This is a genomic window from Sphingomonadaceae bacterium OTU29LAMAA1 (genome assembly GCA_024072375.1).
Taxonomy (GTDB): domain Bacteria; phylum Pseudomonadota; class Alphaproteobacteria; order Sphingomonadales; family Sphingomonadaceae; genus Sphingomonas.
Genome location: CP099617.1, coordinates 679,251 through 793,575 on the forward strand (window position 1 = coordinate 679,251; position 114,325 = coordinate 793,575).

Here is a 114,325-nt window from a genome sequence, read left to right on the forward strand (position 1 = left end):
TGGTGGCGCGGCCCTTCGGCACCCAGGTGCGGGAGACGTCGGACTGATAGCCCCGCACGGTGCAGCCGCAGTCCATCAGAAGGATTTCGTCGGGCGCGATGCGGTGCACGTCGCGGCTGCCGTGCGGCAGGGCAGCCGCCGGGCCGATGAGGGCGAGCGCGAATTCGGGGTCGCCGCCGAGCTTCGCGGTCGCTGCGTTCATCAGTGCGCCGATCTCCGCGCCGGTCAAGCCCGATTCGATGCGGGGGGCAAGCCAGCGGTACGCCGCCAGCGTCACGTCGGTCGCGGTCTGCATCAGCGCGAGTTCGGCGGGCGTCTTGATCATGCGACAGCCGCGGACGACCGGGTTGGCGCTGACCTGTCTGGCATCCGGCGCGGACCGGGCGAGTGCGGCGGGGATGAAGACGCGGGCCGTTTCCTCTATCCCGATCGGCAGACGGTCGAGGCGGCGCTCTTTCAGCCAGGCGGCGACGACGGCGAGCGCGTCGCCGTCCTCTTGCCAGACACGGACCTCGGCGGGAACCGCGAGCGACTGGCGAACCGATGGCTCCTCGAAGAACGGCGTGACGATCAGCGGCTGGCCCTCGCGGGGCAGGATCGCGAGGGTCGGGCGTTCGCTACGCCCCCAGCGGACGCCGGTGAAGTATATCATCGACGATCCGGGCTCGATCAGTACCGCGCCAAGGCCGTTCGCCCGCATCAGCGACTGCGCCCGGGACAGGCGGCGGGCGCGTTCGGCCGGGCCGATCGGGACCGTGCCGGTGGTAAGGTCCTTCAGCTCCGAAAGGTCGGGCTCGGCAGCGCGGAGGACACCGCTGGACAGCAGCGGCAGCGTGGCTAGACCGGCGAGGAGCGCGCGGCGGGAAGGCGTGACGACCATCATGGATCGATACGGCGCTTGACCCGGCGGCCGCAATCCCCTTCCCTGCCCGTAATTTCGGGAGTGCATGCATGGCCAAGCGGCTGACTGTGTTTATCGTGATCGGCCTGATACTCGGTATCGTCACGGGACTGGCGATCAACGGCTGGCTGGACGACGGCACGCCGGCCGCGACGGAAAGGTTGAAGGCGATCGCCGGCTATTTCTCGATCGGTACGACGATCTTCCTCCGCCTGATCAAGATGATCATAGCGCCTCTGGTGTTCGCGACCCTGGTGAGCGGCATCGCGCAGATGGGCGACACGGCGGCGCTGGGACGGGTCGGTGCGAAGGCGATCGGCTGGTTCGTCTGCGCCAGCCTGTTGTCGCTGGGGTTGGGGCTGATCCTGGTCAACGCGATCCAGCCGGGCGTCGGCATCGGGCTGGCGCTGCCACCGGTGACGGCGGATGCAGGCGTGTCGACCGAGGCGTTCAGCCTTGCCAAGTTCATCAGCCATATCGTCCCCGCATCGATGATCGAGGCTATGGCAACCAACGAAATCCTGCAGATCGTCGTCTTCTCGATCTTCGTCGGCGTGGCGATCACCGCGGTCGGCGAGCGCGCCGCGCCGATCGTGCGGGCGGTCGATGGACTGGTCGCGATCATGTTGCAGATCACCGACTACGTCATGCGGGTCGCACCGATCGCGGTATTCTGTGCGGTCACCGCGACGCTGGCCGAACGCGGTGCGGGGGTGATCGGGCAGTTGGCGTTCTTCATGGGCAGCTTCTACATTGCCCTGCTAATCCTGTGGGCGATCCTGCTGGGGATCGGCTTCCTGTTCATCGGACCGCGGATCGTGCAGCTGGTGCGCTATGTCCGCGAGCCGTTGCTCGTCGCCTTCACCACGGCGTCGTCCGAGGCCGCCTACCCGCGGATGCTGGAAGCGCTCGACCGGTTCGGTGTGCCGCCGAAGATCGCGAGCTTCGTGTTGCCGCTGGGCTATTCGTTCAACCTCGACGGATCGATGATGTACATGACGTTCGCGTCGGTGTTCATCGCCCAGGCCTATGGCATTGACATGCCGCTGGGGACGCAGATCGCGATGCTGCTGTTCCTGATGATCTCGTCCAAGGGCATCGCCGCGGTGCCGCGGGCCAGTCTGGTCGTGATTGCCGCCGTGCTGCCGGTGTTCGACATTCCGGAAGCTGGCCTGCTGCTGATCCTGGCGATCGACCACTTCCTCGACATGGGCCGGACTGCGACGAACGTGATCGGCAATGCGGTCGCAAGCGCCGTGGTGGCGAAATGGGAGGGCGGGTTCGATCCGCGCGAACCCGCCGAGATCGAACCGGCGCATGCCCCCGCGCACGTGCCGGAGCCGCCGGCACCGACCAGCTTCCGCCACTAGGCCGAGGCATCAGGCATACGCGTAGGGGCCGCCCTTCGCGAGGGCGGCCTGATAGGCCGGGCGGGCATGGACCTTGTCGAGCCATGCGATCGTCGCCGGGCGGGAATTATCGAGACCGGCCCGGCTGCGGGCCGCCTCGATCGGAAAACTCATCATGACGTCGGCCGCGGTCATCTCGGACCCGGCGAACCACGGGCGCTGCGCCAGCTCCGATTCGACATAGTCGAGGTGGACGTCGATCATCGGCTGGATGCGCTTGATCGCCGGCTTGCCCATCAGCGGGATACGGCCGAGCACCAGCTTGAGCAGAAGCGGCGGCATCATCGACCCCTCGGCATAATGCAGCCAAAAGCGGTAGCGGAGCGCGGCGTCGCGATGGGCGGGGGTGCCGAGCTTGCCGTCAGCCTTCTCGACCAGATATTCGACGATCGCGCCGGTTTCGGCGACGACGCGGCCACCGTCCGCGTCCAGATCCTCGATCACCGGCGACTTGCCGAGTGGATGGATCCGCTTGAGTTCGGGCGGCGCGAGCATCGTCTTTCGATCCCGTTCGTAGCGCTTGATCTGATAGTCCAGGCCGAGTTCCTCGAGCAGCCACAGCACGCGCTGCGAGCGGCTGTTTTCGAGATGGTGGACGATGATCATGCTTCTCTCCCCTTCGCGGCGCGCGCCCCCCATATCCAGGCCGATGCCGGGAAGGCGACGCTGCTGCCGGTGCTGTAACGTTCGAGCGCGGCTTTGAGCCGCGCGGTTGCGGCGGCAGGATCGGCGGCGGTCTTTAAAGCCGAGGCGAGCGGGCCGATGCGGCGGAAGAAGGCGACGGCGTCGTCGATCCGATCTTCGCCCGCGCCGGCGACATAGGTGAAGTCGACGCGGGCATAGCTATCCACGGACCAGCCGGCGGTTTCGAGGATCGCGGCGGTGTGTGCGGGATCGGCGAAAGCGAACGGACCCGGGGTGTAGCCGGAGGCGATCGGCGGACGGGAACCGGTGACCTGTTCGACGAGGTCGGATGCCCATGGATTGTCGGCACGGTCCCGGAAGCAGGAGAAGACGAGCCGGGCGTCCGACGCGGCGACGTCATGGAGGTCGGCGAAGACGGCCGCGGGATCGGCGAAGAACATGACGCCGTGACGCGATACGAACAGGTCGATGGGGGCAAGCTCCTGCGCTGCGACGGATGCGTCGCCCCGGCGGAAGGTGAGGTTCGGGTGCGCCACTCCTCGGGTCACCGCCACGGCGAGGAGTTCGGGGGAGAGGTCGACACCGACGACCTGCGCATCGGGGCGTGAGGTCGCGAGCGACAGGCTGGTGGAGCCGGCGCCGCAGCCGATGTCGATCGCGCGGAACGGCGCGTCCGGCGCCGCTGCGAGGACGGCGGCGTCGAGGTGACGGGCGAGATCGGCGAGTGAGCGGTCGGTGCGCTGCCATTCCGCGGCCCAGGTTTGGCCGACGCGGCCGGTCCAGTCTGCGGTGGTGGTCATGATGGGATCCTCGGAGTGCGGGGCGGTGTCATCGCAGCCTTGCGCTCCTGCCGAGGCGGGAGCGCGGTGCTGGATGCCCACCTTCGCGGAGACACGGCGGATGGGTTCGAACCGGAATCGACAGGGTTGCAGGACGGGCTCCGGCCTTCGCCGGGAAACCGGATTCCATCGTTTCCGTGGAAGCGCCGGGGGCTCCGGGCTCCGTCACTTGCAGGAGTATCGGACGCGGACGTTGTCGAAGTTGACGGTACGGTGCGGTTGGAATGCGACCAACCGAAAAGGGCCCGCCGTTGCCGGCGAGCCCTTCGTGCATCCTGATCGGATGACGGTGCATCAGATGTCGTCGTCGGCTTCCGGGCCGGTCATCATCTCTTCGGCGACCTTTTCGGTGCGCTGGCGGATCGCCTTTTCGAGGCGGTCGGCCATTTCGGGATGTTCGCGCAGATAGGTCTTCGAATTCTCGCGACCCTGACCGATGCGGACGCTGTCGTAGCTGAACCACGCGCCCGATTTCTCAACGAGGCCGGCCTTCACGCCGAGATCGAGGATCTCGCCGATCTTGGAGATGCCCTCGCCGTACATGATGTCAAATTCGACCTGCTTGAACGGCGGTGCGACCTTGTTCTTGACGACCTTCACGCGGGTGGCGTTGCCGGTCACCTCTTCCTTGTCCTTGATCGCGCCGGTGCGGCGGATGTCGAGGCGGACGGAGGCGTAGAACTTCAGCGCGTTGCCGCCCGTCGTCGTCTCCGGATTGCCGTACATCACGCCGATCTTCATGCGCAGCTGGTTGATGAAGATCACCATGCAGCGCGAGCGGCTGATCGAACCGGTCAGCTTGCGCAGCGACTGCGACATCAGGCGGGCCTGAAGGCCGACGTGGCTGTCGCCCATCTCGCCCTCGATCTCGGCGCGCGGCACGAGTGCGGCGACCGAGTCGACGACGAGCACGTCGATCGCGTTGGAGCGAACGAGCGTGTCGACGATCTCGAGCGCCTGCTCGCCCGTATCCGGCTGCGAGACGATCAGTTCGTCGATGTTGACGCCCAGCTTCTTGGCATAGACCGGGTCGAGCGCGTGTTCGGCGTCGACAAAAGCGGCGGTGCCGCCACCCTTTTGCGCTTCGGCGATGACGTGCAGCGCGAGCGTGGTCTTGCCTGACGATTCAGGACCATAGACCTCGATCACGCGGCCGCGCGGCAGGCCGCCGACGCCGAGTGCGATATCGAGACCGAGCGATCCGGTGGAGATCGTCTCGACCTCCATCGACTGCTTGGCGCCGAGCTTCATTGCCGAGCCCTTGCCGAAGGCGCGGTCGATCTGGGCAAGAGCGGCGTCGAGCGCCTTCTGCCGGTCGGTGGTTGCGGTTGCCATGCCGGTGTCGATCACTTTCAGATTGGCGGCCATCGGGAGGTTCCTCGCTAGAGCAAGCGCGCGCACGGGGCAACGCATCTGTTCCGTATGTACGATGTTTGTTCCTGTGGAACAAGAGGGGAACTTCGCTGATTTTTGCGGGGTTTGCGGATTTCTTGCGTTACGTTGCAGTGGTCTCTTCGGGAAGCGCGTCCCCCGCCCCCGCTAAAGCGAGGGAGGAATTTAAAGTAAGGTTGTGGCCAGCGCCCAATGCTGCGGCATCGTCCTGGCGGCCGCGTCTCGGGCAGGTTCGTTTTCGAACAACGCGAAGCATGTCGCGCCGCTGCCGGACATGCGGGACAAGAGGACGCCTTCGGATCCCGCCAGCGCCGACAGCACGTCGGCGATCACGGGGGCGAGTTCCAGAGCGGCTGGTTGCAGGTCGTTGCGGCCGGCGATGGCGCGGGCGAGGAGGTCGCCTTCGGTGGCGATGCCGCCGCGGTCGTGGCCGTCCCAACGGGCGAAGACCGCGCCGGTGGAGACCGCGACGCCCGGATTGACCAGCAGCAGCGGGGTTCCGGCAAGCCCGTGCACCGGGATAAGCGCCTCGCCCTTGCCGGTGCCCAATGTGGTGCGGCCGAGCAGGCAGGCGGGCACGTCGGCGCCGAGCGCTTCGGCGATGACGAACAGGCGGGGGTCTTCGGGTGCGATGGCATGGAGCCGGGCGAGCGCGCGCAACGTGGCTGCGGCATCCGCCGAGCCGCCGCCGATACCGGAGGCGACTGGCAAGTGCTTGTCTAGGGTGATCGCGTGCGCCTGTTCGATGCCGAAGGTGTCGCGGAAGGCGAAGGCAGCCCGCTCGACGAGGTTCGGCGTAACAGGCTCCCCTGCCCGTTCCGCCGACGCGGCCAGCGCCGCCGCGAACGGGCCGGTGATGGCGAAGCTGTCCGCCGTCGCAGGCACCACGGTCACCGTGTCACCGTCGGCGGCGAAGGCGAACAGCGTTTCCAGTTCGTGATAGCCGTCGGGGCGGCGATGGCGGATGTGGAGGGCGAGGTTGATCTTGGCGGGCGCGCGTTCGACGATCACTTGGCGGGTAATCCCTGGACGATTCTGGTGGAGAGACGCGCCTGATCCGCGGCGGGCGCGGTGAGCGCGGCGGCGCGCCATGCGTAGCGCGCCTCGTAGTGGCGGCCGATCGTCCAGTACAGGTCGCCGAGGTGTTCGCCGATCTCCGCATTGATCGGATCGCTCGCTGCGGCCCGTTCCAGCAGCGGCAGCGCGCGCGCCATGTCGCCGTTGATGAAATAGGCCCAGCCCAGCGAATCGGTGATCGACCCGTCGTCCGGCTTCAATGCGTGCGCCCGCTGCAGCATCGCCGTCGACGCCGCGACGTCGATCCCGCGCTGCGCCTGCGCATAGCCCAGATAATTGAGCGCCAGCGGTTCGCTCGGGGCGAGTTCGACCGCCTTTTGCAACGCCTTGCGCCCGGCGGGCCAATCGCCGGACTGCTCGAGCGCACCGCCGTATTGCAACCATGCGGTCCATTCGTCCGGATCGGTATCTCGAATCCGGCGATACCACGGGACCGCCTCGGCATGCCGGCCCGCTGCGGTGAGCCGGTCGGCGTAGGTCTGCCAGTCGCCGGTGCCCGCTCCGGAACCCTCCGCGCCCTGTCGCGCGAGCGCCAGCGCGTCGGCTTCGCGGCCTGCGCCGGCCAGGATCGCGATGCGCGCGGCGAGCGCGGTCGGCGCGAAGGGACTGTCCGGCGGCATGGCGTCGAGCGTCGCCAGCGCGCGATCGGGGGCATCGTCCTTCGCCAGCGCCGACGCGAGCAACAGCCGGGCGCGGTCGTTGGCGGGGTTGGCGATCAGCGCGGTGCGCGACAGCGCGATCGACAGCGTCGCGGCGTCCTGTTCCGCAAGGTCGCTGGCAATCCGGCCGAGCAGGCGGGACACACCGAAACCCAGTGTCGCCTTTGCCGGCGTGCCACGGCGCAACGCGGCAAACACCGGATCGCCCCCCGCCAGCAATCCACGCGCCGCATCCGCGTGACCGTTGCCGAACAACAATTGCGCGGCGGACAGGCGCAGATCGATCGGCGATCCCGTCTCGCGCAGGGTCTGTACGGTGGCGAGCCCCTTATCGACATCGCCGCGGGCGATCTGGAGCAATGCCGCAGTCTCGGCAGCGAGGCGCTGGGTGACGGCGTCCTTGCCCGTGGCGACCATGCCGATCCGCGCCGCCGGATCCTCGCCACGCACGAACGCCGTCCAGGCGCGGAGCGATGGCGCCATGACGCCGAGTGGTGTCGACGCCAGAGCCTTCGTCGCGGCCTCGACCCCGACGGGATCGTTTCGCGCCGCCGCAAGTGCGAGGGGGAGCAACGGCAGGTCGGCGGGTGCGTCGGCGCTGGCACGCAGCACGGCTGCGGCACGGCTGGCCAGCGCGATGTCGCCGGTCGCCAGAGCCTCGCGATAGGCCCGTACCGCCACGACGGGGCTGGCGGGCATGTCGTCCAGCGCGCTGGCATAGCCCGCCACAGCAAGCGCGCTGTTGCCGTCGGCATCGGCGGCACGCGCCTTTACATAATCGGCGATACGGGACGTATCGGCCCCGGCCGGCGCGATGGCGCCAAGGCTGAGGACCGATGCGAGGAACAGACGCTTACATATTGGGATAGTTCGGGCCTCCACCGCCCTCGGGTACGACCCAGTTGATGTTCTGGGTCGGGTCCTTGATGTCGCAGGTCTTGCAGTGGACGCAATTCTGCGCGTTGATGACGAACTTGGGGTCGCCGGTTTCCTGTCCGACGATCTCGTAAACACCGGCCGGGCAATAGCGTTGCGCCGGCTCGTCGTACATCGGCAGGTCGTATTCGACCGGCACGTTCGGGTCGCGCAGCGTCAGGTGGACCGGCTGGTCCTCCTCGTGGTTGGTGTTCGACAGGAACACCGACGACAGGCGGTCGAAGGTGAGCACGCCGTCCGCCTTCGGGTAGACCGGCGGCTTCACCATGTCCTTGCGCCACAGCGACTCATGGTCGGGGTGATGCTTCATGGTGAAGGGCATCTTGATGCCGAAATGCTCGAGCCACATCGTGATGCCCGACAGGCCGGAGCCGACGAAATCGCCGAACTTCTTGACCAGCGGCACGACGTTGCGGACGATCGACAGCTCCTTCTTCACCCACGAATTCTCGAAGGCTTCAGGATAGGCGGTCAGCTCGTCATGCTCGCGCTGCGACAGGATCGCGTCGGCGGCGGCTTCGGCGGCCATCATGCCGCTCTTCATCGCGGTGTGCGTGCCCTTGATGCGGGGCACGTTGAGGAAGCCCGCCGAACAGCCGATCAGCGCGCCGCCGGGGAAGACGAGCTTGGGGATCGACTGGAGGCCGCCGTCGCTGATCGCGCGGGCGCCGTAGGACACACGCTTGGCCCCCTTCAGGATCGCGGCGATCTCCGGATGCGTCTTCCACTTCTGCATTTCCGAGAAGGGCGAGAGATAGGGGTTGCTGTAGTTGAGCCATGTCACGAAGCCGAGGCTGACCTGCCCGTTCGCCTGATGGTACAGCCAGCCGCCGCCATTGGCGTCGTCGCCCAGGGGCCAGCCCTGCGTGTGGATAACACGGCCGGGCTTGTGGAGTTCGGGATCGATGTCCCACAATTCCTTGACGCCGAGGCCGTAGACCTGCGGCTGCGCGTCCTTCGCGAGGTCGAAGGTGCGGATGATCTCCTTCGACAGGTGACCGCGCACGCCCTCCGCGAAGAAGGTATATTTGGCGTGGAGTTCGAGGCCGGGGGTGTAATCGCCCTTGTGCGTGCCGTCGCGGGCGACGCCCATGTCGCCGGTGGCGACGCCCTTCACGCGGCCCTGCTCGTCGAACAGGATCTCGGCGGCGGCGAAACCGGGGAAGATCTCGACGCCCAACTCCTCCGCCTTGCCCGCGAGCCAGCGGCAGAGGTTGCCGAGGCTGCCGGTGTAGGTCCCCTTGTTGTGCAGGAACGGCGGCGTCCAGAGGTGGGGGAGCGTCACCTTCTTCTTCGGCGAGAGGACCCAGTGCAGGTTCTCGGTCACCGGCACTTCGGCGAGCGGGCAGTCGTCGCGCCAGTCGGGCAGCAGCTCGTCGAGGCTGCGCGGGTCGATCACCGCGCCCGACAGGATGTGCGCGCCGACCTCGGACCCCTTTTCGAGCACGCAGACGCTGAGGTCCGCGCCCTTCTCCGCCGCGACCTGTTTGAAACGGATCGCCGCCGACAGGCCCGCGGGGCCCGCGCCGACGATCACCACGTCATAAGGCATCGATTCTCTTTGGGATTCGCGTGTCGTCATCTCATCCACTCCCGGATACGGTTGCGGTTGTCGGCGCCGGGGGATAGCGGTCAGGCGCAGGCCGACAACGTCTCGTCTCCGAACCGCGATCGGACAAGTTGACGGAAACGTCAACCTTACAGAGAAGGAAATGCGTGGGGGCCGATCAACATCTCGACTGGATGAGCAGCGCGGCGAGCGCGCTCGACTGGTGGCAGGAGGCGGGCGTCGACGTGCTCGTCGACGACGCCCCACGGGACTGGCTGGCCGAACCGATGGCGGCCCCGGTGGCGTTCGTCGCCCCTGCCGCTCCGGTGCACATCCCTGCCGCCTTGCCCGAGACGCTGGCGGATTTCATCGCGTGGCGGATGGGTGATGCGGTGCCGGAGGTCGAATGGCGCGGCGTGTCGATCACCGCTGCCGGACCGCCAGAGGCGCAGGTGATGGTGCTGGTCGATTGCCCCGACAAGGACGACGGCGCAGCGGGGATGCTGATGACCGGCCCGACCGGCGCGCTGTTCGACCGGATGCTCGCCGCGATCGGGCTGTCGCGCGAGACGATCCACCTTGCCGCGGTGTGCGCAAAGCGACCGGTGGCGGGCCGGATGCCGCGCGAGGTCGAGGCGCGGCTGGCGGAAATTTCGAAGCACCATATCGGGCTGGTCGCGCCGAAACGGCTGCTGCTGCTCGGCAATGCGGCGAGCCGTGCCATTCTGGGGGCGGAAATGCCCGGGACGCGCGGGTCTTTACACCGGTTTAACCATAAGCGTGGTGAGACCGAGGTGGTCGCCAGCTTTCATCCGCGCTTTCTCATCGAGAAGCCCGCGGCGAAGGCCGAGGCGTGGAAGGATCTGCAATTGCTGATGGGGGGAGTATCCGCGTGACCCGCAAGCTGGCGCTGACGATTGGAACCGCCGCATGCCTGATGGCGGCGGCACCCGCCTGGGCGGATAGCGGACCCGAGCCAGCCGGCGAGGCCAAACTCGCGGCGATCGGCGGCGCGGATCGCATTCCGGACCAGCTCGATGCCGGCCAGCGCGAAGGCTATCGCGCAGTGTTTCAGGCGATCCGCGACGGTAAATGGCAGGATGCGCAGATCGGACTCGACGCGATGAAGCCCGGGCCGCTGCATGCGATTGCGCGGGCCGAGCTGTACACCGCCAAGGGATCGCCGCGGATCGAGCTGGAGCCGCTGATGGCGGTGCTCAACGAAGCGCCCGAACTGCCGCAGGCGGCGGACCTCGCCCGACTGGCGAAGGCGCGCGGGGCGAGCGAACTCCCGCCCCTGCCCCTCGCGCAGCGGTTGATCTGGCAAGACGGTGCGCCCCGGCGGGTACGCGCGAAGGCGACGAAGAGCGACGAAATCGCAGCCGATCTGGCGACCAGGATGCAGCCGTTCGTCAAGGCGGACATGGCGACGGATGCGCAGGCGTTGCTGGAGATCACGCAGGGGCTGACGCCCGAGGCGCAGACCGAATGGCAGGCGAAGGTCGCCTGGATGTACTTCCTGACCGGCGACGACGCCAACGCACGCAGCATGGCGGTGAAGGCGGCGAATGGCGTGGGCGACTGGGCGGTACAGGGCCGCTGGACCGGATCGCTGTCGGCGTGGCGGCAGAACGACTGCGCCGCGGCCGAGACGGGATTCGAGGGCGTGGCGGCACGCGCCACCGACGTCGATCTGCGCGCGGCGGCGCTCTATTGGGCGTCGCGCGCCGACATGGTGTGCGGCCGGCCCGACAAGGTGCAGGCGCGGCTGCAATCGGCGGCGCAGTTTTCCGAAAGCTTCTACGGCCAGTTGTCGCGGCAGGCGCTGTTGATCAAGGACAAGGGCAAGCCGTCGACTCAGGTGGTCGCGGCGGACTGGGCACGGCTCGACAAGCGGCCGAACCTCCGCGTCGCGGCGGCGCTGGCCGAGATCGGCGAAACCGATCTGGCCGACGGCGTCATCCGGCAACAGGCACGGATCGGCGATCCGTCCGAATTCGGCAGCCTGGTGCGCGTCGCCGAGGCGCTGAGCCTGCCCGCCACCACCGTCTGGCTGGCCCACAATTGTCCGCAGGGCGTCGTCGCGACCGCAGAGGCGCGCTATCCGACGCCGAACTGGACGCCATCGAGCGGCTGGCGCGTCGACAAGGCGCTGGTTTACGCCCACACGCTGGAAGAGAGCGGGTTCCGCAACAAGGTCGTCAGCCCCGCCGGCGCCTATGGTCTGATGCAGATCATGCCTGCCGCTGCGACCGATTATTCGCGTGAGAAGGGCCTGCCGCTCGACAAGAGCGCGTTGACCAGACCGGCGACCAATATGGATATCGGCCAGCGCCACCTCGAACGGCTGCGCGACATGGCGGGCGTGACCGGCGGTCTGCTGCCCAAGGTGATCGCGGCCTATAACGCCGGCCCGCGTCCCGTCGGCGACTGGAACGCGATCGTGCACGATGGCGGCGATCCCTTGCTGTATATCGAGAGCATTCCGTATTGGGAGACGCGCGGCTACGTCACGACGGTGCTGCGCAACTACTGGATGTACGAGGCGCAGGGCGGACGGAAGGCATCGGCCAGCCGGTCGGCGCTGGCGCAGGGCATGTGGCCGCGCTTCCCCGGCCTGCCCGGCGCGGCAGCGGTACGGATGAATGCGCGGCCGAATGCGACCGCGATCGCGGTGAACGGACGGGTCTCGCCGCAATCGACGACGGTGTCGAAGGATTGAGAATAGCGGACGGCGCAGACCATCGTCGCTCGCCGTCGTTTCGGACCGGGTCCGATTAGGTCGCCGGGCGCCTCGGGTACACCCTCGTCGTATGGCACCCGCCCGTTGCCGGGTGCCGGGGAGCAAACGACGATGATCTATCCGTTCAGATCGAGACTGATGCGCGGCTTCAACAAGCAAGACATGCCTCAGCAGCTGGAATCGCTCTTCGCGAATTACTGGAACAAGGAACTGCCCGACCTGCTGGTCGCCCTCCAAATGACCACGCTGTTCCTCGAGGACCTCAACGGATTTCTCGCCACCGCAGAGGATGAGAACAAGACGTCGGCCGAATCGTTCAAATCGATCGCGGGCACCTGCTCCCGGATGGTGGGTTCAGCCGACCCGTCATGGCTTAAGGCGCTGTACGACTTGGCGCCGGATCTGGTCGGAACCGCGCTCGTCGGCTGTATGCGCATCATCAACCGCCAGACGCACGATGCTGGAATGCTGAAGGCATTCAAGACGTTGTTCGATTCCCTCGGAATTCGAATCGAGGGACCATGGGACAAATGCGTACTGACGGCGAACTTCGGCAGTACCTCGTTCCATGCCGGTACGCTGACCGTCACATCCTGAGCGTCGACGCCCGGCGCCCTGTTGGGGATTGCGCCGATCCGGACGGGTATTATGCTCGTTCAAAAGGCGCGAACGCAGCGCCGGATGATCGAGAGGATGACGAATGCTCGGCGGAATGCAGGATTTCGAACTTCGGGTATCGACGCTGATCGATCATGCCGCGCGTGAATATGGTGACCGGGAGGTCGTGACGCGCTGGGCCGATGGTAGCGAGACGCGCAGCGACTGGCACGGGATTGCGCATGATGCGCGGCGACTGGCGCAGGCACTGGAACGGCTGGGAATGACCCGTGGCGATCGCGTGGCGACGATGGCGATGAACCACGGGCATCATCTGGCCGCGTGGTATGGCACGATCGGCATGGGCGGCGTGATCCACACGATCAACCCGCGGCTGTTCGACGATCAGCTGGCCTATATCGCCAATCACGCCGGCGATCGCGTGCTGCTCTACGATCGCGCGTTCCAGCCGATCGTCGATCGGTTGCGCGACCGGTGGACGACGATCGAACATTATGTCGTGATGGACGGCGACGGCCCCGGCACGCTCCGCGCGCTGATCGAGGGCGAAGATGGCGATTATGTCTGGGCCACCGGCGGCGAGCGCGAGCCGTGCATGCTCTGCTACACCAGCGGCACCACCGGCAATCCCAAGGGGGTATTGTACGAACATCGTTCGACCCTGCTGCACGCGATGCTGGTGGTGTCGCCTGCGGTGCTGTCGCTGTCGTCGGCCGCGGTGTTGCTGCCGGTTGTGCCGATGTTCCATGCCGCGGCCTGGGGCACGCCGTTCGCGGCGCCGCTGGCGGGCGCGAAACTGGTGTTCTCCGCGATCAACGATGCGAGGACCCTGTGCGAGCTGATGAACCGCGAGAAGGTGACGATATCGTCCGGCGTCCCGACGGTGTGGCTGGCGACCTTCGCCCATCTGGATGCTTCGGGCGACACGCTGCCGCATCTCAGGATGGCGACGATCGGCGGATCGGCCGCGCCGCGCGCGATGATCGAGCGGCTGATGGACATGGGGGTCGAGGTCAAACACCTGTGGGGCATGACCGAAACGTCGCCTGTGGCGACCGCGGGCGCACCGCCGGTCGGCTGGGCGGACTGGCCAAAAGATCGCAAGCTCGATTTCCTGACCAAGCAAGGGCAGATTCCGTTCGGCGTCGAACTGACGGTGATCGACGACGAGAACGTCCATTTGCCGCGTGACGGTACGTCCGCCGGGCGGCTGCACATCCGCGGGCCGTGGGTGGTGAAGCGCTATTTCGGGGCGGATGCGGATGCGATCGATGCGGACGGCTGGTTCGACACCGGCGACGTCGCGGTCATCCATCCCGACGGTACGATGCAGATCACCGACCGGTCGAAGGACGTCATCAAGTCGGGCGGCGAATGGATCAGCTCGGTCGATCTGGAGAATGCCGCAATTGGGTGCCCGGGCGTAGCGGAGGCGGCAGCGATCGGCATCGCTCATCCCAAATGGGACGAGCGGCCGTTGCTGATCGTGGTGCGCAAGCCCGACAGCGATGTGACCGAACACGCCATCGTCGCTCACCTGTCGGGCGTGGTCGCGAAATGGTGGCTGCCCGATGCGGTGGTGTTCGTCGACGCGCTGCCGCACACGGCAACGGGCAAGCTGCTGAAGACGGCGCTGCGGGAACAGTTCAAGGATTACCGTCTGGCGGCCTGAGGGCGACGGGCGGGCGGGCCGGCCACCTCACGGCTACATCGTCTCCCGACCGGACATGCTCCATCGCCCGGAACACGTCCGGGATGATGGAGGATGCCGGCTGATCGCGGCGTGGCATGGGCCAGGCTCCGGTTTCCCGGTCCGTGCGGATCAAGGGCTGACTTTTGGTTCCCGACCCCTCTAAGGTCCGTGCATGGCGATCGGACTGGAAAATGCGGGCTTCAGCGATGCGCTGGTAATTCTGGGCGCGGCGGGGCTGGTGATCCCCGCCTTTGCGCGGTTCCGGGTCAGCCCGGTCATCGGGTTCATCCTGGTGGGCATGCTGGTCGGGCCGTTCGGGCTGGGGCAGCTGACCGATCGGGCGCCGTGGCTTTATTACCTGACGATATCCAACCCGCATTCGATCGAGCCGTTCGCCGAATTCGGCATCATCCTGCTGCTGTTCTCGATCGGGCTGGAACTGTCGTTCAAGCGATTGTGGTCGATGCGCGCGCAGGTATTCGGCACAGGGCCTGCCGAGCTGATCGGATCGGCGGCGCTCATCGCGATCGCGGTCCATATGCTGGGACAGGAATGGGCCGGATCGGCGGGGCTTGGCCTTGCGCTCGCGCTGTCCTCGACCGCACTGGTGCTGCCGCTGGTGGGCACGACCAGCCCGGTCGGGCGGGGCGCGTTCGCGATGCTGCTGTTCGAGGATCTGGCGCTGGTGCCGATCATCTTCGCGCTCGGAGCGATGGCGCCGACCGCCAGCGACGAAGGCTGGGTCGGGATTGCCGGCGTCGCGCTGCGCGGCGGGGCGACCGTGGTCGTCATGTATCTCGGCGGGCGGCTGGTGCTGCCGCGCCTGTTCGCACAGGCGGCGCGGACGAAGAGCCCGGAGCTGTTCCTCGCCGCGTCGCTGCTGGTCGTCATCGTCGCCAGCGTGGCGACGACCGCGGCGGGCTTGTCGCCGATCGTCGGCGCGCTGCTCGCCGGACTGCTGATCGCGGAAACCGAATATCATACCGAGGTCGAGGTGATGACCGCGCCGTTCAAGGGGCTGGCGCTGGGCGTGTTCCTGATCACCGTCGGCATGAGCGTCAATCTGGCGGAGGTGCTGGCGAACTGGTCGTCGCTGCTGATCGCGGTCGTCGCGGTGGTGGGCGTGAAGGCCGTCGTCACCTTCCTGCTGTTGCGCGTCGCGCAGACGGCGCGCGGCACCGCGGCGGAGACGGGGCTGCTGATGGGCAGCCCGTCCGAAACGACGCTGATCGTGCTGGCGACCGCGGCGCAGGCGCAGCTGATCCTGCCATCCACCGCCGCTTTCTGGCAGACGGTGACCGCGATCGGGCTGACGATCACGCCGCTGCTGGCAAAGGCGGGCAATCTCTTGTCACGCGGGATCGAACGCGGGGCGGTGGGCGACGACCTGCCGATCGACGATACCGGCGAAGGACCCGGCGCGGTGGTGATCGGCTTCGGACGCGTCGGCCAGATGGTCGCGGACCTGCTCGCGGTGCACGGCCAGCGCTATATCGCGGTGGAGGCAGATATCGACACCGTGGCGATCGCGCGGCGCGACGGTTATCCGGTGCTGTTCGGCGACATCGCCCGGGCGGAGCTGGTCGATCGGCTCGACCTCGCGCGTGCCCGCGCGCTGATCCTGACGATGGACGATCCGGTTCTGACGGTGCGGCTGGCCCGCCGGATGCGCGCGCTGGCGCCCGAGTTGCCGATCATCGCCCGCGCACGCGATCCGCGTCACGCGGCCGAGCTGTATCGCGCCGGCGTCACGGATGCCGTTCCTGAGACGCTGGAAAGCTCCCTGCAACTGTCCGAAGCTGTGCTGGTCGACCTCGGGGTGGCGATGGGGCCGGTGATCGCGTCGATCCACGAGAAGCGCGACGAATTGCGCCGGTCGATCCGGGCGGAAGCGGAGATCGACCGCGAGCCGCGCATCCGCCGGGTGCGCCGGCTGAGCGACGCGGTGCAATCCCCCCCTCAGGTGTAGAGATGCACGATCTCCACGCCCTCACCCACCGCGTCGAGCAGCAGGGTGCGGTGGCAATGCGCCGGTTCGCGTTCATAGCACAGCAGCGCGCTCGGGCGCTCGGCGGCCAGATCGAGCATGATCGCGGCGGCGGCCTGCGCTTCGGGTAACGCGAGCTGATCGTCGTACACCGCGTGCAGCGTGGCGACATCGCCCTTCTTCGCGGCATCGCGGCCGCGCTTGGGCGTACCGAGCGCCTTCAGATGGGCGTAGTCGATTCCCGCTTCCGCAAGGCTGGCGGCAAGCGACGTCTTGGAGAACCCCGGGCGGCGCGACAATGGCAGCGCCCGCACGTCGACGACGCGCCGGACACCGGCCGCAGAGAGCGCCGCGATGAAGTCCGCCATCGTGCTCGCCTCGTAACCGATGGTGTAGATGCGCGTCATGCAAACCGATGTAGTGCCTGACGCGCCCCGGTCATAGGCCGCTTGCGGTGTTGCAGTTCCGCTTGGCCGGAAAGCGGCTGTCGGGAGTGGGCGTGGTGAAGTCCTTGTTGCGCGCCCGGAACATCGCGCCGCGGGTGAAGCTGGTCGGCAGCGTCAGCCAGCGGAACGGCAGGGAGCTGAAGATCGGCTGATAGCGGTAGCTGACCTGCACGTGGAACAGGATTTCGTCCCGGATCAGCTGCCTGTTCTGCGGCAGCGTCGCGACCGCAGTCGTCATCGCGCAACCGAGCAACGGCGGCGTGACGAAATCGCCGTCGAACCGCTGCCACAGAATGCGGTTCTCGACCGTCCCGTCGTTGTCGTTGTCCGTCCCCTGCACCCCGGTGATCACCACCCGGCCGAACCGGCGCAGATCGAACGGGCGTGCCGTGAGATCCAGCGCGCTGAACAGGTCGTAGATCTGCCCTTCGGCCACACCGATCTGCCCCGTACCGCTTTGTGCGACCAGATCGGCACTCATCGCCGCCAGCCGCTGCACGCGGTTGTTCGCCATGACGTAATTGGCGAATTCGATGCCCGTCAGCGCAAACCCCAGAAACAGGGGCAGCATCAGCCCGAATTCCAGGATGGACACGCCGCGGCGATCGCGACGCAGCCGATGCCACAGCGCCGCGATCAACTGCGCACCACGGCTTCGTTGCGGACGACGGTCGTGGCGGACAGTGGCAGGACACCGTTGGCACGCCCGACGAAGCGGCCGACGAAACCGAACAGCAGCCGCTTGGGATAGCGCGCGGTATAGCTGACGACGTCGCCGGGACCGCCCAGCGTCCCCGTCTTGGCGGTCGCATTGTCCCACTGTCCGTTGCGGTTGCGATCGACATAGGGTTCGCCCGCATCGAAGCGGTTGTTGCCGTTCGTGTCGGTGTAGGTTTCCGGATAGGCGGAGCTGAAGTCGGCATAGACCCGCGTCTGGATGTCGATCGCCTGCCCCGGCGCCCTGGGGAACGACGCCATCGAACTGGTGATGCTGGCGATCATGATGGCGCGTCGATCCGCCTCGCCCGTCTCCATGCTCGCCGTCGCCTTGCGGGCGGCATCGACCACGGCACCCTCCAGCACCTGTCGGGCGAGAATCATGTGCCCCATCTCGACCGTGCCGCAGATCAGCGTCAGCATCGCCGGCAGGATGATCGCGAATTCGACGATGGTGACGCCGCGGGCGTCGCGGATCAGGCGGTTCATCCTCACTGTACCAGATGGAGGTCGACGAGCTCCGCCGCGATATCGTTGAAGGCCGCGGTCAGCGTCGCCGCGTCGGAGGTGCGATAGACGTGGCCCGGTGCACAGCGTTCGAACATGCTCAGCGTATTCGCGTCCGTCGTCGTCAGCGCCACGATATAGACCGTCGGCGGATTGCGTTCGGCCTGCAGCGACGCGCAGGTCTTGGAGAACCGGCGTTCCGACTGGCTGGTCAGATTCCCCATCGATGCGGAAATCGGCTTGTCCGCATAATTGCCGTAGAACGTCCAGGTCCGGTCGTTATACCCGTTCTGGGTGGCGCCCAGCGCGGTTTCACCATCGGTCATGAAGACCAGCGCCCGCTTCGGCGCCTCCCGCGTCGGATTGGTCCGGCGGAACACATCGTCCCGGACCAGCAGGCGATACCCCCACAACAGGCCGGCGTGATGCAGCGTGCCGTTCGCCGGATAGATGGCGGCATTCTTGTTATCGATGATCCCGGTGTAGAAACTCTTGTCGCGGCCATAGCCCACCGGCACCGCCTCTTCCGGGCATTGCCAGTTCGGCGACGGCCATTCGGTCTTGTTCTTGTTGCCGTCGCTGGTGCTGCCGCCAAGCGGATTGACGGTATATTCAGTCGCGACCTTCCAGTCGGAATTGAACCGCGGAATGCGGGAATAATTCACCTTGAACGGCGTGCCCGTGCGGGTGTTGAAATCCCATGGAGAGGCCGCGGGATCGTAATAGCTGCCATCCATACGCGTGATGACGTCGTTGCCGGCACTGGCGGCACCATCGTTCAACCCGATGTACATCATGTACATCCAGCGACGGTAGGGATTGTTGGCGAAGTTGTTCGCATAAACATCGAGGTTCAGCATGTAGTCGGCATAATTCTCATCCAGCCGGTACAGGTTGTTGTTGGGTTCGATGTTCGCGACCTTGTAGTATTTTCCGTTATCCGCTGCCCGATCCGCGGCAGTCACCGATCCGGCTTCCATTTCCGGCACGTACATCGGCGGAATGAAATACGGGCTGACGGGCGGATGCGCGCCCTCCCCCGGCAAGCTACGATCGATGTCCCACGCACCGTCTTCCTTGAAGGTCAACGTACTGTTGAGGTCCTTCACGCTGTCGTCGTTGAAGACGCAGCCTTTCCACGCGAGGTGATTGTTCGGCCAGCTGCCGCCATAGGCCGTCATGTACACGTCGTTGAAGCCGAACTGCTGGCGCACCACGGTCGGCGATTGCCAGTTGGGCAGCAGTTTGCCGACGTTGACGGTGATGTCGTACATCACGAAGCCCATCGCCAGATCGGCACGGGTGTTGCCGCCCTGATACAGCACGTCGAGGAAGCTTTTCGATGCGTCCTTCAACGCGGTGATCCGCGTCTTGACGACGTTGTTCACATCCTTCGGCAGGTTCGCCTTCAGCGATCCGGTGTTATCGAGCACCATCATCACCTCCAGCGGGTGCGGCTGGATCTCGGCGCGCGCGACCGCGGCGACGGTCTGCTGCTGAAAGCCGAACGCGCGCATGAACGACATCGGCACCGTCGCGGTCGCGCGGACGGTCGTGTTGTTGCGCCCGGCGATCGTCGCGAACGTCGGCGTGACGGTCAGGTTCGCCGTGCCCATATAGCCGTTGGGGAAATTGCCCCGGAAATAGGCGAGCGCCTGCGCATTCCGCCCCGCCGGTGTCGGGTTGTCCAGTTCGTACGCGCGCGCGCCGGCCAGCGCCGCGGCATCGACCCCTGCCTGCAACTGCGACTTGACGACATAGACCCGGCCGGCATCGATCGCCGATCCCAGCGCGGCGATGCCGGGGATCAACCCCGCCACCATCATCGAGATCGCCGATCCCCGCCGATCGCGCCAGACGCGACGCATACGGGCCACACCTCCGCCCAATCCCCTGACCATTCTCATAACCCCTTGTTCCGAAGAGGCTTAAAGTGGGAATGGTAAACAATACGGTACTAATTTCGCGATGGTTGATTTGGGTGGGTCGAATTTTGCTCGGGCGCCGGGCCGACGCTGCTAGGCCGACGCTGCCGGTATGAACGCTGCGGGTATGTTCGATACCGCTACCCGGTTATAGCGGCGGCAGTCCCCTCTCCCTTTTCTCGACACGGCGATCCGTTATGACCACGCACAATATCCACATCATCGGCGGCGGCCTCGCCGGGTCGGAGGCCGCATGGCAGCTGGCCGAGGCCGGTTTCCATGTCCGCCTGTCCGAAATGCGCGGTAGCGGCGAAGGCACACCGGCGCATCATACCGACAGCCTGGCCGAACTGGTGTGCTCGAACAGCTTCCGCTCCGACGATGCCGAAAGCAATGCGGTCGGGCTGTTGCATCAGGAAATGCGGCGACTGGGATCGCTGATCATGACGCAGGGCGACCTGCACAAGGTGCCGGCGGGATCGGCGCTGGCGGTCGATCGCGACGGCTTCGCCGCGGGCGTCACCGCGGCGCTGGAAGCGCATCCGAACATCACGATCGTGCGCGAGCGGATCGACGCGCTGCCCGACGGCCCCGCGATCGTCGCGACCGGCCCCCTGACCGCATCGGGACTGGCCGGCGCAATCGGTGCCGCGACCGGCAGCGATGCGCTCGCCTTCTTCGATGCGATCGCGCCGATCGTGCATCGTGACAGCATCGACATGGACACGGCGTGGTTCCAGTCGCGCTGGAACAAGGGTGATGGCCACGATTACATCAACTGCCCGATGAACAAGGACGAATACCTCGCCTTCCATGCAGGACTGGTCGGTGGCGAGAAGACCGAGTTCAAGGAATGGGAAAAGGACACGCCCTATTTCGAAGGCTGCATGCCGATCGAGGTCATGGCGGAACGCGGCGTCGATACGTTGCGCTACGGCCCGATGAAGCCCGTCGGCCTCGACGATCCGCGCACCGGCCGCTGGCCCTATGCGGTCGTGCAGTTGCGCCAGGACAATGCGCAAGGAACCCTGTGGAACATCGTCGGCTTCCAGACCAAGCTGAAGCATGCGGAGCAGGTTCGGCTGTTCCGGACGATACCGGGTTTGCAGAATGCGGAATTCGCCCGGCTCGGCGGACTGCATCGCAACACCTTCATTCGCTCGCCCGAGCTACTCGATCCGACGCTGCGGCTGAAGAACAAGCCGAACATCCGGTTCGCCGGCCAGATTACCGGCTGCGAAGGCTATATCGAAAGCGCCGCGATCGGGCTGATGGCCGGCCGCTTCGCCGCTGCGGAGCTGTCGGGTGAAACCCTGACGCCGCCGCCGGTCATGACGGCGCTCGGCGCGCTGCTGCACCACATTACCGGCGCAGCGGTGGCGGAGACGTATCAGCCGATGAACGTCAACTTCGGGCTGATGCCGCCGATCGAGGGCCGCACGAAAAAGGCGGACCGCAAGCGCATGTATACCGATCGCGCCCGTGCCGCATTCGCCGACTGGATCACCCCTCTTCCGCCGGTAGCGGAGGACATTTCGGACGAGACGCTGGCTTCCGCTTGACCGCGGTGGTCGCGAATTCGGCGGCATTCATCGCCCCGGACCGGTCGCGGTCCGCGGCGGCGAACTTCGTGGTCGCCTTGACCGCCCATTCGTCGAAGCTCAGCCGACCATCGCCGTCTACATCCAGCTTCGCATAGGCCTTGCGTCGCGCGACGAGATATTCGTCGCGCGTGACGGATGCGTCGCGATCCTTGTCGTAACGGTTGAACCGCTTCTGCTCGCGCGTGGCCGGCGACGCCTCCGGCACGCGCTCGTCCGCTATCGGCGTGTCGGCCGTGACGGCCTGATCCGGACGGGGCGGCAGGATGGCGGTCGACGGCGTACCGCCACTGGTCATCATCATCACCGCTGCACCGCCCGCCGCCAATACGGCACCACCGCCTGCCAGATATCGCCACATCGCCCTGCCCTCCATCGAAGTGCAGGCTAGCGATCAATCCGCAACGGGCAAGTGTTCAGCGACCGACCAGCCAGAACCGCGTCAATGCGACGTAACCACGAACCGCGGTCAGCCCGCGTAATCGAAGATGTTGCAACAGGGCAAGGGTGCCGATCGCCCGTGATGATCTTGGCCAAGACCTTGAGAATGCTTGGTTCAGTGCTTCGGTAGCACGTGCGTCGGCATGGACGACGCCATCCGGCAGGCTCAGATGCGTGGCGAGATCGGCTGCCGCCCAGCCTCGTCCGGCCTCGTGCAGCGCCGTCGCGTCCCCCGGCATCAGGCGACCCGCCATCGCGAACAGCCGCCCTCCGCGCAGATTCGCATGACGATCGATCACCTCCGCGTCGACGGGGTCCAGCAACGCCTCCCATCCCTCGACCAGTTCCGCCAGCTCCGCACCGGCGATCCCGTGCTGCAGGACGTGGTCCTGCAGTTCGCGAAGCAATGGTTCGGCTGGTGCGGGCGCCGTGTCCAGACGGACGAGCGCCTCATACCACCACGTCAGTCGCATCTGGCCGACCATCGGTTCACGCGTCGCGCGCACGATCTGGCCGAACCGTTCGTCGAGCGCGAGCAGCGCCGCGAACGCCGCCCGGACATCGACGGGCGCATGGTCGATCGCGAGCTGGCGATCGGTGGGTCGGGCATCGCTCATTCCGACCCGCTGCCAAGAACGACGGCGCGGCGCAAGGTGGTCCGGCGGTGCCGCCGGCAAAGCTTACTGCCACGTTAGGCACATTTCTTGAGACTGCGTGGGCAAGCCGGCGCGCACGGGAGATCACGGACGAAGCGCGCGAATCGTTAAGGGATAGAATGGGTTACGACGCGAATATGTCAGGATCGGTCATACCAGTCGTGCTGCGTCGGCTGCGCCGCGACCGGCGAGGCAACATCCTGGCGATGTCGGCCGCCGCGCTGGTGCCGATGATGGCGATGCTGGGCGGCGCGATCGATCTCAGCCGGCTCTACATGACCCAGACCCGGTTGCAGCAGGCTTGCGACGCAGGCGCTCTGGCGGGACGCCGGACGATGGCCGACGTCAACACGCTGTCCGCGTCGGAGCGCGCCACCGCGTTGAACTATTTCCGGTTCAACTTCCCCAACAACACCTATTCCGCCGGGACGCCCACGGCCAGCTACGCGCGCGGCGCCGTTGGCACCGTCGTCGGCACAGCCTCGCTCGCCGTGCCGATGACCATCATGAAGATGTTCGGATACAGCACCGTCACGCTCAACGTGTCGTGCGAATCGACGTTGGTCATCCCGAACACCGACGTCATGTTCGTGCTCGACGTCACCGGGTCGATGGACCAGACTCCGTTCGGCGACATCCAGAGCAAGATATCGGGCCTCAAACAGGCGGTGAAGGACTTCTATGCCGCGCTCGGGCCGGGAACGGCGAGCGGGCCGGGGCGCATCCGCTATGGCTTCGTGCCCTATTCCAGCAACGTCAACGTCGGCAAGATCGTCTACGGGTTGAACCCGGGTTACATCGTCGGCGGCAACGGGTCGGAGGAGTGGACCTACCGGTCGCGCATCGCCCAGACGTTGACCGAACGCGTCCCGAACTATGGCACGGAATCGACCCAGAACCAGACGTCGGCCTCCGTCACCGCTACGGTGTACGGCGCCTATGTCACAGATTCACTGCTCTTCGACCTGACGAGCGCGCAATGCAGCGCGAAGGTGCCGGCGGACAGCGACATCGTGACGTCGACGAACACGTCCCTGCGGACGGACGAGAACCCGCCGGCCTATCCGGACACGGTCCGCAACCGCACCTACCAGACGGTCGAACAGCACAGGGTCGCCGACAACGACATGCAGTGGCTGCGCACATCCGGATCGGGCACCAGCGCGAAGGGGATCTGTCAGGTCCGTCATCGCGACGGCACCTATACCCGGACGATACAGTCGGCGACGACGACCCCGACCACCTGGACCGAGCGCGAAAAGTTCGTGTCCTGGCGCTACGTCCCGCGCGCCATCGACGTCGCCCAGATCGTCCAGAACGGCATCCGCAACGCCAGCGCGCCCAATCCCACATACTGGACCGGCTATGCCCCTGATACGACACCCAATCTCAACAACGGCTATTACTACTCCAACACCACCCCCGAAACCATCACCTGGAGCGGCTGTATCGAGGAAGCCAGTACAGACAACACGATCACCGCGTCGTCGGCGCTAAGCGTGCCGTCCGGCGCGAACGACCTGAATATCGACCTGATCCCGAACGATACGCAGACGCGCTGGAAGCCGTATCTGCCCGGCGTGCAATTCGACAATTACGGCTATTGGCTGGGCCGCAACGCCGAATGGATCGACAACGGCTTTGCTGCCTGTCCGCGTGAAGCATCGGCGCTGACACCGTATCAGGCCGACTACGTCGCCGGCACCAAATCGTCGCCGACCTTCAACACCTACGTCGATTCGCTCAGCGCCGTAGGCGGCACTTATCATGACATCGGCCTGATCTGGGGCGCGCGATTCCTGTCGCAGAGCGGCATCTTCTCGGCCACGAATGCGGACAGCACCGGGCCCGGCGGGTTTCAGATCTCGCGGCACATCGTGTTCATGACCGACGGTGCGCTCGATACCCGCGGCGGTGCCAACGATCCTTGGGGCATCAACAATCTGCAGGGTCGCATCGCACCGGCCGGGACGAGCGACGATGGCCTGAACGACATCCACAAAAGGCGCACCAGCATCATCTGCAACGCGATGAAGGGCAAGGGCTTCACCATCTGGGTCGTCGGCTTCGGCATCAGCACCATGCCGCAAGAATTGCAGGATTGCGCCAGCGACTCCGCACACTGGTCGTTATCGTCCAATTCCGCGCAATTGCGCACCCGGTTCCAGCAGATCGCGCAGACGATCGGCGGATTGCGTCTCTCCCAATGATGGGTGTTCGGATCGTGTGCGCGCTGTTCGGCCGACTACGGGGATCGCGGCGCGGCGCTGCGCTGCCCGAATTCGCCTTTGTCGCGGTGCCGTTCTTGGTACTGGTAATGGGGTCGCTCGATCTCGGCTATCAGGGCTATGTACGGGCCACCGTGACCGGCGCGCTGGAAAAGGCGGCGCGCAAGGCGACAGTCGGCAACCGTACGCGCGATCAGATTGTCGCACTGATTAATACCGAGGTCCGCGGCGTTCTTCCGAACACGTCGCGCTCCGATCCTGCTGCCGTTACGGTGACACCGCAAAGCTATTTTAACTTTTCCACGGTCGGCGGAGGTGAGCGGATCACCGGGGATACCGCACCGGTCGGAGTCTACAATGCGACCGATTGCTACGAAGATCGCAACGGTAACGGCCGCTACGATACCACAGGCGGCGGTGGCGACAATCTGGGTACGGCGGACGACATCGTCTTCTACACAGTGTCGGTCAACGTGCCGAGGCTCTTCCCGATCTGGCGATATGTCGGCTGGAGCGGCGAAACCAGCGCGACTGCGAAGACGCTGATCCGCAACCAGCCCTATGGCGCGCAACAGGTGGTGGTCCGATGCTCGTGAGATCGCTGGCTTCCACCCGCGTTGCCGCCATGGCGAGCCGGCTCCTGCGGGAGCGCACGGGCCTCGCGATGATCGAGTTCGCCTATGCCCTACCCCTGCTCGCCACCGTTGGCCTTGCCGGGACGGAAGCCGCAAACCTCGCCCTGGTGACGCTGCGGATCAACCAGATGGCGATGCTCGCCGCCGACAACGCGGCCCGTGTCCGCATCTCGATGGATGAGACCGACGTCAACGAGGTGATGGTCGGGCTGCGTTTCTCCGGTACCGGCATCAAGTTCGGCGAACGCGGACGCGTGATCATATCGGACATCGAATCGAACGGCATCGCCAGCGGCAACAGCAATGCCGGCTACAAGATCACATGGCAGCGGTGCTTTGGCGCCAAGAACGCGGTATCGGCCTATGGTACCGAAGGCACCGGTGCGACCAATGCCGCCTTAAAATTCGGCATCGGCACCCGCGCCCCGGCGACCGATACGACGGGCACGATCCCCATCACTGCCGGGGCGATGATCGTGGCCGAGGTTCGCTATACCTACAGTCCGCTGGTGGCGGGCATGTTCATGGGCAATCGGGAATTGCGCGCGGTCCAGACGTTTCCAGTACGCGATCGGGCCGGACAGGCGCTGACCAATTCCAACGGCTTGAACGATACGGCCCGGCGGCTGTGCGACGCCGCGCATCTCGGATCAACCTGACCCAATACCGAATCGGTGTGATATAACCATTTAACAAACAGTACACGAACACTGTCGAGAATGGACGTTAACCGATGCTATACTGATCCAGATTACAACGTTGGTCGAAACATGACCGACCTGACTCACCTGCCTGCCGCTCGCCGGCCCCGAATTGCGCCGCGCCGCCGGCTGGTTCGCGATCGATCCGGAGCGACCATCGTCGAGTTCGGCATCGTGATACTGCCGTTCTTCGCGATCCTGTTCGCAATTCTCGCGACCAGCCTGAGCTATTTCGCACAGCAAAGCCTAGAGACGGTTGCGGTCACCGCCGGTCGTTCGTTGCTGACCGGGTCGTCGCAGGGGGCCGCGCTCGATCGGAACCAGTTCAAGGCAAAGGTCTGCTCCACGCTGCCACGGTACATGCGCTGTTCCAACCTGTTCGTATCGGTCGACCGATCGGTCGATTTCGCGAGTGCAAGCATCGCCGCCCCGGCCGTTACGACGAACGCCGCAGGCACGCCATCGATCACGACGGCCTATAATATGGGGGCGCCGGGCGAGATCGTCACGCTACAGCTGTATTACGTCTGGCAATTGCCGTCAGTGACGTTGGGGTACGACATCAGCACATTGTCCGGAGGGCGCCGGCTGCTGATCGCAACGGCAGTAAGCAAGACGGAGCAATATTCGTGATTGCCCCGGCCATCCCCGCCGGTGTTTGCCCTAGGCTCGCCGACGACAGTCGAGGTGTCGCACTAACGGAGTTCGCGTTCGTCTTCCCCGTCCTGCTGCTGCTGTTCCTGGGGGGGTATCAGCTATCGGATGGGATCGCGTGCAAACGAAAGGTCGGGTTGGCCAACCGAACCATCGCCGACCTCGGGACTCGATCGAAACAGGTCAGCGCCGCCGAGGTCGACGCGATGCTTGCCGCTTCGACGCAGGTCATGGCGCCCTATCGTCAGGCATCCGCGCAGGTCAGGCTGACCGAGGTGTTCACCAGCAATACCGGTTTGACCAACGTCGTATGGAGCCGGGGCCGCAACGGCGCGGCGGCACGTGCCGTCGGCAGTGTAGTGACGCTGCCGGGGACGTTGCGCACCAACGGCACATATCTGCTGATGAGCGAGATCAACTACGCCTACGATCCCGGCGTCCGCTTCAGCATCGTCGGGCGCAAGACGCTGACCGACTCGCTGTTCATGAGTCCCCGCAACTCAGATTCGGTGCCCTGCAATGACTGCTGATCCGCTGCGTCGCCTGATCGCCCGTACTGGTATCGTTCCACGGATATGGCGCGAGCGACGGGCGAACGTCATGATGATCACAGCATTTGCCCTGATTCCCCTGACCTTCGCCACCGGCATGGGGATCGATTACAGTCAGGCGATGCGGCTGGAGACCAAGGTCGCCAGCGTCGCCGACGCGGCGACGCTGGCCGCGGTGACGCAGCCGATGATGCAGAAGCCGATCCTGACGGCATGCGACGTCGCCCGGCGCACCTTCGTGTCGCAGACGACCGGCCTGCCCGGCCTGCAGCTCAACCCGCAGGTTCTGGCGCAGGTCAGGATCACCATAACCGATACTTATGCATCGCTGCCCGAGGCGACGCTCGTCTGCCCCACGATCGGCCTCACAGGACTGGACGTCGGGGTCATCCCGATGTCGCGCGTTGCGACGATCGACTTCCGAGGGACGTCCGACAACAGCTTTGCAGGCATACTCGGCATGCCGACCCTGACCGTGAAAGGTGGTGCGACCGCCAAGACCGTGAAGGCGCCCTTCATCGATATCCATCTCGCACTCGATACCTCGCAGTCAATGGGACTGGCGGCGACCGATGCCGACGCCAGACTGCTCTGGCAACGTACGGGTGAGGTCAACGGACGTAGCTGCCAGTTCGGCTGTCACGTGCGCTCGTGGCACGACGGCAAGCTGGACAGCATCTCCAACGAACAGGTTGCCAAGAACAACAACATCAAGCTTCGCATCGATGTGCTGCGCGATGCGACCATGGACATGATTGACACCGCAAAGGCCGGGCAGAGCGGCGATAACAACTATCAATTCGCCCTGTATCGCATCGGCAAGAACCAGGGCCGCTGGGCGATCGGCATGGACGAATATTACAGGCTGACTACCAATCTCACCGATGTGAAGAACAAGGTCAAAACTCTTGCCCTGAGCGACAATGACGGCGCGATCGGCTATGGCGATACCGATCTGCCGGTCGCGACCAACGCGATTCTGCCTTACATCAAGGCGACCAGCGCTGCATTTGACGACGGCACGTCCCAACTGCGGGCGCGCAAGTTTTTCTTCATGGTGACCGACGGGGTCACGGATACGGAATGGTGGCAGTGTGTCTATGGCCATTGTACCGCGCCGATCGATGCATCCCTATGTGATGCGTACAAATCCAAGGGGATCACCGTTGGAATCGTGTACACCACTTACCTGCCGACGAAGGCCAATCCGCTGAACCCGAGCGATCCCAATCTGCGAGACGAATACATCAAGCTGATCCAGCCAATCGCGCCGCAGATCGCACCGGCGTTGCAGCGTTGTGCGTCTCCGGGCTATTTTTTCGAGGCCTCGGACGGGCCGTCGATTCATACCGCAATGCAGAGGCTTTTTTCGCAGGCCAGCAAGCAAGCGACGATCATTCGCTGATCGCCGACGCCGGACGCACACCGTTACCGGTGGAATGGAATATCCGCGGCCCGTCGCTAGACGAAACCGGCCGCCCCACGATAGCGGAGCGACCGGGCCGGCGGGTCAGAGGATCTTCTTGACCGTTGCGACGATCTTCTTGGCGTCGATCAGCGCCTTCTTCTCGAGGTTCGCCGCGTAAGGCAGCGGTACGTCCTCGTTGGTCACGCGCAACACAGGGGCGTCGAGGTCGTCAAAGCCCTCTTCCATCACGATTGCGGTGATTTCCGATGCGATCGAGCAGGTCGGCCAGCCTTCCTCGACCACGACCAAGCGGTTGGTCTTGGCGAGGCTCTTGAGCACGGTCTGCTTGTCCAGCGGACGCAGCGTGCGCAGGTCGATGACTTCCGCATCGACACCCTCGCCCGCCAGCGTCTCGGCGGCTTCCAGCGCGAGGCCGACGCCGATCGAATAGCTGACCAGCGTAACGTCCTTGCCCGGACGCATGATCCGCGCCTTGCCGATCGGCAGGACGTAATCGTCGAGCTTGGGCACCTCGAACGAACGGCCGTACATCAGCTCGTTTTCGAGGAAGACGACGGGGTCTTCCGAACGGATCGCCGCCTTCAGCAGGCCCTTGGCATCCGCCGCGTCATACGGCGCGATGACGATCAGGCCCGGGACGCTGGCATACCAAGGCGCATAGTTCTGGCTGTGCTGCGCGCCGACGCGGCTCGCCGCACCGTTCGGGCCGCGGAACACGATGGGGCAGCGCATCTGGCCGCCGGACATGTAGTTGGTCTTGGCCGCCGAATTGATGATGTGGTCGATCGCCTGCATGGCGAAGTTGAACGTCATGAATTCAATGATCGGCTTCAGACCGCCCATCGCCGCGCCGGTGCCGACGCCGGCAAAGCCGTATTCGGTGATCGGCGTATCGATGACGCGGCGATCGCCGAACTCGTCGAGCAGCCCCTGCGTGACCTTGTACGCGCCCTGATATTGCGCGACTTCCTCGCCCATCACGAAGACGCGGTCGTCCTTGCGCATTTCCTCGGCCATCGCGTCGCGCAGCGCTTCGCGGACGGTGGTCTTCACCATCTCGGTGCCTTCGGGGATCGCCGGGTCCTGCACACCGTCGTTCTTGGCGGCGTCGAACAGCTGTCGCGCGCCGGTCTCGACCTTTTCCTGCGCCGGGTGCGCAGAGTCTTCGACCTTGTCGGCGGGCTTGTTCTCGTCGGCCTTGGCGTCGCCCTTGGGGCTGTCGTCCTTGGTCGCAGTCGGAGCGGACGACGCCGCGTCGGCGCTTTCGCCCTCTTCGAGCAGGATAGCGATGACGTCGCCGACCTCCACGTTGTCGGTCCCCTCGGCGATGACGATCTTGCCGATCGTGCCTTCATCGACGGCTTCGAATTCCATCGTCGCCTTGTCGGTTTCGATTTCCGCCATGATGTCGCCGGACTTGACGGTGTCGCCTTCCTTCACCAGCCACTTGGCAAGCGTGCCCTCTTCCATCGTCGGGGAGAGCGCGGGCATCTTGATCTCGATCGCCATCTCAGTAGCTCTCCACCAGCACGTCGGTATACAGTTCGGCCTCGTTTGGCTCGGGCGTGCTTTCGGCGAAATCGGCGGCTTCGTTCACGGTCTTGCGGATTTCCTGTTCGATGGACTTGAGGTCGGCCTCGGTGACGCCCTGCGCTTCGAGCAGCTTCTTGACGTGCTCGATCGGGTCGGACTTGTCGCGGACGCCCTGCACTTCCTCGCGGCTGCGATATTTTGCGGGGTCGGACATCGAATGGCCGCGGTAGCGATAGGTCTTCATCTCGAGGATGACCGGCCCCTTGCCCGCGCGGACCCAGGCGAGCGCCTCCTCGGCGGCACCGCGGCACGCCAGCACGTCCATGCCGTCGACCTGGATGCCGGGGATGCGGAAGCTTTCGCCGCGGCGATACAGCTGGTCCTCGGCCGATGCGCGGTTCACGCTCGTGCCCATGGCGTATTGGTTGTTCTCGATCACGAAGATGATCGGGAGCTTCCAAAGCTCCGCCATGTTAAAGCTCTCGTAGACCTGGCCCTGGTTCGCCGCGCCGTCGCCGAAGTATGCGAGGCAGACGCCGCCGTCGTTGCTGTACTTGTGACCGAAGGCGAGGCCGGTGCCGAGCGACACCTGCGCGCCGACGATGCCGTGGCCGCCGTAGAACTTATGTTCGGTCGAGAACATGTGCATCGACCCGCCCTTGCCGCGGCTGATGCCGGCGGCACGGCCGGTCAGTTCGGCCATGATCACCTTGGGATCGATGCCATAGGCGAGCATGTGGCCGTGGTCGCGGTATCCGGTGATGACCGAATCCTTGTCGCCGTCGAGCGCCGACTGAAGGCCGACCGCGACCGCTTCCTGACCGATATACAGGTGGCAGAAGCCACCGATGAAGCCGAGGCCGTACAATTGCCCCGCCTTTTCCTCGAACCGGCGGATCAGCAGCATGTGCTTGTAGAAGTCGAGCAACTGCTCCTTGTTCGCCTCGAACGGCTTGGGATCGGCAGGGCGCTCGCGATTGGTGAGCGGTACGGCGGGAGGAGCAGGCGATTTGGCCACGTAATACCTCAACGGTCCTGGGGATGTGTGGGAGCCTATAGGCCGGGTTTCGGGATAACATCAATTCCCTGGGTCAATCTGGCTGTGACGTAGCGTTTCCGACCTTCCGCTTCTTGCGCGGGTTCGTCGCATACCCCCCCTTCCGTCGGCACTTCGTGCTGCCACCTCCCCCTCGCGGGGGAGGGGTGATCGGCGAGCGATGCGTCCGGCATCGGCGCATCGCTTACACGGGAGGATTTCGACGGTGGGGTGAAAGACCAACTGTGTTGCCCTTCCCCTCGGGCCGCGCCAAAGCTGCGCGCGACATGGCCACCCATCCGTTCCGCATTCCGAACTTCCGCGCCTATTGGGCATCACGGCTGTCCGGCACGATCGCGCAGACCGCGCTCGCCATCGTCATCGGCTGGCAGGTCTATGGTCTGGCGCGCGAGACGATGGACGTGCGGCAAGCCGCCTTCATGCTCGGGATGATCGGTGCGGCGCAGTTCGTGCCGCTGTTCCTGCTCACGCCGATCACCGGCCTCGTCGCCGACAGCGTCGACCGTCGCTGGATCGTGCGGGCAACGACGGCGTTGCTCACCATCGTGGCGGCGATCCTGGGGCTGCTGACGTATCTGGGTGACCTCACCCTGCCCTTCCTGTTCGGCGCTGCGGTGCTGATCGGCGTCGCGCGCGCCTTCACCGGGCCCGCCTATTCGGCGCTCGCCCCCAATCTGGTGCCGCGCGAGAGCCTGCCGACCGCGATCGCGATATCCTCGATCGCGTGGCAGGTGGGATCGATCGCCGGGCCGAGCGTCGGCGGGCTGCTCTATGCGATCCATCCGGATGTTGCCTACGGCACGATTACGGCCCTGTTCCTCGTCGCGCTGGTGACGATGTTCACGATCGGCCCGGTGCCGCAGCCGCCCGCGCAGAAGGACCGGCGGCCGCTCGCGCGCATCCTCGACGGCTTCAACTATGTCCGTAACAACCGGCTGGTGCTGGCGGCGATCACGCTCGACCTGTTCGTCGTGCTGCTGGCGGGCGCGACCGCGCTGCTGCCGATCTATGCCCGCGACATCCTGCATGTCGGAGCGCAGGGGCTGGGTCTGCTCGCCGCGGGCATGGGGATCGGCGCGGCGGTGACGGCGGTCTGGTTCTCGTTCCGACCGATGAATTCCAACGTTGGCGTCAAGATGCTGATCGCGGTGATCGTGTTCGCGCTCGCCATCCTGACCTTCGGCGTGTCGACGTCGTTCCCGCTCAGCGTCGCGGCGCTGATCGTCGCGGGCGGGGCGGACATGGTATCGGTGTACGTCCGCCAGTCGCTGATCCAGTTGCACACGCCAGATGAGATGCGCGGGCGGGTGAGTGCGGTTTCGCAGCTGACCATCTCTGCATCCAACGAACTCGGCGAGGCCGAAAGCGGCCTGCTCGCCTCGCTGCTCGGGCCGGTCGGTGCGGTCGCGTTCGGCGGTGTGGCGGCAATCGTGGTCACGCTGCTGTGGGCGCGGCTGTTTCCGGAACTCAAGCGCGCACGGACCTTCGATCCGCCGGATATGTTACAGGTCGAACCCCAACACGGAGAAGCCAAACCATGAAGGCCAACACCATCCTGGAGACGATCGGCAACACGCCGCACATCCGCGTGTCCAAGCTGTTCCCCGATTCGGAAGTGTGGATCAAATCCGAACGGTCGAACCCCGGCGGGTCGATCAAGGACCGCATCGCGCTGGCGATGGTCGAGGCGGCGGAGGCGAACGGCGACCTGAAGCCGGGCGGCACGATCATCGAGCCGACCAGCGGCAACACCGGCGTCGGCCTGGCGATGGTCGCGGCGGTGAAAGGCTACAGGCTGGTTCTCGTCATGCCCGAGTCGATGTCGCTGGAACGCCGCCGCCTGATGCTGGCCTACGGCGCGACATTCGACCTGACACCGCGCGAGAAGGGCATGAAGGGTGCGATCGAGCGCGCGATCGAACTGGTCAATCAAACGCCGGGCGCCTGGATGCCACAACAGTTCGAGAACGGAGCCAACATCGACGTCCACGTCCGCACCACCGCGCAGGAGATCCTGAACGACTTTCGCGATTCGCCGATCGACGTGATCATCACCGGCGTCGGCACCGGCGGCCACATCACCGGCGTGGCCGAGACGCTGAAGAAGAGTTGGCCGAACCTTAAGGTCTTCGCGGTCGAACCCGCCGCCTCGCCCGTCATCGCCGGCGGCCAGCCCGGTCCGCACCCGATCCAGGGTATCGGTGCCGGATTCATACCCCGTAACCTGCATACGCAGGCGCTCGACGGTGTGATCGAGGTCGACGCCGCAGTCGCCAAGGACATGGCGCGCCGTTCGGCGTCGGAAGAGGGCATCCTCGTCGGCATCTCGTCGGGCGCGACACTGGCGGCGATCCTGCAGAAGCTGCCCGACCTGCCCGATGACGTGCGCGTTCTCGGCTTCAACTACGACACCGGCGAACGTTATCTGTCGGTTCCGGACTTCCTGCCCGAACAGTGAGCACGATGTCCGATGCGCGCAGCCCGACGTGGCTGCGCGCGGTGCTGTCGGCGACCGCTCTGATTGCGGTCGCCGTTCCCGCGCTGGTCGTAACCCACCCGCCCGTCATTCCGCAGCCGGCGCACACGCGCGTCGTGTTGAAGCGGCGCGTCGTGCCCCCGGCCGAACTGCCACCGGTGGAGCCGGTCGAGTTCGTCGATCTGTCGCCGGAGGATGCCAAGGCGTTCAACGCCGGCGTCCCCTTTTCAGCCTTGCCGAACCCTGCCGCGCGACCGTTTCGCTTCGTCGGCAGCGAGGAAGATCGCGCGCGAGCGCTCGACTGCATGGCGGCGGGAGTCCTGTACGAGGCCGGCGACGATGCCGAAGGTGAGCGCGCGGTGGCGCAGGTCGTGCTCAACCGCCTGCGGCATCCGGCGTTTCCGAAGACCGTCTGCGGCGTGATCTTCGAAGGGCAGGAACGCAGCACCGGATGTCAGTTCAGCTTCAGCTGCGACCATGCGCTGACCCGGTGGACGCCGACCGCCGAGGCATGGCGCCGGGCACGCGATGTCGCGACGCTGGCGCTGGACGGATCGGTATACAAACCGGTCGGTTACGCGACCCATTACCATACCGACTGGGTGGTGCCGTATTGGCAGGCCAGCCTCGACAAGGTCGTCGCCGTACACAGTCATCTGTTCTTCCGCTGGACCGGCTGGTGGGGCACGCCGCCTGCCTTCAATCGCGCGGTCAGTTCGGCCGAACCCGTCATTGCGCAGCTCGCGCCACTGTCTGACGCGCACAAGACCGCGGTGGCGCTGGCGGATGCCGATGCGGCGCTGTTCGAGGCGTCGGCGGCGCTCGGGCTGGTGGATGGCGAACCGGCGCTAACGGAAGCCGTCCCGGTGACCGGCGGAGCCGACGGGGACAGCCTGCTCGTCACCCTGCCGGCCGGTGCGGCCCCCGGTACGTATCCCGCTCTCGCCCTTCGAGCCTGTGGTGCGCGAGCCGTGTGCAAATATTCCGCATGGGCGGATGCGGCGGCGACACCGACCAGCCTGCCGCTTGCGCCGGAACAGGTGGCGACGATGACGTTCAGTTACTATCGTGATCGCGACGCCGGCATCGATAAGATGCTTTGGAATTGCGCGCAGACGAAGCGAGTGGAGCGGCGCGAGTGCATGAAGCAGCAGGTGCTGCTGACCGCAATGCCCGTACCGAAACCCGTAGCGAAGGATGCCGAAGTGCTCGGCGGGTTGCGACGCAAGGGCGACGCCACCCCCGCTCCCGTGGCGACGCCGTCGGCGAGATAGGGATCGTCACCCCCGGACGCGGGCGGGGGTGACCACACGCTATCGATGCCCGCGGATCGCCTTTGCCAGCGCGGCCTTGTTCATCCTGGACCTGCCTTCGATGCCAATCTCGCGCGCTTCCTTCATCAGGTCTTTCTTGGTCCGCTCCTCCAGCCTGTCACCGCGGGGGTCGAGTGAGCCGTTAGCCCTCGCATTGGCGATGCGCGCCGCTTTCTCCTTCGAATTGCCCTGCTTGCGCAGCTCTTCGTAGAGCGTGTCGTCCTTGATCTGCGCACCGTGATCCTTCGCCATGCGACGGTCTCCTCATCCGCGCCCAGAACGCAGCACTTGCGGATCGGTTCGATTTTCCGCGTTACAGGCAGGCGACAAACGCGATTTGGGTTCCTATATGGCCACCGCCACGACGTGAGCCCCCGCCACCATGCTGACGACCCACCCTTTCGATGATGACAAGCTGCGCGAGGAGTGCGGCGTGTTCGGCGTATCCGGTAGCGACAGCGCCGCCGCGCTGGTCGCGCTTGGCCTGCACGCGCTCCAGCACCGCGGTCAGGAGGCTGCGGGCATCAGCAGCTTCGACGGCCATCACTTCCACACGCATCGCGCGATGGGTCATGTCGCGGGGAATTTCGATCGCGACGACGTGATCCGGTCGCTGCCCGGCGAGTGCGCGGTGGGCCACGTCCGCTATTCCACGACCGGCGAGACGGCGCTGCGCAACGTCCAGCCGCTTTATGCCGAGCTGGCAAGCGGCGGCTTTGCGGTCGCGCATAATGGCAACATCTCCAACGCGATGAAGCTGCGCCGCGAGCTGATCCGGCGCGGGTCGATCTTCCAGTCGACCAGCGATACCGAGACGATCATCCATCTGGTCGCGACATCCAACTACCGCACCCTGCTCGACCGCTTCATCGATGCGCTGAAGCAGATCGAGGGTGCCTACAGCCTCGTGGTGATGACGCCGGAGGGTATGATCGCGTGTCGCGATCCGCTCGGCATCCGGCCGCTGGTGATGGGCAAGCTGGACGGCGCGGTGATCTTCGCGTCCGAGACCGTAGCGCTCGACGTATGCGGCGCGACCTTCGAACGGCAGGTCGAACCGGGCGAACTGGTGATCGTGCAAAACGGCGAAGTGCGTTCGATCCGCCCGTTCGCGCCGATGGCGCCGCGGCCCTGCATCTTCGAGTGGGTGTATTTCAGCCGCCCCGATTCGATCGCGGGCGACCAGTCGGTCTATACCGTCCGCAAGGAGATTGGCGCGCAGCTGGCGATCGAATCGCCGGTCGACGCCGATCTGGTGATCCCGGTGCCTGATTCGGGCGTACCGGCGGCCATCGGATACGCACAGCAATCCGGCATCCCGTTCGAACTCGGCATCATCCGCTCGCATTACGTCGGTCGGACGTTCATCCAGCCGGGCGACAAGGTTCGCCATCTGGGCGTCAAGCTGAAGCACAACGCCAACCGTGCTCTGATCAAGGGCAAGCGGATCATCCTGGTCGACGACTCGATCGTGCGCGGCACCACCAGCCTCAAGATCGTGCAGATGATGCGCGATGCCGGCGCGGCGGAGGTGCACATGCGCATCGCCAGCCCGCCGACGCGGCACAGTTGCTTCTACGGCGTCGACACGCCTGAGCGGGCCAAGCTGCTCGCCGCCAAGCACGATGTCGGCGGCATGACCGATTTCATTCACGCCGACAGCCTGTCGTTCGTCTCGATCGACGGCCTGTACAAGGCACTTGGCGAGGCGAAGCGCGCCGATATCCGGCCGAAATATTGCGATGCCTGCTTTACCGGTGATTATCCGACATCGCTGACCGATCAGGACGACAGCGTCGCGGTCGACCAGTTCGCGATGCTCGCCGAACGGGTCAACTGACGCACACATGACCAAGCCACTTGCAAATCAACTCGCGCTGGTGACCGGCGCGAGCCGCGGCATCGGCGCCGCTACAGCCGTCGCTCTGGGAGCGGCGGGTGCGCATGTCGTGCTCACCGCACGCACCGCGAAGGATCTGGAGAGCATAGAAGAGGTAATCTTCGATGCCGGTGGATCGGCGACGATCGCGCCGCTCGACCTGACGCAGACCGACAGCATCGCGCGGCTGGCTACGGCGGTAGGCGAGCGCTGGCAGGCGCTCGACGTGATGGTGCTGAACGCAGGCATGCTCGGCAGCCTCGCGGCGGTGCCGGCGATCGACCCCAAGGAACTGGCGCAGGTACTGACGCTCAACGTCAGCGCGCAGGTCGCGATGATCCAGGCGTTCGACCCGATGCTGCGCAAGGCGGCGGCGGGCAAGGTGATCGGCGTGACGTCCAGCGTCGGCCGCAACCCGCGTGCTTATTGGGGTGCCTATGGCGCGTCGAAGGCGGCGTTCGAGACGCTGCTGGACGCGTATGGGGACGAAACCAGCGAGATCAGCGGCATCCGTACCGCGATCGTCGATCCGGGCGCGACGCGGACCAAGATGCGCGCGCGTGCTTATCCGGGCGAGGACCCGGCGTCGGTCAAGCCGCCCGAGACGGTGGCGGACAGGATCGTCGCACTGGCGATCGCAGGTTTTGCTGCGGGCCATCGCGAACGGGTGGGGTGATTTCCGGGCTGGCGGCGAATCTGGCAACACAGGACATCGCCACCTTCCGGAAGAGCGGCATCATCCCTTGATCAGCGTCACCTGCGCGACGTCGATGCCGCGTCCGCGAAAGCCGCCCTCGCAGTACATCAGGTAATATCGCCAGAGATCGCGAAAGCGGGCGTCCAGCCGCTCCGGCAATCGCCCCGCCTTGTCCGAATTGTCGAACCGTTCGCGCCAGTGGCGGAGTGTCTGGGCATAATCCAGCCCGAAGCTGTGGTGATCGGCCCACACCAGACCGCGCGCCTCGCACAGCGACCGGAACCGGCTCTCCGACAACAACATGCCGCCGGGAAAGACGTAGCGCTGGATGAAATCGACGCCCTGCGCATAGCGTTCAAACACGTCGTCGGCGATGGTGATATACTGGATGGCGGCGCGCCCCCCCGGCTTCAACAATCGCGCGATTGTGTCGCAATACGCAGGCCAATAAGCCTGCCCCACCGCCTCCACCATCTCGATGCTGGCGATCGCATCGAACCGGCCGGCGACGTCCCGATAGTCGGTCAGCGATACGGTAACGCCGGGAAGCTGACGCGCATCGACCGCCGCTTTCTGCTCGGTCGACAGCGTCAGCGCATGCACCTTGCGCCCGCCGGCAGCTGCCGTGGCGGCGAAGGAGCCCCACCCGCAGCCGATCTCCAGAATGGTGTCACCGGGCGTGGTCCCGGTACGGTCGAGGATCGCGGCGAGCTTGCGCTCCTGCGCCATCTCCAGCGTGTCGCGTGGATCGAAGATGCCGCTCGAATAGGTGAGGCTCGGGTCGAGCCATTCGCGGTAGAAATCGTTGCCCAGGTCATAATGCTCGGCGATGTTGCGGCGCGAACCGTCGCGATCGTTTCGGCGCAATGCGTGCCAGCCGCGGAGCAGCAGCTTCGACAGACCCCCTGCCCGTGCGGTACCGGCGAGCGCGACCCGATTGCGCATGAACAGGTCGAACAAGGGCACCGGATCGGGGCTGGACCAGTCGCCGTCCGCCCAGGCGCGATACCAGCCGACCGAACCGCCCGTCGCCAGCCGCACCAGCGCTCGCCATCTGTGCAGCGTGACGATCGGCACCGGGCCGGGCTTGCGCCCGCCGAGCAGCCGATGCGTTCCATCGGGCAATCGCGCCTCGATCCCGCCGGATGCCAGCCCGGTATCGATCCGGTCCAGAAACCGGTCGAAGGTCCTCGCGAGCGCGCGTTGCTGTATTGTGTCCCCGGGCATGTCGGGCGCGCTCATGCCGCAGCTTTGCAGATTGGGGAAGGCTTCACGCCATCGCGAACGCATCGCCCAGTGTGATGATCGCGGCAACGTGGCGTTGTGCGATCTCCAGCGCGTCGTCACCATAGCCACCACCGACGGTGCTCGCGAGCGGTATGCCGTTCGCGATCCGCGCAATCAGGCGTTCGCGGCGTGCAAGGCCGTCCAGCGTCAAAGACAATCGTCCGAGCCGGTCGCCGGCAAATGGATCGACGCCCGCCTGATACAGGATCAGCTGCGGACGATGTTCGGCAAGGAACGGGACCAACGTCGCTTCCAGCGTCGCGAGATAAGCGTCATCAGCCAGTCCGTCCGCCAGCGGCACGTCGAGGGTCGAGCGCGCCTTGCGGACGGGAAAGTTCTTGTCGGCATGGATCGAATAGGTCGCGATCCCCGGACGCCCGGCCAGCAACGCGGCGGTGCCGTCGCCCTGATGGACATCGCAATCGACGACGGCGAGGCGATCGACGGTCCCCTCCTCGATCAGGCGCACTGCGGCGACGGCGAGATCGTTGAAGACGCAATAGCCGGCACCGGTATCGGCCAGCGCATGGTGACTGCCGCCTGCAGTGTTGGCGGCGAAACCGAGTTTCAGCGCCAGCCGCGCCGCCAGCCACGTTCCCCCCGGCACCGCCTGCGCCCGCGCCGCGACCTCGGGTGTCACCGGAAAGCCGATCCGGCGGGTCTTGATCGCGGGAACGCGCGCTTCCAGCACCTCGGCGACGTAATCCGGATCGTGCACCGCCTCCAGCCACGCCAGCGGCATCGGCTCGGGCGTATGCCACGCCACGCGGTCGCCGTGGGCGAGCAGCAGGTCGCGGATCAGCCCGTTCTTGTTCCAGCGATAGGTAGAGCGCGCCGGCGCGGGCGCGACATAGGCGGGATGATGGACGATCGCGATCACGCCACCTAATTAGGGTCCCGAACGGCGTAGCCCAAGCCAATGGAGAGAAAGCCGCATGACCGATCAGCCTTACGTCCGTCCCGACGTCCGCGGATTTCTCGATTACCTCAACGCGATGCCGGGGCCGCGCACGCACCAGATGACGCCGGAAGCGGCGCGGCAGGTGTATCATGCGATGAAGGACGTCGCCGATCTGCCGGTCGGCGAATTGGCGGTCATCCGCGACGTTTCGATTCCCGGCCCGGCGGGTGCGATCCCTGCCCGCCTGTTCGACGCACGCGAGCGCCGCGAGCCGGGACCGGCGGTGGTCTTCTTCCACGGTGGTGGCTTCGTCATCGGCAATATCGATACGCACGCAGGCTTCTGTGCGGAAATGGCGCGGGTGCTCGACGTGCCGGTCGTGTCGGTCGATTACCGGCTGGCGCCCGAGCATCGCTGGCCAGCGGCACCCGACGATTGCGAGGCGGCGGCGCGGTGGGTCGGGGATAGTCCGGCGGAACTCGATCGAATCGTTACGGGACTGGTGCTGTGCGGGGACAGCGCCGGCGGCACGTTGACCATCGTCGCGGCGATGGACCTGCGCGACCGCCCCGCGACGGTGCCGGTGATCGTCCAGGCGCCGATCTATCCGGCGGCCGACACGTCGAAACCCTATCCTTCGTTCGACGAATTCGCCGATGGCTTTCTGCTCACGCGCGATACGATGTTGTGGTTCGCCGATGCCTATGCCGCCGATGTCGCCAACAGCCGGGGGTCGCCGCTGATCGGACGGATGAACGGTTTGCCCCCCGCCGTCATCATCACCGCGAGCCTCGATCCGATCCGGGATCAGGGGCGTGCCTATGCCGCCGCCCTCGTGCAGGCGGGCGTGCCGGTAATGTTCCGCGAGGCGGTGGGCAACGTCCATGGCTTCGTAACGCTGCGCAAGGCGATCCCGTCGAGCGCCGGCGATGTCGCCGGCTATCTGGCGGCGCTGAAGGAGGCCATCGTGCAAGCCGAGGGCGCACGTGTGATGGCGCAGGCGGCCGGGATATGAGCGGCCTGCCCTATCGCCCCTGCGCCGGCGTCATGCTGGTCAACAAGGACGGCAAGGTCTTCGTCGGCCAGCGCATGGATTCGACGCTTGAGGCATGGCAGATGCCGCAGGGCGGGATCGATCCGGGCGAGGATGCGCTGACCGCCGCGATCCGGGAACTGGGTGAGGAAACCGGTGTAACTGCCGATCACGTCGCGCTGATCGCCGAGGCGCCCGGCGAGTTCCTCTATGACCTGCCGGAGGATATGATCGGCAAGGTGTGGAAGGGCAAATGGCGCGGGCAGCGACAGCGCTGGTTCCTGTTCCGCTTCCTTGGGGAAGACGGCGATGTCGATATCGCCACCTCGCATCAGGAGTTCCGCGCCTGGCGCTGGAGCGATCCGGCCGACCTGCCGGCCATGATCGTGCCGTTCAAACGGCGGTTGTACGAGGACGTGCTCACCGCGTTCCGGCCTCATCTGGCCGCAGACGAAACGGGCTGAGCCGTTTTGGGGTTTCCCGTACGGCTTCAGACGGTAGAGCCGTCCGGGTGCGTGTCCTGCTTGTCCTGATCCTTGCCCCTTTCCTGCTCGCCAACACGGCCGTCGGCGATGCGCCCGACGAAAGCAGGGTGCCCATACCCGCAGCGATCCGGTCGATGCTGGATGCCGCGATCGAAAGCGGCAACGATGGCGACGTGTCCGTCGTGGTGAAGTACGCGCGTCTCGCCGATCCGGCGAGCGCGGATGCGGTGCTGGCGATCGCACAGAAATGGCGCAACGACCGTGCGCAGGCCCGGCAGACGACGATCCGGCAGGCGAGCATGTTCGACCTGTGGAGCGGTCGCGCCGAACTGGGCGGCTACATCACCACCGGCAACACCGACAGCAAGGGCGGATCGGCGGTGCTCGACCTGACGCGCGAAGGGCTGCAATGGCGGCACAAATTTCACGCGCAGGCGGATTATCAGGAAAACGCGAACATCACGACGCGCGAACATTACCTTGCAAGCTACGAACCGAACTTCAAGATCGACGACCGGCTCTACGTCTATGGTGCTGCGCAATACGAAGCAGACCGTTTCCTCGGCTATTTCAACCGCTATTCCGCCTCGACCGGTATCGGCTACAGCGCGATCAAATCGCCGAAGATCCGGCTCGACGTCGAACTCGGCCCCGCGTTCCGGCAGACCGCCTTCACCGACCAAACCGAACAGAGCAACGTCGCGGCGCGCGGTACGCTGGCCTTCAACTGGCGGCTGCTACCGGGCCTGTCGGTGACGCAGAACGCGGCGGCCTATGTGCAAAGCTCCAACTCGACCTTGAGCGGCACGACATCGGTCAATGCCAAGCTGATCGGCCCGCTGTCCGCGGCACTCTCGTACAATGTTCAATACGAAAGCATGCCGCCGGCGGGATCGGTATCGACAGACACGACGAGCCGGGCGTCGCTGGTGTACAGCTTCTGATAACGCGGGCGATGACGGTCGTCTTCGCAGTGGTTCCCCCCTCTCCGCTCTTCGTCTAGCATCCTCCGATGAGAGGATTATCCACGAACGAGGCGGGCCTGGTCGATCGATTCGACCAGGCGGCGATGCTGCATCAGGTCGAAAGCTGGGCGGCGGTGAACAGCGGGACACGCAATCTTGCCGGCGTCGCCCGGATGGCTGACCTGCTGGCGGAAGCCTTTGCCGCATTGCCGGGTGCGCTGACGATGGTGGAGGCTGAGCCGGCCCAGGCAGTCGGCATCGATGGCAGCGTCCGCGAGCTGGATCATGGCCGGCACCTGCACCTTCGCGTGCGACCGGATGCGGCGGTGCAGATGCTGTTCACCGGGCACATGGATACCGTCTACCCGGTCGACCACCCGTTCCAGACGCTCACCTATCGCGACGACGGCACGATCAACGGACCGGGCACCGCGGACATGAAGGGCGGACTGGCGGTGATGCTTGCGGCGCTGCAGGCGGTCGAGGCGTCGGGCGATCCCCGGTTCGGCTATGAGGTCGTCATCAATTCCGACGAAGAAACGGGGTCGCTGTCCTCAGCGGGACTGCTGGCGCGTGCTGCCATCGGCAAGGTCGCTGCGCTCACCTACGAGCCGGCACTGGCCGACGGCACGTTGGCGGGCGCGCGGGGGGGCACCGGCAATTTCTCGATCGTCGTGCGCGGGCGCAGCGCACATGCAGGCCGCAATCCCGAGGACGGGCGCAACGCCATCGTCGCCGCCGCCGCGCTGGCGGTGCGCCTTTCCGAAGCGCGCGCACCCGGCCTCGCGGTCAACCCGGCGCGGATCGATGGCGGCGGTCCGAACAACGTGGTGCCGGATCTTGCGATCCTGCGCGTGAACTTTCGCCCCGCTGCGGCGGACGAGATTGCACGCGCCCGCGCCGCGATCGACGAGGCAGTGGCCGAGATTAGCGCCGCTCATGATGTCGCGATCGTCGTGCATGGCGGCTTCAATCGGCCGCCCAAGCCGCTCGATCCCGGTGCCGAGCGACTGTTCGGGCTGGTGGCGAGCGCGGGCGCGGATCTGGGCCTGACGATCGGCTGGCGTGCGACCGGCGGCGTGTGCGACGGCAACAACATCGCTGCTGCCGGCGTACCCGTGGTCGATACGATGGGCGTCCGCGGCGGTGCGATCCATTCCGCCGACGAATTCATGATCGTCGACAGCCTCGCCGAACGCGCGGCGCTGTCCGCGATCACCATTTCCCGTATCATCGACAAGGGGCGCCCATGACGTTTCGCATCAGGGCGGCCAAGCCCGACGATCTTCAGCATCTTTACGAAATGGCCAAATTGACCGGCGGCGGGTTCACCAACCTGCCGCCGGATCGCACGGCGTTGCGCAACAAGCTCGACCGCAGCGATGCCGCATTCGCGCGGGCGGATGGGCCGATCGGCGACGAAGCGTTCGTACTGATGCTGGAGAACAGCGTCACGGGTGAAGTGCGGGGCACCTGCCAGCTGTTCACGCAGGTGGGACAGCAGCATCCCTTCTACAGCTATCGTCTCGGCACGCTGACCCAGCACAGCAAGGAGCTGGAGCGGACGTTTCGTGCCGAAATGCTCGCACTGACCACGGATCTGGAAGGGGCGTGTGAAGTCGGCGGGCTGTTCCTGCATCCGGGTGAGCGCGCGGGTGGCCTCGGATTGCTGCTGGCGCGCAGCCGGTACCTGTTCATCCGGGCTCATCGCGCGCGGTTCGCGGATCGTATCCTCGCGGAACTGCGCGGCATCATCGACGAGGCGGGGGGATCGCCCTTCTGGGACGGCCTCGCCGGCCGCTTCTTCGGCATGAACTTTCAGGACGCCGACCAATTCAACGCCATCAACGGCCACCAGTTCATAGCCGACCTGATGCCCAAGCATCCGATCTACACCGCCATGCTGTCCGAGGCGGCGCGATCGGCGATCGGCCTGCCCCATCCCAGCGGGCGCGCGGCGATGCGGATGCTGGAGAACGAGGGCTTCCACTACGAACAATATATAGACATCTTCGACGGCGGCCCGACGATGACCGCGCGAACCGATCGGGTGCGCACGATCGAGGCGGCACGCGAGCAGACGATCGTCGCGATTGATGGGGATGGTGGTGTCGAATCGCTGGTCGCGGTAGGCCGGCTCGGGGACTTTCGGTGCGCGTTCGGGATGGTGCGGGAGGCAGGCGATGGCATCGTGCTGTCGCGTGACTGTGCCGGGGCCCTCGACCTGCAAGAGGACGACGTGGTGCTTCACGTGCCACGGTGGTGACGATTATGCTGCGAGAGATCAATTTCGACGGGATCGTCGGACCCAGCCACAATTATGCGGGACTGTCGGCCGGCAATCTGGCCGCTACCGCGCACGCGGGGCGGGTGTCGCATCCACGTGCGGCGGCGTTGCAAGGCCTGGACAAGATGCGCGCCAATCTGGCGCTTGGGCTGGCACAGGGCGTGCTGCTGCCACACCGACGGCCGGATCACGCCTGGCTGGGCAAGCTGAGCACGACGTATACCGATGCCCCGGCATTGTTGCAGGCGCAGGCGATGTCGGCCTCGGCGATGTGGGCAGCGAACGCAGCCACCGTCTCCCCTGCTCCCGACACGGCGGACGGGCGCTGCCATTTGTCCGTCGCCAATCTGATGACGATGCCACATCGCAGCCATGAATGGCCCGAGACGCTGGCGCAGTTACGCATCGCCTTCGCGCACGATGCCTTTGCTGTGCACGGTCCAGTACCGGCCCCGTTCGGCGACGAGGGCGCGGCGAACCACATGCGGCTGGCGGCATCGCACGGTGCAGCGGGCGTCGAGGTGTTCGTATACACCGTCGCCGGCGGCCGGTTCCCCGCACGGCAGCATCGGCAATCGAGCGAAGCGATCGCACGCGCCCACGGCCTTGATCCTGCGCGCACGTTGTTCGTCCAGCAGTCCGAGGAAGCGGTGGCGGCGGGTGCCTTCCACAACGACGTCGTTGCGGTCGCCAACGAACACGTGCTGTTCGCGCACGAATTCGCCTTTGCCGACAAGCATGCGTTCTTCGCGGACCTGCGGCGATTGCTGCCCGAGGTCGAGATCGTCGAGGTGCCGGCAAGCGAGGTGAGCCTTGCCGACGCCATCGCCTCCTATCTCTTCAACGCTCAATTGGTGACGACCGAAGCGGGGCCGACCCTGATCGTGCCGGAAGAGGCGCGGGCGAATCCTGCCGTATGGATGTGGCTGGAACGCCATCGCGCCGGCAACGGCCCGATCCGGCGAGTGGAGACGGTCGACGTCACCCAATCGATGGCGAACGGCGGCGGACCTGCGTGCCTGAGGTTGCGTGTCGTCGCCGACCAGACGACGATCGATCCGCGCTTCATGGTCGACCCGGCGAAGCTGGACGTGATCGGCGCCATAGTGCGGCGGTGGTGGCCGGAGGCCATCGATCCGCATGCGTTGGCCGATCCGGCGTTGGTCCGCGATATCGAAACGGCGCAGGCCAAGTTGCTGGAGGCACTCGACATGTCGGGTTACCTGACAGTTAACCACGACGGTTGATCCGGGAATGGCGAAAGTCCGCCATTGGCCCACCGCTTGCTTCGGGATGGACCATGTGGACCCGGATGAAGCGCCTTTTCACGATCAAGACGAAGTTCGAAGCGTTCCTCGTCATTTACGGCCTTGGACTCGGGGCCGTGGAACGCGGCGTGCATTACCTGAACCAATATCCGGGCGTCGGCGGCTGGTTGCTGTTCGCCTGCTGCCCGATCGCGGTATTCATGGTCGGCGGTATCCTGATCGATTCAGTGGAACGGCGGCAGCAGGATTAGGGTCGCCCCCAAGGATAAGTTGGTCGCATCCCGCGGCGACCGCCCTATCTGAACGATCATGAACGGGCTTACCCATTTGCAGCGGCTCGAGGCCGAAAGCATCCACATCATGCGCGAAGTCGTCGCCGAGGCGGAACGCCCGGTGATGCTCTACTCCGTCGGCAAGGATTCGGCGGTGATGCTGCATCTCGCCAAAAAAGCCTTTTATCCGGCCAGGCCGCCGTTCCCGTTGCTGCATGTCGATACGACATGGAAATTCCGTGCGATGTACGACCTGCGCGACAAGGCGGCCGCGGATGCCGGTATGGATTTGATCGTCCACAAAAATCCGGAAGCGGTAGCGGCAGGCATCAATCCTTTCGATCACGGCGGGCGGCACACGGACCTGTGGAAGACGGAGGGGCTGAAGCAGGCGTTGAAGGCGGGCGGATATGATGTCGCCTTCGGCGGTGCGCGGCGCGACGAGGAAAAGAGCCGCGCTAAGGAGCGCATTTTCTCCTTCCGCTCCGCCAGTCAGGTCTGGGACCCCAAGGCACAACGTCCCGAATTGTGGAACCTATACAACGCCCGTATCCATCGCGGCGAGAGCATCCGGGTGTTCCCGATCTCCAACTGGACCGAGCTGGATATCTGGCAATATATCCTTGCGGAGGGGATCGAGATCGTGCCCCTGTACTTTGCCGCGCCGCGCCCGACCGTGGAGCGCGACGGCATGCTGCTGATGGTGGATGACGACCGATTCCGGCTGCATCCGGGCGAGGTCCCGGTGGAGCGATCGATCCGCTTTCGCACGTTGGGCTGCTATCCGCTGACCGGCGCGGTGGAGAGCGAAGCAGCGACGCTGTCCGAGGTGATCCAGGAGATGCTGCTGACGACAACCAGCGAACGGCAGGGCCGCGCGATCGACCACGATCAGGCGGCGAGTATGGAGAAGAAGAAGCGCGAGGGGTATTTTTAATGAGCGCCTATACCCCCGATGCGCTGATCGCGCAGGATATCGATGCGTATCTGGATTCGCACGCGCACAAGACGATGTTGCGCTTTATCACCTGTGGATCGGTGGATGACGGAAAATCCACGCTGATCGGCCGGTTACTGTACGATTCCAAGACGATATTCGAGGACCAGCTCGCCGCGCTCGAAGCCGATAGCCGGCGGATGGGAACGCAGGGGCAGAACATCGATTTCGCGCTGCTGGTCGACGGGCTTGCCGCCGAACGCGAGCAGGGCATCACGATCGATGTCGCCTATCGGTTCTTCGCAACCGACAAACGCAAGTTCATCGTCGCCGATACGCCCGGTCACGAACAATATACCCGCAACATGATCACCGGTGCATCGACCGCCGATTGCGCGGTGATCCTGATCGATGCGCGCAAGGGCGTGCTGACCCAGACGCGGCGCCATTCGTATCTCGCGCACCTGATCGGCATTCGCCAGATCGTGCTGGCGGTGAACAAGATGGACCTCGTCGACCACGATCAGACGGTGTTCGACGCCATCGTCGCCGATTATGCGGCGTTCGCGCGCAGCATCGGGATCGAGGCGTTCACCGCCATCCCGCTGTCCGGCCTGTCGGGCGCGAACGTCGCCGCCCCGTCCGCCGATATGCCCTGGTACGACGGACCGGCGTTGCTGCCGCATCTGGAGACGGTGCCGGTCGACAGCGATCGCGCGGTGACCGCGCCGTTCCGGCTGCCGGTGCAATGGGTCAACCGGCCCGACCTCGATTTCCGCGGCTTCGCCGGCACGATCGCAGGCGGCCGGGTACGCGCGGGTGACACCGTACGGATCGTGCCGTCGGGCAAGACGACGACCGTGGCGCGTATCGTGACGCTCGACGGTGACCGCGACGAGGCGGTCGCCGGTGAGGCGGTGACGCTGGTGCTGGCGGATGAGGTCGACTGTTCGCGTGGCGACGTGATCGCCGCGGCCGATGCCCCGCCCGAAGTCGCCAACCAGTTCGAGGCCACGATCGTCTGGCTATCCGACACCGCTCTCGTGCCCGGGCGTGGCTATTGGCTGAAGCTCGCCACCCGAACGGTCGGCGCGACGGTGCAGCCGCCGGGCCATGTCGTGGACGTCAATACGCAGGCGCATCTGTCGGCCAAGACGCTGGAATTGAACGATATCGGCGTGGCGGAGGTCTATACCGACGCGTCGATCGTATTCGCGCCCTATGCCGACAGCCACGAACTGGGTGGCTTCATCCTGATCGATCGCGAAACCAACGCGACGGTTGCGGCGGGCCTGATCCATCACGCGCTGCGGCGGGCACAGAATGTGCACTGGCAGTCGGTCGACGTCACGCGCGAGGCGCACGCGCGGCAGAAGGGTCAATCGCCGCGGCTGCTGTGGTTCACCGGTCTGTCGGGATCGGGCAAGTCAACGATCGCCAATCTGGTCGAGAAGAAGCTGCATGCGCTCGGCCGGCACAGTTTCCTGCTGGACGGGGATAACGTTCGGCATGGTCTGAACCGCGATCTGGGCTTCAGCGATGCCGACCGGATCGAGAACATCCGCCGTGTCGGCGAGGTCGCGAAGCTGATGACCGATGCCGGTTTGATCGTGCTGACCGCCTTCATCTCGCCGTTTCGCGCCGAACGAGAGATGGTGCGCGGACTGATGCCGGCGGGCGAATTCGTCGAGATATTCGTCGATACCGCGATCGAGGCGGCGGAAGCCCGCGACGTGAAGGGGCTGTACGCCAAGGCGCGCAAGGGCGAGATCGCGCATTTCACCGGCATCTCCAGTCCATATGAAGCGCCCGAACGTCCTGAAATCCGCATCGACACGGCGGCCGAAAGCGCAGAGGCTGCGGCCGAGCGGATCGTCGAGCATGTGCTGGGCGTGTGGAGTTTCGAGCTGTGACCATCGACCGGAGCGACGTCGAACTGGCTCGCAGCGTCGCCGGGGAAGCGGGCGCGTTGCTGCTCGCGATCCGCGAGCGTGCCACGGAGCAGGGCAAGGCGCTGGGCGATGCGGGCGACCACGAGGCGAACGTCCTGATCCTCGAACGCCTGCGCGCGGCCCGGCCGGACGACTTCATCCTGTCGGAAGAATCGATCGACGATACCGCGCGCTGTGCGGCAGAGCGCGTGTGGATCGTCGATCCTCTGGACGGCACGCGCGACTATGCCGAGGGGCTGGACGATTGGGCGGTGCATATCGGGCTGGCGATCGGCGGACGGCCGGTGGTGGGCGCCGTTGCGGTGCCGACGACGGGGCGCATCTATACGACGGCCGATGCCGCGGGGCGCGCACGTGCGTGTGCGGTGCCGCCGCGGATGGTCGTCAGCCGCACCCGCGCGACGGACATGGTCGAGCGTGTCGGCATGGCGCTGGCGACGACACGGGTCGGTATGGGATCGGCGGGCGTGAAGGCGATGGCAGTGGTCGACGGACGGGCCGACATCTACCTGCATGACGGCGGGCAATACGAATGGGACAATTGCGCACCGGCGGCGGTGGCGCTGGCGGCGGGGCTGCACGCGTCGCGGATCGACGGCAGTCCCCTCGTCTACAATTGCGCCAACCCGCTGCTGCCGGACCTGTTGATATGCCGGCCCGAACTGGCGGACCAGGTACTCGCCGCGATCGCCGCTACGCGATAGCATCACCCTCGGCGATGCTCGCGGCGTCGGCGTATCGGCGCGCGATCACGGCGCAGGCGATCAGCTGGATCTGGTGGAACAGCATCACCGGCAGCAGTACCGCGCCGACCTGAGCCGCGGGGAACAGCACCCCGGCCATCGGTACGCCCGACGCCAGGCTCTTCTTGGAACCGCAGAACAGCAGCACGATCGCATCTTCGCGACTGAAGCCGAGCGCGCGTCCGGCAAGCCACGTCAGCAGCAACACCGCCGCGAGCAGCACGATGCACAACCCGGCGATGAGGGCGAGATCGATCCCGGACACGCGGGTCCACAGCCCCTCGACCACCGCGGCCCCGAATGCGGTGTAGACGACGAGCAGGATCGATCCGCGATCGACGATCGTCAGCAACGCCTTCTGCCGTGCGACGAAGCCGCCGATCCACGGACGCAGCAGATGGCCGGCGACGAACGGCACCAGCAATTGCAGCACGATCGATTCGACCGCCGACAGCGAGATCCCGCCCCCCTGCCCGCCGATCCCGCCCATCAGCAGCGCAACGAGCGCAGGCGTGACGACGATACCGATGAGGTTCGAGAAGGACGCGCTGCAAACCGCAGCAGCGACATTGCCCCGGGCGATCGCGGTGAAGGCAATCGAAGACTGCACGGTCGAGGGCAGCAGCGTGAGGAACAGCAGGCCGGAAGCGACCGGACCGACCAGCCCCGGAACGTTGCCGAGCGCCAGTCCGAGCAGCGGAAACGCGACGAAGGTGGTGGCGAATACCGCCAGATGCAGCCGCCAGTTGCGCGCTCCTTCCCAGATCGCCTCGCGCGACAGCTTCGCGCCGTGCAGGAAGAACAGCAGGACGATGCCGATGTCGGCGGCATAGCCCGCCACGACCGCCCATTGCCCGCGCGCGGGCAGCAGGCTGGCGAGCAGCACGGTGCCCAGCAACATCAGGATGAAGGGTTCGAAGACCGAGAGGATACGGCGGATCATGCCGTAGCGTGTAGCGCCGGCACCCGGGGATGGCACCCCGTCACAGCTGCAAACAATGGCTGAAGGGTTGCAAGCAACGAACGCGTGCCCGTCTGCGGCGGACAGCAAAACCCCCGCCAAGCCGGAGCTTGAAGCGGGGGGAAATCCTGGTGCGCCCGGAACGATTCGAACGTCCGACCCTCAGATTCGTAGTCTGATGCTCTATCCAGCTGAGCTACGGGCGCACATCGGAGGCGCGCTGATAGCAGACGGTTCGAAGGACGCAAGTGCGTTGCGTCATTTTCTTGGCTCCCATACAGCCGGGTGCATGAAAGCACTTCCACTGCTCGGTCTGATCGCACTGTCCCTGTCCGCCTGTGCGAAGGATACCACCACCTATCCGTCGCTCGCGCCCCGTGCGGTCGAAAAGCTGGGATTTGCCGAACCGGAAGTCGCAGTCGTCGAAGCGAAACCCGATCCCACTCTCGATGCACGGATCGCGGCGTTCGCGCAGACCCTTGCGCGGACCCGTCAGGGCTTCGCCGCGGATGCCCGGACGGCCGGCGCCGCCGCGGCCCGCGCCAAGGGCAAGGCGGTCGGCAGCGATGCATGGCTCGACGCGCAGACTGCGCTCGCCGCGCTGGACGACTGGCGTGCGCAGACGGCGTCGTTGCTCAGCGACGTCGATCTCGCCGCAAGCGACCGTGCCGCGGCGCTCGAGCCCGTCTACCCCACGCTTGCCGAGCTACGCGGGCGCGTGTCGGAAGAGGTCGAGGGCCAAAGCGCAGCGATCGATCGCCTTCAGGCGACCCTTCCCGCCGCCTGAGCCGCAGCGGCTCAACGCCGCCACTTCAGCAGTGGCAGGATCGAGGAATAATCGTCGGTCCACGCGCCCAGACCGGCACGCGGCGTCAATGGCTGCCAGTCGCCCGGTCCCCGCGACAGCGCATCGAGCGTCGCAGCGTCGCGCGACAGTGCGATCCACTGGCTCGCGGAAGCGACCGCGGTGTGTTTCGGCGGCAGGTAATAGAGCTTGGCCGCATGCCAGCCTCCATCCCGCGCGACCGCGTCCACCACGGGTTCGAGATCGAGAAACCGGTTGGAGATGTGGACGAGCAGCAATCCCTTCGGCTGAAGCGCATGGGCATACACCGCGAACGCCTCGCGCGTCATCAGATGCATCGGGATCGCATCGGACGAAAAGGCGTCCAGCGCCAGCAGGTCGAGGCTGGAGCGTGCCTCCCGTTCCAGGCTCAGCCGGGCGTCGCCGATCCGGATGACCGGATCGGGCAGGCAGTTCTTCAGATAGGTGAACTGCCCCGTGTCGCGGGCGATGCGGATGACGGCCGGATCGATCTCGTAGAAGCGCCAGCGCTGTCCGGGCTGCGCATAACAGGCGAGCGTTCCGGTCCCCAAACCGACGACGCCGACGCGCGCCTGCTTGCCGTACAGCCGATCGAGCGCACCCATCGCAAGGCCGATGCCGGACGGCGGGGCGTAATAGGTCGTCGGCAGGCGTTCGAGTACCGGGCTGCCGGTAAACTGGATACCGTGCACGGTCGTGCCGTGATCCAGCTCGCGCACGCCGCGCCCGTCGCGGATCGTATAAACCCCGAAATAGCTGCGGGTGCGCGCGCCCTGCTCCAGCGACAGCTCGACCGCGCGCCAGCCGCCGAAGATCACCAGCGTCACCGCAAGGATCAACGCGTAGGAGGCCCGTGCGCCGACCGATGCGACTCCCAGGGCAGCGATGACGATGAACGTCAGCCCCTGATGCCCTTCGCCGAACAGGGCGGCAGGCCCGCGAAAGGTCAGACCGGCGAGGATCAGCAGCACCGCGACGACCACGCCATAGGCCATGCGGCGCTTCGCCGGGGTCGTCCACAGGGAGCGGATCCCATGGGTCAGGAACACCTGCGGCACCAATAGTCCCGCGGCGAAGATCAGGATCGGGTATTCGTATGTCCAGTCGAACACCGCAGGCGCGATCAGCCCCGCGAAGACGCCGCCCAATGCGCCGCCGAACGCCATCGCGAGATAGAAACCGGTCAGCCGATCGGGCTCGGGCCGCAGCCGATACATCTGCGTGTGCAGCGCGACCGACACCATGAACAGCAGTGACAGCGCGATGGCGAGATTGACCAGCGGCAATTCATTGAAGCCGCCGATCATCACCCCGCCGAACAGCAGGATCGTGATCGGCGCGATCCGGGTCAGCAGGTCCGCGATCTCGCGGTTGGCGGCGAAGGCGATCGTGAAGCTGAGCAGGTATAGCCCGAGCGGAAGCACCCACAGCAACGGCATCGCGACGATGTCGGTCGTGATATACGTCGATGTCGCCAGCATCAGTCCCGATGGCACCAGCGCGAGCGCGATCCAGTGCAGTACGCGTCTCCGCGTCGCCGGCTCGCTGGTCGGGCGGGCGGTTTCTCCGGTCGCCGCACGCGGCAGGCGCAGCGCGCAGGCGGCGACCAGCAGCATGAGCAACAGATAACCGCCGCTCCACAACAGGCTTTGCTGACGCAATGCGAGCAGTGGCTCGACCACCAGCGGATAGGCGATCAGACCACCGAAGCTGCCGAGGTTGGAAGCGGCGTACAACGCATAAGGGTCGCCGCCGCGGCTGGCGATGCTGAACCAGCGTTGCACCAGCGGCGCCTGTGCCGAGACCGCGAAGAACAACGGCCCGATCGAGGCGCCGAGCAGCCAGGGCACCCACAGGGTCGGGCTGACGCCATCGGGATTGCCGGCGAGCGACAATCCGATCGGCAGCCACGCGGCGCCGATCGCCAGCACCCCCAGATGCACCATCGCCTGCATCCAAGGCCTGATCCGCGCCAGTGCATGCGCATAGGCGTATCCGCCGAGCAGCAACGTCTGGTAGACGAGCATCGCCGAGTTCCACACGGCCGGTGCGCCCCCCAGTCGGGGCAACGCCATGCGCGCGACCATCGGCTGGACGAGGAACAGCAGAAACGATCCGGCGAGGATCGTCGCGACGAACAGGACGCGACCGGCACGACCGAAGCCCGGCTGGTCGTTCGCCACGGGATCAACCATTCAGCAACCGCGCGGCATAAGCGGCGTGATAGGTGAGCACGCCGGAGCAGCCGGCCCGCTTGAACGCCATCAGCGTTTCCAGCACCAGTGCATCGCGTTCGCCCGCGCCGACCGCGACGGACGCTTCGAGCATCGCATATTCGCCCGACACCTGATAGGCGAATACCGGCACCTCGAACCGCTGTTTCACCCGGACGATGATGTCGAGGTACGGCAGGCCGGGCTTCACCATGACGCTGTCCGCCCCCTCGGCCAGATCGAGCGCGACCTCGCGCAGCGCTTCCTCCGCGTTCGACGAATCCATCTGATACGTCTTCTTGTCGCCCTTCAGCAGGCCGCGGCTGCCGACCGCGTCGCGGAACGGGCCGTAGAAGCCGCTGGCATATTTGGCGGCATAGCTCATGATCTGGACGTTATGGGCGCCCTCGCCTTCCAGCGCGGTGCGGATCATGCCGATGCGGCCATCCATCATGTCGGACGGTGCGATGATGTCGGCGCCGGCGCGGGCCTGATTGATCGCCTGCTGGATCAGCAGATCCGCGGTGGCGTCGTTGACGACATAACCGGCGTCGTCGACCAGACCGTCGTGGCCGTGGCTGGTATAGGGATCGAGCGCGACGTCGGTGAGCACGCCGACCTCGGGCACCGCATCCTTGATCGCGCGGGTTGCCCGGCACATCAGATTGTCGGGGTTGAGCGCCTCGCGCCCCTCTTCCGTCTTCAGGTGTGCCGGCGTGTTCGGGAACAGGGCGACGCAAGGAATGCCGAGGTCCCGTGCTTCCCGCGCCCGTGCGACGATGCCGTCGACCGACCAGCGCGATACGCCGGGCAGGCTGGCGATCGGTTGCTCGATGCCCTGCCCCTCGACGATGAACAGCGGCCAGATCAGATTGGCGGGGGTCAGCACCGTTTCCGCATGCATGCGCCGGCTCCACGCAGAAGCACGGGTCCGACGGAGGCGGAGGGCAGGATAGGCAGCGGTCATGACGCATCCATTTCGAGATGGGGCGGCTTTGAGGGATCGCGCCGCGCTTGCCAAGCGTTGCGCAACCGTAACCGATCGGAACACCATGACCCAATTCACGTCCGCCGCTCTGATCGTCAACGCCAAGTCGCGGAAGGGGCAGAAATTATTCAAGCGCGCCTGCGCCGCGCTGGAAGGCATGCCGTTCGCTGTCGACGCCCATGCTGTCGAAGACCCGAAGGATCTGGAGAAGACCGTCCATGCCGCGCTGGCCAGGAAACCGCAGCTGGTGATCCTGGGCGGCGGCGACGGTACGGTCAGCGGGCTGGTGGACCTGCTCGTCGGCAAGGACGTGGTACTCGGTGTCCTGCCGCTCGGCACTGCGAACAGCTTCGCCCGCACGCTGGGCTTGCCGCTCGACATCGAAGGCGCGGTAGAGGTGCTCCGCACGGGCAAGCCGAAACGGATCGATCTCGGCAAGATCGACAAGGACTATTTCGCCAATTGCGCGGCGATGGGGATCAGCCCGCAGATCGCGGAAACCGTCCCCCACGGCCTCAAGAAGGTGCTGGGCCGGATCGGCTATCTCGGCTGGGCGACATGGCAGTTCGCGCGATTCAAGCCGTTCATCCTAACTGTCGACGACGGCGACGAGGTGAAGACGATGCGTGTCGTCGAGGTCCGCATCTCCAACGGGCCATATCATGGCGGCACCTGGCTGGTGGACGAGGCGTCGATCGCGTCGGGCGAGATCGTCGTGCAGGCGGTGACCGGCCGCTACAAAAGGACGCTCGCGAAGAATTGGGCGGCGAGCTTCTTCAAGCATGATTCGCGGCATCAGGATACGATCAGCTTCTCGGGCAAATCGCTGCGGATCGACACCAAGCCATCGCTGCCGATCTCGATCGACGGCGAGGTGCTGGCGCACACGCCGGTCACCGCCAGCATCGCGGCGGGGGTGATCGAGGTCATGGCGCCGGCCTGACCGCGCCTAGCCGCTGGGCTGCATCCGGCCACCGGGCTCCGCGACGGTATGGCTATGCTCGTGCGCTTCGCCGGGATCGGGGGCGACGACGAGGTTGCCCCGACGCCAGTTGCCGTAACGATAGTATAGCGCGGCCATCACCAGATTGACGACGGACCCGACGGGAAAGCTCCACCACAGCGCATCGACGCCGAGCCAGTCTCGCGTTCCGAGCGCGAAGCCGATGCGGACCGGATACATCGAGATGAACAGGAACAGCAGTGGCGCCAGCACTGCGCCGTTGGCCCGGACGGTGGAGAACAGCACCATCGTCACGCCGAAGACGACGAAGTTCCAGCTGGCGATCAACTGGATATGACGCGCGATCGGCAGCGCCGGGCTGTCGGCCGGTACGAACAGCGTCATCACCGTCCGGTCGAACAGGATGACCGCGGCGACCATGACGCCGGTCAAGGCGATGTTGTAGAGGACCCCATAGCGGGTGATGCTCGCCACCCGATCCCAGCGGTTCGCACCGATATTCTGTGCCGCCATTGCGCTGACCGCCGCGCCGATCGCCAGCGCCGGCATCTGGATATAGGTCCACAGCTGTTGCGACACGGCATAGGCCGCGGCGGTATCGACACCCTGGCGATTGACGAGACCGACCATCGTCAGACCGGCGGACGACATCACCAGCATCTGTGCCGCCATCGGTAACCCCTTGCGGACGATGGTGACGGCAAGGTCACGGCCAGGCCTGATCCATGCCAGTTCCGGCCCCTTCAACCGGATCGGCAGGTCCTTGGCGTAGACGTAGAAGACGAGGCCGGCGACGGCGAGATGGTTGGCGATCAGCGTCGCCCATGCCGAACCCGCAATGCCGAGCCGGGGAAACAGACCGATCCCGGCGATCAGCAACGGGTTCAGCCCGCTGTCGAGGACGACGCTCAGTCCCATGAACCACAAGGGGGTCAGCGAGTCGCCAGTGCCGCGTAGCCCCATCATGATGAGCACCAGCAGCATCGACGCCGGCAAACCGAGGAAGATCACCTGAAGATAAGCCTGCGCCAATTCCATCGCGTCGCCCGGCGTCGCGAGCAGCCGCAGGATTTCGGCGGAGAACAGCCAGCCGATGATTGCGATGACGACCGATCCCATCAGCACCAGTCCGATCGCCGCACCGAACGCACGCCGCCCGCCCTCGATATCGCGGCGGCCGAAGCTCTGCCCGACGAGGATCGTCGCGGCCATGCCGAAGCCGAAGACCGCACCGAACATCAGGAACATGATGATGTTGGCATTGGACGTCGCCGCCAATGCGCCCTCGCCGAGGAAGCGGCCGACCCAGATCGCGTTAATCGATCCGTTGAGCGACTGGAGGATGTTCGAGCCCAATGTAGGAAGCGCGAACGCCAGCAATGTGCCGCCGATCGCTCCGGTCGTAAGGTCGCGCTGCGGTTTCGGCACGGGCGGGTCCTATCGCGTTGGGGCTGGCTTGGTGTGATTCGGAGCGCCGAAGCAGGCGGCTAGACGCGTGGAAGTTGCCGAAGTTGCCACTACGGCGCGTTGAGAAACGCTTGCCGTCGAGTGGCGGGGGTTCGGGTGGTGATAAGGGGGTAGCGGGCCATGCCGGCACGCTGGCAGATTTGGGCGTTGTAGGACAGCGGCGTTGGTCGTCCCCGCGCAGGCGGGGATCCATAGAGGCTGACGTAGCGTAGGGAGCCGCACCGCTTGCCAATATAGATCCCCGCCTGCGCGGGGATGACGAACGGGAGTTACCCCAACCGCGCCAGCGCAGCCGAGAGGCGTTCGGCTTCGGCGGCCTTGTCGGCATGGTCGGCCTTGGCCTTCTCCACCGCCTCCGGCTTGGCGCGTTCGACGAAGCTGGGGTTGCCGAGGCGACCCGACAGCCCGTCGCGTTCCTTTTCCGCGGCGGCGATCGCCTTGGTCAGGCGGGTCCGTTCGGCGGCGAGGTCGATAACCCCCTCCAGAGGCAGTACGAAGGTCGCTTCGTCCACGACGACCTGTGCGGCGCCGCCGGTCGCATCGCCATCGGTGCGGTCGACGCGAGCGAGGCGGGCCAGCACCGCCGATTGGCGGGCGAGCCGCTCGGTTGTCTGTGCGCCGGCATCGCGTACGTGCAGTGGCAGGCGCGCACCCGGCGGCACGTTGAGCTCCGTTCGCGCTGCGCGGATTTCGCCGACGAGGCGGATCAGCCAGTCGATCTCCTGCTCCGCCGCTGGATCGAGGCTGCGGGCGTCGGCCATCGGCCATTGCGCGACGATCAGGTCATGATCGCGCGGAGCCATCGCGTGCCACAGCTCTTCGGTGATGAAGGGCATGAACGGGTGCAGCAGGACGAGGATCTGGTCGAGCACCCAGCCGGCGACCACCTTGCTCTCCGGATCGATCGTACCCCGCTCGTCGCCGACCGACACCGGCTTGATGAGTTCGAGATACCAGTCGCAGAAGCGGCTCCAGACGAACTGGTAGATCGCGTTCGCCGCACCGTCGAAACGGTAATCCGCCAGCGCGAGGTCGACCGCCTGCACGGTCTTAACCGTCTCGGCGATGATCCACTTGTTGACGGCCAGCGATGCCGCGGGCGGCTCCAGCGTGGTCGATCCGCCGATACCGTTGGCTTGGGCGAAGCGGCTGGCGTTCCACAGCTTGGTCGCGAAGTTGCGATAGCCCTCGACCCGCTTCTCATCCATCTTGATGTCGCGGCCCTGGCTCTCCATCGCCGCCATGAAGAAGCGCAGCGCGTCGGCGCCGTATTTGTCGATCAGGCCGAGCGGATCGACGGTGTTGCCCTTCGATTTCGACATCTTCGCGCCGTCCGCCGCTCGGACGAGGCCGTGCAGGTACAGCGTGCGGAACGGCACGTCCTTCATGAAGTGAATGCCCTGCATCATCATGCGGGCGTTCCAGAAGAACAGGATGTCGAAGCCGGAGATGAGGACGTCGTTGGGATAGCGGCCGCCGAGTTGCGACGCGGAAAGCCCTCTCCCCTCAGGGGAGAGGGTTGGGTGAGGGGTCGACGTCTCACCGAGACCGCCCTCTCCGTGAGACCCCTGCCCCTCACCCCAGCCCTCTCCCCCGAGGGGAGAGGGAGTTGAGCCATCCCAACCCAACGTCGCGAACGGCCACAGCGCCGAACTGAACCACGTATCCAGCACATCGGGATCGCGGGTCAGGGCGACGCCCTCACCCGCCTCGGCCTGCGCCTCGGCCTCGGTTTCCGCGACGAAGATACGACCATCCTCGGCGAACCACGCCGGGATCTGGTGGCCCCACCAGAGCTGCCGCGACACGCACCACGGCTGAATGTTCTCCATCCAGTTGAAGAAGGTCTTTTCCCACGTCTTGGGGACGATCCTGATCGCCTCGCTGCGCACGGCCTCAATCGCCGGCTTCGCCAGCGTCGCGGCGTCCACGTACCATTGGTCGGTCAGCCACGGTTCGATCACCACGCCGGAGCGGTCGCCGTACGGGGTCTGGATCGTGCGCGGTTCGGATTCGTGCTTCTCGCCGTCCTTGTCGACGTGCGGGATCAGGAAGCCTTCATCCTTCAACCGCGCGACCACGGCCTTGCGGGCTTCGGCGGTGGTCAGGCCGAGCAGGTCGTCGGGGATCAGGCCGTCGCTCGTCTGGACGACGCGGGCCTTGGCGTCGAGCATGTTGAGCATGTCACGCGCCTCGATCCCGGCGCGGCGGCCGACCTCGAAATCGTTGAAGTCGTGGCCCGGCGTGATCTTGACCGCACCCGATCCGAGTTCGGGATCGGCGTGCTCGTCGGCAACGATCGGGATCAGGCGGCCGGTGATCGGCAGGCGCACCTGCTGCCCGATCAGCGCGGTGTAGCGCGCATCCTCGGGGTTCACCGCCACCGCCATGTCGGCGAGCATCGTCTCGGGCCGCGTCGTCGCGACCTCGATGAAGCCCGATCCGTCGGCGAGCGGGTAGCGGAGGTGCCAGAACTGGCCCTTGATCTCGCGCGTCTCGACCTCGAGGTCGCTGATTGCGGTGCCGAGGCCGGGATCCCAATTGACCAGCCGCTTGTCGCGGTAGAGCAGGCCCTGGCGGTGCAGCTCGACGAAGACCTTGAGGACTGCCTTCGAAAAGCCCTCGTCCATCGTAAAGCGTTCGTTGGCCCAGTCCATCGAACAGCCGAGGCGGCGGAGCTGGCGCGTGATCTCGCCGCCGCTTGTCCCCTTCCAGTCCCAGACCTTGGCGACGAATTCCTCCCGGGTGAAATCGGTGCGCTTCTGCTGCTTGAGCGCCATCTGCCGCTCGACCACCATCTGCGTCGCGATGCCGGCGTGATCGGTGCCGACCACCCACAATGCGTCCTTGCCCTTCAGCCGCGCGTGACGGGTCAGGATGTCCTGCAATGTGTTGTCGAGCGCGTGACCGATGTGCAGCGAGCCGGTGACGTTGGGCGGCGGGTTGACGATCGTCCACGGCTCCGCGTTCGGGCGATCGGGGCGGAACTGGCCGGTGGATTCCCAATGGTCGTACCAGCGGGCTTCGATGGCGGCGGGGTCGAAGGTCTTGGGAAGCTCGGTCATGGCGAAGGCTTTAGACGGCGGACAGGGCATTCGTCACCCCCTGGGGTTCACCCCCGGCATCCCGACTCCCGCGTCACCCCGGACTTGTTCCGGGGTCCACTCTGCGGCGGATTTTATTGCTTCTTCGCAGGGTTTTCCCGTTGCCGTACGGTGGACCCCGGAACAAGTCCGGGGTGACGGAGGAGCTATTGCGCCGACTTACCCGTCCACTGGTCCATCCAGCCGAGCACTTCGCGATACCATTGGCGGGAGTTCTTCGGCTTCAACACCCAATGGTTCTCGTTCGGGTTGACCAGCAGGCGCGAGGGAATGCCGCGGCGCTGGAGCGCGGTGAACGCCGCCAGCCCCTGCGTGTAGGGAATGCGGAAGTCCTTTTCACCGGTGATGACCAGCATCGGCGTCTTCCAGTTCTGGACGTGGTTGACCGGGTTCCACTTTTCGTAGGCGGCGGGGTCCTGATAATAGGTCTTGCCGCCGTGTTCCCATTCGTCGAACCACAGTTCCTCGGTTTCGTACGCCATCGCGCGGGCGTCGAAGACGCCGTCATGCTGGACGATGCACTTGAAGCGATCGGGCCACTGCCCCTCGATCCAGTTCATCATATAGCCGCCGTAGGACGCGCCGAGCGCGCAGGCGCGGGTGCCGTCCAGCCAGCTGAACTTCGCCGTCGCGGCGCTCAGCCCAGCTTTCAGGTCGTCGAGCGGCCAGCCGCCCCAATTGTTGCTGATCGCATCGGTGAAGGCCTGACCGTAGCCGGTGCTACCGTGGAAATCGACCGCGACGAGGCCGTAGCCGGCGCCTGCGAAGACCGCGGGGTTCCAGCGGTACGACCAGCTGTTGTCGCTCGACCCCTGCGGGCCGCCGTGGACCATGAACGCGACGGGAACCTTGCCGGTGCTGCCCGCGGGTTTCACTGCGTAGCCCCAGACGGTGTCATTGTTAGCGCCGGTGAAGCTGAAGCGAGTGACCGTGGGCATGTCGATGCCGGCGAGTTTCGCGGCGTTGACGCTGGTGAGGCGGGCGGGTTTGCCCTTCGCGGAGACGGCGTAGAAGTCGTCGGGGGCGGTCAGGCTGTTCATTGCGATCACCACGCCCTTCGGCGTCGGCGCGACGGCGGAGACATGGCCCTGCTGCGTCAGGCGCGTGACCTTGCCCGTGGCGGGATCGACCGCGAACAGCGGATTTTCCTGCGTGTCCTGCGCGGTGACGTAGATGCGCTTCGAATCGGGCGACCAGGCGATCGAGCCGACCGAGCGATCCCAACTCTCCGTGAGCGCGCGCACCTGTCCGGTGGCGAGGTCGCGGAGCATCAGGACCTGACGATCGGCTTCGAAGCCGGGGCGCTTCATCGCGAACCACGCGAGGCTGCGGCCATCGGGCGAGACAGTCGGCAGATTGTCGGTCGCTTGGTTGGTGGCGGTCAGGTTCACCGGTGCCGCCGATCCGTCGGCGGGGGCAGACCAGATGTCGAGGTTGGTCGACAGCGGTTCGGTGGTGCCGGCGATGCGCAGCGCGAAATACACCGTCTTGCCGTCGGTGCTCCACGACACCTCTTCGGCCCCGCCGAACGGGCGCGAGGGGGCGTCGCCGTCGATGCCGTGGCCGATCGAGACGCCGTCGCCCGGCGCTCCGGCAGCAGTCAGCGGCAGGACGAACAGTTGCGAATGGGTGCCGTCGACCCATGTATCCCAGTGGCGGACGAAGAGCTTGTCGTAGACGCGGCCTTCGCCGGCGTTGGGGTCCTTCTTTTCCAATGCGGGCGCGAGGCTGGGCGCGTTGGGCTTGCGATCGGCCCAGACGAGGATGCGGTCGCCGGTGGGGGATACCTTGAAGCCGCCGAAGCCGCCTTGGAAACCGGTCAGCTTCTTCGGGGCGCCGCCGGTGACCGGGATCGACCAGATCGCATCGTCACCGCCCTTGTCGGACTGGAAGTAGACGGTGGTGCCGACGATCTGCGGCGCGTTCTCATTGACTTCGGCCTCGGCGAGCAGCGGCTCGGGCTTCGCGCCCTTGCGCGTCAGGTCGAGCCGCCAGAGGTCGTAGCGGCCACGGTTCGCGGCCAGGTCGGTCTCGCGCTGCGCCCAGACCAGCCACTTGCCATCAGCGGATGCCGTTGGTGCGCCAATGCGGCTCAGCGTGCTGACATCGTCGATGGTGAGCTGGCGGGCGGCAGCGGGAGCGGTGGCCAGTGTGGCGGTGGCGAGCAGGCTCGCGACTAGGATGGTCTTCATGCGCGGCAGGTTAAGCATGCTCGGGCGGGCGGGGCAATGTCGACGCCCACTCGTCGGTATCCGTCATCCCCGCGCACGCCAGGATGACGACGGTTACCCCGCCTCAGCGCATCTGCGAGGTGATCTTGGCAATCTCGCGCGCAACCAGGGTTTCCACCATCTCCGGCAGATTGGCATCGAGCCAGTCGCGCAGCATCGGGCGCAGCATCTCGCGGACCAGTCCCTCGAGCGTGCCATCGGTTTCGGGCTCGGGCTTGACGAGCAGCTTGCTCAGCGTTTCCAGCGAACCAAGGCTTGCGGCGGCGGTGCGTTGCGACAGGATCGGTTCCTCGGTCATCGCAGGCTGAACGGACGGCGCGCGTGTCGGTTGCGGATCGGGAGCGGGTTCCGGTGCCGGCTGAGGCGCCGGCTGCATCCGCGGTGCAGGTGCAGGCGCAGGTTCGGGGTCATGACGCGGCGCCGGGATCGGGTCGCTCAGTTCCAGCACCTCTTCGGGCTCCGGCTCGATCGGCTGCGGCGTCGCGCGGGGGCGCCGGCCGCGAGCCTGCGTCCCTTCGCCTTCTTCCGCGATGATCCGTTTGATCGACGAGAGGATTTCCTCCATCGACGGCTCGGCGCTCATATCCCCCATTGCCCTGACGTCCCTGCCCTTTTCGTCGCCCCTATTGGCGGTTCGGCGAAGCAGCACCTGTCGTCAACGCGGGGCTTCTGTCAACCGGCGTATCGAGCAGCGGGTCGAGCGGCTTGTTGACCGCCGCGGTCTGCGGCGGCGTCTGCGCGGTCGTGACCGCGACGGGCACCGGTTCGGAGTCGCTGTCGAAGTCGTTGATCCGGTTTCGGACGCGCTTGTAATTGACCACCGGATCGTAGAGCGGGCCGCCCTCCAGCCCCAGATCGCGCGCCTCGGCATTGCCCATCGCCGCCAGCAGCGCGAAGCCCGCGACATAGGCATCGCGGCGTGCGGTGACGAGCGTCACCTGACTGTTGAGCAATTCCTGTTCGGCGTTGAGGATGTCGAGGATCGTGCGCGTACCGACGCTGTTCTCGGCGCGGACGCCTTCGAGGCTCAGCTTGTTCGCGTTCACCGCCGTTTCGGACGAGGCGATCACCTGTTGCGAAGACCGCCAGATCGCATAGGCCGACCGTGCCTGCGATATCACTGCGCGTTCCGTCGCCGTCACGTTCTCCAGCGCCTGGCTACGCTGCGCCTGCGCCTGCCGGACCTGCGCGGCGGGGCGGCCACCCTGGAACAGGGGCAGCGTCAGTTGCAAACCGGCCGAGGCGGCGGTGCCGGAATTGCGGATGGGGCTGCCGGCGGGAAGCGACCCCAGATAGTTGAAGTAATTAGGTCCGCCGACGCCCGACACCCGCGGTAGCCGATTGGCACGGGCCACGTTGATGTCGAAGCGTGTCGCATCGGCCTGACGGCGAGCGGCGATCAGGTTGGGGTTGCTGTCTAGCGCGACGCTTACCGCCGTGGTCGGCGAATTGGGCAGGTTGGGCAGCACCGGCGGTTCTTCGAGCGCGACCGGCGGCGTGCCGACGACCTGGATATAGCTTTCGCGGCTGGAAATCAGCTGCGCCTCTGCCTGTTGCAGCTGTGCACGGGCGAGTGCCAGCCGCGCTTCCGACTGCGCGACGTCGGTGCGGGTCAGGTCGCCGACCTGAAACCGGTCGCGACTGGCGCGCAGATTGACCTCGAGCACGCGGACGTTCTGCTGGTTCAGCGAGGTGATCGCCTCATCCCGAATCACGTTCATGTACGCTGCGACGACGTTGGTGAAGGTATTCGCCTCCGTCCCGCGCAACGTGGCGCGACCCGCATCGACGCGCGTTTCCGCAGCCCGCACCGAATTCTTCACCGCGCCGCCTTGATACAGCGGCACCGAGAAGTTGACCGCGCCCGACGCGGTGCGTTCCGGATTGGCGAAATTGTTGTTCGCGATCAGGAAATTGTCGATGACCGAACCGGAGGCGTTGACGCCCGGCAGACCGCTGGCACGGGCGATCGGGACATTCTCGTCCGTGGCGCGCTGTGCCGCACGCTGCCCGGTGATCGTCGGGTTCGACACATAGGCCTTCGCCAGCGCCTCGCGCAGCGTTTCCGCCCCCGCCGGCGCGGCGAGCCCCATCAACGCCGCGCTCCCCAGCAACAGTCCCCGCATCATCCCCCCGTCGTGCATATTCTAGAACCTGAAACCCTGCGGCTTCGCAAAGCCCGGCAGGACGATGCAGTCGCTGTCCATGAACGGCGAAAGGCCGAACCCGCCGTCGGTCTTGCGCCCACTGGCGAGGCGGATCACGCCGCCATCGACCAGACCGGTGACGACGCGGCCCCCGGTTCTGACCTGACCGACGAGAACGTCGGGAACATGCTCTATCGCGCCGTCGACGATCAGTACGTCATACGGCCCGCCGTCGGCATGCCCGGCAGCGAGCGGTGCCTCGACGAGCGTGACGTTCGGGGTGCCGGCGAGTGCCTCGCGCGCCAGCGCCGCAAGTGCCGCATCCTCCTCGACCGCGACGACATCGGCGACGATCTGCGCCAGAATGGCGGCGGTGTACCCGCCGGCGGCGCCGATCAGCAGCACCCGGTCGTTCTTTTCCAGATACGCCTCGGTCAGCATGCGCCCGGTGACCATCGGAAGGTTGATCGCGCGTCCGCCCGCCACCGGCAGCGCCGTGTCGCGATAGGCGATGCTGCGCACCCCGGCGGGCACATAGGCCTCGCGCGGCAACGTATTCATCGCGACCAGAATACGCTGATCGCTGACGGCGTTTGTACGCAACTGGCTCGACACCATGGCATGACGCATCGTTTCCGACGTCGCGGCATCCAGATGGCTATTATCGAGGCTGATGTTCATGATGACCCCTCTCGCACAACCGTATTAGCTGCGCAATACACTTCGTGACAGTCCGGCTTGTATCGCGTGGGCCGCGCCACGCCAAGCGGACGCTGTGCCGAAATCGGCAATCCGCGCCGGATGGTCAGCGATCATACCGCGTCCTATTGAAGCGCCATGATTCCGGCGACATATCATAAGTTCATCGAGTGGATCGGCGACGGCACCGGCCTTCCCGACGCCATTCTCCACATCCACGCCGGGCTCGCGGTGCTGATGCTGGCACGGCTGATCACGGGCCGGTCGCTCGGCAGCTTCGTGCCATGGTCGCTGGTGGTGCTCGCCGAAGCGTTCAATGAGGTGATGGACCGGCTGAACTTCGGATCGTGGCGCTGGGAGGATACGACGGCGGACATCCTGAACACGCTGTTCTGGCCAACCGTCATCTGCCTCGGCATTCGCATGCGTCCCATGCTGCTGCCACGCGATTCCGCGCGGGTGCGAGTCAGGGACGATGGGCATGGGGAAGCCGAGGCTCCGGCAGACGCGTAATCCGACATAGTACAGGGCTGCTCTCACTGCCCGGCCAATTGATCGAGTCCGTCGCGTTTCGAGCGAGGGTTATCATTATGTGATGAACGGCGCGGGATCTCACCCGTCTGATGGCAGACGCGCCGCTTTCAACTTGGGCGCGAGAGACCTGCCGGCATCAGGCTTCGGGCAAGCCGCTGCCCCCGGCCATTACCGCGGTGGGTATCGTAAGTGTCCCGCTGGAGGTGCGTTGATGGCAAAGCATATCGCGTCCGCTCTCGTACCAGTGGCACGCGTTCAGCCCCGTACCACCTACTTCTTGCCCGCCCGCCACGGCACAACCGCCGTTGAGGGTCGCCAGCAGCCTTCCAGACTGCCGGCAAAGTCGTTCGCCCATGCGGCGGGACTCCCGGGCTTCAGCCAGCCATCGAAGCGCGACCTTTTCAGATAATCGGACACCTCAAACGTGACCTTATCGGCATGTAAAACGATCTCGGCCGGCGAACCGGTGATATCCATACCCGGAGAAAATTTGAGATCGTGACCGGTCGCGAGATGAGCCATTGCAGGTATGCAGCTGCGAACATCGGCTTCGAGCCATTCCAAACCGGCCGCGTCGAGCGAACGGAGCAGCGCGTCGTCATTCTGCGGTTTCGATTGGGCGATAAAAGCAAATAGTCTCTGCCCGCGGACTCGTGGGCGTGGTGGTCGACCGTTGAAGGACGACCGAACCATACGGGCAGTCAGTCGTGCGCCGCACGTTCGACGAGCCTCGCGCTGGTCAGCATCGACGCAGCCCCTACGCACTGCCAGCGCGTATACCGGAAAGCCGTAGTCGTCTCCCAGGTAACGGATCGACAATGCCGGTTGAGACTGTTCAGGAAAGAGCCGGGCCGGGTCGAATGCGAGTTCGCGTGTCCGTTCCTGGAAGTCATACGCCGGCACCGCATCCTGCGCATGGGAAGGTGCCGACATACAGATGATGAGAGCGGCAGCGGTGAAAGGACGTCCGATCATCTCCGTACGATGACATGGAGGATCAGGGCTGCCTAGCCTGCACAAGGTGCCGCAAGCGTCCGCTTGCCACAAATGGGCGAGAATTCCGAAACCTGATCCTTGTGGAGAACGGCGACAGTGTCGTTCAATGTTGGCGATCACTGTCTCAGTCCACGAACACGGACGGCACAAATCGTCAAACCCGGCGCGGCATCCGGCGCAACGCCCCGATCACGTCAGTGGATGGCTTGAGGGCATCTTGTCGACGCACCGGTCGACCGCTTCGAACACACTGGAGGCCCGACCGGGAATCGAACCCGGGTGCGAGGATTTGCAGTCCTCTACGTCACCACTCCGCCATCGGGCCTCGATGCTCGGGAGGCGCGCAATTGCTCGGTTTTGTGGCGAGCGTCAACCGTCGATTGCAAGGCCGGCGGGGTGGCATCGTCACAACAACCGCTTCAGCGCCTCGACCAGCGGGACATCGGCGGGCGGCATCGCCACATCGTCCATCTCGCCGGGACGCAGCCATGCCAATGCGCTGGCCTCAAGCGCGACGGGTTCGCCGTTCCAGTCGCGAATGACGTAGAGCAGCAGGAGCAGGTGTCGATCGCCAAGGCTGGCGCTGGCAAAGGCGAGCGGCGTGAGCGATACCGGTTCGACGCGAATCCCCAGTTCCTCCGCCAGTTCGCGCACCAGCGCGGCTTCCGGCGTTTCGCCAGCCTCCACCTTGCCGCCGGGAAATTCCCACAGATCGGCCATCTGCTTTCCCGGCGGACGTCGCTGCAACAGCACCCGGCCGCTGTCATCCACCAGTGCAGCGGCAACGACCGGCATCAAATGCCGGTTCGTCAGCGATCGGTTTGCATCGTCAGCCATTCCTTAAGCCTTCCTTGCTAGGCGGATGCTATGAAGCCGCGCTCGCTCCTTCGCCGCCTCACCGGCCGGGTGTCACTGTCCCTGCGGGATTCGCGGGGGGCTACGGCCGTCGAGTACGGCTTGATCCTCGCGCTGATCGTCATCGTGATGATCGTCGCGCTCAAGCAGGTCGCGAACGCCAACACCGACATGTGGCGCAATGTGAGCGACAAGGTCGTCGCCGCCGGCTGAACCCGGTCCGATGCGGGAACAAAAACCCGTTTCGCTTAAATGTTTGGCAACCTTGCCCGCGTAAATCATTCCTCGCTGCTCCGGTTCACCGGTTCAGCCGGGTGACTGAAGTATCGGATATGGAGACCGGAATGCAGACGATTCGCAAGTTCATCAAGAACAGCAAGGGCGCGACCGCCATCGAGTACGGCCTGATCGCCGCGCTGATCGCCGTGGCCGCTATTGCTGCCATGCAGGGTCTGGGCAACAAGCTCAAGACGACCTTCAACAACGTTTCGTCGAACATGACCGCTTCGTAAGAGCGACGTTCGACCAGGATACGACGAGGGCGGCGGAACGCAGGTTCCGCCGCCCTCTTTCGTTCAGCGTCGGTCGAGGCGACTCAGAGCCGCCCCATCGCCAGGAATTTGGCTCGACGTTCCTGCCGCAGCGTTTGCGGATCGCGGGTGCCGAGCGAATCGAGCGCCGTCGCCAGTGCATCGCCGAGCATCCTGATCGCCTCGGCCGGGTCACGGTGCGCACCGCCCAAAGGTTCGGGTACGATCGTATCGATCACGCCGAACGTCTTCAGATCCTGCGCCGTCACGCGCATTGCCTCCGCGGCATCCGCCGCCTTGTCGGCGGTCCGCCACAGGATCGACGCACAGCCTTCGGGGCTGATCACCGAATAGATCGCATGTTCGAACATCAGCACTCGATTGCCGGCGGCCAGCGCCACCGCGCCGCCCGATCCGCCTTCGCCGACGATCGCCGCGACCACGGGCACACCCGCGGCGAGGCATGCCTCGGTCGACCGCGCGATCGCTTCCGCCTGCCCACGCTCTTCGGCCTCGATACCCGGGAAGGCGCCCATCGTGTCGACGAGTGTCACCACGGGCAGGCCGAACCGGTCGGCAAGCGCCACGAGGCGGATCGCCTTGCGATAGCCCTCGGGCTTGCCCATGCCGAAATTGTGGCGCAGCCGGGATGCGGTGTCCGATCCCTTTTCGTGCCCCAGCACCATGACCTTGCGACCGCGAAAGCTCGCGAAGCCGCCCATGATCGCCTGATCGTCGGCAAAGGCGCGGTCGCCCGCCAGCGGCACGAACTCGTCGAACAGGCCGGCGACGTAATCCCTGAAATGCGGACGTTCGGGATGACGCGCGACCTGCGTCTTCTGCCACGGGGTCAGCTTCGCGAAAGTATCGCGCAGCAGCTTGTCCGACTTGGCCTGCAATCGCGTCAGGTCCGCCGCGATGTCGATGGTGCCGTCGGCCGCGGTCGCCCGCAGCTCGTCGATCCGGCCCTGCAGTTCGGCAATCGGTTTTTCGAATTCGAGGAAGCTCGCCATGCCGCGCGGGTTACGGGCGACGCGGCGTTACGTCAACGCGGCCGGCATCGGCCAGCGGATGCCGTGTATTGACCAGCTCGACCAGTCGGCTGGCATCGACGTGGGTGTAGATCTCGGTCGTCGCGATGTCCGCATGACCCAGCATCGTCTGGAGCGCGCGCAGGTCGGCGCCCCCTTCGAGCAGATGCGTGGCGAAGGCGTGACGCAGCACGTGCGGACTCATCCGATCGGGGGGAATGCCTGCGTCCGCCGCCAGCGCCTTGATCAGCTGATACAAACGGATGCGCGTCAGATGCCCCTTGCCCGAAGGAAACAGCCATGGCCGATCCGCCGCGACATGCGCGCGCCACGCCGCCACGGCCGCGCGTGCGCGATCGGAGATCGGCACCAGCCGCTCGCGCCCGCCCTTCCCCTTCAGGATCAGGAACGGCCGGTCGGGATGGATGGCGTTGCGCGGCAGGCTGACGAGCTCGGTCGCCCGGAGGCCCGATCCATACAGCAATTCGGTCAATGCCGAGAGCCGCAGGTCACCGGGCAGCGGTCGCGCGGTGGCACAGCGGTCGGCGATGACCGCAAACAGCCGATCGACGTCCGCATGGCTCAGCACCTTGGGCAACGACCGCGCCGTGCTCGGCCGCGGCAGGGCCTTGCCCGGATCGTCGGACCGATGCCCCTCGTCGAGCAGAAAGGCGTAAAAGCGGCGTAATGCCGCCGACTTGCGGGCCACGGTCGCGCGGGCAAGGCTTTGCCAACCCTCCGCCAGCGTTTGCAGTTGCGCGATGCTCGCCGCCGCCAGCCCGCCCTCGATCGCCGCCGATGCCAGCGCCAGGTCGCTGCGATAGGCTGCCACGGTGTTCGCCGCCGCGCCCGCCTCCGCCGTCAACATCTCGAGGAACCGCTCGATCAACGCGCGATCGGCCGCAATCATGTGCGTCAGACCCGCGCCAGTGCCTCGGCAGCGACCATCCGCGCCTCGCCCTCCAACCCGACCGAGCGTAAGGCGCCGACGATCCGGTACAGCATCGCCGGCGGTACACCGCGCCACCCCGGCGTCTGCATGCCGATCGCGGCGAGCAGCACCACCGTGCCTTGCTGGCCGTCCGCCGCCGCGCGGTCGATCGCGCGCGTCCAGCTGTTCTCCGCACCGATCCGCACATCCAGCGCCGCTGCGGCGCGCTCGATATCGTCGGGGGCGAGCCGGCCGAGACCGGCCAGACCCGCGAAGAACAACCGCTGCTTCAACGCCGCGTCGCCGCGGCCCGAATAGGACGACAGCTCGCCATAGCTCAGCCGCCCACCCGCATCCGGATCGGCCAGCGCGATCATCGCCCACGCGTCGCCGCCCTCTTCTACCGCGGCACGCCAGCGCGCGGCACTGCGATCCAGACCGGCGGTCAGCATCGAGGCGACCACGTATCGCGCATCCTCGACGCCGAGGCGCGCGGGAATACGCGCGGCGGCGCGCGACGTCAGGATCAGACGGGCATAAGGCGGCGTCTTGTCGCCACTACCCCACACCTGCCGCATCGCCGCAAGTCGTGCGTTGACGTCGCCGGCCGTGTAGGCGCTGCGCAGATCGTTCGCCAGCGCGCTCGCCGCGCCCGGCATGTCGTTGGCGGTGTCGACCGCGCCATACAGATCGATCAAGGCCGCCGCCGACAGCACGCCCTGCGCCGCCGCCGCCTCGGCCGATGCGATCCGCTCCGCGAGCGGAATGCCGGGCGCGAGCGCATACCAGTAGCGCGCCTGCGGACCGGCCGTCGCCAGCATATCGTCGGGGATCGTCACCCCGGTCGCGGCGGCGAGTCCGAATCGCCATGCCGAAAGCCGGTCGACGCCGGCCCATTCGATCGTCACGGCCTGTCCGCCGCCCGGCCCTGCGCCCACAACCTTCTGCGCCAGTTGCAGATCGATCCCCGTCGCGACCTTGCGTCGTCGCGCAGCCGTGATCAGCGCCTTCGCCCGCGCGGGCTCGGCGGCCAGACCCGCGCACATCGCCTGCGCCAGCGTCCAGCCACGCTCCTGCGTGGCTGCCAGTCCCGCATCGGCGATCGGGCACAGCCCCGCCGGGTCGCCCGCCGCCAGCGCGGCGTTCATCGCGACCTGATAGAGTTTGGGCGTGTAGTTGCCGTTGTCGACGCTCTGCACCACGGCGCGTGCGCCGACCGCTTCGCCCATCCGCAGCAGCAGCCATGCGCGTTCCGCCGCGAAATTCGCGCCATCGACGCGTGCAGGAGTATCAAGCTGCGCCACCAGCGTGCGCCGCAACACGATCGACAGCCAGCGCGACGGCACCGGCGCGGCGATGCGACGCATCAATCCCTCGACGAACCGTCCGTCCGCGCCATCAAATGCTGCTGCTGCGAGAGCGCCCTCGCGCGGTCCGGCCGCGCCGACGCTGGACAGCGAACGGCGGGCGAAGTCCGGCATCTCATATTGCGCCAGTACCGCCGGATCGACCGACGGCGCCGGTGTGGGCGTCGCGCTCGCGAGCGGCGTCGGCGTCGCCACCGGCAACGGCTGAACGAACCCCGTCGGCGTCTCGGTGGGCGCCGTTCCGGGTGCTGCGACGCCGGTGCCCGATCGCGGCGAGCCGGGCGTCGCACGTGCCGTCGGCTGGGTGGCAGGCTCGCCGAAGCCGGGGGGCAGGATCGATTCGGGTCGGTCCTGGCCCACTGCGGGACCGTAAGCCGACAGGCCGGCGGTCGCGATCGCCACCGCCGCGACGCCGACCCGCGCGCAGAGGATGACCCGCGCCTTAGCTGAGGTTCGCAAGCGTCACGTCTTTCTCGACATGGGTCTGCGGCCGCTCCGACGCCCGCCCGGCGAGCAGGAACAGGCCGCCGACGACCAGTACGAGGACAACGACGACGGAAAGGGCAAAGCGGGACATACCGTACCTTGATGTACAAGAACGCGAGGGGATCACGTAAAACGTGGCGCGGAGCTTTTGCCCCGTCCTGACCCGCTGTATAGCGCACCCGGCCATGTTGCAAAGCGCTCATCCCCCGACCATCGGATCCGCCCGCCCGGGAGCCCCGCGCGCGATCGTGCTGGTCGGCCTGATGGGCGTCGGCAAGTCGACCGTCGGCCGCCGGCTCGCCAGTCGTCTGCGCCTGCCGTTCGTGGACGCCGACCACGCGATCGAGGAAGCGGCGGGGATGACGGTGGCCGAAATCTTCGAGCGCTTCGGCGAGCCCTATTTCCGCGACGGTGAACGCCGCGTCATCGCCCGGCTGATGGATGGCACGCCAAAGGTTATCGCAACCGGTGGCGGCGCGTTCATCAACGACGATACCCGCGCGTTGATCCTCGCCGAATCCACCGCGATCTGGCTCGATGCGCATCCCGACGTGCTCGCCGAACGCGTCGGCCGGCGCGACACCCGCCCCTTGCTGCGCGGCCGCAATCCACGGCAGGTGCTGAGCGAGCTCGCCACCGTCCGCAACCCGATCTACGCCGAGGCGCATATCCACATCACCAGCAACAAATCTCCACACGAAACGACGGTGAACGCGATCCTGAAGGCGATCGGCCTGCGGCGCACGGACGTATGAGTACGACGATCACCGTCGCACTTGGCGACCGCAGCTACCCCATCCTAATCGAGGCGGGATTACTGGCGCGGGCCGCCGATCACCTGGCGCCGCTGGCGCGCGGACGGACGATGGCGATCGTCACCGACCGCAACGTCCTGCCGCATTGCCAAGCGCTGCGTGCCGCGCTCGGCGTTGCGGGTATCCGGACCGAAGCGATCGTGCTGGAGCCGGGCGAGAAGACCAAGAGCTGGGATCAACTCGCCGCCCTGTGCGACAGGCTGCTGGACCTCGGCGTCGAGCGCGGCGATCACGTCATCGCCTTGGGCGGCGGCGTCATCGGCGACCTCGTCGGCTTCGCCTGCGCGATCCTCAAGCGCGGGTGCCGGTTCGTACAGATCCCGACGACGCTGCTGGCACAGGTCGACAGTTCGGTCGGCGGCAAGACGGCAATCAATACGCGCGCCGGCAAGAATTTGATCGGCGCCTTTCACCAGCCGGCGATGGTGCTGATCGATCCTTCGGTGCTCAACACCCTGCCCGTGCGCGAAGTTCGCGCCGGTTATGCGGAGGTCGTCAAATACGGCCTGATCGACGATCCCGCCTTTTTCGCATGGTGCGAGACCCATGGCACCGACCTGATTGCCGGCGATCCTGCCGCACGCGATCATGCCATCGCCCACGCGGTCGCCGCAAAGGCGCGGATCGTCGCCGCCGACGAGCACGAGACGAACGGCACGCGCGCCCTGCTCAACCTCGGCCATACTTTCGGCCACGCGCTGGAGGCGGAGGCCGGATTTTCGCAGGCGTTGACCCACGGCGAGGGGGTCGCCGCAGGGTGTGCGCTGGCATTCGCCTTTTCCGCCGCGCAAGGCATCTGCCCTCGAGACGATTCGGAACGCGTCGCGGCGCACTGGCGCGACGTCGGCCTGCCCGACGGACCCGCCGCCGCCGGCATCGCCGCGACCGGCGCAACGCTGGTGGAGCATATGCGCCACGACAAGAAGATGGCGGCCGGCACGCTCCCCTTCCTGCTGGCCCACGGAATCGGGAAAACCTACCTCGACAAGACCGTCGACCTCGACGTCGTCGAAGCCTTTCTCGATGCGCAGCCGCGCTGATGCCCAACGGCGTCGCCAAGCAGAACCTCCCGACCAAAATCTGCCCGGCATGCGGGCGTCCGTTCACGTGGCGGAAGAAGTGGGCGAAGGATTGGGACAGCGTGATCTATTGCTCCGACGCGTGCCGTAAAAAGCGCTGACGCTATTCATGCCGGGGTTGGGCCGAAGGGGTGTAGGCCGCAGGGGGGCGTCCCGCCCCGAAGGATAGCGACGATGGCGAAGAGCCAGCAGAAGTCGAACAAGGAAGTCCGCAAGCCCAAGGCGGAAAAGGTCAAGACGATCGCCGCCAATGCATCGACCAAGGACAATCCCGTCGGCATGGTGACGATCCGCAAATAATTTAGACGTGCGTCGCGCAGCGTCGCGGCGCACCGGCAAGGGCCACCGCAGGGATCATCGGGCTCTTACAAATTCGTCCCTCAACGGCTATATCGCACGCATCGCAGGCAACCGATCGTAGGCGCCTCCGACTGAGAGACCATGTGTGCTCCCGCTTACAGCAGGGGGAGTCGTCATGGATCTCAATTATCTTTTCCACCGTCATCAGGTGTCGCTGGCCGCATCGACCGGGGCCAGCTCACGCGAAGCACGCGCAGCGCATCGCGGGTTGACCGCAGCTTATGCCGACAGAATCGCCGGCTTGCGCGCCGCCGCTGGTAATTCCGCCCTGCTGGCGGCGCGCGTCAGTTGATCGCCGCCGATCGCGAAACGTCCGTTCCGCAGGACAAACCAAGCCGCGTCTTCCGCAAGTCGCGACCCATGATGCCCAGACAGGACGCAGCACGTCAGGCGCGCGTAGCAGCGCTTGCGTGGTCGACCTTCGGTGACCGCGAGCGGGTCATGGCATTCCTCAACGCCGATCATCCGCAGCTTGGTGGCCGACCGCTCGACCTGGCGATCGCCAGCGATGCCGGCCTGAATCGGGTGGAAGGCGTACTGGCCGAACTGGCTGTTGCAGTTCCGTCGCGTTGAACAGGGGGACCATGGCATGTCCAGGGCGATGAATGTCACCGCACCCCTGGCGGAGGTCAAGGCGACCGCCGCCAGCCATGGCGCGAGCATCAGCGCGATCGAGGCGATCATGCCGGCCGGCACCCGCGTCGTCTTCACGAACGGCGAGGATGCCGCTCGCATGCGCGTCGTGTTCGCCGATCGGATGGTGACCGGCGCCGTCACGCGGGCAAAGTGGGTGCGCAATGACTGACGCGGTCGCGATATCAGCAGTGCATCGCCGCTGGACGCAGGGCGATATCACCGCCCTGCGCCGCGGGATCGGATCGGGCGAGACGCTCGAACAGCTCGCTACCGCGCTCGGCCGCGATCCAATTGCCGTGATGACGATGATGGATCGCCTCCGGCTGCGCTTCTGATACTAGCCGTTCGAACGGTCGTCAGCAGTCTGTTCGACCCGGCGATCAGCCGCGTAGCGTCCATGCCAGCCAAAGCCATCCGCCGATCAGCAACAAACCGCCGATCGGGGTCACGGCACCCAGCCAGCGCGGCGCACCCAAGGCCATCAGGTACAACGTGACTGCGAAAATCGCGCCACCAATGACGAACAGCGACGCCGGTCCGCGCGCCTCCATCCGCAACGCGACCAGTGCCACGACCGCGTGGATCAGCTGATACTGGCCACCGGTCTTCAGCCATTCGACCGCGGGGCCGCTGGCACCATGCGCGCCGAACGCCCCGGCGGCCACCGCGATTGCGCCCGACAGCGCGGCGAGAATACCGAGGATCATCGCGGATCGTTCCCCCACGGCTGTTGTTCCGCCACCATCGATCGCGCCGCGCGCAGATCCCCCGCCTCGATCTGGATGCGCAGCCGCTCCTTGTCCCGGGAGCGGTACATATCCTCCGCACGGTCGATATCGGCACCGGCAATCCCGAGATCGCGCATCGCCACCCGCGCCATCTTTACCGCCGATTCCAGCACTTCGCGTACGACGTAGACGGCGGAGGTTTTCTTGAGCTTGACCAACGCGCGTCGATCGAAGGCGCGTACATAGATGGCAGCCTTTGGGAATGCCTCACGCACGCCTTCCAGCGTGTCGGGCTGGATCTGGTCGCCGTCGATGCAGAACAGGATCAGTTCCGCATCCGCCGCACCCGCCTGCCGCAACAGGTCCATCCGCGTGCCGTCGCCGTAATAGACCTTCGCGCCGAATTCGCCGGCGATGTCGATCATCTCGATATCGGTATCGATCAGCGTCACCGGAATGCCCTGCGCCAGCAGCATCTGCCCGACCGTCTGGCCGAATCGCCCGTATCCGACGATGATCGCGTTCGCCCCGTCCGCGGTCGGTCCGTCGCGCGCCTGATCCTTCGCCACCGGTTCCTCGCGGAAACGTTTGGTCGCGGCCATCAGGAACGGTGTCGTCGCCATCGACAGCGTGATGATCGCCCCGAACAGGCTCGCCGCTTCCGGCGCGACGAGAAGCCCGGCTTGTGCCTGCGCGAACAGGACGAACCCGAATTCACCGCCCTGACTGAGCAGCAACCCGAGTGCGAGCGCGCTGCGCCACGTCATCCGGAACACCATACCGATCAGCGTTATCACTGCCGTCTTGGTCGCGATCAGCGCGAGTGCCATCGACAGCACGAACAGCGGCCGGTCGGCAATTGCCTGCAGGTTCAGCAGCATGCCGACGGCAAGGAAGAACAGGCCGAGCAGGATCGAGCGGAACGGCTCTACGTCCGCCTCCAGCTCGTGCCGATACGGGCTGTCCGCCAGCATCACGCCGGCGATGAACGCGCCGAGCGCGGTCGACAGGCCCAAAGCCTCCATGACCGCCGCGCTGGCGATGACGGTGAACAGCGCTGCGAACACGAACATCTCGCGCTCGCCCAGATTGCCGATCAGCCGGAACAACGGCCGCAGCAGGAACCGGCCGGCGAGGATCAGCCCCACCACCGCGAGTACGGTATAGACCGCCAGCAACCACCCGGGCGGTCCGTCGGCATCGGCCGGGTTCCGGCTCATCGCGGCGACGATCGTGATCAGCGGGACGATCGACAGGTCCTGAAACAGCAGGATCGAAAACGCCCGCTCGCCGAACGGCGTCCGCATCCTTCCCGAAGATTGCAACATCGGCAACACCTGCGCCGTCGACGACAGCGCCAGCGGCAGTCCGAGCGCGAACGCGGCGGGCGCGGAAAAGCGGGCGAGGCCCCATACCACGGCGGTGATTGCAAGGCCGCAGGTAACCACCTGCAACAGGCCGACGCCAAAGATTTCGTGCTTCATCCGCCACAATCGTGTCGGGTTGAGTTCCAGCCCGACCACGAACAGCAGCAGCGTGATGCCGAGTTCGGCGATGCCCAGCTTCGATTCGGCATCGCCGACGAGGCCCAGCAGATGTGGGCCCACGACCGCACCTGCGACGAGAAACCCCAGCGTCGCACCAAGGCCCAGCTTGCGGAACAGCAACACGAACGCCAGCCCGAAACCGAGCAGGATCATCCCGTCCCTCAGCATCGAGACGTCCCCGGCGGCCTCATGCATGCGCACGCGCCTCACGTGCCGCAATGGCTGCTTCGGCCGCGGCTTCGAATGCCAGCCGGATCGAGGGATGGCGCGCGGTATAGGTCAACGCCGGTTCGAACACGCGAAGCCCCGGCCAGTCCGGTATGTCCCCCTCGCCCGAGAGCCATGCGGTCAGTGCATCGCGCGCCGCAGTCAGTTCCTCGGGCGTCTTGCCAAGGATGTCCGCGGCGAGCAGCGATGCCGATGCCTGACCCAGAGCGCAGGCGCGGACCAGCAGGCCAACTTCGCTGACACGTCCCCCGTCGTCGATCCCGACATCGACCGTCACCCGGCTGCCGCAGATCGGCGAACGTTTCTCGGCCGTGGCAGCGGCATGCTCCAGCCGGGCGTGATGCGGGATCGATGCCGCGAGGCGCAGGATCTCGGCGTTGTAGAGGGGCGCGTTCATGGCCGGTCGCTCGCATTGTCGGACTGGTCCATGCTCTGCCGCGATCCGAAGACCGGTTGTCCGCGGCGCCGACGGTCGACGAAATCGGCGATCCCGGCGCTGGTCGCGTTGAGCAACGGATAGGTGCGCGACGCCGTCATCCACTCAGGCCGCTGCGACGGGCCGCCGCGTGCGGTGTCGACCAGCAATGCCGCGACGAGAAATCCGAGGCTGGCGATGATCAGGCCCTTCAATGCGCCGAAGCCGAAGCCCAATGCGCGGTCGACCGGCCCCAGGATCGACTGCCGCGTTCGCTTACCGATCGCATTGGCGACCAGCTTGCCGCCCAGATACGTGCCGCCCGCGATCACCACGAACGCCGCCACCGCCGCGCCGGATGGCGTGCCGATGACCGTCGACAGCTTCGCGGCGAGCGCGACGTGGAACAGCTTCAGCATCGCAACGATTGCAATCCACGCGAACAGCGACAGCACTTCGGTGACGAAGCCCCGCTTCAATCCGAGCAAAGCGGCACCGCCCACGGCGATGAGTACGATGATGTCGAGTGCGGTCAGCCCCATGGATAGGGGAATAGGGATGCGAGTGCCTCGCCGCTAGTCCCGCGTCGTGCATGTCCTCACCGGACGCGACACCTTCCCGGCAGAACTCACCCCCGCCCCAGCATATGATCGACGAACTGCCCCAGCGTCCGGAACCCCGTCATCCGCAGCGGGCTGTCCTCTTTCGCGACCGCTGCGGGCACCAGCGCACGCTCGAAGCCGAGCTTGGCCGCTTCCTTCAGCCGCAGCGCGCCATGCGCCACCGGGCGCACCTCGCCCGACAAGGCGACCTCGCCGAACGCCACCGCATCGACCGGCACCGGCCGTTCCGACAACGCCGACACCAGCGCCGCGGCCACCGCCATATCGGCCGCGGGATCCTGCACCCGATATCCCCCGGCGATATTCAGATACACTTCGGCGCTGGAAAAGCTCAGCCCGCACCGCGCCTCCAGGACCGCGAGGATCATCGCCAGCCGCCCACTGTCCCAGCCGACCACCGCGCGCCTCGGCGTCGCTCCGCTCGCCAGCCGCACGACCAGCGCCTGGATCTCGACCAGCACCGGCCGCGTTCCTTCGAGTGCGGGGAACACCGTCGTCCCCGTGACGCCCTCGTCGCGCTGCGTCAGGAACAGCGCCGACGGGTTCGATACCTCCTCCAGCCCCTCGCTCTGCATCGAGAAGACGCCGATCTCGTCGGTGCCGCCGAAGCGGTTCTTGATCGCACGCAGGATACGATACTGGTGGCTGCGCTCGCCCTCGAACGCCAGCACCGTATCGACCATATGCTCCAGCACGCGCGGCCCCGCAATCGATCCATCTTTCGTGACGTGCCCGACCAGCACCAGCGAGGTGCCGCGTTCCTTGGCGAAGCGGATCAGTTCCTGCGACGAGGCACGGACCTGGCTGACCGTACCGGGCGCCCCCTCGATCAGATCGGAATGCATCGTCTGGATCGAATCGATCACCAGCAGCGCGGGAGGCGGCCCCATCGACAGCGTCGTCAGGATGTCGCGCGTCGACGTCGCCGCCGCCAGCTGAACCGGCGCATTGCCGAGGCCCAACCGTCGCGCCCGCAACCGGACCTGATCGGTTGCCTCTTCGCCCGAGACATAGGCGACGCTGCGCCCCGCCATCGCCAGCTTCGCCGCCGCCTGCAGCAGCAAGGTCGATTTGCCGATCCCCGGATCGCCGCCGATCAGCGTCGCCGACCCTTCGACGAAACCGCCGCCCAGCGCCCGGTCGAGTTCGGCGATCCCCGTTGCCATCCGTTCGGGCAGCACGATCTCGGCATCCAGGCCGACCAGCTGCACCGTCCGTCCACCGGTGCGCAGGTCATGCTTTGCCTGAAACGGCGTGACGGTCCCGCCGACCTCCTCGACCAGCGTGTTCCATTCCGCGCAATCGCCGCACTGCCCTGCCCAGCGATGCGACACCGATCCGCACGCCTGACATACGTAACGCTTCTGGGGTTTCGCCATGCGCAGGGGTGTAGCGGAATGAGAACGGGAAGGGAACAGAATTTCGGGGTCGCCCCGCGCGCTAGCGGGGGTGGCATGGAACTACGACGGGATCTTCAATCCCCTCTGCACCGCCGGTCGTGCAAGTCCAAGATCCAGCCAAGCCCGCACGTTCCGGTAGCGATCGAACCCGACCAGATCGCCGGCGCCGTAGAAGCCGACCAGTCCGTTCACCCATCCCAGCATCGATATGTCGGCAATCGAATATTCGTCGCCCAGGAACCAGTCCCGCCCCTCCAGCGCTCGGTCCATCACCCCCAGCAGCCGCGTCGCCTCCGCCGCGTATCGGTCGCGCGGCCGCTTGTCCTTGTAATCCTTGCCCGCGAATTTGTGGAAGAAGCCCAGCTGTCCGAACATCGGCCCGACGCCCCCCATCTGGAACATGACCCATTGGATCGCCTGCCAGCGCCCCGCCGGATCGATGGGCACGAACCTGCCCGTCTTGTCCGCCAGATACAGCAGGATCGCACCGCTTTCGAACAGCCCGAATGGCCGATCGCCCGGACCCTGCGGATCGATCATCGCCGGGATCTTGCCATTGGGATTGAGCGACAGGAACGCCGCCGACTTCTGGTCTTCCCGGCCGAAATCGATGCGATGCGCCTCATATGGCAGACCGAGTTCCTCCAGCATGATAGACACCTTGACGCCATTGGGTGTCGGCATGGAATAGAGCTGGATGCGATCAGGATATTGCGCGGGCCAGCGCTGCACGATCGGAAATGCGGAGAGGTCGGTCATGATTTCGGATCCCTCGATGACGGGACCGACGACATAGTCACGCCGCATTCGCGACGCTATGGCCGCGCCAGCATGCAACTTACCGATCTTCGTGTCGCTTTGTTCAGCGGCAACTACAATTACACACGTGACGGCGCCAATCAGGCGCTGAACCTGCTCGTTCGCCATCTGCTCGATTCCGGCGTCGTCGTACGCGTCTATTCGCCGACCACCGATCGTCCGGCCTTTCCGCCGGCGGGCGATCTGGTCTCGGTGCCAGCGATCCCGATGCCGGCCGGACGCGGCGAATATCGCATCGGCCGCTATCTGCCCGCCGCCATCCGCGCCGATCTGGAGGCATTCGCGCCCAACGTCGTCCATGTCTCCGCACCCGATTTCCTGAACCACGGCGCAGTCAGCTGGGCGCGCAAGCACGACATCCCGACTGTCGCATCCTTTCACACGCGCTTCGAAACCTATTTCCGCTATTACCGTGTCGGGTTCGTCGAGCCGGTGATCAAGGCGATCATGAGGCGCTTCTACAACCGTGTAGATCGCGTCATGCCGCCCAGCCCGAGCATGGGCGCGCTGCTACGACAATGGGGCGTCACCACGCCGATCACCATCTGGTCGCGCGGCATCGATCACGATCGCTTCACCCCTGCCCGCCGCAGCCTTGCTTGGCGTCGCAGCCTCGGCATCGCTGATCACGACATCGCGATCGGTTTCCTCGGCCGACTGGTGAAGGAAAAGGGCCTCGACGTCTTTGCCGACGTCGTGAAGGAACTCACCCGACGGGGCGTGCCGCACAAGGTGCTGGTGGTCGGCAAGGGGCCGGCGCAGGGCTGGTTCGCCGAACAGGCGCCAGGCGCGATCTTCGCCGGTTTCCAGTCCGGCGACGATCTCGGTCGCGCGGTCGCCTCGATGGACGTGTTCTTCAATCCGTCGATCACCGAAACCTTCGGCAACGTGACGACCGAGGCGATGGCGGCCGGCGTCCCCGTCGTCGCTGCGCGCGCGACCGGCGCGGTGGATCTGGTCGAGGATGGAGTGACCGGCTACCTCGTCGAGCCGACCGATGTGTCCGGTTATGCCGACGCCATCGGTCGCATCGTCGCCGATGCGGCGCTGAAGTCTGCGATGGCCTTGGCAGGCGTGGACCGGGCAGCGGGATATCGGTGGGTGACGGCAAACCAGGCGGTACTCGATACTTACCTCGAGTTGCACGGGTAACAGACCCGCACCGAAGACGCGTCGACCGAATCTTCGTTTGTCCCCGACCCCCCTTGCGGGGTAGCAATGTGAAGGTTCCTACCCTTCCCGCCAGTCGAACGTCAGCGGCGCCTCGCGAAAGGCGAACCGATCGAGATGGCTCGACACTACGTCCCGCATTCGTTCGACATCGTCGCCGTCCGGTACGGTCAGCACCACATCCAGCGTATCGCTGTCCGCCTTCATTTCCAGCACCGATCCGCCGGGGAACGCGATACGGCCCTCTTCCGCGGTGAAGCTGACCTCCATCTTGTGGCTCCAGTGCTTGGCGAGCTGCTGAAGGTAACGACTGGCCGACCCGGTCGGCACACGGGCAACGGACACACTCACTTCAACCTCTCGATCTTCTGGACCACCGCGTCGATTAGCGCCGCGACCTCATGCGCAGCCTCGTCCGACAGGTCACCGTCCTCCAGCCGGTTCTGCAACACGGTGCGCAGGTTGCGCATCGCCCGCCGGATCGGCGCGCGGTCGCTGCGTGCGCGATGTTCGCCAGCCGCCGTCAGCCGCGCCATCATCGCCGCAACCAGTTCGGCATTCTCCAGCAGATGGGCAGTGCCCGCATCGGTCACCCCGAAGCGTTTGCGCGTCGTCTCCGATGGCTGTTCGGCGATCAGTTCCATCTCCGCCAGCATCGTCAGTGCCGGATAGACCATACCGGGGCTGGGCGCATAGGCCCCGCCGGTTAGTTCCTCGACCGCCTTGATCAGTTCGTATCCGTGCCGCGGTTCGTCCGCGATCATCTTCAACAGCACGAGCCGCAACTCGCTGCCGTCGAACATCCGCCGCCGGCCGCCACCGCCGCGACCGTCCTCCTGAAACCCACCGAAGCGCGCTTCGGCATGAGCGGCCCAGCCGCCCCATCCGCCACGCGGTCCGCAGCCGCGACCACCGTGTCCGTGCATATGTTTAAACATCGTCGTTCCTCTATTCCGATGCATCCAAGATATATCTTTCAAGGAAATGTACAAGATCTTTCAAGATATATCTAACGAGCTACAGTCTGCTCCGGGGGTGACGCGCTCGCCCAGCCATCCTACGGACACGGCATGGCCGACCTGCTGACCGGGCTGGAACCCGAACCCGGACCGGATATTCCCGGCGCCAACGCCCCCCTCGCCGACCGGCTGCGTCCTCGCGTGCTGGCGGACGTCGTCGGACAGGAGCACCTCACCGGCCCTGAGGGTGCAATCGGACGGATGGTCGCGGCCGGTCGCCTATCCTCCATGATCCTGTGGGGACCGCCGGGCACCGGCAAGACCACGATCGCCCGCCTGCTCGCCGCCGCCGTCAACCTTCGCTTCGTTGCAATCTCCGCGGTCTTTTCCGGCGTCGCCGATCTGAAGAAAGCCTTTGCCGAAGCGCGCGACCATGCCCGTCTCGGCAGGCGCACGTTGTTGTTCGTGGATGAAATCCATCGGTTTAATCGCGCACAGCAGGACGGGTTTCTTCCTTATGTGGAGGACGGCACCGTCACTCTCGTCGGCGCCACGACCGAAAACCCGTCGTTTGAACTTAACGCCGCCCTCCTCAGCCGCGCGCAGGTTCTGATCCTCGAACGTCTCGGTCGCACGGCGCTCGAGCAGCTGATCGACCGGGCCGAGGCGTTGGAGGACCGCCCCCTGCCCCTCACCCCGCCGGCCCGCGATGCACTCATCGCCAGCGCGGACGGCGACGGGCGTTTCCTGCTCAATCAGGCAGAGACCCTGTTCTCGGTCGACCTGCCCGGACCGCTCGATCCCTCTGGCCTGTCGAACTTTCTCCAGCGTCGCGTCGCGATCTACGACAAGGATCGCGAAGGCCATTACAACCTGATCAGCGCCCTTCATAAAAGCATCCGCGGTTCGGACCCGCAGGCCGCGCTCTATTACCTCGCCCGGATGATCACGGCAGGGGAAGAACCGCTCTACCTGCTACGCCGGCTCACCCGTGCGGCGGTCGAGGATATCGGCCTCGCCGACCCGCAGGCGCTGGTCCAGTGCATCGCCGCGAAGGACACATACGACTTCCTCGGCAGCCCGGAAGGCGAACTCGCGATCGCGCAAGCCTGCCTCTATCTCGCCACCGCTCCCAAATCGAACGCGGCCTATATGGCCCAGAAGAAGGCGTGGCGCAGCGCGAAGGAGACGGGGTCGCTGATGCCCCCCGCCAATATCCTCAACGCACCGACCCGATTGATGAAGCAGATCGGCTATGGTGCCGATTACGCCTATGATCACGATGCCGAGGGTGCATTTTCCGGCGCCAATTACTGGCCCGACGAACTGGAGCCGCAGACCTTCTACGAACCATCCGGTCGTGGGTTCGAAGCCCGGCTGGCCGAACGTCTTGCGCATTGGGAAGCGTTGCGCCGCGAACGACGCGGCTGATCCCTCTGGACTAGCCGGCCCGCTTGTCGCATGGGGCCACCGAACGCCGGTTTAGCTCAGCTGGTAGAGCAGCGGTTTTGTAAACCGAAGGTCGCGGGTTCGATTCCTGCAACCGGCACCACGTTTTGGCGGAAGTTATCCCTGCCCCTCCAGCATCGACCGGATACGGGCGGCGAGCGCCTCCATCGCAAACGGCTTGGTGATCATCGCCATGCCCGGTTCGAGGAAGCCCGACGCCAGCGCCGCGTTTTCGGCATAGCCGGTCATGAACAGCACCTTGAGGTCCGGCCGCGCATCCCGTGCCGCGTCGACCATCTGGCGCCCGTTCAAGCCCGGCAGGCCGATGTCGGTGACCAGCAGATCGATTCGCCGCCGGGTTTGCAACACCTCCAGCCCTTCCGGGCCATCCGCTGCCTCGAGCGCGCCATAGCCCAGTTCGGCAAGTTCCTCGACGACGAGACCACGCACCACCGGATCGTCCTCGACGACGAGCACGATTTCACCGTCGTCGGCATGATGCGCTTCGGTGATCGACGGAAGCGCGTCGTCGTCATCCACCGTACCACGATAACGCGGCAGGTAGAGCTTGAACGTCGTGCCCAAGCCGACCTCGCTGTAGATCTTGGCATAGCCTTCAGATTGCTGGGCGAAGCCATAGATCATGGACAGGCCCAGCCCGGTACCCTGCCCGATCGGCTTGGTGGTGAAAAACGGCTCGAAGGCCTTGGCGGCCGTATCCGCATCCATCCCGGTGCCGGTGTCGGTCACGCAGATGCATACGTAATGACCCGCTCTCACGCCACGCTGACGGGCGACATAGGCGCTGTCGAGGTATGCGTTGCAGGTCTCGATCGTCAGCGTGCCGCCGTCCGGCATCGCGTCGCGGGCGTTGATGGCGAGATTGAGCACCGCGCTTTCGAGCTGGTTGGGATCGCACCGCGTCGTCCACAGGCCACCGGCGAGAACCATGTTCAACGTGATTCGCTCGCCGATGGTCCGGCGCAGCAAATCCTCCATCGACGCCGCCAGCGTGTTGGCGTGCACCGGCCGGGGATCGAGCGGCTGCCGACGGGAGAAGGCAAGCAGGCGATGGGTCAGCGCAGCGGCCCGCCCCGCCGCGGTCGACGCGCCGTCGATGAACCGTTCGAGTTCGTTCGTCCGCCCCTGCGCGACCCGCCGCTGGACGATCTCGAGGCTGCCGGTGATCCCCTGCAACAGATTGTTGAAGTCGTGCGCGATGCCGCCGGTCAGCTGACCGACGGCCTCCATCTTCTGCGACTGGCGCAGCGCCGCCTCTGTCTCGGCCAGCGCGGCCTCCGCCTCCGCTTCGGCAGTGACATCGCGGCCGAAGCCGTAGAAGGTCTCGCCTTCCGGCACTGTCGTCCAGGCGATTAGCCGATGCCCGCCGTCCTTGCAGCGCAGAGTGGTGCGATAATCGTGCAGGGGCGTACCTGACCGCAGCGTCCGGACGCGCCTGTTCCAATCGGCCTCGTCATCGACCATGAACTCGGTGGTCCGCCGACCTAGTGTTTCCTCGCGCGTCCAGCCTAGCGCGCTGGTCCAGGCGGGATTAACGTCGGTCACCTGCCCGCTGCGATCGGTTACCACCTTGAACACCGGCGAGAGGTTCCAGATACGCTCGCGGTCGCGCGCCAGTCGCCGTTCGTCGGTGATATCGCGACCGATGGCGTGAATACGGCCGTGGTCCGGCACCGCGGTCCACGCGAGAAGACGGTAGTCGCCCTTGCTGGTTCGATAGCGGTTCTCGAACGCCAGCGTCGTGATGCCGTCGCTCAGCTTGCCCACCTCGCTCGCTGTCGCGGCCAGATCGTCGGCATGAAGAAAATCGGACAGCGAACGTCCGACCATCTCGTCCTCCGCCCAGCCGAGCATGCGTGTCGCGCTGGGATTGACCGCCGTGATCGTGCCGTCGAACGTGCACACCAGCAACAGGTCGCGCGACAAGGACCACAGCCGGTTGCGATCGTCCTCCAGCTGGCGGCTTGCGAGCACCTTCTGCGTCGTCTCGATCACCACCGCCACCACGCCGATGGCCTCACCCCGATCATCGAAGGCGGGCGAATATTCGAGGTCCGTCCACAATTGCCGCGGCGTTCCGTCGCGGATCAGCGTCAGTTCCTGATCCTTGTACGACAGTGTGCCGCCTTCGCGGTACACGCGCTGCATGACGTTGGCGTTGAATGCGGCGACCTCGTGCCAGCCCTCCAGCACGTTGGTGCCAAGGATCGCGGGATGGCGGCCACCGGCGAAGCTGCGGTAGGCGTCGTTGTAGATCATCACGCCGCGATCGCCCCACAGGGTGACGATCGGCACCGGCGATCGCAGCACGAAGGCCAGCGTCGTCTTCATCGCGGCCGACCAGCCATGGATCGGGCCGATCGGCGTGCGCCGCCAATCCAGCGTCGCGATCCGCTCGGCGAGCTCGCCGCCGCCCTGCAGGAACGGTTCACTGTCAATCGTACGCACCGCTACCTCACATGGACTGGATCGGGTGCATCCAACACCCGAAACCGGAACGGACGTGCGTCATGCCGCAGACGACGCCGATCCGCAAATCGACGATCCGGCGCTTCGGCATCTCCGACTCTCATGCTGATGATAATCATTCGCATCAATATTGAAACCGCGCGCGATCCCCGGTAGGCGATATGCGTGAACCAGTCAGAAACCGTCCAGCGTCCGAATGCCAGACCGTCCGCCCGCAAGCCGAAAAGCAAATGGCGTGGCTGGTGGCTCAGGCAATTGCACACGTGGCATTGGATGAGCGCGGCGATCTCGCTCGTCGGCATGCTGCTGTTCGCGGCGACCGGCATCACCCTGAACCACGCTGCGACGATCGGCGCCGACCCCGTCGTGACGGACAAGGCCGGGACGCTCCCTACGCCCCTGCTCCGCACGCTGCGCGCGCCCGCCGCGACCGATGCGGCGCTGCCCGCGTTGGTCGCTGCTGCGGTGGAAGATGCGGTCGGCCTCGATCCCGCAGGCAAACCCGCCGAATGGTCCGACACGGACGTCTATGTCGCGCTGGCACGGCCGGGCGGCGATGCGTGGGTCAGCATCGACCGGACGACCGGCGCGATCACATCCGAAGTCACCAGCCGCGGCTGGATCGCCTATCTCAACGATCTGCATAAAGGCCGCAATTCCGGCGCCGCGTGGAGCTGGTTCCTCGATATCTTCGCGGGCGCCTGCATCCTGTTCACACTGACCGGGCTGCTGCTGTTGCAACTGCACGCCCGGCATCGGCCGACGACATGGCCGATCGTCGCCGCCGGCGTCGTCATTCCGGTCATCCTCATCCTGATCTTCATTCACTAACAGGGGCACACGCCAACATGCGCACTTCGACCTTCGTCCTGCTCGGCGGCGTGATCGCCGCGCCCGCGACCGCAGCGACCGTCACGGTCACGATCCCGCGCCAGACCGTAGCGGAATATCATCGTCCCTATGTCGCGATCTGGCTTGAGCCGGTCGGCGGCGGCAGCGCCCGCACCGTCGCTTTATGGTACGAGACCAAAAAGATCGGCAAGGACGCGGGGACGAAGTATCTCGCCGACCTGCGCGCATGGTGGCGCAAGGGCGGACGATCGATGACCGTTCCCGCCGACGGCGTCAGCGGCGCAACCCGCGCACCGGGGCAGTATGCGGTGAAGCTGCCCGACAATATCAAGCCCGGCGCCTATGTACTCAACGTCGAGGCCGCGCGGGAGACCGGTGGGCGCGAACTGGTGACGCTGCCGCTGACCGTCCCCAACCCCAATGCGCGCGCCGCCGGCAAGTCCGAACTCGGCGCCATCACTCTGTCCGCTCGCTAAGGAACCCGCGATCATGAAGCCAGTCGCCATCCGCCTTCTCGCCGCCGCCGCGCTGATCTCCGTGCCGGCGATGCTATCCGCGCACCGCATGTGGATGCTGCCGTCGGGCACCGTCTTCTCCGGCACCGACAGCTGGGTCACGATCGACGCCGCGGTATCGAACGACCTGTTCTTCTTCGATCATCAGCCGCTGCGCCTCGACGGCGTCAAGGTGTGGCAGCCCGACGGGTCGGAAGGGAAGTTGCAGAACGGCGCGACCGGTCGCTATCGTTCGGTGTTCGACGTCGAGCTAGACAAGCCCGGTACGTGGAAGGTCGGCACGCAGATGGCGACGGTCATGGGCAGCTTCAAAGTCGACGGTGTCGAGAAGCGCGTCGGCGGCCGTGGCGGACCGCGTCCCGGCCAGCCGGCACCGCTGACCGTCGCCGACATCCCCGCCAACGCGACCGACGTGAAGCTGATCGAAGTATCGTCGCGCAACGAAGTGTTCCTGACCGCCGGTGCACCGACCACTACCGTCTTCAAGACGAGCGGCAAGGGCCTCGAGTTCGCACCCGTCACCCACCCCGACGAACTCGTCGCGGGCGAAGCGGCGAAGTTCCGCTTCCTGATCGACGGCAAACCCGCACCCAACCTGAAGGTCACGGTGATCCCCGGTGGCAAGCGCTACCGCAACGACGAAGGCGCAATGGACCTCACCACCGGCGCGGATGGCGTGCTGACGGTGACGTGGTCCACCGCGGGCATGTATTGGCTCAATGCGACCGCCACCGATTCGAAGGCGGCAAGTCCTCGCGCGACGGAGCGGCGGATGAGCTATGTCACCACGCTGGAAGTGCTGACGCCGTGATACGACGCCGGTGAGGATCGCGCTTCCTCCACGCATATCGCCGGCGGCCGTTGCCGCCTGCGATCCGTCGATGCCGGTGTCGATGTTCGGCGGCGAGACGATGGGAACGCGGTGGAACGTACTGGCGGTCGTTCCACGGCCCTGTTCCGTCGACCTCATACGAACCGGGATCGCGGCCCGGCTGGAATCGATCGTTGCCCAGATGAGTCACTGGTCGGACGACTCGCTGCTGTCCCGGTTCAATCGGGCACCGCCGGGGCAATGGACGACGTTGCCGCCGGATTTTGCGACGGTGGTCGCTCGCGGTCTTTCGATCGCGGCCATTATCGGGGGTGCGTATGATCCGACCATCGGCAGGCTGGTCGATCTTTGGGGATATGGCGCGACACCTGTCGATGCGCAGGACCTGCCGCCTTCCGCCGGCGCGATCCTCAGCGCACTGGCGACGTCCGGCTGGGAACGGCTGACCTATACGGCCGGTGACCGGCGACTACGCCAGCCGGGCGGCCTGTCGCTCGACCTGTCCGGTAGCGCCAAGGGGTTCGCGGTCGATGCCCTCGCCGACTGGCTGGAAGGCATCGGCGTGGTCCACAGTCTGATCGAGATCGGCGGTGAATTCGCCGGTCGGGGCATACGTCCCGATGGCGAACCGTGGTGGGTCGATCTGGAAGTGCCGCCGGGGCTGTCGGTTCAGCCGTTGCGGATCGCACTGCACGGTCTCTCGGTAGCGACATCGGGCGACTACCGGCGCGGCGCGCATACCATCGATCCACGAACCGGCTATCCGGCGTCGCATCACGTCGTTTCCGCCAGCGTCATCGCCGACACGACGCTGGACGCCGATATCTGGGCAACCGCGCTCACCGTGACCGGCGCCGACGAGGGCGCTCGGCTGGCCGCGCGATACGGTATCGCCGCACAGATCGTCACGATGATCGATGGCTTGCCTGCCGAGCATATCACCCCGGCGCTTCATACGATGCTTGCCGATTGAGTGACGGCACCAATTGAGCCTGTCGGCGTTACGCTTGCGCAATGGTTTCTCGTCCCCTGAAGGTCGCCAGCTATAATATCCACAAGGGCATCGGCCTCGATCGCCGCCGCAATCCCGAGCGCGTGCTCGAGGTGCTGCGCGAGATCGACGCCGATGTGATCGCGTTGCAGGAGGCGGACCGCCGGTTCGGCACGCGCGAATCGGTGCTGCCGCTACACCTGCTGGACGAGCACAGCGACTGGAAGCCGGTGGAGTTCGGTATGCGCGCACTGTCGATGGGATGGCACGGCAATGTCATACTCGTCCGCAAATCGGCACAGGTGGTCGATCGCGAGGCGATCCATCTGCCCTCGCTCGAACCGCGCGGTGCGGTGATGGCGGATATCAGGACCGACGCCGGCATCGTTCGCGTCGTCGGCATGCACCTCGACCTGTCGGGACTGTGGCGCCGACGCCAGGCCGCGGCGATCATGGCCCACGTCGATGCATCGACCCACCGCCGACCGACGGTGCTGATGGGCGACCTGAACGAATGGACCGCTGCCGCCGGGTGCCTACGCGATTTCGCTCGCGACTATGCCGTCGCGACGACCGGTCCCAGCTTCCACTCCCGCCGTCCGGTCGGTAGGCTGGATCGTATCATGGTGTCGCGCGATCTGAGGGTAGAAGACTGCGGCGTGCACGCCAGCCCGGCGGCACGCAAGACATCAGACCATCTGCCGATCTGGGCCATGCTGGCGCCGGCATGACTGCCCCGGGATTTGCCGATTGATGCGTGAAAAGGAGCTTCGCCTTGCGCTCGTCTGTTACGGCGGCATCAGCCTAGCGGTCTATATGCACGGCATAACCAAGGAGGTGTGGCGGCTGGTCCGCGCGAGCCGTGCTTATCATGCCGGCGAACCGGCGGCCGGGGGCAGCCAGGGCGTGTACCGCGTGCTGATCGAGGAGATCGAGGGGCTCGCCGACCTGAAGCTGCGTGTGCTGGCCGATATCGTCGCGGGCGCGTCGGCGGGCGGAATCAACGGCATCTTTCTGGCGCAGGCGATCACCACCGGACAAAGTCTCGAGCCGCTGACCGACCTGTGGCTGACGTCGGCGGACGTCGAGGCGCTGATCGATTCGGATGCGGCACCGGCGAGCCGCTTTTCCAAGATGTGGGCCTTGCCGCTCGCATGGGTGGCGGCTGGGCGGAGTGCCGACACGGTCGAAGCCCTTGACGAGGCCACTCGCGACGAGGTGCGCACGAAGCTGTCGCATTTCGTCCGCTCGCGCTGGTTCGAACCACCCTTCGGCGGCGCCACTTTCACCGGTCTGCTCCTCGACGCGTTTGCGGCAATGGCGGACAGCGAGGTCGGACCTCGACTGCTTCCCGACGGCCAGCCACTCGACCTGTTCGTCACCGTCACCGATTTCACGGGCCACCCCGAACGGCTCCGTCTCAACTCGCCGCCCGAAGTGCTGGAAACCGAACACCGGCTCGTCCTCGCGTTCTCGGACCACGCCGCGAACGGAACGATAGGGGCGATACCCGATCTCGCCTTTGCCGCGCGCGCCACGTCCAGTTTTCCCGGCGCGTTTCCCCCCTTCACCGTCGGCGAACTCGACGGCGTCCTTGCGAACCGCAGCATCGCGTGGCCGGAGCGGACGGCCTTTCTGAAGCGTGCGCTTCCCCGGCAGTTCGCGGCGAATCAGGTCGAGAATGCGGTGCTTATCGATGGATCGGTGCTTGCCAACGCGCCGTTCCGGCCGGCAATCGACGCGCTGAAGGAACGTCCCGCACGGCGCGAGATTGATCGGCGTTTCGTTTACATCGACCCGTCGCCGGGCATCAAGATCCGGCTGGGTTCCGGCGGCGAGAAGCCCGGCTTCTTCCAGACCATTCTCGGCGCGCTCAGCGACCTGCCGCGACAGCAACCGATTCGCGACAATCTCGACGCCATCGCCGAACGATCGGCGCGGATCGACCGAATGCAGGGGATCGTCACCGCCCTGCGCCCGGCGGTCGAGGAGGAGATCGAACACCTGTTCGGCCATACCCTGTTCCTCGACCGGCCGACGCCGGCTCGGCTGATCGCCTGGCGACGGCGCGCCCAGACCGCGGCGGCGACACGCTCTGGCTACAGCTATGCCGCTTATGGTCATCTGAAGCTGAGCGGCGTCGTGCAGGCGATCGCGGCGCTGTTGTATCAGGTCGGCGGCGAACTCGGCCAGCAGCGCTGGCGCCGCATCCGAACCGCGATCGAGGGCGCGATCGACGAGCGCGGATTCGGTGGGGTCGCGCCGTCCTTTTCCGGGAAGGAAAGCGCGGCGACGATCGACTTCCTGCGGACCTTCGACATCGGTTTCCGCATCCGCCGGCTGCGACTGATGGCGCGACGACTGGGCGAGATCGAGGCCGATAACGTGGAGACGACGCCGATGCGCGAGGCGATCTATGCCTCGCTCGCCGCCTATCTCGATCGACAGCGGGCCGACAGCCATCCGCAGTTGCGGCAGCAGGTGCGGCGCTTACGGAGCAACGAGGCGGGACTGTTGCTCGATGCGCTCGGCGAGGCGCTCGATCTCTCCTCGCTGGATGCGAAAACCGACCAACGGCTCGCCGACGCCTTTGCCACGCTGGACAAGGGCGTGCGAAGGGCGTTGCTGCTCGCCTATCTCGGCTTCCCGTATTTCGATGCTGCCACGCTGCCGCTGTTGCAGGGCGAGGGGCTCGATGAGTTCGATCCGATCAAGGTCGATCGGATCGCACCCGACGACGCGACCTCGATCCGGTCGGGGGGTGCGGAAGCGACGTTGAAGGGTATCCAGTTCAACAGCTTCGGCGCATTCTTCAGCCGCGCCTATCGCGAGAACGACTATCTGTGGGGACGCCTGCACGGCGCCGAGCGGATGATCGACATCTGCGTTTCGACTTTGCCGGCCAGCGTGCGGATGAAGGCGGGCCGGGTTGCGGCGATCAAGCGCGCCGCCTTTCACGCCATCCTCGACGAAGAGGAGCCGCGACTGACCGCAATCCCTTCGCTGATCGCGAGCCTTCGCCGGGAAGTGGGCTGACACCGGACCCGCGCGTCCGAGGCTGGTCATCGCCGCCGCCCGCCGCTACCCTCCGCTTCCCTCAGGAGTGTCGCATGCAGTTCCTAAAAATCCTGTTCTGGTTCCTCCTCGCCTTCGTCGCGGCGCTGTTCACCTATGGCAATTGGAAGATCATCCAGATCAATTTGTGGAGCGGCCTGATCGCGGACGTTAATCTGCCGCTGCTGCTGTTGGTGACGTTCCTGATCGGCTTGCTGCCGACCTATCTGTACCTTGGTACGGTCCGCTGGCGGCTGCGACAGCGACTTGCTACCTCTGAGCGAATGCTGGCGGACAGCCGCGCGCTGGCAGCAGCGCCCGCCGCGCCGTCGGTCGTGACCGTGGAGACACCGATCGTGGTCGAGGAACGGCTGGCATGAGCCCGATCTACGTTGCCATCGACACCCCCGACATCGCCCGGGCAAAGGCGATCGCGGCACGCACGCGTGCGCATATCGGCGGGCTGAAGCTGGGGCTAGAATTCTTCTGCGCGCATGGTCAGCATGGCGTCCGCGAGATGGCGGAACTGGGCCTGCCGATCTTCCTCGATCTGAAGCTGCACGACATTCCGAATACGGTCGCGAAAGCGGTTCAGGCGCTCGGCCCGATCGAACCGGCGATCCTGACGGTTCACGCCAGCGGCGGTCGCGCGATGCTGGAGGATGCCAAGGCCGCGGCATCCCCGCATACGAAGGTCATCGCAGTCACGATGCTGACCAGCCTCGACCATGCCGATCTGACGGCGACCGGCGTCACCGGCACGGCCCACGATCAGGTGCTGAGGCTGACCGAGCTGGCGCGTGAGGCGGAAATCGACGGGATCGTCTGCTCCGGTGCGGAAGTCGCTGCCGCCCGTGCGGCATGGCCCAAGGGGTTCTTCGTCGTGCCCGGCGTGCGTCCCGCAGACGGCCCTGTCGGGGATCAGAAGCGCGTCGTCACCCCTCGCGCCGCGCTGGATGCGGGTGCCTCGATCCTGGTGATCGGCCGGCCGATCACCCAGGCCGACGATCCCGACGCGGCCGCCCGTGCAATCGGCGCAACGCTGTAACGCCAGCCACAGGCAACCGATCACTCTTTCGGGAGAAGGGATATGGAGCGTTCGGGGTGCGCGGGACGGGCTTAAGAAGCCCGCATCGTGTCGAATCATCGCCTCTGTCCTGCACACCAGCGTTCCTGTACGGCGTTGTGATCATGCTTCGTTCTTCGTCACCATGATCGCGCGGCCGTCATTTGGTGTCACGCAGGCAGTGCATGATGACGACATCCGGATGTTGCCTTTCAAGTTCTCAGCTCCCTCAACTGCCGCATTCCCTGCCTCGAAGGTCGATTAGCCTGCCATGTCCGTCACCACCAAAATTTGCGGCCTGTCGACACCCGCCACCATCGATGCGGCGTTGCGCCATGGTGCGACGCACATCGGGCTGGTGTTCTTTCCTCCGTCACCGCGCCACCTGGGTTTCGCCCAAGCCGAGCAACTGACGGCCCGCATTCCCGATCACGTCGGCCGGGTCGGCGTGTTCGTCGATCCGGACGACGAATGCATCGAACGCGCCCTCGTCAGCGGCCGGCTCGACGTGTTGCAACTGCACAAGGTATCGCCGGACCGCGCTGCGGCGATCCGTACGCGCACCGGCCGCGCCATATGGGCAGCCGTCGCGGTCAAGACCCGCCTCGATCTCGATGCCGCACGATCCTTTGTCGGGGCGGCTGACCGTATCCTCTACGATGCAAAGACGCCCGACGACGCCCGATTGCCCGGTGGCATGGGGCTGCGATTCGACTGGTCGCTACTCGACGATCTTCGTCATCCGCTGCCCTGGGCATTGTCGGGCGGCCTCGACCCGACGAACGTCGCTGCGGCCATCGCCCGCACCCGTGCCGATCTCGTCGACGTATCCTCGGGCGTAGAGAGCGCGCCGGGGGTCAAGGATGTGGACAAGATCGCCGCCTTCCTTAAAGCGACGCAGCCATGACAGCCTTCACCCCCGCCCCCAATTCCTTCAGGGCCCAGCCGGACGATCGCGGCCATTTCGGCGCGTTCGGCGGCCGCTACGTCGCCGAAACGCTGATGCCGCTGATCCTCGATCTGGAGCGGGAGTATCGCGCCGCCAAGGCCGATCCTGCGTTCGCCGCTCAGTTTGACGACCTGATGGAGCATTACGTCGGCCGTCCGAGCCCGCTCTACCATGCGGAGCGTCTGAGCGCTGCTATTCGCGAAGGCGGAGACGCGGGCATGGGTGCTCAGGTCTGGTTCAAGCGCGACGAGCTGAACCATACCGGCGCGCACAAGATCAACAATTGCATCGGCCAGATCCTGCTCGCCATCCGCATGGGCAAGACGCGGATCATCGCCGAGACGGGGGCGGGCCAGCATGGCGTCGCTACCGCCGCGGTCTGCGCACGCTTCGGCCTGCCCTGCGTAATCTACATGGGTGCGAAAGACGTCGTCCGTCAGCAGCCCAACGTGTTCCGGATGAAGCTGCTCGGCGCCGAAGTACGCCCGGTCACCAGCGGCGCGCAGACGCTGTCGGATGCGATGAACGAGGGCCTGCGCGACTGGGTCGCGAACGTCCACGACACCTTCTACATAATCGGCACCGCCGCCGGCCCTCACCCCTATCCGGAAATGGTCCGCGACTTCCAGAGCATCATCGGCCGCGAAGCCCGCGCGCAAATGCTCGCCCGCACCGGTCGCCTGCCCGACCTGCTGGTTGCGGCGATCGGCGGCGGATCGAACGCGATCGGCCTGTTCCACCCCTTCCTCGACGACCCCGAAGTGGGGATGCTCGGCGTCGAGGCGGCTGGCCATGGCCTTGAAGGCAGCGAACATGCCGCCAGCCTGGCGGGCGGCTTTCCCGGGGTGCTTCATGGTAATAAGACCTATTTATTGCAGGACGAGGACGGCCAGATCGCCGAAGGGCATTCGATCTCCGCCGGGCTCGATTATCCCGGTATCGGGCCCGAACACGCATGGCTGCGCGATATCGGCCGCGTCGAATACACCAACGCCACGGACACGCAGGCGCTCGACGCCTTCCAGTTGCTGTGCCGGACCGAGGGGATCATTCCCGCGCTGGAACCGGCGCATGCCATCGCGGCCGTGACGACACGCGCGCGGACGATGCGCGACGACCAGATCATCCTCGCCAATCTGTGCGGTCGCGGCGACAAGGACATCTTCACCGTCGCCGAAGCGCTGGGCGTGGCGATATGAGCGCGCGGCTGGCACGTGCCTTCGCAGAGCGGCGCCCGGCGCTGGTGACCTTCGTCACCGCTGGCGATCCGACGCCGGAGGCTACCGGGGCGATCCTCGACGCGCTGGTCGACGGCGGCGCCGACGTCATTGAACTCGGCATGCCGTTCACCGATCCGATGGCCGACGGTCCGGCGATCCAGGCGGCCAACATCCGCAGCCTCGCCGCCGGGACCCGCACGGCGGATATCCTGAAGATCGCGACCGCCTTTCGGGAGCGTCATCCCGACGTACCGCTGGTGCTGATGGGCTATGCCAATCCGATGCTGCGTCGCAGCCCCGGCTGGTTCGCCGAGGCGGCTGCCGCTGCCGGCGTCGACGGCGTCATCTGCGTCGACATCCCGCCCGAAGAGGACGACGCGCTGGGCCCCGAGCTACGCGCACGCGGCATCGATCCGATCCGTCTCGCTACACCGACGACCAATTCGGCGCGCCTGCCGCAGGTGCTGGATGGTGCCTCCGGCTTCCTCTATTACGTCTCGGTCGCCGGTATCACCGGTTTGCAACAGGCGGCGCAGGGATCGATCGACCAGGCCGTCGCCCGGCTGAAAGCATCGACCGACCTGCCGATCGCGGTCGGCTTCGGTGTCCGTACACCCGAACAGGCCGCGGCGATCGGCAAGGTCGCCGACGGTGTCGTCGTCGGCTCCGCGATCGTCGAGCTGGTCGCAACGCATGGCGCGGATGCACCAGCCGCCGTGCGGACCTATGTACAATCCTTGAGCGAGGCGCTCGCCTCCACGCGAAAGGCGCTTTCATGAGCTGGATCAGCAACGTCCGCAACGCCCTGCCGTTCGTCGCCAAGCGCGAATCGTCGGACGAGAATCTCTGGCACAAGTGCAAGGGCTGCGGTCAGATGATCTTCGCGCGCGAGCTGGAAGAGAATCTGTACGTCTGCCCCAAATGCGACCACCACGAACGGATCGGCCCGAAGCAGCGCTTCGCCCAGATCCTCGATGAGGGCAGCTGCGCGGAACTGCCGGTCCCCAAGGTTCCCGAGGATCCGCTCAAGTTCCGGGATTCCAAGCGCTACACCGATCGTCTGAAGGCAGCACGCACATCGGCGCAGGAACAGGACGCGCTGATCAACGCGCGCGGTACGATCCTGGGCCATCGCGTCGTCATGGGCGTGCAGGACTTCGCCTTCATGGGTGGATCGATGGGCCTCGCGGTCGGCGAAGCCTTCGTTCGCGGTGTCGAGGCGGCGATCAAGGACAAGGCGCCGTACGTCATCTTCACCGCTGCGGGCGGCGCACGCATGCAGGAAGGTATCCTCAGCCTGATGCAGATGCCGCGCAGCACCGTGGCGATCCAGATGCTGCACGATGCCGGTCTGCCCTATGTCGTCGTGCTGACCGATCCGACGACCGGTGGCGTTACCGCAAGCTATGCGATGCTCGGCGACGTGCAGATTTCCGAGCCGGGTGCGCTGATCGGCTTCGCTGGACAGCGGGTGATCGAGAGCACGATCCGCGAAAAGCTGCCCGAGGGATTCCAGCGCGCGGAATATCTGCTCGATCACGGCATGCTCGACATGGTGGTGCATCGCAAGCAGCTGCGCGACCGGCTGGCAACGGTGATCGGCTATCTGACCGCGGCGAAGGCGGCCTGACGCCGTCCTCGCGCAGGCGGGGACGCATAGCCACGATGTTCGCGATGATACCGGCACGTCAGCCACTAGCGATTTCCGCCCGCGCGGGCATGACGACACGAGGGTTCGGAGCAGTTGCGCGCCGAGACCGAGCGGACTGAGGACATGCCAGACCACGCCACCTCCTCCGACGCCGCCGTGCAGGCGCAGCTGGACCGATTGTGGTCGCTGTCGCCGGGCGCCGACGTGCTCGGGCTGGAACGGATCACGCAGCTGCTGGCGAGGCTGGGCGACCCGCACCACGCACTGCCGCCGGTGTTCCACGTCGCGGGGACCAACGGCAAGGGTTCGACCTGCGCCTTCCTTCGCGCGGCACTGGAGGCGGCGGGTCACGACGTCCACGTCTTTTCGAGTCCGCATCTCGTCCGCTTCAACGAACGTATACGGATCGCCGGGCGGCTGATCGACGATCCCTCGCTGGCGGCGCTGCTGGAGGAGGTGCTCGACCACAGCGATGGGATCGGTGCGAGCTTCTTCGAGATCACGACGGCCGCAGCCTTCCTCGCCTTCGCGCGGACGCCCGCCGCAGCGACGATCGTCGAGGTCGGTCTCGGCGGACGGCTGGATGCCACCAACGTCCTGCCCCGGCCGGCGGTAACCGGGATCGCGGCGCTGGGGATGGATCACGAAGCGTTCCTGGGGAACCGCATCGTCGATATCGCCGGCGAGAAGGCCGGGATCGCCAAGCGCGGCGTCCCACTGGTCACGATGAATTACCCGGCACCCAGTCGAGACCGCATCGCCGATATCGCCGCACAGGCGGGCGCGCCGGTGATCGCACGCAATGCGATGTGGTGGAGCGAGGCGGACCGGGGCACGTTGCGCTATCGCGACGCCAAATTCGCCGTGACCACGCACCGGCCCCGGCTGGTCGGGGCGCATCAGTCACGCAATCTGGCGCTCGCTATCGCCATGCTGCGCCATCAGGACGCGGTGCCGATGGGTGAGGCAGCATTGCGTGCCGCTGCGGATTGGGCGCGCTGGCCCGCGCGGATGCAGCGGCTGAATCGAGGACCGCTCCGCGACCTGCTGCCGCCGGGATGCGAGCTGTGGCTCGACGGTGCCCACAATCCCTCCGCCGCGCAGCCCGTGGCGCGCGCGTTGCGCCACATTGCGGATGGGCGTCCGGTCGTGCTCGTTCTCGGCATGCTTGCCAACAAGGATGCGGCCGGCGTCCTGCGTCTGCTCGCCCCGGCGGTATCGCGGATGATCGCCGTGCCGGTGCCCCATCACGCCTGCCATCCCCCCGCTCACCTGCGGCGGATCGCGACAGGCCTCGGGATCGCCGGCGAACCGGCGGACGACCTGCCGCAAGCCGTTGCCCGGGCGGTATCCGATGCCAATACCGATGCCGACACCGTCGTGTTGATCGCCGGTTCGCTATACCTTGCCGGCGAAGCGCTCGCCTTGAACGGCGAGGCACCGGACTGAGTGATTATTGCGATTGACTTGCAATAGCGGAGGATAGAATGTCGGCGGCGAACACAGGAGTCGCCATCATGACCGACCTCACCACTACGATCGCCGCCCTTCCCCATACGCTGCCGGCTTGTCCGAATGCCCGGATCGCGCTGTTCGCGCTTCGGCGGATGGGGGCGCACGGCCTGCATGATGCGCGTGCCAGCCATGCGATGTTCACGGCGTTCGGCCAGGATTTCCGCCGGCCGCTCGTCTTGATGCGTGCGCTGATGGCGGAGCTGGCGGGGACTGCGGCGGACACGATCGCGATCGCGCCATGTTGCTGCCCGCGGATGACCGCCGCGGAACGGACGATGCTGACCATCCTGTCGCGGGTTGAGACGGCACCGGACGCTGCGCGGCTGCTGCTCGGCGACCTGCTCGGCGTGCGGCGCGTCGATGGCGTGCTGGCGAGCGCAGCCGTCCTCGCCACCGCCTTCGCCGACGATGGCCGACCGATCTGCGCCTGAACGGTCAGGCTTGCGGGTCGTCCGCGCGCACGTCGCCGTCGCCAGCGACACCCGCGGTGCCGATCGACCGGTCGACCAGTCCGGAACGGCTCATCCACCAGAATAGCAGCACGCCGGGCAAGGCGGCAACGGTGGTGCCCCAATAGAAGTTCACATAGCCGAAGTTGTCGACCAACCGCCCTGTCGTCGTCGCGGTCAGCACGCGCCCGACGATGCTCGCTGCCGCAGAGATCAGCGCATATTGCGCGGCGGTAAAGCGGAGGTCGCAGAGCGCGGAGAAATAGGCGATGACGGTCACCCCGCCGATCCCGCTCGACATATTTTCGAACGCCATCGCCGCCGCCAGCCCGATATTGCTGTGCCCCGCCGCGGCGAGCAGCGCGAAGCTGGCGTTGGACAGCATCATCAGCACGAGGCTGAGCAGGACCGAATGCTTCAGCCCAAGGCGCGCATACAGCACACCGCCGATCGCCAGTCCCACCCAGAATGCCCAGAAACCGATCACCACGTCGTACAGCGCGATCTCGTCGTTGCTGAAACCCAGATCGTCGAGCAGCAGACGCAACGCCTGCTGCCCCAGCGTATCGCCGATCTTGTGGACGAGGATGAAGGCGAGGATGATCCACGCGCCGTGCCTGCGGAAGAATTCGGTGAACGGCCCGACGATCGAGGCGCCCAGTTCCGCCATGCCGCGGCGCCGGACCGGCGCGCGCCGGCGCCGCGGTTCGCCACGCAGCACGGCGACGATCATCGCGGGCAAGGCGAACAGCACACAGGCAAGATAGGCGACGTGCCAGTTCGATCGCGCCGCGATCACCAGCGCCAGCGATCCCGCCAGCACCGCTCCGATCTTCCAGCCATATTGCGTCATGCCGGACCCGACGCCCATCTGGTTGGGCTCCAGCGTCTCGATGCGGTACGCGTCGATGACGATGTCGTAGGTCGCACCGGCGAAACCGACCAGGATCGCGGCGACGATCGTCGCCTGCAGGTTGGCGGCCGGATCGACCAGCGCCAGGTTGATCACCGCCAGCATCACCAGCACGCCCGACAACAGGATCCACGATACCCGCTGCCCCAGACGGCCGATCACCGGCAGCCGTACGCCGTCGACCATCCATGCCCATAAGGGCTTCAGATTGTAGACGAGGAACCCGAGCGTGAACGCCGTGATCGTCGCCTTGTCGAGCCCATCCTGCTTCAGGCGGGTGGTCAGCGTGGCACCGATCATCGTGAACGCGAGCCCCGATGAAATCCCCATGAAGAACACCGCGATCGGCCCGCGTTCGGCATAGGGAGCCAGCGGCGTCAGTCGGCTGCGGATCGCGGGGGACCGGCGCATCGCGACGATCAGGAGGACGGCCAGCGCCGCGACGATCAGGAAATACAGATTGCTGCCGGTCAACATCGGCCGGACACTAGCGGGAATTTTCGCCGCGACCAGCCGGTTCGGAAACGGTCAGACGGTCGGAACGCCGAACAGGCGGAACCCCGCGGGCAGGCGCTTGTGCTTGCGCCCCGCGATCGTCGCCTCGATCGCCTCAATCGCGCCGATCAGATCACGCTGCTGATACGGTTTGTCGAGGCATCCAGCCGCCAGCGCGGCGGCTTCCGCCGGCAGATTGCCGGTCACGAACAGAACCGGCACCCCCCGTTCGCCGGCGACACGCGCGACATCCAGCCCCGAGCCATCGGCAAGATTGACATCGACGAGCACCAGATCGACCTCGGCCGCCGAACGCAGCACGTCGCGTGCATGGGCCACGCGATCCACCGTCGCGACGATCTGGTAATTCGCCTCCGTCAGCAGATGTTCGGTATCGAAGGCGATGAGCGGCTCATCCTCGACGACGAGGAGCCGGACGATCGAGCGCTTCTTCTTCCCGAACAGCATCAGCCCGCTCCCCGGCGTCACCAGATTGTTACGCCTGCGCCACATAACGCGTGCCGGCGTGATCGGGCGCAAATATTTTCGCCTGGGGGACGAATGCGCGTTATGGGCGCATCATGGCCCAGACCGCAGACCCTCGCACCGGCGACCGTATCGCCAAACTACTCGCGCGCGCAGGCGTTGCCAGCCGCCGCGAGGTCGAACGCATGATCGAGGAGGGGCGCGTCGCGCTCGATGGCAAGGTGCTGGACACGCCCGCGACCATTCTCCGGTCGCTGCAGGGCGTCACCGTCGATGGCCAGCCGGTCGCCCTGTCCGAGCCGACGCGGCTGTTCCTGTACCACAAGCCGACCGGCCTGCTGGTGACGGAACGCGATCCCAAGGGGCGGCCGACGATCTACGACCGGCTGCCCCGCGACCTTCCAAGGCTGGTGCCGGTCGGTCGGCTCGATCTCAACACCGAAGGGCTGTTGTTGCTGACCACCGACGGCGGCTTCAAGCGGCAGCTCGAGCTCCCCTCCACCGGCGTCGAACGCAGCTATCGCGCGCGCGCCTATGGCAACGTGACCCAGCAACAGCTGGAGGAACTGGCCGAGGGTGTGGAAATCGAGGGCGTGCGCTACGGCTCGATCGATGCCAATATCGAACGGCGTACCGGTGCGAACGTCTGGATCGAGGTCACGATTACCGAGGGCAAGAACCGCGAAGTGCGGCGGGTGCTCGAATATCTGGGCTTGCAGGTCAGCCGGTTGATCCGCACCCGCTACGGCCCGTTCGTGCTCGGCGACCTGCCCGTCGGCGGGGTCGGCGAGGTCAAGCAGCACGAGGTCGTCGCCTTCCGCCGCACGCTGAAGGGCGGTGCGCCCGACGAGCCCGTGGTCGAGGCACCACGCGACGGCTTCCGCTCGGCACCGACGGTCGATCGCAGCGCCCGGGCGCGCACCCGCGTCGAGCAGGCGCCCCGACCCGTCACGCCCGCCCGCAAGCCGGAGACCTTCAAGCCCCGGCGCGAACCAGAGCGCACGGGAGAGGTCGCTCGCGCGGGCTTCCGCAAGGCTGCGACGACGGATCGCGCCGCCCGATCGCGCGACCGCGGTGAACCGATGCCGAACGCGCGCGAGGCGCAGGAGCGGCCCTCCCGCGCACGACCTGCCGTCGAGGGCCAGGGCCGCCGCGCACCCCGGCGCAGCGACGCCGAGGCCAGCGGCGTGGCGGCACGTCCGGCGAAACTGGGTGGTCGGCCGAACCGCGACGGGGCCCCGACGCGTGACGATCGCTCCGCTTCGTCCGGTCGCCGCGACCGGACGCCATCGGACCGCGACGCGCCGCGTAGCAGCCCGCCCGGAAATGGCGGGCCGCGTTCGCCGAAGCCCGGTGCACGTCCGCCACGGCGCGACGGACCATTCTCGGGTGGTGCGCCCCGGCCTGCTACGCCCGGCGGCCGTCCTCCGCGGGGTCGCCGTCCATGAGGGTCATCGCCGGACAATGGCGCGGCCGTCCGCTGGTCGCGCCCAAGGGTGACGCGACCCGCCCGACCGCCGATCGCACCCGCGAGGCATTGTTTTCGATGCTGACCAGCAGGCTCGGCAGTTTCGAGGGGCTGGCGGTCGCCGATCTGTTCGCGGGGTCGGGCGCGCTCGGGATCGAGGCACTGTCGCGTGGTGCGGGGTCATGCCTGTTCGTCGAGCAGGATGGCGCGGCACTGGATGCGCTGAAGGCCAATCTCGCCAAACTCGGCACCCGCGCCGATGTGCGTGCGGGTTCGGTGATGGCGCTCGGCCCGGCGAGCGCGCCGCTGGACCTCATCATGATGGACCCGCCCTATGGCACGGGCGCAGGACTGGTCGCCCTCGACAAGCTTGCTCGTCTCGGCTGGATCGGTCCGGCGACGTGGGTGAGCCTCGAGACCGCCAAGCCGGAGGAGGTCTCGCCCGCAGGGTTCACCGTCGATGCGAGCCGCGTGCACGGCAAGGCCCGCCTCACCCTGCTGCGTCAGCTCTGATCCGTATGTCCGCGTAACAGCGCCAGCCCGCCCAGACTGAGCAGACCTGCACCGACCAGATACAAGCCGATCCAATTCAGTCCGCGCGGTGCCAGCGCCTCCGCCGCCAATGGCGCCAGCGCCCCGCCGATGATGCCCCCCAGATTGAATGTCATCGACACGCCGGTGTAGCGTACGCCGGCGGGGAACAGGCTCGGTAGCCAGCCACCGAGCGGCCCATAAGCGAACCCCATGACGAACAGGGCGAAGGCCAGCCAGAGGAAGATCACGAACAGCGATCCCGCGCCCAGCATCGGCCCCATCAGGACGCCGGCGACGATACAGCCGAGGAAGCCGATCACCAGCATCCGTTGCGCACCCGTGCGATCCGCGATCACGCTCGCGACGATCACGCCCGCGGCCAGAAACAGGATCGCAGCCAGTTCGACACCCAGCATCGCCTGCCGGCCATAGCCCAGCGTCCTGGTGCCATAGCCGAGCGTGAACGCCGTCGCGAGATAGAAGAGCGCGAAGCAGGCGACCACACCGCCCGTCCCCGCCAGCAGCGCACGACCGTGATGACGGATCAGGGTCGCGATCGGCACCTTGGGCAGTGCCTCCGCCTGCGACGCCTCGATGAACACCGGCGTCTCGGTCAGCTTCAGCCGCACCCACAATCCCAGCGCGACCAGCACCGCGCTGACGAGGAACGGCAGGCGCCAGCCCCAGTCGCGAAACTGCTCCTCGCTCAGGATCAGTCCCAGGATCAGGAACAGCCCGTTCGCCATGATGAAGCCGACAGGCGCCCCCAGCGGCGGGAACATCCCCCAGGTGTTGCGGCGATGCGGCGGCGCATTCTCCACCGCCAGCAACGCCGCCCCGCCCCATTCGCCGCCAAGGCCCAGCCCCTGCCCCAGCCGCATCAGGCACAGCAGCATCGGCGCCACCCATCCGACCGAGGCATAGGTCGGCAGGAATGAGATCGCGACGGTCGATCCGCCCATCAGCATCAGGCTGGCGACCAGCGTCGACTTGCGCCCCACCCGATCGCCGAAATGCCCGAACACGATCGCCCCGATCGGCCGCGCGACGAAGGCGAGGCCGAAACTGGCGTAACTCAGCATCTGCTGCGCGGTCCCGCTCTCCGCCGGGAAGAACAACATGCCGAACACCAGCGCCGCGGCGGTCGCGTAGATATAGAAGTCGTAGAATTCGACGGCAGTGCCGACCAGACTGGCGGTGAGAATGCGGCGCGGGGACGCGGACGGTGCGACGATCTGGCTCATATTCGCACCCTAACCGCGAAATAATGGGAGCGGGCAACATTCTTGAAATCCGTTCGCAACAATCCGCGCCTAGAAAGGGGTTGTCGCTGCTCCTCTCCCCCTGTGGGTAGCGACGCGCCGGTCGCCTCCCCTGTCGACCGGCTCTCCCTGAACTACGGGGCGGTCGCTCAAGCGGCTGCCCCGATTTTTCACGGGTTCTCCAGCGATCTCGATCGGCGCGCGTACGGATCGGGGTTGCCCGCATCGTCGCCGTTCCCTACCTGTTCACCGGTGACCGATACCGCCACCCACCTGCAAGATCCGCCCTATCTCAAGGGCCTGAACCCGCCGCAGCGCGAGGCCGTGCTGACCACCGAAGGCCCGGTGTTGATGCTGGCCGGCGCCGGTACCGGCAAGACCGCCGCGTTGACCGCACGACTGGCGCATCTGCTCTTTACCCGCAAGGCGTGGCCGTCCGAGATCCTGAGTGTCACCTTCACCAACAAGGCCGCACGCGAAATGCGCGAACGCGTCGGCCGACTGGTCGGCGATGCGGTGGAAGGCATGCCGTGGCTCGGCACCTTTCACGCTATCGGCGCCAAGATGCTGCGTCGGCATGCGGAACTGGTCGGGCTGCAATCCAACTTCACCATACTCGACACCGACGACCAGTTGCGCTTGCTGAAGCAGTTGATCGTCGCCGCCGACCTCGATGAAAAACGCTTTCCCGCGCGTAGCCTCGCGGGCCTGATCGACGACTGGAAGAACAAGGGGCTGGTGCCCGCCGACATCGATGCCGGCGAAAGCGAGCGCTATGCCAACGGGCGTGGCGGCGAATTATACGCGCAATATCAGACTCGGCTGAAGACTCTGAACGCCTGCGATTTCGGCGACCTGCTGCTTCACATGCTGACGATCCTGAAGACGCGTCCCGACGTGCTGCGGATGTATCAGGAACGCTTCAAATACATCATGGTGGACGAGTATCAGGACACCAACGTCGTTCAGTATCTGTGGCTGCGGCTGCTGGCGCAGCAGCGCAAGAACATCGCCTGCGTCGGCGACGACGATCAGTCGATCTACTCGTGGCGCGGCGCTCAGGTCGAGAACATCCTGAAGTTCGAGAAGGATTTTCCGGGCGCAACGGTCATCAAGCTCGAACAGAATTACCGGTCGACCCCGCATATTCTGGGTGCCGCCTCGGGCGTGATCGCCAACAACGGCGGACGACTCGGGAAGACGCTGTGGACCGAACTCGATGCGGGTGAAAAGGTCCGCGTTCTCGGCGTCTGGGATGGTCCGGAAGAGGCACGCCGGGTCGGCGAGGAGATCGAGGCCTGCCAGCGTAATGGCAAGACGCTGGACGACATCGCCATCCTCGTTCGCGCGCAGCACCAGACGCGCGAGTTCGAGGATCGCTTCATCGCGATCGGCATGCCCTATCGCATCGTCGGCGGCTTCCGCTTCTACGAGCGCGCCGAAATCCGCGATGCCCTCGCCTATCTGCGCATCGTCAACCAGCCGTCCGACGACCTTGCGTTCGAACGCATCGTCAACGTTCCCAAGCGTGGGCTCGGCGACAAGGCGCTGGCCAAGATCCACCAGCTTGCCCGGATCGAGGGCGTGCCGCTGACGATCGCATCGGCGCGCATTCTGGATACGGACGAACTCACACCGCAGGCCCGACGCGCGCTCGGCAATCTGGTCGGGGATATCGCCCGGTGGCGCGACCGGGCACGCGACCTGCCCCATGCCGAACTCGCCCGCCAGCTGCTCGACGAAAGCGGGTACACCGCGATGTGGCAGGCGGAGAAGTCGGTCGAGGCATCTGGCCGCCTCGAGAATCTGTCCGAGCTCGTCCGCGCGATGGAGGAATATGAATCGCTGGGCGCGTTCCTCGAACACGTCAGCCTCGTCATGGACAAGGAAGGCGGCGCGCAGGACCCGCAGGTGACGATCATGACGATCCACGCCGCCAAGGGACTGGAATACGACACGGTCTTCCTCGTCGGCTGGGAGGAAGGACTGTTCCCCTCGCAACGATCGCTGGACGAAGGCGGGACGAAGAGCCTGGAGGAGGAACGCCGCCTCGCCTATGTCGCGATCACCCGGGCGCGGCGCCGCGCGGTCATCCTGCATGCGTCCAACCGGCGGATATACGGGCAATGGACGTCGAGCATTCCCAGCCGCTTCGTCGGCGAACTCCCGCCCGAGCACACCGATTCGGAAACGACGATGTCGGGCGGTGAAAGCCTGTGGCGCGCCAACTGGAGCGAGCGGGCGGACCCGTTCGCCGATGTCGGCCGTGGCACCGGTCGCGGCCCGGGCTGGCAGCGTGCGGCGGGAGCGGGTTCGAACTTCACAACTGCTCCCACACGGCTGGTCGAAAGCCGGTCGAGTGCGGTCAGCATCGGTAACAAAGGCCGAAGCGACCTGTCGGTCGGCTTGCGCGTCTTTCACCAGAAGTTCGGCTATGGTGCGATCGCGGAAATCGAGGGCAACAAGCTGGAGATCGATTTCGAAGCCGCCGGGCGCAAGCGCGTAATGGACAGCTTCGTCACGCTCGGTTGAGGCGACCGATGCGGCCGCACGAATTTAGCCGAACCATCACTTACGTGTCCGTCAGTTCGAACGCAGCGAAGTGGCCCGGGATCCTGCGAGGTCCCGGGCCGATCCGCTGCGCTTGCAGAGACAGTTTATCCTCGCAGGCTGGACGCGGCGCGGGCCTTCGCTTCGACGTCGGCGATCGAGCCGCCCGTTACCCAGCTGCCACCGACGCAGAGTACCGGCTTGAATGCCAGCCAGTCGGGCGCGGAGGCTTCGGTGATCCCGCCGGTGGGGCAGAAGCGGCACTGGTAGAATGGAGCGGCGAGTGCCTTCAGCGCCTTCAGCCCGCCCGAGGTTTCGGCGGGAAAGAACTTGAAGTGGGTCAGGCCGAGGTCAAGGCCGCGCATGATGTCGCCCGCGGTCGCGGTGCCCGGCAAATAGGCGACGCCAGCGTCGAGGATCGGTCGCGCCAGCCGTTCGGTCAAACCGGGCGAGACGATGAATTCGACGCCCGCATCGATCACATCGCGCGCCTGCGCCTCGTTGACGACGGTACCGGCGCCGACAATCGCGCCGGGGACCTTCCTCATCTCGGCGATCGCTTCCATCGCCGCACCTGTGCGGAGGGTGACTTCGAGCACCTTCAGGCCGCCGGCTACCAGCGCCTCGGCCAGCGGACGGGCGGTGGCGGCGTCGTCGATCACCAGCACCGGGATGACGGCGCTGGTCTGCATGATAGTCGCGATATCGGTCACGATGCGTGCTGCCTTTCTAAGCGTGTTCTTGGGCAAAAGCGGCCGCGGCACCGAACAGGCCCGGCTGCGGGTGGGTAATGAGCTTGACGGGAATGCCCGCCATCAAAGTCTGAAACCGGCCCTTGGCCTGAAAGCGCTGGTCGAAGCCGGAGCGGATCAGTTTGTCCTTGATCCGCAGGCCGAGCCCACCCGCGATCACCACGCCCTTCGCGCCATGCGCCAGCGCGAGGTCGCCCGCCACCGCGCCTAGCGCGAGGCAGAAGCGGTCGAGCGCGGCGAGCGCGATCGAATCGGTGCCTTCGATCGCTTCAGTCCAGATCGTCTTGTCGTCGCGGCTGGGTACGGCGCGCCCCTCCATCTCGGCGAGCGTTTCGTAGATCGCGACGATACCGGGACCGGAGCAGATGCGCTCGGCGGAGACGCGCGTGTAGGTGCGACGGAGGCGCTTGACGAAGGCGTCCTCGATCCCGTCGAGTGGCGCGTAATCGACGTGCCCTCCCTCGGTCGGGAGAACATGGTAGCGGCCATCGGTCTTGAAGACCTGCGCCACGCCAAGCCCGGTGCCGGGTCCGCAGACGGTGGTGACGCCCTGCGCCGGCAGTGCGTTGTCCGGACCACAGAGATGTTCGAAATGCTCGCCCGGCAATTGCGCCACGGCGTGGCCTACCGCGCCGAAATCGTTGATGACGGTGTAGACATCGGCCCCCAGCCGTTCGGGGATCAGCGAGGGGCGGATCACCCACGGATTGTTAGTCAGACGGATGATGTCGCCAGTGATGGGCGAGGCGACGGAGATCGCCGCCGCCTTGGGGAGCGGGGTGCAGTGACGGGCGGCGAACGCCTGCCATGCGGTCTGCAGGCTGGCGTGTTCCGCGGTCTTCAGCGTGACCGGTTCGCCGAGCGCGACGACGTGGCCGTCCTCCACTTCCGCAATGGCGAAGCGGGCGTGGGTGCCGCCGATGTCGACGCTGACGAGTTGCATTACCTATCCTCTCCAATCACCGCTTCTTGTACTCCTGCGAAGGCGGGAGGCCCAGAGTTCCGAGCGCATCGCTGCTGGCCTTGGGCTCCTGCCTTCGCAGGAGCACGGTCCGCTACAACCCCGCTGCCGCCAGCATGCCCGATGCGCCCTTTTCGGCCTCGTCAGCCAGTCCGCGGAACATGCCGAACAGCTCGCGGCCCATGCCGGTGGCCGCGCCCGGCGCATCGCATAACGGACGCTCCAGCCATTCCGCGGCATCGACCAGCGCGTCGAGCCGACCGTTGACCGCATCGACGCGGATGATGTCGCCATCACGAATCTTGCCGATCGCGCCGTTGCCCAGCGCTTCCGGCGAACAATGGATCGCGCAGGGCACCTTGCCGCTGGCGCCCGACATGCGGCCATCTGTCACGAGCGCAACCTTGAAGCCGCGGTTCTGCAGCACGCCCAGCGGTGGGGTCAGCTTGTGCAGTTCGGGCATGCCGTTGGCGCGGGGACCCTGGAAGCGGACGACGACGACGACGTCCTGTTCCAGCTCGCCGCGCTTGAACGCCTCGATCACGTCGAGCTGGTCGTGGAAGACGCGCGCCGGCGCCTCGATCACCCAGCGCTCGCGGTCGACCGCGGATACCTTGATGCACGACCGGCCGATGTTGCCGGCGAGGATGCGCATGCCGCCGTCGGGGGAGAAGGCTTCGGCGACCGGGCGGAGGATGCTGGTGTCGCCGCTGTCGCCGACCGGCTCCCACGCGAGCTGGTCGTCGGCGATCACCGGCTTTTCCGCATAGGCGGACAGATCGTCGCCGGTGACGGTGGTGATGTCGCCGTGCAGCAGGCTGGCGGAGAGCAGTTCCCTGATCACAAAGGGCATGCCGCCCGCCGCCTCGAACGCGTTCACGTCCGCCGATCCGTTGGGATAGACGCGGGCGATCAGCGGCACCGCGCGGCTGAGGCGGTCGAAATCCTCCCAGTCGATGACAATCCCGGCGGCGCGGGCGATGGCGGGAACGTGCAGCAGATGGTTGGTCGACCCGCCGGTGGCGAGCAGCCCGACGGCGGCGTTGACGATCGCCTTTTCGTCGACACAATGGCCGAGTGGACGGTAATCGTCGCCGCGCCAGCCTATCTTCGCCAGCCGGTGGACGGCGGCGCGGGTGAGTTCCTGACGCAGTTTGGTGCCCGGATTGACAAAGGCGGAGCCGGGCATGTGCAGGCCCATCACCTCCATCATCATCTGGTTGGTGTTGGCAGTGCCGTAGAAGGTACAGGTGCCCTTGCCGTGATACGCCTGTATCTCGGCATCCAGCAGCTCCTCGCGGCCCGCCTTCCCTTCAGCATAGGCCTCGCGCACCGCCGCCTTGGCCTTGTTGGCAAGGCCGGACGGCATCGGCCCGCCGGGGATCAACACCATCGGCAGATGGCCGAAGCGCAGCGCCCCCATCAGCAGCCCCGGTACGATCTTGTCACAGATACCGAGCAGCGCCGCGCCTTCGAACGTGCCATGGCTGAGCGCAACTGCGGTCGACAGCGCGATCGTGTCTCGGCTGAACAGCGACAGCTCCATGCCGGGATAGCCTTGCGTCACGCCGTCGCACATCGCCGGTACGCCGCCAGCGACCTGCGCCGTAGCGCCGACCTCGCGCGCCCAGACCTTCATCAACTCGGGGTAGCGGTAATAGACCGCGTGCGCCGACAGCATGTCGTTATAGGCGGTGACGATGCCTATGTTCATGCCGGTATCGGCACGCAGCGTGTCGCGGTCCTCCTCGGTCCCCGCATAGGCGTGCGCCAGATTGGCGCAGCCGAGTTGCGGACGACGGGCGCCGTTATCGCGTTCCCGATCGATCAGCGCGAGATAGGCGGCGCGGCTCTCCCTCGATCGCTCGATGATCCGGTCGGTGACGGCGGAGACTTCGGAGTTCATGGCGCGGGTCCCGGGGAGGAGTGCGATGGAGGGAGGCTCAGGGGGCCCAGTGGATGTCGACGGGCAGTTCCGCGTCCGCGAGCACGCGACCGATCGGATAGGGCGAGGACGGCCCCTGATCGATCGCGCGTTCGATGACGTCGCGTTTGCCCTGTCCAGTGACCGCAATCATCAGCGCGCGCGCCGTGACGATGCCTTCGCGGCTGAGGGTCACGCGGGCGACAGGTGCCTCGGAAGGCAGCGGGTCGGGCATGACGCCGAGTGCGCGTCGCTCCTTTGGTCCGGCCAGCGCCTCGTCGAAATCGGGGCCGGGGAAGATCGATGCGGTATGCCCGTCCCCACCGACGCCGAGCAGGCACAGGTCGAGCGGCCAGTGCAGATCCTGCATCAGCGCGTCCGCCGAACGACCGGCACTTTTGTAATCGGCGGTCGCCTGCGGAACGATCGGCATGACCCGCGCGCCCTTGGGGATGAAGGCCTTGGCAATCATCGTGACGTTGGACAGCGCATCACCCAACGGCACGATGCGCTCGTCGGTCGGGACGATCGTCACCCGCTTCCAGTCGAGCTTCGCCTTGGCGAGCTTTTCATAGATCGGGACCGGAGTCTTGCCGCCCGACAGCGCGATCACCGCCGCGCCGCGCGCATCGATCGCCGCCTCAATGATGAACTGGATATCACCGGCGACGGCGTTGGCCATTTCGGCCGCGTCGTCATAATCCCACCATTCGATTTCGCTCATCCGTGTGTTCTCTCGTGTTCTGCGCGTATGGTCGAGCACCCGATAGACCCGGTGTGCCCGCAAGGTAAGTGGCCCCGCATACGTATGGGGGAAGGTTTTGAGCGGTCGTTTGGTTCTGCAAACGCAGGCTCAATCGTCCTGCCAGGTCACCCCGTCGCGCTCGGTGAGGCCGATCGCGCCAGCCGGCCCCCAGGTGCCGGCGGTGTAATGCTTGGGCTTGGTCTTGTTCGCCTCCCAGCCGGCGCGGATGGCGTCGATCCAGGTCCACTGCGCCTCCACCTCGTCGCGGCGGACGAATAACGTCTGGTCCCCTTCGATCAGGTCGAGCAGCAAGCGCTCGTAGGCGATGCGGCGCCGGGATCCGGCGAATTCGGCGTCCAGGCTCAGGTTCAGCGGTACTTCGCGCAGGCGCACACCCTCGCGATCGAGCCCGGGTTCCTTGGTCATCACCAGCAACTGGACATATTCCTCGGGCTGCAGGCGGATCACCAGCGTGTTGGGCTGGAGCAGACCGCCGCGACCGCGGAACATCGAATGCGGCACAGGCTTGAACTGGATCGCGATCTCGCTGCGACGCTTCGCCATGCGCTTGCCGGTGCGCAGGTAGAAGGGCACGCCTTGCCAGCGCCAGTTGTCGATATGCGCCTTGATCGCGACGAACGTCTCGACGTTGCTGTCATAGCCAAGCTCGTCGTCATAGCCCTTCACGACCTTGCCGCCAACGGCGCCTTCTTCATACTGGCCGGTCACGGTGCATTGTTGCACGGCCTCGGCTTCGATCTTGCGCATCGATCGGAAAACTTTGGCTTTTTCGTCGCGGATCGCAGTGCCGTCGTACAAGGCCGGCGGTTCCATGGCGATCAGCGCGACCAGCTGGAGCATGTGGTTGGCGACCATGTCGCGCAACGCACCGGCGCCCTCGTAATAACCGGCGCGATCCTCGAGACCGACAGTCTCGGCGATCGTGATCTGGACGTTGTCGATCCCTTGTGCGTTCCAGATCGGCTCGAACATCGAGTTGCCGAAGCGTAACGCCAGAATGTTCTGGACCGTTTCCTTGCCGAGGTAATGGTCGATACGGAAGATGCGGTCTTCCGGGAAGACGGAGGCAACGGTGTCGTTGATCTCCTTGCTCGAGCCCAGATCATAGCCAAGCGGCTTTTCCAGGCCGATGCGCACCGTATCCCCGGCAAGGCCGACGCTTTTCAGCCCCTTCACCGCCGGTTCGAACAGCGATGGCGCCGTCGACAGATAGATGGCGAGACCGCAGGAGACGTCGCCGACCTTTTCGGCCAACGCCTGATACGTCGACTGATCCGACAGATCGACCGATTGGTAGAAGATGCGATCGAGGAATCCCGACAGGGCACCTTCGTCCTTGCGATCGGCCGGCAGGAACTCGTCCAGCGCCTTCTTGGCGAAGTCGCGAAAACCGGCATCGTCGAGGTCGCTGCGTGCCGAACCGGTGATCGTCAGCCCATCCGGCAGCAGGCCGTCGGCGTGCAAGCCATAGAGAGAGGGCAGCAGCATGCGCTGCGCGAGGTCACCGGTCGCTCCGAACAGGAGCAGCTTGCCGACGGGATTGCGCTGCATGACGATCCTTGGATTTCTAGAGGATGAGGCCGGCAAGCGGATCGAGCCCGGCCATGATATTGAGGTTCTGGACGGCGGCGCCACCGGCGCCCTTGCCCAGATTGTCGAGTGTTGCGATCAGGCGGACATGGCCGCTGTCGGCATTGCCGCAGATGCGCAAGGTCATACGATCGGTGCCGGCGTTTTCCTCGATCTCCACGGCAGCCGGATCACCGGAAGCGACCGAGACGAGCGCACTGTCCAGATAGGCGGCGGCGAGCGTATCCTCGATCTGCGCAAGGCTCGGGGCGCCCGGCAATTGCTTCAACGGGAGGGGTATCTCACCCAGCATGCCGCGATTCAGCCGCGCGACGGCGGGTGCGAAGATCGGCGGATGCGTGAGGCCGGCATGATCGCGCATCTCGGGCAGGTGCTTGTGGGACAGGCCGAGGGCGTAAATTCGGAACGCGGTGTCGGTGCCGCCCTGTTCGAATTCGGCAATCATCGACTTGCCCCCG

At 66.0% G+C, this 114,325-nt stretch carries 109 protein-coding genes and 3 tRNA genes (2 of these 112 only partly in view); 60 read left to right on the top strand and 52 right to left on the bottom strand.

What is annotated here, in order from left to right; translation table 11 throughout:
* On the bottom strand, window positions 1-880 hold the 5' portion of the coding sequence (locus NF699_03490; protein USU05774.1) for a Xaa-Pro peptidase family protein. It extends 377 nt beyond the left edge of the window; only the first 880 of its 1,257 coding nucleotides appear in the window; its start codon is at window positions 878-880; its stop codon lies off the left edge, out of view.
* Between the two features lie 71 nt (window positions 881-951).
* On the opposite strand from NF699_03490, the gene NF699_03495 reads away from it, so the two are divergent.
* Window positions 952-2,271 carry a dicarboxylate/amino acid:cation symporter gene (locus NF699_03495; protein USU05775.1) on the top strand — a complete coding sequence of 440 codons (1,320 nt, stop codon included), beginning with the start codon at window positions 952-954 and terminating at the stop codon, window positions 2,269-2,271.
* 9 nt (window positions 2,272-2,280) lie between these two features.
* On the opposite strand, the gene NF699_03500 is transcribed toward NF699_03495, so the two are convergent.
* The 6 genes from NF699_03500 to NF699_03525 form a co-directional block, all read right to left on the bottom strand.
* The gene (locus tag NF699_03500) at window positions 2,281-2,916 is read right to left on the bottom strand and encodes a glutathione S-transferase (protein ID USU05776.1); all 636 of its coding nucleotides are present in this window, start codon (window positions 2,914-2,916) and stop codon (window positions 2,281-2,283) included.
* The gene (locus tag NF699_03505; GenBank protein USU05777.1) at window positions 2,913-3,755 is read right to left on the bottom strand and encodes a class I SAM-dependent methyltransferase; all 843 of its coding nucleotides are present in this window, start codon (window positions 3,753-3,755) and stop codon (window positions 2,913-2,915) included. The genes NF699_03500 and NF699_03505 overlap by 4 nt, the downstream gene beginning before the upstream one ends.
* 333 nt (window positions 3,756-4,088) lie before the next feature.
* On the bottom strand, window positions 4,089-5,129 hold the full coding sequence (gene recA, locus NF699_03510; protein USU06977.1) for a recombinase RecA: 1,041 nt from the start codon (window positions 5,127-5,129) through the stop codon (window positions 4,089-4,091).
* Window positions 5,130-5,351: 222 nt separating this feature from the next.
* The gene (locus tag NF699_03515; protein ID USU05778.1) at window positions 5,352-6,197 is read right to left on the bottom strand and encodes a 4-(cytidine 5'-diphospho)-2-C-methyl-D-erythritol kinase; all 846 of its coding nucleotides are present in this window, start codon (window positions 6,195-6,197) and stop codon (window positions 5,352-5,354) included.
* Window positions 6,194-7,804 (bottom strand): tetratricopeptide repeat protein, encoded by a 1,611-nt coding sequence (locus NF699_03520; GenBank protein USU05779.1) that lies wholly within the window; start codon window positions 7,802-7,804, stop codon window positions 6,194-6,196. The genes NF699_03515 and NF699_03520 overlap by 4 nt, the downstream gene beginning before the upstream one ends.
* Window positions 7,776-9,410, bottom strand: a complete 1,635-nt coding sequence (locus tag NF699_03525) for an electron transfer flavoprotein-ubiquinone oxidoreductase (protein ID USU05780.1) — start codon at window positions 9,408-9,410, stop codon at window positions 7,776-7,778. Before NF699_03525 ends, NF699_03520 begins: the two co-directional genes overlap by 29 nt.
* A 164-nt stretch (window positions 9,411-9,574) precedes the next feature.
* On the opposite strand from NF699_03525, the gene NF699_03530 reads away from it, so the two are divergent.
* From NF699_03530 to NF699_03550, 5 genes are all read left to right on the top strand, one after another.
* Entirely contained in the window at window positions 9,575-10,303 is a 729-nt protein-coding gene (locus NF699_03530; GenBank protein ID USU05781.1) for a uracil-DNA glycosylase, read from the top strand.
* Window positions 10,304-10,344: 41 nt separating this feature from the next.
* On the top strand, window positions 10,345-12,129 hold the full coding sequence (locus tag NF699_03535; protein USU06978.1) for a lytic transglycosylase domain-containing protein: 1,785 nt from the start codon (window positions 10,345-10,347) through the stop codon (window positions 12,127-12,129).
* A 132-nt stretch (window positions 12,130-12,261) separates the two neighbouring features.
* Window positions 12,262-12,747: a hypothetical protein gene (locus NF699_03540; protein ID USU05782.1), complete on the top strand. Its 486-nt coding sequence runs from the start codon at window positions 12,262-12,264 to the stop codon at window positions 12,745-12,747.
* Window positions 12,748-12,850: 103 nt separating this feature from the next.
* Window positions 12,851-14,440 (top strand): long-chain fatty acid--CoA ligase, encoded by a 1,590-nt coding sequence (locus NF699_03545; GenBank protein USU05783.1) that lies wholly within the window; start codon window positions 12,851-12,853, stop codon window positions 14,438-14,440.
* A 193-nt stretch (window positions 14,441-14,633) separates the two neighbouring features.
* Window positions 14,634-16,430 (top strand): cation:proton antiporter, encoded by a 1,797-nt coding sequence (locus NF699_03550; GenBank protein ID USU05784.1) that lies wholly within the window; start codon window positions 14,634-14,636, stop codon window positions 16,428-16,430.
* On the opposite strand, the gene NF699_03555 is transcribed toward NF699_03550, so the two are convergent.
* The 4 genes from NF699_03555 to NF699_03570 are packed head-to-tail and all read right to left on the bottom strand — an operon-like array spanning window position 16,421 to window position 19,986.
* Complete coding sequence (locus tag NF699_03555; protein USU05785.1) at window positions 16,421-16,855, bottom strand: DUF488 domain-containing protein; 435 nt, start codon at window positions 16,853-16,855, stop codon at window positions 16,421-16,423. The genes NF699_03550 and NF699_03555 overlap by 10 nt on opposite strands.
* 31 nt (window positions 16,856-16,886) lie before the next feature.
* Entirely contained in the window at window positions 16,887-17,489 is a 603-nt protein-coding gene (locus NF699_03560; GenBank protein ID USU05786.1) for a pilus assembly protein, read from the bottom strand.
* Between the two features lie 41 nt (window positions 17,490-17,530).
* The gene (locus NF699_03565) at window positions 17,531-18,100 is read right to left on the bottom strand and encodes a pilus assembly protein (protein ID USU05787.1); all 570 of its coding nucleotides are present in this window, start codon (window positions 18,098-18,100) and stop codon (window positions 17,531-17,533) included.
* Window positions 18,101-18,102: 2 nt separating this feature from the next.
* The gene (locus NF699_03570; protein ID USU05788.1) at window positions 18,103-19,986 is read right to left on the bottom strand and encodes a pilus assembly protein TadG-related protein; all 1,884 of its coding nucleotides are present in this window, start codon (window positions 19,984-19,986) and stop codon (window positions 18,103-18,105) included.
* Window positions 19,987-20,240: 254 nt separating this feature from the next.
* Between NF699_03570 and trmFO the strand changes: the two genes are divergently transcribed.
* On the top strand, window positions 20,241-21,605 hold the full coding sequence (gene trmFO / locus NF699_03575) for a methylenetetrahydrofolate--tRNA-(uracil(54)-C(5))-methyltransferase (FADH(2)-oxidizing) TrmFO (GenBank protein USU05789.1): 1,365 nt from the start codon (window positions 20,241-20,243) through the stop codon (window positions 21,603-21,605).
* Here trmFO and NF699_03580 read toward each other — a convergent pair.
* Entirely contained in the window at window positions 21,547-22,005 is a 459-nt protein-coding gene (locus NF699_03580) for an EF-hand domain-containing protein (protein USU05790.1), read from the bottom strand. The genes trmFO and NF699_03580 overlap by 59 nt on opposite strands.
* Window positions 22,006-22,060: 55 nt before the next feature.
* Window positions 22,061-22,702 (bottom strand): squalene/phytoene synthase family protein, encoded by a 642-nt coding sequence (locus tag NF699_03585; protein USU05791.1) that lies wholly within the window; start codon window positions 22,700-22,702, stop codon window positions 22,061-22,063.
* A gap of 158 nt (window positions 22,703-22,860) precedes the next feature.
* Here NF699_03585 and NF699_03590 point away from each other — a divergent pair, with 158 nt between their 5' ends.
* The 6 genes from NF699_03590 (at window position 22,861) to NF699_03615 (ending at window position 28,915) form a co-directional block, all read left to right on the top strand.
* The gene (locus tag NF699_03590; protein USU05792.1) at window positions 22,861-24,951 is read left to right on the top strand and encodes a pilus assembly protein TadG-related protein; all 2,091 of its coding nucleotides are present in this window, start codon (window positions 22,861-22,863) and stop codon (window positions 24,949-24,951) included.
* A complete protein-coding gene (locus NF699_03595) occupies window positions 24,951-25,565 on the top strand; it encodes a pilus assembly protein (protein ID USU05793.1) in 615 nt (204 codons plus the stop codon). The genes NF699_03590 and NF699_03595 overlap by 1 nt, the downstream gene beginning before the upstream one ends.
* Before the next feature lie 29 nt (window positions 25,566-25,594).
* Window positions 25,595-26,263 carry a pilus assembly protein gene (locus tag NF699_03600; GenBank protein USU05794.1) on the top strand — a complete coding sequence of 223 codons (669 nt, stop codon included), beginning with the start codon at window positions 25,595-25,597 and terminating at the stop codon, window positions 26,261-26,263.
* Window positions 26,264-26,374: 111 nt separating this feature from the next.
* The gene (locus tag NF699_03605) at window positions 26,375-26,938 is read left to right on the top strand and encodes a pilus assembly protein (protein USU05795.1); all 564 of its coding nucleotides are present in this window, start codon (window positions 26,375-26,377) and stop codon (window positions 26,936-26,938) included.
* Window positions 26,939-27,096: 158 nt separating this feature from the next.
* Window positions 27,097-27,489, top strand: coding sequence for a pilus assembly protein (locus tag NF699_03610; protein ID USU05796.1), 393 nt, complete (start codon window positions 27,097-27,099; stop codon window positions 27,487-27,489).
* Window positions 27,479-28,915 carry a Tad domain-containing protein gene (locus NF699_03615; protein ID USU05797.1) on the top strand — a complete coding sequence of 479 codons (1,437 nt, stop codon included), beginning with the start codon at window positions 27,479-27,481 and terminating at the stop codon, window positions 28,913-28,915. Before NF699_03610 ends, NF699_03615 begins: the two co-directional genes overlap by 11 nt.
* A gap of 105 nt (window positions 28,916-29,020) precedes the next feature.
* Here the strand turns inward: NF699_03615 and NF699_03620 are convergent, their stop codons facing one another.
* A complete protein-coding gene (locus NF699_03620) occupies window positions 29,021-30,448 on the bottom strand; it encodes a pyruvate dehydrogenase complex E1 component subunit beta (GenBank protein USU05798.1) in 1,428 nt (475 codons plus the stop codon).
* Window position 30,449: 1 nt separating this feature from the next.
* Window positions 30,450-31,490: a pyruvate dehydrogenase (acetyl-transferring) E1 component subunit alpha gene (pdhA, locus tag NF699_03625; GenBank protein USU05799.1), complete on the bottom strand. Its 1,041-nt coding sequence runs from the start codon at window positions 31,488-31,490 to the stop codon at window positions 30,450-30,452.
* Window positions 31,491-31,795: 305 nt separating this feature from the next.
* Between pdhA and NF699_03630 the strand changes: the two genes are divergently transcribed.
* The 3 genes from NF699_03630 to NF699_03640 are packed head-to-tail and all read left to right on the top strand — an operon-like array spanning window position 31,796 to window position 35,279.
* A complete protein-coding gene (locus tag NF699_03630; protein ID USU05800.1) occupies window positions 31,796-33,070 on the top strand; it encodes an MFS transporter in 1,275 nt (424 codons plus the stop codon).
* A complete protein-coding gene (gene cysK / locus NF699_03635; GenBank protein USU05801.1) occupies window positions 33,067-33,987 on the top strand; it encodes a cysteine synthase A in 921 nt (306 codons plus the stop codon). Before NF699_03630 ends, cysK begins: the two co-directional genes overlap by 4 nt.
* A 5-nt stretch (window positions 33,988-33,992) precedes the next feature.
* A complete protein-coding gene (locus NF699_03640) occupies window positions 33,993-35,279 on the top strand; it encodes a cell wall hydrolase (GenBank protein USU05802.1) in 1,287 nt (428 codons plus the stop codon).
* Window positions 35,280-35,318: 39 nt separating this feature from the next.
* Here the strand turns inward: NF699_03640 and NF699_03645 are convergent, their stop codons facing one another.
* Window positions 35,319-35,570, bottom strand: a complete 252-nt coding sequence (locus NF699_03645; GenBank protein USU05803.1) for a Rho termination factor — start codon at window positions 35,568-35,570, stop codon at window positions 35,319-35,321.
* A gap of 130 nt (window positions 35,571-35,700) precedes the next feature.
* On the opposite strand from NF699_03645, the gene purF reads away from it, so the two are divergent.
* Window positions 35,701-37,158: an amidophosphoribosyltransferase gene (gene purF, locus NF699_03650; GenBank protein USU05804.1), complete on the top strand. Its 1,458-nt coding sequence runs from the start codon at window positions 35,701-35,703 to the stop codon at window positions 37,156-37,158.
* A 7-nt stretch (window positions 37,159-37,165) separates the two neighbouring features.
* Window positions 37,166-37,873 (top strand): SDR family NAD(P)-dependent oxidoreductase, encoded by a 708-nt coding sequence (locus NF699_03655; GenBank protein USU05805.1) that lies wholly within the window; start codon window positions 37,166-37,168, stop codon window positions 37,871-37,873.
* Window positions 37,874-37,933: 60 nt separating this feature from the next.
* Here the strand turns inward: NF699_03655 and NF699_03660 are convergent, their stop codons facing one another.
* Window positions 37,934-39,121 (bottom strand): cyclopropane-fatty-acyl-phospholipid synthase family protein, encoded by a 1,188-nt coding sequence (locus tag NF699_03660; protein USU06979.1) that lies wholly within the window; start codon window positions 39,119-39,121, stop codon window positions 37,934-37,936.
* Window positions 39,122-39,164: 43 nt separating this feature from the next.
* The gene (locus tag NF699_03665; protein ID USU05806.1) at window positions 39,165-40,061 is read right to left on the bottom strand and encodes a histone deacetylase; all 897 of its coding nucleotides are present in this window, start codon (window positions 40,059-40,061) and stop codon (window positions 39,165-39,167) included.
* 55 nt (window positions 40,062-40,116) lie between these two features.
* On the opposite strand from NF699_03665, the gene NF699_03670 reads away from it, so the two are divergent.
* The 10 genes from NF699_03670 to NF699_03715 all read left to right on the top strand — a co-directional run bounded on the left by NF699_03670 (window position 40,117) and on the right by NF699_03715 (window position 49,985).
* Entirely contained in the window at window positions 40,117-41,097 is a 981-nt protein-coding gene (locus NF699_03670; GenBank protein USU05807.1) for an alpha/beta hydrolase, read from the top strand.
* On the top strand, window positions 41,094-41,579 hold the full coding sequence (locus NF699_03675; GenBank protein USU05808.1) for an RNA pyrophosphohydrolase: 486 nt from the start codon (window positions 41,094-41,096) through the stop codon (window positions 41,577-41,579). The genes NF699_03670 and NF699_03675 overlap by 4 nt, the downstream gene beginning before the upstream one ends.
* Before the next feature lie 47 nt (window positions 41,580-41,626).
* Window positions 41,627-42,544 (top strand): DUF481 domain-containing protein, encoded by a 918-nt coding sequence (locus tag NF699_03680; GenBank protein ID USU05809.1) that lies wholly within the window; start codon window positions 41,627-41,629, stop codon window positions 42,542-42,544.
* 68 nt (window positions 42,545-42,612) lie between these two features.
* Entirely contained in the window at window positions 42,613-43,818 is a 1,206-nt protein-coding gene (locus tag NF699_03685) for a hydrolase (protein USU05810.1), read from the top strand.
* Window positions 43,815-44,831 (top strand): arginine N-succinyltransferase, encoded by a 1,017-nt coding sequence (locus NF699_03690; protein USU05811.1) that lies wholly within the window; start codon window positions 43,815-43,817, stop codon window positions 44,829-44,831. The genes NF699_03685 and NF699_03690 overlap by 4 nt, the downstream gene beginning before the upstream one ends.
* 2 nt (window positions 44,832-44,833) lie before the next feature.
* On the top strand, window positions 44,834-46,099 hold the full coding sequence (locus tag NF699_03695) for an N-succinylarginine dihydrolase (protein ID USU06980.1): 1,266 nt from the start codon (window positions 44,834-44,836) through the stop codon (window positions 46,097-46,099).
* 53 nt (window positions 46,100-46,152) lie between these two features.
* Window positions 46,153-46,371 (top strand): hypothetical protein, encoded by a 219-nt coding sequence (locus NF699_03700; protein ID USU05812.1) that lies wholly within the window; start codon window positions 46,153-46,155, stop codon window positions 46,369-46,371.
* Between the two features lie 58 nt (window positions 46,372-46,429).
* Window positions 46,430-47,329: a sulfate adenylyltransferase subunit CysD gene (gene cysD, locus NF699_03705; protein USU05813.1), complete on the top strand. Its 900-nt coding sequence runs from the start codon at window positions 46,430-46,432 to the stop codon at window positions 47,327-47,329.
* Window positions 47,329-49,242 carry a sulfate adenylyltransferase subunit CysN gene (gene cysN / locus NF699_03710; protein USU05814.1) on the top strand — a complete coding sequence of 638 codons (1,914 nt, stop codon included), beginning with the start codon at window positions 47,329-47,331 and terminating at the stop codon, window positions 49,240-49,242. The genes cysD and cysN overlap by 1 nt, the downstream gene beginning before the upstream one ends.
* Entirely contained in the window at window positions 49,239-49,985 is a 747-nt protein-coding gene (locus NF699_03715; protein ID USU05815.1) for a 3'(2'),5'-bisphosphate nucleotidase CysQ, read from the top strand. Before cysN ends, NF699_03715 begins: the two co-directional genes overlap by 4 nt.
* Here the strand turns inward: NF699_03715 and NF699_03720 are convergent.
* Window positions 49,975-50,967, bottom strand: a complete 993-nt coding sequence (locus NF699_03720) for a bile acid:sodium symporter (GenBank protein USU05816.1) — start codon at window positions 50,965-50,967, stop codon at window positions 49,975-49,977. The genes NF699_03715 and NF699_03720 overlap by 11 nt on opposite strands.
* A 147-nt stretch (window positions 50,968-51,114) precedes the next feature.
* A tRNA-Arg gene (locus tag NF699_03725) sits at window positions 51,115-51,191 on the bottom strand.
* Window positions 51,192-51,274: 83 nt separating this feature from the next.
* On the opposite strand from NF699_03725, the gene NF699_03730 reads away from it, so the two are divergent.
* Window positions 51,275-51,772 carry a hypothetical protein gene (locus NF699_03730; protein USU05817.1) on the top strand — a complete coding sequence of 166 codons (498 nt, stop codon included), beginning with the start codon at window positions 51,275-51,277 and terminating at the stop codon, window positions 51,770-51,772.
* Between the two features lie 11 nt (window positions 51,773-51,783).
* Here NF699_03730 and NF699_03735 read toward each other — a convergent pair whose 3' ends face one another.
* Complete coding sequence (locus NF699_03735) at window positions 51,784-54,006, bottom strand: fused MFS/spermidine synthase (protein USU05818.1); 2,223 nt, start codon at window positions 54,004-54,006, stop codon at window positions 51,784-51,786.
* The gene (gene hemB, locus NF699_03740) at window positions 53,999-54,991 is read right to left on the bottom strand and encodes a porphobilinogen synthase (protein ID USU05819.1); all 993 of its coding nucleotides are present in this window, start codon (window positions 54,989-54,991) and stop codon (window positions 53,999-54,001) included. The genes NF699_03735 and hemB overlap by 8 nt, the downstream gene beginning before the upstream one ends.
* 85 nt (window positions 54,992-55,076) lie before the next feature.
* Here hemB and NF699_03745 point away from each other — a divergent pair, with 85 nt between their 5' ends.
* Window positions 55,077-55,955 (top strand): YegS/Rv2252/BmrU family lipid kinase, encoded by an 879-nt coding sequence (locus tag NF699_03745; protein ID USU05820.1) that lies wholly within the window; start codon window positions 55,077-55,079, stop codon window positions 55,953-55,955.
* 6 nt (window positions 55,956-55,961) lie between these two features.
* Here NF699_03745 and NF699_03750 read toward each other — a convergent pair whose 3' ends face one another.
* From NF699_03750 to NF699_03775, 6 genes are all read right to left on the bottom strand, one after another.
* Window positions 55,962-57,404 carry an MATE family efflux transporter gene (locus NF699_03750; protein USU05821.1) on the bottom strand — a complete coding sequence of 481 codons (1,443 nt, stop codon included), beginning with the start codon at window positions 57,402-57,404 and terminating at the stop codon, window positions 55,962-55,964.
* A 308-nt stretch (window positions 57,405-57,712) separates the two neighbouring features.
* Entirely contained in the window at window positions 57,713-60,508 is a 2,796-nt protein-coding gene (locus NF699_03755; protein USU05822.1) for a valine--tRNA ligase, read from the bottom strand.
* 185 nt (window positions 60,509-60,693) lie between these two features.
* Window positions 60,694-62,739 (bottom strand): S9 family peptidase, encoded by a 2,046-nt coding sequence (locus NF699_03760; GenBank protein ID USU05823.1) that lies wholly within the window; start codon window positions 62,737-62,739, stop codon window positions 60,694-60,696.
* 103 nt (window positions 62,740-62,842) lie between these two features.
* Complete coding sequence (locus NF699_03765; protein ID USU05824.1) at window positions 62,843-63,370, bottom strand: DUF2497 domain-containing protein; 528 nt, start codon at window positions 63,368-63,370, stop codon at window positions 62,843-62,845.
* 31 nt (window positions 63,371-63,401) lie between these two features.
* A complete protein-coding gene (locus tag NF699_03770) occupies window positions 63,402-64,907 on the bottom strand; it encodes a TolC family outer membrane protein (protein ID USU06981.1) in 1,506 nt (501 codons plus the stop codon).
* An 18-nt stretch (window positions 64,908-64,925) separates the two neighbouring features.
* Window positions 64,926-65,606, bottom strand: a complete 681-nt coding sequence (locus tag NF699_03775) for a protein-L-isoaspartate O-methyltransferase (protein USU05825.1) — start codon at window positions 65,604-65,606, stop codon at window positions 64,926-64,928.
* 156 nt (window positions 65,607-65,762) lie between these two features.
* Here NF699_03775 and NF699_03780 point away from each other — a divergent pair, with 156 nt between their 5' ends.
* Window positions 65,763-66,137: a hypothetical protein gene (locus NF699_03780; protein USU05826.1), complete on the top strand. Its 375-nt coding sequence runs from the start codon at window positions 65,763-65,765 to the stop codon at window positions 66,135-66,137.
* 291 nt (window positions 66,138-66,428) lie between these two features.
* Here NF699_03780 and NF699_03785 read toward each other — a convergent pair whose 3' ends face one another.
* The 3 genes from NF699_03785 to mutT all read right to left on the bottom strand — a co-directional run bounded on the left by NF699_03785 (window position 66,429) and on the right by mutT (window position 67,991).
* The gene (locus tag NF699_03785; GenBank protein ID USU05827.1) at window positions 66,429-67,133 is read right to left on the bottom strand and encodes a hypothetical protein; all 705 of its coding nucleotides are present in this window, start codon (window positions 67,131-67,133) and stop codon (window positions 66,429-66,431) included.
* Window positions 67,134-67,405: 272 nt separating this feature from the next.
* Window positions 67,406-67,479 (bottom strand) — tRNA-Cys (locus tag NF699_03790).
* An 80-nt stretch (window positions 67,480-67,559) separates the two neighbouring features.
* Entirely contained in the window at window positions 67,560-67,991 is a 432-nt protein-coding gene (gene mutT / locus NF699_03795) for an 8-oxo-dGTP diphosphatase MutT (protein ID USU05828.1), read from the bottom strand.
* A gap of 30 nt (window positions 67,992-68,021) precedes the next feature.
* Here mutT and NF699_03800 point away from each other — a divergent pair, with 30 nt between their 5' ends.
* Window positions 68,022-68,222 carry a Flp family type IVb pilin gene (locus tag NF699_03800; GenBank protein USU05829.1) on the top strand — a complete coding sequence of 67 codons (201 nt, stop codon included), beginning with the start codon at window positions 68,022-68,024 and terminating at the stop codon, window positions 68,220-68,222.
* A 131-nt stretch (window positions 68,223-68,353) separates the two neighbouring features.
* Window positions 68,354-68,521: a Flp family type IVb pilin gene (locus NF699_03805; protein ID USU05830.1), complete on the top strand. Its 168-nt coding sequence runs from the start codon at window positions 68,354-68,356 to the stop codon at window positions 68,519-68,521.
* Window positions 68,522-68,604: 83 nt separating this feature from the next.
* On the opposite strand, the gene NF699_03810 is transcribed toward NF699_03805, so the two are convergent.
* From NF699_03810 to NF699_03820, 3 genes are read right to left on the bottom strand one after another with little or no spacing between them, the layout of a single operon-like run.
* Window positions 68,605-69,552 (bottom strand): acetyl-CoA carboxylase carboxyltransferase subunit alpha, encoded by a 948-nt coding sequence (locus NF699_03810; GenBank protein USU05831.1) that lies wholly within the window; start codon window positions 69,550-69,552, stop codon window positions 68,605-68,607.
* 10 nt (window positions 69,553-69,562) lie between these two features.
* Window positions 69,563-70,480: a tyrosine recombinase gene (locus tag NF699_03815; protein ID USU05832.1), complete on the bottom strand. Its 918-nt coding sequence runs from the start codon at window positions 70,478-70,480 to the stop codon at window positions 69,563-69,565.
* 5 nt (window positions 70,481-70,485) lie between these two features.
* Window positions 70,486-72,327, bottom strand: a complete 1,842-nt coding sequence (locus NF699_03820; GenBank protein ID USU05833.1) for a hypothetical protein — start codon at window positions 72,325-72,327, stop codon at window positions 70,486-70,488.
* 212 nt (window positions 72,328-72,539) lie between these two features.
* On the opposite strand from NF699_03820, the gene NF699_03825 reads away from it, so the two are divergent.
* From NF699_03825 to NF699_03855, 7 genes are all read left to right on the top strand, one after another.
* The gene (locus tag NF699_03825) at window positions 72,540-73,109 is read left to right on the top strand and encodes a shikimate kinase (GenBank protein ID USU06982.1); all 570 of its coding nucleotides are present in this window, start codon (window positions 72,540-72,542) and stop codon (window positions 73,107-73,109) included.
* Window positions 73,106-74,209 (top strand): 3-dehydroquinate synthase, encoded by a 1,104-nt coding sequence (gene aroB, locus NF699_03830; GenBank protein USU05834.1) that lies wholly within the window; start codon window positions 73,106-73,108, stop codon window positions 74,207-74,209. Before NF699_03825 ends, aroB begins: the two co-directional genes overlap by 4 nt.
* Window positions 74,209-74,349: a DUF2256 domain-containing protein gene (locus tag NF699_03835; protein USU05835.1), complete on the top strand. Its 141-nt coding sequence runs from the start codon at window positions 74,209-74,211 to the stop codon at window positions 74,347-74,349. The genes aroB and NF699_03835 overlap by 1 nt, the downstream gene beginning before the upstream one ends.
* 374 nt (window positions 74,350-74,723) lie before the next feature.
* Window positions 74,724-74,900, top strand: coding sequence for a hypothetical protein (locus NF699_03840; protein ID USU05836.1), 177 nt, complete (start codon window positions 74,724-74,726; stop codon window positions 74,898-74,900).
* Complete coding sequence (locus NF699_03845; protein ID USU05837.1) at window positions 74,897-75,181, top strand: MbcA/ParS/Xre antitoxin family protein; 285 nt, start codon at window positions 74,897-74,899, stop codon at window positions 75,179-75,181. Before NF699_03840 ends, NF699_03845 begins: the two co-directional genes overlap by 4 nt.
* 16 nt (window positions 75,182-75,197) lie before the next feature.
* Window positions 75,198-75,413, top strand: a complete 216-nt coding sequence (locus NF699_03850) for a hypothetical protein (protein ID USU05838.1) — start codon at window positions 75,198-75,200, stop codon at window positions 75,411-75,413.
* Entirely contained in the window at window positions 75,406-75,579 is a 174-nt protein-coding gene (locus NF699_03855; GenBank protein ID USU05839.1) for a hypothetical protein, read from the top strand. The genes NF699_03850 and NF699_03855 overlap by 8 nt, the downstream gene beginning before the upstream one ends.
* Window positions 75,580-75,624: 45 nt before the next feature.
* On the opposite strand, the gene NF699_03860 is transcribed toward NF699_03855, so the two are convergent.
* The 6 genes from NF699_03860 to NF699_03885 form a co-directional block, all read right to left on the bottom strand.
* Window positions 75,625-75,951, bottom strand: a complete 327-nt coding sequence (locus tag NF699_03860) for a DUF423 domain-containing protein (protein USU05840.1) — start codon at window positions 75,949-75,951, stop codon at window positions 75,625-75,627.
* Complete coding sequence (locus NF699_03865; protein USU05841.1) at window positions 75,948-77,714, bottom strand: cation:proton antiporter; 1,767 nt, start codon at window positions 77,712-77,714, stop codon at window positions 75,948-75,950. The genes NF699_03860 and NF699_03865 overlap by 4 nt, the downstream gene beginning before the upstream one ends.
* Window positions 77,707-78,144 (bottom strand): iron-sulfur cluster assembly scaffold protein, encoded by a 438-nt coding sequence (locus NF699_03870; protein ID USU05842.1) that lies wholly within the window; start codon window positions 78,142-78,144, stop codon window positions 77,707-77,709. Before NF699_03870 ends, NF699_03865 begins: the two co-directional genes overlap by 8 nt.
* Window positions 78,141-78,704: a CvpA family protein gene (locus tag NF699_03875; GenBank protein USU05843.1), complete on the bottom strand. Its 564-nt coding sequence runs from the start codon at window positions 78,702-78,704 to the stop codon at window positions 78,141-78,143. The genes NF699_03870 and NF699_03875 overlap by 4 nt, the downstream gene beginning before the upstream one ends.
* An 86-nt stretch (window positions 78,705-78,790) precedes the next feature.
* Entirely contained in the window at window positions 78,791-80,164 is a 1,374-nt protein-coding gene (gene radA, locus NF699_03880; protein ID USU05844.1) for a DNA repair protein RadA, read from the bottom strand.
* Window positions 80,165-80,245: 81 nt separating this feature from the next.
* The gene (locus NF699_03885; GenBank protein ID USU05845.1) at window positions 80,246-80,944 is read right to left on the bottom strand and encodes a glutathione S-transferase N-terminal domain-containing protein; all 699 of its coding nucleotides are present in this window, start codon (window positions 80,942-80,944) and stop codon (window positions 80,246-80,248) included.
* A gap of 72 nt (window positions 80,945-81,016) precedes the next feature.
* On the opposite strand from NF699_03885, the gene NF699_03890 reads away from it, so the two are divergent.
* Window positions 81,017-82,156, top strand: a complete 1,140-nt coding sequence (locus NF699_03890) for a glycosyltransferase family 1 protein (protein ID USU05846.1) — start codon at window positions 81,017-81,019, stop codon at window positions 82,154-82,156.
* Between the two features lie 78 nt (window positions 82,157-82,234).
* Here NF699_03890 and NF699_03895 read toward each other — a convergent pair whose 3' ends face one another.
* Window positions 82,235-82,525 (bottom strand): DUF2218 domain-containing protein, encoded by a 291-nt coding sequence (locus NF699_03895; GenBank protein ID USU05847.1) that lies wholly within the window; start codon window positions 82,523-82,525, stop codon window positions 82,235-82,237.
* On the bottom strand, window positions 82,522-83,112 hold the full coding sequence (locus NF699_03900; GenBank protein USU05848.1) for a PadR family transcriptional regulator: 591 nt from the start codon (window positions 83,110-83,112) through the stop codon (window positions 82,522-82,524). The genes NF699_03895 and NF699_03900 overlap by 4 nt, the downstream gene beginning before the upstream one ends.
* Before the next feature lie 132 nt (window positions 83,113-83,244).
* Here NF699_03900 and NF699_03905 point away from each other — a divergent pair, with 132 nt between their 5' ends.
* Both NF699_03905 and NF699_03910 read left to right on the top strand, forming a co-directional pair.
* Window positions 83,245-84,564, top strand: a complete 1,320-nt coding sequence (locus NF699_03905; protein USU05849.1) for a replication-associated recombination protein A — start codon at window positions 83,245-83,247, stop codon at window positions 84,562-84,564.
* Window positions 84,565-84,609: 45 nt separating this feature from the next.
* Window positions 84,610-84,685: transfer RNA gene (locus NF699_03910), tRNA-Thr, on the top strand.
* Between the two features lie 14 nt (window positions 84,686-84,699).
* On the opposite strand, the gene NF699_03915 is transcribed toward NF699_03910, so the two are convergent.
* Window positions 84,700-87,051, bottom strand: coding sequence for a PAS domain S-box protein (locus tag NF699_03915; GenBank protein USU05850.1), 2,352 nt, complete (start codon window positions 87,049-87,051; stop codon window positions 84,700-84,702).
* 186 nt (window positions 87,052-87,237) lie between these two features.
* Between NF699_03915 and NF699_03920 the strand changes: the two genes are divergently transcribed.
* The 14 genes from NF699_03920 to NF699_03985 all read left to right on the top strand — a co-directional run bounded on the left by NF699_03920 (window position 87,238) and on the right by NF699_03985 (window position 100,148).
* A complete protein-coding gene (locus tag NF699_03920; protein ID USU05851.1) occupies window positions 87,238-87,903 on the top strand; it encodes a PepSY-associated TM helix domain-containing protein in 666 nt (221 codons plus the stop codon).
* Between the two features lie 17 nt (window positions 87,904-87,920).
* Complete coding sequence (locus NF699_03925) at window positions 87,921-88,400, top strand: DUF2271 domain-containing protein (GenBank protein USU05852.1); 480 nt, start codon at window positions 87,921-87,923, stop codon at window positions 88,398-88,400.
* A gap of 13 nt (window positions 88,401-88,413) precedes the next feature.
* On the top strand, window positions 88,414-89,250 hold the full coding sequence (locus NF699_03930) for a DUF4198 domain-containing protein (GenBank protein ID USU05853.1): 837 nt from the start codon (window positions 88,414-88,416) through the stop codon (window positions 89,248-89,250).
* 10 nt (window positions 89,251-89,260) lie between these two features.
* Entirely contained in the window at window positions 89,261-90,244 is a 984-nt protein-coding gene (locus NF699_03935) for an FAD:protein FMN transferase (protein ID USU05854.1), read from the top strand.
* 41 nt (window positions 90,245-90,285) lie between these two features.
* On the top strand, window positions 90,286-90,993 hold the full coding sequence (locus tag NF699_03940) for an endonuclease/exonuclease/phosphatase family protein (protein USU05855.1): 708 nt from the start codon (window positions 90,286-90,288) through the stop codon (window positions 90,991-90,993).
* 22 nt (window positions 90,994-91,015) lie between these two features.
* Window positions 91,016-93,298, top strand: coding sequence for a patatin-like protein (locus NF699_03945; GenBank protein ID USU05856.1), 2,283 nt, complete (start codon window positions 91,016-91,018; stop codon window positions 93,296-93,298).
* Between the two features lie 74 nt (window positions 93,299-93,372).
* A complete protein-coding gene (locus NF699_03950) occupies window positions 93,373-93,696 on the top strand; it encodes a hypothetical protein (protein USU05857.1) in 324 nt (107 codons plus the stop codon).
* Window positions 93,693-94,364 (top strand): orotidine-5'-phosphate decarboxylase, encoded by a 672-nt coding sequence (gene pyrF / locus NF699_03955; protein USU05858.1) that lies wholly within the window; start codon window positions 93,693-93,695, stop codon window positions 94,362-94,364. The genes NF699_03950 and pyrF overlap by 4 nt, the downstream gene beginning before the upstream one ends.
* A 289-nt stretch (window positions 94,365-94,653) precedes the next feature.
* Entirely contained in the window at window positions 94,654-95,289 is a 636-nt protein-coding gene (locus NF699_03960; GenBank protein ID USU05859.1) for a phosphoribosylanthranilate isomerase, read from the top strand.
* Window positions 95,286-96,530: a tryptophan synthase subunit beta gene (gene trpB / locus NF699_03965; protein USU05860.1), complete on the top strand. Its 1,245-nt coding sequence runs from the start codon at window positions 95,286-95,288 to the stop codon at window positions 96,528-96,530. Before NF699_03960 ends, trpB begins: the two co-directional genes overlap by 4 nt.
* Complete coding sequence (gene trpA, locus NF699_03970) at window positions 96,527-97,330, top strand: tryptophan synthase subunit alpha (protein ID USU05861.1); 804 nt, start codon at window positions 96,527-96,529, stop codon at window positions 97,328-97,330. Before trpB ends, trpA begins: the two co-directional genes overlap by 4 nt.
* Window positions 97,327-98,181, top strand: a complete 855-nt coding sequence (accD, locus tag NF699_03975; GenBank protein USU05862.1) for an acetyl-CoA carboxylase, carboxyltransferase subunit beta — start codon at window positions 97,327-97,329, stop codon at window positions 98,179-98,181. The genes trpA and accD overlap by 4 nt, the downstream gene beginning before the upstream one ends.
* Window positions 98,182-98,325: 144 nt before the next feature.
* Window positions 98,326-99,651, top strand: a complete 1,326-nt coding sequence (locus NF699_03980) for a bifunctional folylpolyglutamate synthase/dihydrofolate synthase (GenBank protein USU05863.1) — start codon at window positions 98,326-98,328, stop codon at window positions 99,649-99,651.
* Window positions 99,652-99,719: 68 nt separating this feature from the next.
* Window positions 99,720-100,148, top strand: coding sequence for a hypothetical protein (locus NF699_03985; GenBank protein ID USU05864.1), 429 nt, complete (start codon window positions 99,720-99,722; stop codon window positions 100,146-100,148).
* 4 nt (window positions 100,149-100,152) lie between these two features.
* Here the strand turns inward: NF699_03985 and NF699_03990 are convergent, their stop codons facing one another.
* Both NF699_03990 and NF699_03995 read right to left on the bottom strand, forming a co-directional pair.
* Window positions 100,153-101,490 carry an MFS transporter gene (locus tag NF699_03990; GenBank protein ID USU06983.1) on the bottom strand — a complete coding sequence of 446 codons (1,338 nt, stop codon included), beginning with the start codon at window positions 101,488-101,490 and terminating at the stop codon, window positions 100,153-100,155.
* Window positions 101,491-101,607: 117 nt separating this feature from the next.
* On the bottom strand, window positions 101,608-102,042 hold the full coding sequence (locus tag NF699_03995) for a response regulator (GenBank protein USU06984.1): 435 nt from the start codon (window positions 102,040-102,042) through the stop codon (window positions 101,608-101,610).
* 203 nt (window positions 102,043-102,245) lie between these two features.
* Between NF699_03995 and NF699_04000 the strand changes: the two genes are divergently transcribed.
* Entirely contained in the window at window positions 102,246-103,508 is a 1,263-nt protein-coding gene (locus NF699_04000; GenBank protein USU06985.1) for a pseudouridine synthase, read from the top strand.
* A complete protein-coding gene (rsmD, locus tag NF699_04005; GenBank protein ID USU05865.1) occupies window positions 103,505-104,041 on the top strand; it encodes a 16S rRNA (guanine(966)-N(2))-methyltransferase RsmD in 537 nt (178 codons plus the stop codon). Before NF699_04000 ends, rsmD begins: the two co-directional genes overlap by 4 nt.
* On the opposite strand, the gene NF699_04010 is transcribed toward rsmD, so the two are convergent.
* Complete coding sequence (locus NF699_04010; protein USU05866.1) at window positions 104,032-105,306, bottom strand: MFS transporter; 1,275 nt, start codon at window positions 105,304-105,306, stop codon at window positions 104,032-104,034. The genes rsmD and NF699_04010 overlap by 10 nt on opposite strands.
* A gap of 270 nt (window positions 105,307-105,576) precedes the next feature.
* Here NF699_04010 and NF699_04015 point away from each other — a divergent pair, with 270 nt between their 5' ends.
* Window positions 105,577-107,856: a UvrD-helicase domain-containing protein gene (locus tag NF699_04015; protein ID USU05867.1), complete on the top strand. Its 2,280-nt coding sequence runs from the start codon at window positions 105,577-105,579 to the stop codon at window positions 107,854-107,856.
* A 125-nt stretch (window positions 107,857-107,981) separates the two neighbouring features.
* Here the strand turns inward: NF699_04015 and eda are convergent, their stop codons facing one another.
* The 6 genes from eda to argC form a co-directional block, all read right to left on the bottom strand.
* A complete protein-coding gene (eda, locus tag NF699_04020; protein ID USU05868.1) occupies window positions 107,982-108,566 on the bottom strand; it encodes a bifunctional 4-hydroxy-2-oxoglutarate aldolase/2-dehydro-3-deoxy-phosphogluconate aldolase in 585 nt (194 codons plus the stop codon).
* A 37-nt stretch (window positions 108,567-108,603) separates the two neighbouring features.
* Window positions 108,604-109,569: a glucokinase gene (gene glk, locus NF699_04025; GenBank protein ID USU05869.1), complete on the bottom strand. Its 966-nt coding sequence runs from the start codon at window positions 109,567-109,569 to the stop codon at window positions 108,604-108,606.
* A 112-nt stretch (window positions 109,570-109,681) separates the two neighbouring features.
* Window positions 109,682-111,493 carry a phosphogluconate dehydratase gene (gene edd / locus NF699_04030; protein USU05870.1) on the bottom strand — a complete coding sequence of 604 codons (1,812 nt, stop codon included), beginning with the start codon at window positions 111,491-111,493 and terminating at the stop codon, window positions 109,682-109,684.
* A gap of 37 nt (window positions 111,494-111,530) precedes the next feature.
* Window positions 111,531-112,235, bottom strand: a complete 705-nt coding sequence (gene pgl / locus NF699_04035; GenBank protein ID USU05871.1) for a 6-phosphogluconolactonase — start codon at window positions 112,233-112,235, stop codon at window positions 111,531-111,533.
* 129 nt (window positions 112,236-112,364) lie between these two features.
* Entirely contained in the window at window positions 112,365-113,828 is a 1,464-nt protein-coding gene (gene zwf / locus NF699_04040) for a glucose-6-phosphate dehydrogenase (GenBank protein ID USU06986.1), read from the bottom strand.
* A gap of 16 nt (window positions 113,829-113,844) precedes the next feature.
* Window positions 113,845-114,325: the 3' portion of an N-acetyl-gamma-glutamyl-phosphate reductase gene (gene argC / locus NF699_04045; GenBank protein USU05872.1), read on the bottom strand. The gene runs 449 nt beyond the window's last position; 481 of the gene's 930 nt are visible here — the last part of the coding sequence; the start codon falls outside the window, past its right edge; its stop codon occupies window positions 113,845-113,847.

What these genes read in the sequence shown, in the direction of transcription:
- NF699_03495 (USU05775.1), top strand. Translation starts at nt 952, where the DNA reads ATGGCCAAGCGGCTGACTGTGTTTATCGTGATCGGCCTGATACTCGGT.
- NF699_03500 (USU05776.1), bottom strand. Translation starts at nt 2,916, where the DNA reads ATGATCATCGTCCACCATCTCGAAAACAGCCGCTCGCAGCGCGTGCTG.
- NF699_03505 (USU05777.1), bottom strand. Translation starts at nt 3,755, where the DNA reads ATGACCACCACCGCAGACTGGACCGGCCGCGTCGGCCAAACCTGGGCC.
- recA (USU06977.1), bottom strand. Translation starts at nt 5,129, where the DNA reads ATGGCAACCGCAACCACCGACCGGCAGAAGGCGCTCGACGCCGCTCTT.
- NF699_03525 (USU05780.1), bottom strand. Translation starts at nt 9,410, where the DNA reads ATGCCTTATGACGTGGTGATCGTCGGCGCGGGCCCCGCGGGCCTGTCG.
- NF699_03535 (USU06978.1), top strand. Translation starts at nt 10,345, where the DNA reads ATGGCGGCGGCACCCGCCTGGGCGGATAGCGGACCCGAGCCAGCCGGC.
- NF699_03540 (USU05782.1), top strand. Translation starts at nt 12,262, where the DNA reads ATGATCTATCCGTTCAGATCGAGACTGATGCGCGGCTTCAACAAGCAA.
- NF699_03545 (USU05783.1), top strand. Translation starts at nt 12,851, where the DNA reads ATGCTCGGCGGAATGCAGGATTTCGAACTTCGGGTATCGACGCTGATC.
- NF699_03550 (USU05784.1), top strand. Translation starts at nt 14,634, where the DNA reads ATGGCGATCGGACTGGAAAATGCGGGCTTCAGCGATGCGCTGGTAATT.
- NF699_03555 (USU05785.1), bottom strand. Translation starts at nt 16,855, where the DNA reads ATGACGCGCATCTACACCATCGGTTACGAGGCGAGCACGATGGCGGAC.
- NF699_03565 (USU05787.1), bottom strand. Translation starts at nt 18,100, where the DNA reads ATGAACCGCCTGATCCGCGACGCCCGCGGCGTCACCATCGTCGAATTC.
- NF699_03570 (USU05788.1), bottom strand. Translation starts at nt 19,986, where the DNA reads ATGCGTCGCGTCTGGCGCGATCGGCGGGGATCGGCGATCTCGATGATG.
- trmFO (USU05789.1), top strand. Translation starts at nt 20,241, where the DNA reads ATGACCACGCACAATATCCACATCATCGGCGGCGGCCTCGCCGGGTCG.
- NF699_03580 (USU05790.1), bottom strand. Translation starts at nt 22,005, where the DNA reads ATGTGGCGATATCTGGCAGGCGGTGGTGCCGTATTGGCGGCGGGCGGT.
- NF699_03585 (USU05791.1), bottom strand. Translation starts at nt 22,702, where the DNA reads ATGAGCGATGCCCGACCCACCGATCGCCAGCTCGCGATCGACCATGCG.
- NF699_03590 (USU05792.1), top strand. Translation starts at nt 22,861, where the DNA reads ATGGGTTACGACGCGAATATGTCAGGATCGGTCATACCAGTCGTGCTG.
- NF699_03595 (USU05793.1), top strand. Translation starts at nt 24,951, where the DNA reads ATGGGTGTTCGGATCGTGTGCGCGCTGTTCGGCCGACTACGGGGATCG.
- NF699_03600 (USU05794.1), top strand. Translation starts at nt 25,595, where the DNA reads ATGGCGAGCCGGCTCCTGCGGGAGCGCACGGGCCTCGCGATGATCGAG.
- NF699_03605 (USU05795.1), top strand. Translation starts at nt 26,375, where the DNA reads ATGACCGACCTGACTCACCTGCCTGCCGCTCGCCGGCCCCGAATTGCG.
- NF699_03615 (USU05797.1), top strand. Translation starts at nt 27,479, where the DNA reads ATGACTGCTGATCCGCTGCGTCGCCTGATCGCCCGTACTGGTATCGTT.
- NF699_03620 (USU05798.1), bottom strand. Translation starts at nt 30,448, where the DNA reads ATGGCGATCGAGATCAAGATGCCCGCGCTCTCCCCGACGATGGAAGAG.
- NF699_03630 (USU05800.1), top strand. Translation starts at nt 31,796, where the DNA reads ATGGCCACCCATCCGTTCCGCATTCCGAACTTCCGCGCCTATTGGGCA.
- cysK (USU05801.1), top strand. Translation starts at nt 33,067, where the DNA reads ATGAAGGCCAACACCATCCTGGAGACGATCGGCAACACGCCGCACATC.
- NF699_03640 (USU05802.1), top strand. Translation starts at nt 33,993, where the DNA reads ATGTCCGATGCGCGCAGCCCGACGTGGCTGCGCGCGGTGCTGTCGGCG.
- NF699_03645 (USU05803.1), bottom strand. Translation starts at nt 35,570, where the DNA reads ATGGCGAAGGATCACGGTGCGCAGATCAAGGACGACACGCTCTACGAA.
- purF (USU05804.1), top strand. Translation starts at nt 35,701, where the DNA reads ATGCTGACGACCCACCCTTTCGATGATGACAAGCTGCGCGAGGAGTGC.
- NF699_03655 (USU05805.1), top strand. Translation starts at nt 37,166, where the DNA reads ATGACCAAGCCACTTGCAAATCAACTCGCGCTGGTGACCGGCGCGAGC.
- NF699_03660 (USU06979.1), bottom strand. Translation starts at nt 39,121, where the DNA reads ATGCCCGGGGACACAATACAGCAACGCGCGCTCGCGAGGACCTTCGAC.
- NF699_03670 (USU05807.1), top strand. Translation starts at nt 40,117, where the DNA reads ATGACCGATCAGCCTTACGTCCGTCCCGACGTCCGCGGATTTCTCGAT.
- NF699_03675 (USU05808.1), top strand. Translation starts at nt 41,094, where the DNA reads ATGAGCGGCCTGCCCTATCGCCCCTGCGCCGGCGTCATGCTGGTCAAC.
- NF699_03685 (USU05810.1), top strand. Translation starts at nt 42,613, where the DNA reads ATGAGAGGATTATCCACGAACGAGGCGGGCCTGGTCGATCGATTCGAC.
- NF699_03690 (USU05811.1), top strand. Translation starts at nt 43,815, where the DNA reads ATGACGTTTCGCATCAGGGCGGCCAAGCCCGACGATCTTCAGCATCTT.
- NF699_03700 (USU05812.1), top strand. Translation starts at nt 46,153, where the DNA reads ATGTGGACCCGGATGAAGCGCCTTTTCACGATCAAGACGAAGTTCGAA.
- cysD (USU05813.1), top strand. Translation starts at nt 46,430, where the DNA reads ATGAACGGGCTTACCCATTTGCAGCGGCTCGAGGCCGAAAGCATCCAC.
- cysN (USU05814.1), top strand. Translation starts at nt 47,329, where the DNA reads ATGAGCGCCTATACCCCCGATGCGCTGATCGCGCAGGATATCGATGCG.
- NF699_03720 (USU05816.1), bottom strand. Translation starts at nt 50,967, where the DNA reads ATGATCCGCCGTATCCTCTCGGTCTTCGAACCCTTCATCCTGATGTTG.
- NF699_03730 (USU05817.1), top strand. Translation starts at nt 51,275, where the DNA reads ATGAAAGCACTTCCACTGCTCGGTCTGATCGCACTGTCCCTGTCCGCC.
- NF699_03735 (USU05818.1), bottom strand. Translation starts at nt 54,006, where the DNA reads ATGGTTGATCCCGTGGCGAACGACCAGCCGGGCTTCGGTCGTGCCGGT.
- hemB (USU05819.1), bottom strand. Translation starts at nt 54,991, where the DNA reads ATGACCGCTGCCTATCCTGCCCTCCGCCTCCGTCGGACCCGTGCTTCT.
- NF699_03745 (USU05820.1), top strand. Translation starts at nt 55,077, where the DNA reads ATGACCCAATTCACGTCCGCCGCTCTGATCGTCAACGCCAAGTCGCGG.
- NF699_03755 (USU05822.1), bottom strand. Translation starts at nt 60,508, where the DNA reads ATGACCGAGCTTCCCAAGACCTTCGACCCCGCCGCCATCGAAGCCCGC.
- NF699_03760 (USU05823.1), bottom strand. Translation starts at nt 62,739, where the DNA reads ATGAAGACCATCCTAGTCGCGAGCCTGCTCGCCACCGCCACACTGGCC.
- NF699_03765 (USU05824.1), bottom strand. Translation starts at nt 63,370, where the DNA reads ATGGGGGATATGAGCGCCGAGCCGTCGATGGAGGAAATCCTCTCGTCG.
- NF699_03770 (USU06981.1), bottom strand. Translation starts at nt 64,907, where the DNA reads ATGATGCGGGGACTGTTGCTGGGGAGCGCGGCGTTGATGGGGCTCGCC.
- NF699_03775 (USU05825.1), bottom strand. Translation starts at nt 65,606, where the DNA reads ATGAACATCAGCCTCGATAATAGCCATCTGGATGCCGCGACGTCGGAA.
- NF699_03780 (USU05826.1), top strand. Translation starts at nt 65,763, where the DNA reads ATGATTCCGGCGACATATCATAAGTTCATCGAGTGGATCGGCGACGGC.
- NF699_03785 (USU05827.1), bottom strand. Translation starts at nt 67,133, where the DNA reads ATGATCGGACGTCCTTTCACCGCTGCCGCTCTCATCATCTGTATGTCG.
- mutT (USU05828.1), bottom strand. Translation starts at nt 67,991, where the DNA reads ATGGCTGACGATGCAAACCGATCGCTGACGAACCGGCATTTGATGCCG.
- NF699_03800 (USU05829.1), top strand. Translation starts at nt 68,022, where the DNA reads ATGAAGCCGCGCTCGCTCCTTCGCCGCCTCACCGGCCGGGTGTCACTG.
- NF699_03805 (USU05830.1), top strand. Translation starts at nt 68,354, where the DNA reads ATGCAGACGATTCGCAAGTTCATCAAGAACAGCAAGGGCGCGACCGCC.
- NF699_03810 (USU05831.1), bottom strand. Translation starts at nt 69,552, where the DNA reads ATGGCGAGCTTCCTCGAATTCGAAAAACCGATTGCCGAACTGCAGGGC.
- NF699_03815 (USU05832.1), bottom strand. Translation starts at nt 70,480, where the DNA reads ATGATTGCGGCCGATCGCGCGTTGATCGAGCGGTTCCTCGAGATGTTG.
- NF699_03825 (USU06982.1), top strand. Translation starts at nt 72,540, where the DNA reads ATGTTGCAAAGCGCTCATCCCCCGACCATCGGATCCGCCCGCCCGGGA.
- aroB (USU05834.1), top strand. Translation starts at nt 73,106, where the DNA reads ATGAGTACGACGATCACCGTCGCACTTGGCGACCGCAGCTACCCCATC.
- NF699_03835 (USU05835.1), top strand. Translation starts at nt 74,209, where the DNA reads ATGCCCAACGGCGTCGCCAAGCAGAACCTCCCGACCAAAATCTGCCCG.
- NF699_03840 (USU05836.1), top strand. Translation starts at nt 74,724, where the DNA reads ATGGATCTCAATTATCTTTTCCACCGTCATCAGGTGTCGCTGGCCGCA.
- NF699_03850 (USU05838.1), top strand. Translation starts at nt 75,198, where the DNA reads ATGTCCAGGGCGATGAATGTCACCGCACCCCTGGCGGAGGTCAAGGCG.
- NF699_03855 (USU05839.1), top strand. Translation starts at nt 75,406, where the DNA reads ATGACTGACGCGGTCGCGATATCAGCAGTGCATCGCCGCTGGACGCAG.
- NF699_03860 (USU05840.1), bottom strand. Translation starts at nt 75,951, where the DNA reads ATGATCCTCGGTATTCTCGCCGCGCTGTCGGGCGCAATCGCGGTGGCC.
- NF699_03865 (USU05841.1), bottom strand. Translation starts at nt 77,714, where the DNA reads ATGCATGAGGCCGCCGGGGACGTCTCGATGCTGAGGGACGGGATGATC.
- NF699_03870 (USU05842.1), bottom strand. Translation starts at nt 78,144, where the DNA reads ATGAACGCGCCCCTCTACAACGCCGAGATCCTGCGCCTCGCGGCATCG.
- NF699_03875 (USU05843.1), bottom strand. Translation starts at nt 78,704, where the DNA reads ATGGGGCTGACCGCACTCGACATCATCGTACTCATCGCCGTGGGCGGT.
- radA (USU05844.1), bottom strand. Translation starts at nt 80,164, where the DNA reads ATGGCGAAACCCCAGAAGCGTTACGTATGTCAGGCGTGCGGATCGGTG.
- NF699_03885 (USU05845.1), bottom strand. Translation starts at nt 80,944, where the DNA reads ATGACCGACCTCTCCGCATTTCCGATCGTGCAGCGCTGGCCCGCGCAA.
- NF699_03890 (USU05846.1), top strand. Translation starts at nt 81,017, where the DNA reads ATGCAACTTACCGATCTTCGTGTCGCTTTGTTCAGCGGCAACTACAAT.
- NF699_03900 (USU05848.1), bottom strand. Translation starts at nt 83,112, where the DNA reads ATGTTTAAACATATGCACGGACACGGTGGTCGCGGCTGCGGACCGCGT.
- NF699_03905 (USU05849.1), top strand. Translation starts at nt 83,245, where the DNA reads ATGGCCGACCTGCTGACCGGGCTGGAACCCGAACCCGGACCGGATATT.
- NF699_03925 (USU05852.1), top strand. Translation starts at nt 87,921, where the DNA reads ATGCGCACTTCGACCTTCGTCCTGCTCGGCGGCGTGATCGCCGCGCCC.
- NF699_03930 (USU05853.1), top strand. Translation starts at nt 88,414, where the DNA reads ATGAAGCCAGTCGCCATCCGCCTTCTCGCCGCCGCCGCGCTGATCTCC.
- NF699_03940 (USU05855.1), top strand. Translation starts at nt 90,286, where the DNA reads ATGGTTTCTCGTCCCCTGAAGGTCGCCAGCTATAATATCCACAAGGGC.
- NF699_03945 (USU05856.1), top strand. Translation starts at nt 91,016, where the DNA reads ATGCGTGAAAAGGAGCTTCGCCTTGCGCTCGTCTGTTACGGCGGCATC.
- NF699_03950 (USU05857.1), top strand. Translation starts at nt 93,373, where the DNA reads ATGCAGTTCCTAAAAATCCTGTTCTGGTTCCTCCTCGCCTTCGTCGCG.
- pyrF (USU05858.1), top strand. Translation starts at nt 93,693, where the DNA reads ATGAGCCCGATCTACGTTGCCATCGACACCCCCGACATCGCCCGGGCA.
- NF699_03960 (USU05859.1), top strand. Translation starts at nt 94,654, where the DNA reads ATGTCCGTCACCACCAAAATTTGCGGCCTGTCGACACCCGCCACCATC.
- trpB (USU05860.1), top strand. Translation starts at nt 95,286, where the DNA reads ATGACAGCCTTCACCCCCGCCCCCAATTCCTTCAGGGCCCAGCCGGAC.
- trpA (USU05861.1), top strand. Translation starts at nt 96,527, where the DNA reads ATGAGCGCGCGGCTGGCACGTGCCTTCGCAGAGCGGCGCCCGGCGCTG.
- accD (USU05862.1), top strand. Translation starts at nt 97,327, where the DNA reads ATGAGCTGGATCAGCAACGTCCGCAACGCCCTGCCGTTCGTCGCCAAG.
- NF699_03980 (USU05863.1), top strand. Translation starts at nt 98,326, where the DNA reads ATGCCAGACCACGCCACCTCCTCCGACGCCGCCGTGCAGGCGCAGCTG.
- NF699_03985 (USU05864.1), top strand. Translation starts at nt 99,720, where the DNA reads ATGACCGACCTCACCACTACGATCGCCGCCCTTCCCCATACGCTGCCG.
- NF699_03990 (USU06983.1), bottom strand. Translation starts at nt 101,490, where the DNA reads ATGCGCCGGTCCCCCGCGATCCGCAGCCGACTGACGCCGCTGGCTCCC.
- NF699_03995 (USU06984.1), bottom strand. Translation starts at nt 102,042, where the DNA reads ATGCTGTTCGGGAAGAAGAAGCGCTCGATCGTCCGGCTCCTCGTCGTC.
- NF699_04000 (USU06985.1), top strand. Translation starts at nt 102,246, where the DNA reads ATGATCGAGGAGGGGCGCGTCGCGCTCGATGGCAAGGTGCTGGACACG.
- rsmD (USU05865.1), top strand. Translation starts at nt 103,505, where the DNA reads ATGAGGGTCATCGCCGGACAATGGCGCGGCCGTCCGCTGGTCGCGCCC.
- NF699_04010 (USU05866.1), bottom strand. Translation starts at nt 105,306, where the DNA reads ATGAGCCAGATCGTCGCACCGTCCGCGTCCCCGCGCCGCATTCTCACC.
- eda (USU05868.1), bottom strand. Translation starts at nt 108,566, where the DNA reads ATGCAGACCAGCGCCGTCATCCCGGTGCTGGTGATCGACGACGCCGCC.
- glk (USU05869.1), bottom strand. Translation starts at nt 109,569, where the DNA reads ATGCAACTCGTCAGCGTCGACATCGGCGGCACCCACGCCCGCTTCGCC.
- edd (USU05870.1), bottom strand. Translation starts at nt 111,493, where the DNA reads ATGAACTCCGAAGTCTCCGCCGTCACCGACCGGATCATCGAGCGATCG.
- pgl (USU05871.1), bottom strand. Translation starts at nt 112,235, where the DNA reads ATGAGCGAAATCGAATGGTGGGATTATGACGACGCGGCCGAAATGGCC.
- zwf (USU06986.1), bottom strand. Translation starts at nt 113,828, where the DNA reads ATGCAGCGCAATCCCGTCGGCAAGCTGCTCCTGTTCGGAGCGACCGGT.